This is a genomic window from Pantoea sp. NGS-ED-1003 (genome assembly GCF_000738765.1).
In the GTDB taxonomy this organism is placed as follows: domain Bacteria; phylum Pseudomonadota; class Gammaproteobacteria; order Enterobacterales; family Enterobacteriaceae; genus Pantoea; species Pantoea septica.
This window is the reverse complement of record NZ_JPQA01000004.1, coordinates 339,720-455,062: the sequence shown is the minus strand read 5'-3', so window position 1 is coordinate 455,062 and position 115,343 is coordinate 339,720. Positions and strand designations below refer to the sequence as shown.

General features: G+C 60.0%; 102 protein-coding genes and 1 tRNA gene (2 of these 103 cut by a window edge). 67 read left to right on the top strand and 36 right to left on the bottom strand.

The window, feature by feature from the left end; translation table 11 throughout:
- From JS46_RS10690 to sixA, 4 genes are all read left to right on the top strand, one after another.
- Nucleotides 1-275: the 3' portion of a YfcZ/YiiS family protein gene (locus tag JS46_RS10690; protein ID WP_075203216.1), read on the top strand. Its footprint begins 22 nt before the window's first position; the window shows 275 of its 297 coding nt (coding positions 23-297); the start codon falls outside the window, past its left edge; its stop codon occupies nt 273-275.
- A gap of 161 nt (nt 276-436) precedes the next feature.
- The gene (gene fadI / locus JS46_RS10685) at nt 437-1,747 is read left to right on the top strand and encodes an acetyl-CoA C-acyltransferase FadI (protein WP_033750617.1); all 1,311 of its coding nucleotides are present in this window, start codon (nt 437-439) and stop codon (nt 1,745-1,747) included.
- Nucleotides 1,747-3,864, top strand: a complete 2,118-nt coding sequence (fadJ, locus tag JS46_RS10680) for a fatty acid oxidation complex subunit alpha FadJ (protein WP_033750615.1) — start codon at nt 1,747-1,749, stop codon at nt 3,862-3,864. Before fadI ends, fadJ begins: the two co-directional genes overlap by 1 nt.
- A gap of 204 nt (nt 3,865-4,068) precedes the next feature.
- Entirely contained in the window at nt 4,069-4,551 is a 483-nt protein-coding gene (sixA, locus tag JS46_RS10675) for a phosphohistidine phosphatase SixA (RefSeq protein WP_033750613.1), read from the top strand.
- A gap of 32 nt (nt 4,552-4,583) precedes the next feature.
- Here the strand turns inward: sixA and smrB are convergent, their stop codons facing one another.
- On the bottom strand, nt 4,584-5,132 hold the full coding sequence (smrB, locus tag JS46_RS10670) for an endonuclease SmrB (protein ID WP_033750612.1): 549 nt from the start codon (nt 5,130-5,132) through the stop codon (nt 4,584-4,586).
- Between the two features lie 160 nt (nt 5,133-5,292).
- Between smrB and prmB the strand changes: the two genes are divergently transcribed.
- The 6 genes from prmB to JS46_RS10640 are packed head-to-tail and all read left to right on the top strand — an operon-like array spanning nt 5,293 to nt 9,883.
- On the top strand, nt 5,293-6,225 hold the full coding sequence (gene prmB, locus JS46_RS10665) for a 50S ribosomal protein L3 N(5)-glutamine methyltransferase (RefSeq protein ID WP_033750610.1): 933 nt from the start codon (nt 5,293-5,295) through the stop codon (nt 6,223-6,225).
- 27 nt (nt 6,226-6,252) lie between these two features.
- The gene (gene aroC, locus JS46_RS10660) at nt 6,253-7,338 is read left to right on the top strand and encodes a chorismate synthase (RefSeq protein ID WP_033750607.1); all 1,086 of its coding nucleotides are present in this window, start codon (nt 6,253-6,255) and stop codon (nt 7,336-7,338) included.
- Nucleotides 7,339-7,342: 4 nt separating this feature from the next.
- The gene (gene mepA, locus JS46_RS10655; protein ID WP_033750604.1) at nt 7,343-8,167 is read left to right on the top strand and encodes a penicillin-insensitive murein endopeptidase; all 825 of its coding nucleotides are present in this window, start codon (nt 7,343-7,345) and stop codon (nt 8,165-8,167) included.
- 9 nt (nt 8,168-8,176) lie between these two features.
- On the top strand, nt 8,177-8,974 hold the full coding sequence (locus JS46_RS10650) for a sulfite exporter TauE/SafE family protein (protein ID WP_033750601.1): 798 nt from the start codon (nt 8,177-8,179) through the stop codon (nt 8,972-8,974).
- Nucleotides 8,975-9,024: 50 nt separating this feature from the next.
- Nucleotides 9,025-9,570, top strand: coding sequence for an elongation factor P hydroxylase (locus tag JS46_RS10645; protein ID WP_033750599.1), 546 nt, complete (start codon nt 9,025-9,027; stop codon nt 9,568-9,570).
- Nucleotides 9,571-9,601: 31 nt separating this feature from the next.
- Nucleotides 9,602-9,883: a YfcL family protein gene (locus JS46_RS10640; RefSeq protein WP_033750596.1), complete on the top strand. Its 282-nt coding sequence runs from the start codon at nt 9,602-9,604 to the stop codon at nt 9,881-9,883.
- A gap of 28 nt (nt 9,884-9,911) precedes the next feature.
- On the opposite strand, the gene mnmC is transcribed toward JS46_RS10640, so the two are convergent.
- The gene (mnmC, locus tag JS46_RS10635) at nt 9,912-11,924 is read right to left on the bottom strand and encodes a bifunctional tRNA (5-methylaminomethyl-2-thiouridine)(34)-methyltransferase MnmD/FAD-dependent 5-carboxymethylaminomethyl-2-thiouridine(34) oxidoreductase MnmC (RefSeq protein WP_033750593.1); all 2,013 of its coding nucleotides are present in this window, start codon (nt 11,922-11,924) and stop codon (nt 9,912-9,914) included.
- Between the two features lie 156 nt (nt 11,925-12,080).
- Between mnmC and fabB the strand changes: the two genes are divergently transcribed.
- Together fabB and JS46_RS10625 are read left to right on the top strand one after the other, a co-directional pair.
- A complete protein-coding gene (gene fabB, locus JS46_RS10630; RefSeq protein ID WP_033750590.1) occupies nt 12,081-13,301 on the top strand; it encodes a beta-ketoacyl-ACP synthase I in 1,221 nt (406 codons plus the stop codon).
- A gap of 97 nt (nt 13,302-13,398) precedes the next feature.
- Entirely contained in the window at nt 13,399-14,574 is a 1,176-nt protein-coding gene (locus JS46_RS10625; RefSeq protein ID WP_033750588.1) for an arabinose transporter, read from the top strand.
- 17 nt (nt 14,575-14,591) lie between these two features.
- Here the strand turns inward: JS46_RS10625 and flk are convergent, their stop codons facing one another.
- Together flk and JS46_RS10615 are read right to left on the bottom strand one after the other, a co-directional pair.
- Nucleotides 14,592-15,623 carry a flagella biosynthesis regulator Flk gene (gene flk / locus JS46_RS10620; RefSeq protein WP_033750586.1) on the bottom strand — a complete coding sequence of 344 codons (1,032 nt, stop codon included), beginning with the start codon at nt 15,621-15,623 and terminating at the stop codon, nt 14,592-14,594.
- A 100-nt stretch (nt 15,624-15,723) separates the two neighbouring features.
- On the bottom strand, nt 15,724-16,620 hold the full coding sequence (locus JS46_RS10615; protein ID WP_033750584.1) for a DMT family transporter: 897 nt from the start codon (nt 16,618-16,620) through the stop codon (nt 15,724-15,726).
- A 95-nt stretch (nt 16,621-16,715) separates the two neighbouring features.
- Between JS46_RS10615 and JS46_RS10610 the strand changes: the two genes are divergently transcribed.
- The 15 genes from JS46_RS10610 (at nt 16,716) to hisP (ending at nt 30,803) form a co-directional block, all read left to right on the top strand.
- Nucleotides 16,716-17,495 carry a helix-turn-helix domain-containing protein gene (locus tag JS46_RS10610; protein ID WP_033750575.1) on the top strand — a complete coding sequence of 260 codons (780 nt, stop codon included), beginning with the start codon at nt 16,716-16,718 and terminating at the stop codon, nt 17,493-17,495.
- Between the two features lie 58 nt (nt 17,496-17,553).
- The gene (pdxB, locus tag JS46_RS10605; protein WP_033750571.1) at nt 17,554-18,687 is read left to right on the top strand and encodes a 4-phosphoerythronate dehydrogenase PdxB; all 1,134 of its coding nucleotides are present in this window, start codon (nt 17,554-17,556) and stop codon (nt 18,685-18,687) included.
- A gap of 104 nt (nt 18,688-18,791) precedes the next feature.
- Nucleotides 18,792-19,802: an aspartate-semialdehyde dehydrogenase gene (locus JS46_RS10600; RefSeq protein ID WP_033750568.1), complete on the top strand. Its 1,011-nt coding sequence runs from the start codon at nt 18,792-18,794 to the stop codon at nt 19,800-19,802.
- On the top strand, nt 19,802-20,605 hold the full coding sequence (gene truA, locus JS46_RS10595) for a tRNA pseudouridine(38-40) synthase TruA (RefSeq protein ID WP_033750566.1): 804 nt from the start codon (nt 19,802-19,804) through the stop codon (nt 20,603-20,605). Before JS46_RS10600 ends, truA begins: the two co-directional genes overlap by 1 nt.
- Before the next feature lie 27 nt (nt 20,606-20,632).
- Nucleotides 20,633-21,295, top strand: coding sequence for a DedA family protein (locus JS46_RS10590; RefSeq protein WP_033750563.1), 663 nt, complete (start codon nt 20,633-20,635; stop codon nt 21,293-21,295).
- A 150-nt stretch (nt 21,296-21,445) separates the two neighbouring features.
- A complete protein-coding gene (accD, locus tag JS46_RS10585; protein ID WP_033750560.1) occupies nt 21,446-22,357 on the top strand; it encodes an acetyl-CoA carboxylase, carboxyltransferase subunit beta in 912 nt (303 codons plus the stop codon).
- Nucleotides 22,358-22,443: 86 nt separating this feature from the next.
- Nucleotides 22,444-23,718 carry a bifunctional tetrahydrofolate synthase/dihydrofolate synthase gene (gene folC / locus JS46_RS10580; protein WP_033750557.1) on the top strand — a complete coding sequence of 425 codons (1,275 nt, stop codon included), beginning with the start codon at nt 22,444-22,446 and terminating at the stop codon, nt 23,716-23,718.
- The gene (gene dedD, locus JS46_RS10575) at nt 23,708-24,469 is read left to right on the top strand and encodes a cell division protein DedD (RefSeq protein ID WP_033750554.1); all 762 of its coding nucleotides are present in this window, start codon (nt 23,708-23,710) and stop codon (nt 24,467-24,469) included. The genes folC and dedD overlap by 11 nt, the downstream gene beginning before the upstream one ends.
- Before the next feature lie 252 nt (nt 24,470-24,721).
- Nucleotides 24,722-25,207: a colicin V production protein gene (gene cvpA / locus JS46_RS10570; protein ID WP_021509181.1), complete on the top strand. Its 486-nt coding sequence runs from the start codon at nt 24,722-24,724 to the stop codon at nt 25,205-25,207.
- 36 nt (nt 25,208-25,243) lie between these two features.
- Nucleotides 25,244-26,761 carry an amidophosphoribosyltransferase gene (gene purF / locus JS46_RS10565; protein ID WP_033750546.1) on the top strand — a complete coding sequence of 506 codons (1,518 nt, stop codon included), beginning with the start codon at nt 25,244-25,246 and terminating at the stop codon, nt 26,759-26,761.
- Nucleotides 26,762-26,873: 112 nt separating this feature from the next.
- Nucleotides 26,874-27,443, top strand: coding sequence for a UbiX family flavin prenyltransferase (locus JS46_RS10560; RefSeq protein WP_033750543.1), 570 nt, complete (start codon nt 26,874-26,876; stop codon nt 27,441-27,443).
- 268 nt (nt 27,444-27,711) lie between these two features.
- On the top strand, nt 27,712-28,494 hold the full coding sequence (argT, locus tag JS46_RS10555; protein WP_033750540.1) for a lysine/arginine/ornithine ABC transporter substrate-binding protein ArgT: 783 nt from the start codon (nt 27,712-27,714) through the stop codon (nt 28,492-28,494).
- 127 nt (nt 28,495-28,621) lie between these two features.
- The gene (locus tag JS46_RS10550) at nt 28,622-29,308 is read left to right on the top strand and encodes a histidine ABC transporter permease HisQ (RefSeq protein ID WP_033750538.1); all 687 of its coding nucleotides are present in this window, start codon (nt 28,622-28,624) and stop codon (nt 29,306-29,308) included.
- On the top strand, nt 29,305-30,021 hold the full coding sequence (locus JS46_RS10545) for an ABC transporter permease (protein ID WP_033750535.1): 717 nt from the start codon (nt 29,305-29,307) through the stop codon (nt 30,019-30,021). Before JS46_RS10550 ends, JS46_RS10545 begins: the two co-directional genes overlap by 4 nt.
- Nucleotides 30,022-30,029: 8 nt before the next feature.
- Complete coding sequence (gene hisP / locus JS46_RS10540; RefSeq protein ID WP_033750531.1) at nt 30,030-30,803, top strand: histidine ABC transporter ATP-binding protein HisP; 774 nt, start codon at nt 30,030-30,032, stop codon at nt 30,801-30,803.
- 89 nt (nt 30,804-30,892) lie between these two features.
- On the opposite strand, the gene JS46_RS10535 is transcribed toward hisP, so the two are convergent.
- A complete protein-coding gene (locus JS46_RS10535; protein WP_033750529.1) occupies nt 30,893-31,840 on the bottom strand; it encodes a sugar-binding transcriptional regulator in 948 nt (315 codons plus the stop codon).
- Nucleotides 31,841-32,036: 196 nt separating this feature from the next.
- Between JS46_RS10535 and dalD the strand changes: the two genes are divergently transcribed.
- From dalD to JS46_RS10520, 3 genes are read left to right on the top strand one after another with little or no spacing between them, the layout of a single operon-like run.
- The gene (dalD, locus tag JS46_RS10530) at nt 32,037-33,419 is read left to right on the top strand and encodes a D-arabinitol 4-dehydrogenase (RefSeq protein ID WP_033750525.1); all 1,383 of its coding nucleotides are present in this window, start codon (nt 32,037-32,039) and stop codon (nt 33,417-33,419) included.
- A gap of 12 nt (nt 33,420-33,431) precedes the next feature.
- Entirely contained in the window at nt 33,432-34,901 is a 1,470-nt protein-coding gene (gene xylB, locus JS46_RS10525; protein ID WP_033750522.1) for a xylulokinase, read from the top strand.
- A 29-nt stretch (nt 34,902-34,930) separates the two neighbouring features.
- Nucleotides 34,931-36,211, top strand: coding sequence for an MFS transporter (locus JS46_RS10520; RefSeq protein WP_033750520.1), 1,281 nt, complete (start codon nt 34,931-34,933; stop codon nt 36,209-36,211).
- A 94-nt stretch (nt 36,212-36,305) separates the two neighbouring features.
- Here the strand turns inward: JS46_RS10520 and JS46_RS10515 are convergent, their stop codons facing one another.
- Nucleotides 36,306-37,202, bottom strand: coding sequence for a TIGR01777 family oxidoreductase (locus tag JS46_RS10515; RefSeq protein WP_033750518.1), 897 nt, complete (start codon nt 37,200-37,202; stop codon nt 36,306-36,308).
- A 172-nt stretch (nt 37,203-37,374) separates the two neighbouring features.
- On the opposite strand from JS46_RS10515, the gene yfcF reads away from it, so the two are divergent.
- Nucleotides 37,375-38,016 (top strand): glutathione transferase, encoded by a 642-nt coding sequence (yfcF, locus tag JS46_RS10510; protein WP_033750516.1) that lies wholly within the window; start codon nt 37,375-37,377, stop codon nt 38,014-38,016.
- Nucleotides 38,017-38,129: 113 nt separating this feature from the next.
- Nucleotides 38,130-38,648: an NUDIX hydrolase YfcD gene (gene yfcD, locus JS46_RS10505; protein ID WP_033750514.1), complete on the top strand. Its 519-nt coding sequence runs from the start codon at nt 38,130-38,132 to the stop codon at nt 38,646-38,648.
- Between the two features lie 168 nt (nt 38,649-38,816).
- Here yfcD and pta read toward each other — a convergent pair whose 3' ends face one another.
- Nucleotides 38,817-40,961: a phosphate acetyltransferase gene (gene pta / locus JS46_RS10500; protein ID WP_033750511.1), complete on the bottom strand. Its 2,145-nt coding sequence runs from the start codon at nt 40,959-40,961 to the stop codon at nt 38,817-38,819.
- A 67-nt stretch (nt 40,962-41,028) separates the two neighbouring features.
- Nucleotides 41,029-42,231 carry an acetate kinase gene (gene ackA, locus JS46_RS10495; protein ID WP_033750509.1) on the bottom strand — a complete coding sequence of 401 codons (1,203 nt, stop codon included), beginning with the start codon at nt 42,229-42,231 and terminating at the stop codon, nt 41,029-41,031.
- A gap of 338 nt (nt 42,232-42,569) precedes the next feature.
- Between ackA and yfbV the strand changes: the two genes are divergently transcribed.
- The 3 genes from yfbV (at nt 42,570) to JS46_RS10480 (ending at nt 44,333) form a co-directional block, all read left to right on the top strand.
- Nucleotides 42,570-43,022, top strand: a complete 453-nt coding sequence (yfbV, locus tag JS46_RS10490) for a terminus macrodomain insulation protein YfbV (RefSeq protein WP_033750506.1) — start codon at nt 42,570-42,572, stop codon at nt 43,020-43,022.
- Between the two features lie 144 nt (nt 43,023-43,166).
- On the top strand, nt 43,167-43,661 hold the full coding sequence (locus tag JS46_RS10485) for a YfbU family protein (protein ID WP_033750503.1): 495 nt from the start codon (nt 43,167-43,169) through the stop codon (nt 43,659-43,661).
- A gap of 12 nt (nt 43,662-43,673) precedes the next feature.
- On the top strand, nt 43,674-44,333 hold the full coding sequence (locus tag JS46_RS10480) for a sugar phosphatase (protein ID WP_033750502.1): 660 nt from the start codon (nt 43,674-43,676) through the stop codon (nt 44,331-44,333).
- Nucleotides 44,334-44,363: 30 nt separating this feature from the next.
- On the opposite strand, the gene yfbR is transcribed toward JS46_RS10480, so the two are convergent.
- Together yfbR and JS46_RS10470 are read right to left on the bottom strand one after the other, a co-directional pair.
- The gene (gene yfbR / locus JS46_RS10475; RefSeq protein ID WP_033750499.1) at nt 44,364-44,963 is read right to left on the bottom strand and encodes a 5'-deoxynucleotidase; all 600 of its coding nucleotides are present in this window, start codon (nt 44,961-44,963) and stop codon (nt 44,364-44,366) included.
- Nucleotides 44,964-45,031: 68 nt separating this feature from the next.
- Nucleotides 45,032-46,249 carry a pyridoxal phosphate-dependent aminotransferase gene (locus JS46_RS10470; RefSeq protein ID WP_033750497.1) on the bottom strand — a complete coding sequence of 406 codons (1,218 nt, stop codon included), beginning with the start codon at nt 46,247-46,249 and terminating at the stop codon, nt 45,032-45,034.
- Nucleotides 46,250-47,209: 960 nt separating this feature from the next.
- Here JS46_RS10470 and lrhA point away from each other — a divergent pair.
- The 15 genes from lrhA to JS46_RS10395 all read left to right on the top strand — a co-directional run bounded on the left by lrhA (nt 47,210) and on the right by JS46_RS10395 (nt 64,450).
- On the top strand, nt 47,210-48,133 hold the full coding sequence (gene lrhA, locus JS46_RS10465; protein WP_033750492.1) for a transcriptional regulator LrhA: 924 nt from the start codon (nt 47,210-47,212) through the stop codon (nt 48,131-48,133).
- Nucleotides 48,134-48,794: 661 nt separating this feature from the next.
- Nucleotides 48,795-49,232 (top strand): NADH-quinone oxidoreductase subunit A, encoded by a 438-nt coding sequence (locus tag JS46_RS10460; protein WP_033750490.1) that lies wholly within the window; start codon nt 48,795-48,797, stop codon nt 49,230-49,232.
- Between the two features lie 15 nt (nt 49,233-49,247).
- A complete protein-coding gene (locus tag JS46_RS10455; RefSeq protein ID WP_033750488.1) occupies nt 49,248-49,925 on the top strand; it encodes an NADH-quinone oxidoreductase subunit B family protein in 678 nt (225 codons plus the stop codon).
- A 117-nt stretch (nt 49,926-50,042) separates the two neighbouring features.
- Nucleotides 50,043-51,842 (top strand): NADH-quinone oxidoreductase subunit C/D, encoded by a 1,800-nt coding sequence (gene nuoC, locus JS46_RS10450; RefSeq protein WP_033750485.1) that lies wholly within the window; start codon nt 50,043-50,045, stop codon nt 51,840-51,842.
- A gap of 2 nt (nt 51,843-51,844) precedes the next feature.
- On the top strand, nt 51,845-52,360 hold the full coding sequence (nuoE, locus tag JS46_RS10445; RefSeq protein WP_033750480.1) for an NADH-quinone oxidoreductase subunit NuoE: 516 nt from the start codon (nt 51,845-51,847) through the stop codon (nt 52,358-52,360).
- Between the two features lie 2 nt (nt 52,361-52,362).
- A complete protein-coding gene (nuoF, locus tag JS46_RS10440; RefSeq protein ID WP_187143684.1) occupies nt 52,363-53,703 on the top strand; it encodes an NADH-quinone oxidoreductase subunit NuoF in 1,341 nt (446 codons plus the stop codon).
- 103 nt (nt 53,704-53,806) lie between these two features.
- On the top strand, nt 53,807-56,530 hold the full coding sequence (gene nuoG / locus JS46_RS10435) for an NADH-quinone oxidoreductase subunit NuoG (protein WP_033750474.1): 2,724 nt from the start codon (nt 53,807-53,809) through the stop codon (nt 56,528-56,530).
- Nucleotides 56,527-57,504 carry an NADH-quinone oxidoreductase subunit NuoH gene (gene nuoH, locus JS46_RS10430; protein WP_033750471.1) on the top strand — a complete coding sequence of 326 codons (978 nt, stop codon included), beginning with the start codon at nt 56,527-56,529 and terminating at the stop codon, nt 57,502-57,504. Before nuoG ends, nuoH begins: the two co-directional genes overlap by 4 nt.
- 12 nt (nt 57,505-57,516) lie before the next feature.
- Nucleotides 57,517-58,059, top strand: a complete 543-nt coding sequence (nuoI, locus tag JS46_RS10425; protein WP_033750468.1) for an NADH-quinone oxidoreductase subunit NuoI — start codon at nt 57,517-57,519, stop codon at nt 58,057-58,059.
- 10 nt (nt 58,060-58,069) lie between these two features.
- Entirely contained in the window at nt 58,070-58,609 is a 540-nt protein-coding gene (gene nuoJ / locus JS46_RS10420) for an NADH-quinone oxidoreductase subunit J (RefSeq protein WP_033750465.1), read from the top strand.
- Nucleotides 58,606-58,908: an NADH-quinone oxidoreductase subunit NuoK gene (gene nuoK / locus JS46_RS10415; RefSeq protein ID WP_003854236.1), complete on the top strand. Its 303-nt coding sequence runs from the start codon at nt 58,606-58,608 to the stop codon at nt 58,906-58,908. Before nuoJ ends, nuoK begins: the two co-directional genes overlap by 4 nt.
- Nucleotides 58,905-60,740, top strand: a complete 1,836-nt coding sequence (gene nuoL / locus JS46_RS10410) for an NADH-quinone oxidoreductase subunit L (protein ID WP_033750458.1) — start codon at nt 58,905-58,907, stop codon at nt 60,738-60,740. The genes nuoK and nuoL overlap by 4 nt, the downstream gene beginning before the upstream one ends.
- 212 nt (nt 60,741-60,952) lie before the next feature.
- The gene (gene nuoM / locus JS46_RS10405) at nt 60,953-62,473 is read left to right on the top strand and encodes an NADH-quinone oxidoreductase subunit M (RefSeq protein WP_033750456.1); all 1,521 of its coding nucleotides are present in this window, start codon (nt 60,953-60,955) and stop codon (nt 62,471-62,473) included.
- Between the two features lie 6 nt (nt 62,474-62,479).
- Nucleotides 62,480-63,937, top strand: a complete 1,458-nt coding sequence (gene nuoN, locus JS46_RS10400; RefSeq protein WP_033750453.1) for an NADH-quinone oxidoreductase subunit NuoN — start codon at nt 62,480-62,482, stop codon at nt 63,935-63,937.
- A 63-nt stretch (nt 63,938-64,000) separates the two neighbouring features.
- A complete protein-coding gene (locus JS46_RS10395; RefSeq protein WP_033750450.1) occupies nt 64,001-64,450 on the top strand; it encodes a GNAT family N-acetyltransferase in 450 nt (149 codons plus the stop codon).
- 35 nt (nt 64,451-64,485) lie between these two features.
- Here the strand turns inward: JS46_RS10395 and JS46_RS10390 are convergent, their stop codons facing one another.
- On the bottom strand, nt 64,486-66,144 hold the full coding sequence (locus JS46_RS10390; RefSeq protein ID WP_033750447.1) for a glucan biosynthesis protein D: 1,659 nt from the start codon (nt 66,142-66,144) through the stop codon (nt 64,486-64,488).
- Between the two features lie 272 nt (nt 66,145-66,416).
- On the opposite strand from JS46_RS10390, the gene elaB reads away from it, so the two are divergent.
- Nucleotides 66,417-66,728 (top strand): stress response protein ElaB, encoded by a 312-nt coding sequence (gene elaB, locus JS46_RS10385; protein WP_033750444.1) that lies wholly within the window; start codon nt 66,417-66,419, stop codon nt 66,726-66,728.
- A gap of 167 nt (nt 66,729-66,895) precedes the next feature.
- Nucleotides 66,896-68,092, top strand: a complete 1,197-nt coding sequence (locus tag JS46_RS10380) for a nicotinamide mononucleotide deamidase-related protein YfaY (protein WP_033750442.1) — start codon at nt 66,896-66,898, stop codon at nt 68,090-68,092.
- A 181-nt stretch (nt 68,093-68,273) separates the two neighbouring features.
- Here the strand turns inward: JS46_RS10380 and yfaE are convergent, their stop codons facing one another.
- The 4 genes from yfaE to ubiG form a co-directional block, all read right to left on the bottom strand.
- On the bottom strand, nt 68,274-68,534 hold the full coding sequence (yfaE, locus tag JS46_RS10375; protein ID WP_033750437.1) for a class I ribonucleotide reductase maintenance protein YfaE: 261 nt from the start codon (nt 68,532-68,534) through the stop codon (nt 68,274-68,276).
- A gap of 2 nt (nt 68,535-68,536) precedes the next feature.
- On the bottom strand, nt 68,537-69,667 hold the full coding sequence (gene nrdB, locus JS46_RS10370) for a class Ia ribonucleoside-diphosphate reductase subunit beta (RefSeq protein WP_033750434.1): 1,131 nt from the start codon (nt 69,665-69,667) through the stop codon (nt 68,537-68,539).
- A 78-nt stretch (nt 69,668-69,745) separates the two neighbouring features.
- Nucleotides 69,746-72,031: a class 1a ribonucleoside-diphosphate reductase subunit alpha gene (gene nrdA / locus JS46_RS10365; protein ID WP_033750432.1), complete on the bottom strand. Its 2,286-nt coding sequence runs from the start codon at nt 72,029-72,031 to the stop codon at nt 69,746-69,748.
- A 395-nt stretch (nt 72,032-72,426) separates the two neighbouring features.
- Nucleotides 72,427-73,155 carry a bifunctional 2-polyprenyl-6-hydroxyphenol methylase/3-demethylubiquinol 3-O-methyltransferase UbiG gene (gene ubiG, locus JS46_RS10360; RefSeq protein WP_033750429.1) on the bottom strand — a complete coding sequence of 243 codons (729 nt, stop codon included), beginning with the start codon at nt 73,153-73,155 and terminating at the stop codon, nt 72,427-72,429.
- A 177-nt stretch (nt 73,156-73,332) separates the two neighbouring features.
- Here ubiG and gyrA point away from each other — a divergent pair, with 177 nt between their 5' ends.
- Together gyrA and rcsC are read left to right on the top strand one after the other, a co-directional pair.
- Nucleotides 73,333-75,972: a DNA topoisomerase (ATP-hydrolyzing) subunit A gene (gene gyrA, locus JS46_RS10355; RefSeq protein ID WP_033750427.1), complete on the top strand. Its 2,640-nt coding sequence runs from the start codon at nt 73,333-73,335 to the stop codon at nt 75,970-75,972.
- A gap of 195 nt (nt 75,973-76,167) precedes the next feature.
- Nucleotides 76,168-79,020: a two-component system sensor histidine kinase RcsC gene (gene rcsC, locus JS46_RS10350; RefSeq protein WP_033750424.1), complete on the top strand. Its 2,853-nt coding sequence runs from the start codon at nt 76,168-76,170 to the stop codon at nt 79,018-79,020.
- 65 nt (nt 79,021-79,085) lie between these two features.
- On the opposite strand, the gene rcsB is transcribed toward rcsC, so the two are convergent.
- Genes rcsB through JS46_RS10335 form a run of 3 tightly spaced genes read right to left on the bottom strand, consistent with a single transcriptional unit; the run spans nt 79,086 to nt 83,561 of the window.
- Nucleotides 79,086-79,736, bottom strand: coding sequence for a response regulator transcription factor RcsB (gene rcsB, locus JS46_RS10345; protein WP_033750421.1), 651 nt, complete (start codon nt 79,734-79,736; stop codon nt 79,086-79,088).
- Between the two features lies 1 nt (nt 79,737).
- Nucleotides 79,738-82,392 (bottom strand): phosphotransferase RcsD, encoded by a 2,655-nt coding sequence (gene rcsD, locus JS46_RS10340; RefSeq protein WP_033750759.1) that lies wholly within the window; start codon nt 82,390-82,392, stop codon nt 79,738-79,740.
- A gap of 23 nt (nt 82,393-82,415) precedes the next feature.
- The gene (locus tag JS46_RS10335; RefSeq protein ID WP_033750416.1) at nt 82,416-83,561 is read right to left on the bottom strand and encodes an MFS transporter; all 1,146 of its coding nucleotides are present in this window, start codon (nt 83,559-83,561) and stop codon (nt 82,416-82,418) included.
- Between the two features lie 925 nt (nt 83,562-84,486).
- Between JS46_RS10335 and ompC the strand changes: the two genes are divergently transcribed.
- Complete coding sequence (gene ompC / locus JS46_RS10330; RefSeq protein ID WP_033750412.1) at nt 84,487-85,599, top strand: porin OmpC; 1,113 nt, start codon at nt 84,487-84,489, stop codon at nt 85,597-85,599.
- Between the two features lie 25 nt (nt 85,600-85,624).
- Here the strand turns inward: ompC and JS46_RS10325 are convergent, their stop codons facing one another.
- Nucleotides 85,625-86,188, bottom strand: coding sequence for a TetR/AcrR family transcriptional regulator (locus JS46_RS10325; protein ID WP_033750409.1), 564 nt, complete (start codon nt 86,186-86,188; stop codon nt 85,625-85,627).
- Between the two features lie 105 nt (nt 86,189-86,293).
- Here JS46_RS10325 and JS46_RS10320 point away from each other — a divergent pair, with 105 nt between their 5' ends.
- Nucleotides 86,294-86,749, top strand: coding sequence for a nuclear transport factor 2 family protein (locus tag JS46_RS10320; RefSeq protein WP_033750406.1), 456 nt, complete (start codon nt 86,294-86,296; stop codon nt 86,747-86,749).
- Here the strand turns inward: JS46_RS10320 and JS46_RS24450 are convergent, their stop codons facing one another.
- Nucleotides 86,750-86,899 carry a hypothetical protein gene (locus JS46_RS24450; protein ID WP_187143656.1) on the bottom strand — a complete coding sequence of 50 codons (150 nt, stop codon included), beginning with the start codon at nt 86,897-86,899 and terminating at the stop codon, nt 86,750-86,752.
- Nucleotides 86,900-87,275: 376 nt separating this feature from the next.
- On the opposite strand from JS46_RS24450, the gene apbE reads away from it, so the two are divergent.
- From apbE to JS46_RS10305, 3 genes are all read left to right on the top strand, one after another.
- Nucleotides 87,276-88,307 (top strand): FAD:protein FMN transferase ApbE, encoded by a 1,032-nt coding sequence (gene apbE / locus JS46_RS10315; protein WP_033750403.1) that lies wholly within the window; start codon nt 87,276-87,278, stop codon nt 88,305-88,307.
- Between the two features lie 17 nt (nt 88,308-88,324).
- Nucleotides 88,325-88,966 (top strand): DNA oxidative demethylase AlkB, encoded by a 642-nt coding sequence (gene alkB, locus JS46_RS10310; RefSeq protein WP_033750400.1) that lies wholly within the window; start codon nt 88,325-88,327, stop codon nt 88,964-88,966.
- An 84-nt stretch (nt 88,967-89,050) separates the two neighbouring features.
- Entirely contained in the window at nt 89,051-90,721 is a 1,671-nt protein-coding gene (locus JS46_RS10305; RefSeq protein ID WP_033750397.1) for a multidrug ABC transporter permease/ATP-binding protein, read from the top strand.
- Here JS46_RS10305 and JS46_RS10300 read toward each other — a convergent pair.
- The 5 genes from JS46_RS10300 to JS46_RS10280 form a co-directional block, all read right to left on the bottom strand.
- A complete protein-coding gene (locus tag JS46_RS10300; protein ID WP_235212990.1) occupies nt 90,718-91,470 on the bottom strand; it encodes a 4'-phosphopantetheinyl transferase in 753 nt (250 codons plus the stop codon). The two genes, JS46_RS10305 and JS46_RS10300, sit on opposite strands and share 4 nt — an antisense overlap.
- A 61-nt stretch (nt 91,471-91,531) precedes the next feature.
- Nucleotides 91,532-91,735 (bottom strand): hypothetical protein, encoded by a 204-nt coding sequence (locus tag JS46_RS10295; protein WP_033750392.1) that lies wholly within the window; start codon nt 91,733-91,735, stop codon nt 91,532-91,534.
- Nucleotides 91,736-92,216: 481 nt separating this feature from the next.
- Nucleotides 92,217-92,293: transfer RNA gene (locus JS46_RS10290), tRNA-Pro, on the bottom strand.
- Nucleotides 92,294-92,364: 71 nt separating this feature from the next.
- Nucleotides 92,365-94,119, bottom strand: coding sequence for an LPS biosynthesis-modulating metalloenzyme YejM (yejM, locus tag JS46_RS10285; RefSeq protein ID WP_033750389.1), 1,755 nt, complete (start codon nt 94,117-94,119; stop codon nt 92,365-92,367).
- A 21-nt stretch (nt 94,120-94,140) separates the two neighbouring features.
- Nucleotides 94,141-94,368, bottom strand: a complete 228-nt coding sequence (locus JS46_RS10280) for a YejL family protein (RefSeq protein WP_033750387.1) — start codon at nt 94,366-94,368, stop codon at nt 94,141-94,143.
- 158 nt (nt 94,369-94,526) lie between these two features.
- Here JS46_RS10280 and yejK point away from each other — a divergent pair, with 158 nt between their 5' ends.
- A complete protein-coding gene (gene yejK, locus JS46_RS10275; protein ID WP_033750386.1) occupies nt 94,527-95,531 on the top strand; it encodes a nucleoid-associated protein YejK in 1,005 nt (334 codons plus the stop codon).
- Between the two features lie 62 nt (nt 95,532-95,593).
- Here the strand turns inward: yejK and rplY are convergent, their stop codons facing one another.
- Entirely contained in the window at nt 95,594-95,878 is a 285-nt protein-coding gene (gene rplY / locus JS46_RS10270) for a 50S ribosomal protein L25 (RefSeq protein ID WP_033750384.1), read from the bottom strand.
- A gap of 130 nt (nt 95,879-96,008) precedes the next feature.
- Entirely contained in the window at nt 96,009-97,763 is a 1,755-nt protein-coding gene (locus JS46_RS10265) for a DEAD/DEAH box helicase (protein ID WP_033750382.1), read from the bottom strand.
- Nucleotides 97,764-97,926: 163 nt separating this feature from the next.
- On the opposite strand from JS46_RS10265, the gene rsuA reads away from it, so the two are divergent.
- From rsuA to JS46_RS10250, 3 genes are all read left to right on the top strand, one after another.
- On the top strand, nt 97,927-98,646 hold the full coding sequence (rsuA, locus tag JS46_RS10260; protein ID WP_033750379.1) for a 16S rRNA pseudouridine(516) synthase RsuA: 720 nt from the start codon (nt 97,927-97,929) through the stop codon (nt 98,644-98,646).
- 10 nt (nt 98,647-98,656) lie between these two features.
- Nucleotides 98,657-99,853 carry a Bcr/CflA family multidrug efflux MFS transporter gene (locus JS46_RS10255; protein ID WP_033750376.1) on the top strand — a complete coding sequence of 399 codons (1,197 nt, stop codon included), beginning with the start codon at nt 98,657-98,659 and terminating at the stop codon, nt 99,851-99,853.
- Nucleotides 99,854-100,381: 528 nt separating this feature from the next.
- Entirely contained in the window at nt 100,382-100,702 is a 321-nt protein-coding gene (locus JS46_RS10250) for a hypothetical protein (RefSeq protein WP_033750373.1), read from the top strand.
- Here the strand turns inward: JS46_RS10250 and yejF are convergent.
- The 9 genes from yejF to yeiP all read right to left on the bottom strand — a co-directional run bounded on the left by yejF (nt 100,689) and on the right by yeiP (nt 111,569).
- Nucleotides 100,689-102,293, bottom strand: coding sequence for a microcin C ABC transporter ATP-binding protein YejF (yejF, locus tag JS46_RS10245; protein ID WP_200879032.1), 1,605 nt, complete (start codon nt 102,291-102,293; stop codon nt 100,689-100,691). The two genes, JS46_RS10250 and yejF, sit on opposite strands and share 14 nt — an antisense overlap.
- Complete coding sequence (locus JS46_RS10240) at nt 102,290-103,315, bottom strand: ABC transporter permease (RefSeq protein ID WP_187143683.1); 1,026 nt, start codon at nt 103,313-103,315, stop codon at nt 102,290-102,292. The genes yejF and JS46_RS10240 overlap by 4 nt, the downstream gene beginning before the upstream one ends.
- On the bottom strand, nt 103,312-104,397 hold the full coding sequence (locus JS46_RS10235) for a microcin C ABC transporter permease YejB (protein ID WP_033750363.1): 1,086 nt from the start codon (nt 104,395-104,397) through the stop codon (nt 103,312-103,314). Before JS46_RS10235 ends, JS46_RS10240 begins: the two co-directional genes overlap by 4 nt.
- Before the next feature lie 10 nt (nt 104,398-104,407).
- Entirely contained in the window at nt 104,408-106,216 is a 1,809-nt protein-coding gene (locus tag JS46_RS10230) for an extracellular solute-binding protein (protein ID WP_033750361.1), read from the bottom strand.
- A 65-nt stretch (nt 106,217-106,281) separates the two neighbouring features.
- On the bottom strand, nt 106,282-107,862 hold the full coding sequence (locus JS46_RS10225; RefSeq protein ID WP_033750359.1) for a cyclic di-GMP phosphodiesterase: 1,581 nt from the start codon (nt 107,860-107,862) through the stop codon (nt 106,282-106,284).
- A gap of 225 nt (nt 107,863-108,087) precedes the next feature.
- Nucleotides 108,088-108,657 (bottom strand): bifunctional murein DD-endopeptidase/murein LD-carboxypeptidase, encoded by a 570-nt coding sequence (gene mepS / locus JS46_RS10220; protein WP_065426286.1) that lies wholly within the window; start codon nt 108,655-108,657, stop codon nt 108,088-108,090.
- Between the two features lie 545 nt (nt 108,658-109,202).
- Nucleotides 109,203-109,904, bottom strand: a complete 702-nt coding sequence (locus JS46_RS10215; RefSeq protein ID WP_033750354.1) for a phosphatase PAP2 family protein — start codon at nt 109,902-109,904, stop codon at nt 109,203-109,205.
- Nucleotides 109,905-109,937: 33 nt separating this feature from the next.
- Nucleotides 109,938-110,924 (bottom strand): GTP-binding protein, encoded by a 987-nt coding sequence (locus JS46_RS10210; protein WP_033750352.1) that lies wholly within the window; start codon nt 110,922-110,924, stop codon nt 109,938-109,940.
- A 72-nt stretch (nt 110,925-110,996) separates the two neighbouring features.
- A complete protein-coding gene (yeiP, locus tag JS46_RS10205) occupies nt 110,997-111,569 on the bottom strand; it encodes an elongation factor P-like protein YeiP (RefSeq protein ID WP_033750350.1) in 573 nt (190 codons plus the stop codon).
- Between the two features lie 160 nt (nt 111,570-111,729).
- On the opposite strand from yeiP, the gene JS46_RS10200 reads away from it, so the two are divergent.
- From JS46_RS10200 to fruA, 4 genes are all read left to right on the top strand, one after another.
- Nucleotides 111,730-111,984, top strand: coding sequence for a zinc/iron-chelating domain-containing protein (locus JS46_RS10200; RefSeq protein ID WP_033750756.1), 255 nt, complete (start codon nt 111,730-111,732; stop codon nt 111,982-111,984).
- Nucleotides 111,985-112,258: 274 nt separating this feature from the next.
- Nucleotides 112,259-113,389 carry a fused PTS fructose transporter subunit IIA/HPr protein gene (gene fruB, locus JS46_RS10195; RefSeq protein ID WP_033750349.1) on the top strand — a complete coding sequence of 377 codons (1,131 nt, stop codon included), beginning with the start codon at nt 112,259-112,261 and terminating at the stop codon, nt 113,387-113,389.
- Nucleotides 113,386-114,324, top strand: a complete 939-nt coding sequence (gene fruK / locus JS46_RS10190) for a 1-phosphofructokinase (protein WP_033750346.1) — start codon at nt 113,386-113,388, stop codon at nt 114,322-114,324. Before fruB ends, fruK begins: the two co-directional genes overlap by 4 nt.
- Nucleotides 114,325-114,340: 16 nt before the next feature.
- On the top strand, nt 114,341-115,343 hold the 5' portion of the coding sequence (gene fruA, locus JS46_RS10185; RefSeq protein WP_033750344.1) for a PTS fructose transporter subunit IIBC. The gene runs 695 nt beyond the window's last position; 1,003 of the gene's 1,698 nt are visible here — the first part of the coding sequence; its start codon is at nt 114,341-114,343; its stop codon lies off the right edge, out of view.

Sequence of the window (115,343 nt, the reverse complement as noted above, 5' to 3'; positions counted from 1 at the left end):
GCAGCGCCAATGAAACCGCTGCCTGCTGTTGCGTGGATGTCGGCACCGTGATGGATAACAGTGATTGCACCGCCAGCTGGTCAGAGTGGTTCGCGCAGCGCAGCGAGGCGGAAGCGAAACTGGCGAGCCTGACGGAAAAAGCGCGGCAGATAGAGTCGGACCCTTGCCAAATAGACGCCCGCTTCGATGAGCGCGACAACGGCGTGCAGCTGGATATCGATTTCACCTTCGCCTGCCAGGCCGAAACCCTGATTTTTCAGCTGGGCCTGCGCTAAGCCTCTGAACGCCGTTGCTTAACGGCGTTATTCATTTTCGTGTTTCCCCTCGCACTTTTTTTCTTTCCTGATTGGCGGCGCGCCCGCTTGTCGTTAACACTGTGGATCAGGTCAGACCTCTCAGGGCAATGACGCCCGGTCAACATTCACAGGTGAAACAGATGAGCAAAGCGCAGCCGTTGCTGACGCGTGCGGGCGATCGCATCGCCATTACTCACGGACTTCGCACGCCGTTCCTGCGTCAGGCGACAGGTTTTCATGGCATTCCTGCCGTGGAACTGGGCCGGATGGTGGTAAGCGAACTGATGGCGCGCAGCGAACTGCCGGTTGAGGCGATAGAGCAGCTGGTGTTCGGCCAGGTGATCCAGATGCCGGAAGCGCCCAACATCGCGCGGGAAATCGTGCTCAGCAGCGGGCTGAGCGTGCATACCGACGCCTACAGCGTCAGCCGCGCCTGCGCTACCAGCTTTCAGGCGGTCGCCAACGTAGCGGAAAGCCTGATGGCGGGCACCATTAGCGCGGGTATTGCGGGCGGTGCGGACTCCTCATCGGTATTGCCGATCGGCGTCAGCAAAACCCTGGCGCGCGCCTTGCTCGATCTCAGCAAGGCGCGCAGCCTGGGACAGAAAGCGCAGATTCTGCGTCGTCTGCGGCCGCGCGATCTGCTGCCGGTGCCGCCCGCCGTCGCCGAGTACTCCACCGGGCTGCGCATGGGCGATACGGCGGAGCAGATGGCGAAAACGCACGGCATTAGCCGCGCGGCGCAGGATGCGCTGGCGCTGCGGTCGCATCAGCACGCCGCCAGCGCCTGGCAATCCGGCGTGCTGCAGCAGGAGGTGATGCCCGCCTTCGCGCCGCCGTGGAAAGCGCCCATCGAGCAGGACAACAACGTGCGCATGGCGGCGAAAATCGAAGACTATGCGCGGCTGCGGCCGGCGTTTGACCGCCAGCACGGCAGCGTCACGGCGGCCAACAGCACGCCGCTTACCGACGGCGCGGCGGCGGTGGTGTTGATGAGCGAAGGACGCGCGCGCGAGCTGGGCATTCCGCCGCTGGGCTATCTGCGCAGCTACGCCTTTACCGCCATCGACGTGCAGCAGGACATGCTGCTCGGTCCCGCCTACGCCTCGCCGCTGGCGCTGGATCGCGCTGGCGTCGCGCTGAGCGATCTGACGCTGATCGATATGCACGAAGCCTTTGCCGCCCAGACGCTCTGCAACCTGCAGTGCTTCAACGACGAACGCTTCGCGCGGGAAAAACTTAACCGTCCGCAGGCGCTGGGCGAGGTCGATGAAGCGCGCTTTAACGTGCTCGGCGGCTCGATCGCCTACGGCCACCCTTTCGCCGCCACTGGCGCGCGCATGATTACTCAAACGCTGCATGAGCTGCGACGTCGCGGCGGCGGGCTGGCGCTGGTCACCGCCTGCGCGGCAGGCGGCTTAGGCGCGGCTATGGTTCTGGAGGCGGAATAATGGAGCAGAACGCTTTCTCTTTACGGATGCGGCCAGATCACGTCGGCGTCATCGTCATCGACGTGCCGGGCGAAAAAATGAATACGCTGCGGGCCGCCTTTGCGCAGCAGCTGACGGCGGTCATTGACGAGGCGCGGCGTGATACGCAGCTGGCCGGCCTGGTGCTGATCTCCGGCAAGCCTGACAATTTTATCGCCGGCGCCGATATCAGCATGATCGCCGACTGCCGCAGCGCCGAGCAGGCGGAGTCGCTGGCGCGACAAGGCCAGGAAGCGATGGCGGCGCTCGCGGCGCTGCCGTTTCCGGTAGTGGCGGCGATCCACGGCGCCTGCCTGGGCGGAGGGCTAGAGCTGGCGCTCGCCTGCGATGCGCGCATCTGTACCCTGGACGATAAAACCCGACTCGGTCTGCCGGAGGTCCAGCTGGGACTGCTGCCGGGATCGGGCGGCACCCAGCGCCTGCCGCGACTTATCGGGCTGCGGCAGGCGCTGTCGCTGATACTCACCGGTAAAACCCTGCGGGCGAAGCAGGCGCGCAGGATGGGGCTGGTGGATGATGCGGTGCCGCAGGCGATCCTGCTGGAAACCGCGGCGGCGCGCGTGCTGAAGGGCAGGCATGCCGCGCGTGAGCTGCCGCTGCGCGATCGCGTAATGCAGGCGCCGCTGGCGCGCCACGCGCTCTTTGCGCTGGCGCAGCGCGAAACCGCGCGCAAAACGCACGGCAACTACCCGGCCGCGCAGCGCATTATTGACGTGGTGCGCACCGGCATCGAGCAGGGCAGCGAGGCGGGGCATCGGGCGGAGGCGCGCGCCTTCGGCGAACTGGCGATGACGCCGCAATCCGCCGCGCTGCGTGGCCTGTTTTTCGCCAGCACGGCGATGAAAAAAGAGACCGGCGCCGAAGCCGAGCCGCGCACGCTGCGGCAGGTCGGCATACTGGGCGGCGGGCTGATGGGCGGCGGCATCGCCAGCGTCACGGCGATCAACGCCGGGCTACCGGTCCGCATCAAGGATATTCACCTGCAGGGCGTCAACCATGCGCTGAAAGCGAGCTGGGAAGGTCTGAGCAAAAAGGTCAAACGGCGTCATATCAGCGCGGCGCAGCGCCAGCAGCAGATGGCGCGCATGACCGGCGGCACCGATTATCAGGGCTTCGCCCAGCGCGATCTGGTGATTGAGGCGGTGTTCGAAGATCTGCCGCTCAAACAGCAAATGGTCGCCGAGGTCGAAGCCCACTGCGCGCCGCACGCCATTTTCGCCTCAAATACCTCATCGCTGCCGATCGCGGATATCGCCGCGCAGGCGCAGCGGCCGGAAAACGTTATCGGCCTGCACTACTTCAGTCCGGTGGAAAAGATGCCGCTGGTAGAGGTGATCCCGCACGCCGGCACGTCGCAGCAGACGCTGGCCACCACCGTCGCGCTGGCGAAAAAGCAGGGCAAAACGCCCATTGTCGTGGCGGACCGCGCAGGGTTCTATGTGAATCGCATTCTCGCGCCCTATATAAATGAAGCGATGCGCTGCCTGCTGGAGGGCGAACCGGTGGAGCATATCGATCGCGCGCTGGTCCGGGCGGGCTTTCCCGTCGGCCCGATTCAGCTGCTGGACGAGGTGGGCATCGACGTCGGCAGCAAGATTACGCCAGTGCTGCAGCAGGCTTACGGCGAGCGCTTCGCCGCGCCAGCCGCTTTTGAGGCGGTGCTGAAGGACGATCGCAAAGGGCGTAAAAACGGCAAAGGCTTCTACCTTTATGGCGGCGGGCGACGCGGCGGCAAAAAGCCGGATCCGGCAATTTATCCGCTGCTCAGCGTGCAGCCCGCGGCGAAGCTGAGCGAAGCGCAAATCGCTGAACGCTGCATGATGATGATGCTGAACGAGGCGGCGCGCTGTCTCGACGAAGGCGTGATCCGCAGCGCGCGCGACGGCGACGTCGGCGCGGTATTCGGCATCGGCTTTCCGCCGTTTCTCGGCGGCCCGTTCCGCTATATGGACCAGCGCGGCGCGGCGGATATCGCGCAAACATTACGCGCCTTAATGCGCCAGTATGGCGACCGTTTTGCCCCATGCGAGGCGCTGCTGGAGGCGGAACAGCAGGGAAGGAAATTTTACATTTCCTGACCGAATGGAATATCCGCACCGATTCAGCGGGTTAGAAAAGCGCCGTCAGAGCAGGCGGCGCGGCACGATTCTGAGAAGCGCTTATTTAATAAACAACCGGTTGACTATACTCAAGTCATTGGGGTACAACACAGCGTTCATTCGCAGAATGAAGAGTCAGGCGCCTCCGCGTCAGGCGATATCGACAAACAACAGCGGTGCTTTATGCAAGTTTTTATCATGCGTCACGGCGATGCTGCTCTTGAAGCCGCCAGTGATTCGGTCCGACCTCTCACCCATTGCGGCTGTGATGAATCACGCCAGATGGCGAGCTGGCTTAACAGTCAGACGGTGGATGTAGAACGTGTGCTGGTCAGTCCCTATCTTCGTGCCCAGCAGACGCTGGCGACGGTACGCGAAGCGTTGAATCTGCCGGAAGGGCAGGAGATTTTGCCGGAGCTGACGCCTGGTGGCGATCCTGGGCTCGTGGCCTGCTATCTGCAGGCGCTGGGAAATCAGGGCGTGAAATCGGCGATGGTGATTTCGCATCTGCCGCTGGTCGGCTATCTGGTTTCAGAACTCTGCCCGCAGGAAGCGCCGCCGATGTTCGCCACCTCCGCCATCGCCTGCGTCGATTTCGATCCCGCCAGCTGCGAAGGCAAGCTGTTGTGGCAGGTCAGCCCCTCTAAACTGGCGAAAGCCATCTAACGCCCGCGGGCCGCGCAGCGGCCCATCCCTTCTCAAGGCAGCTCGGGCGGTTGCCACTCCTCTACCTCGATCAACACCAGCAGCGCCGCGTCGCCGCCAAACATTTTCGGCGCCTGATGGAACGCCATCACGTACGGATGCTGCGCCAGCCAGAGCGGCGTCTGCTGCTTGAGAATATGCTTGCCGTGGCCGGTCATGACGCTGGCGCAGAACAGATGCTCGCGACGACAGGCGGCGATCAGCGCGCCCAGCTCCTGTTTAGCCTGCTGCTGCGTTAAGCCGTGCAGGTCGAGGAAAATCTCCGGCGTATAGTCGCCGCGCCGCAGCTTTTTCAGCTCGTAGTGGCTGACGTCAGCGCGCACGTAGCGCGTCGCGCCGTCGGTCGCCAGCAGCGGCTGAAACTCGTCGGAAAAGTAGTGGCTATTGTCCACCTGTTCAGAAATCAGCCGCTTCAGCGGCAGCTCGCGGCTTTTCACCGCGGGCTTATGCACTACGGTATCCTGCTTTATTTTGCGCGTGCCGCTCATTAGCTGGCGAAACAGCGCTTTGTCGTCGTCGTTAAGAGATGTTTTTTTACTCATTGCAGGCGAATCTTGTCTGATAAGGCTGGAAAACAGCGAATGGCGTTACCTTACCGCCCGATCCGCTAATTGTCAGCTTTTTCACCTTGCTGCGCTGAATTCTCCCCGGCTTCATGGCACACTATCGGCCGATTTAGCAATTGGGCCTGCGGAGGGCTACGTGGACAAAATTTTCGTCGATGAGGCAGTCAACGAACTGCACACCATTCAGGATATGTTGCGCTGGGCGGTCAGCCGTTTTTCCGCCGCCGGGATCTGGTACGGTCACGGCACCGACAATCCGTGGGACGAAGCGGTACAACTGGTCCTGCCCACGCTCTGGCTGCCGCTGGATATTCCGGAAGATATGCGCAGCGCGCGCCTTACCGCCAGCGAGCGTCACCGCATCGTTGAGCGCGTTATCCGCCGCGTCAACGAGCGTATACCGGTTGCCTACCTCACTAATAAAGCCTGGTTCTGCGGCCACGAGTTCTATGTCGACGAACGCGTGCTGGTGCCGCGCTCGCCGATCGGCGAACTGATTGAAAACCGCTTCGCCGGCCTGATCGCCGACGCGCCGCGCCATATCCTCGATATGTGCACCGGCAGCGGCTGCATCGCTATCGCCTGCGCCTACGCCTTCCCGGAAGCGGAAGTGGACGCGGTGGATATCTCTTATGACGCGCTGGCGGTGGCCGAGCAGAATATCGAGGATCACGGTTTGATCCATCATGTGACGCCGATCCGCGCCGATCTCTTCCGCGAGCTGCCGCCGGTGAAATATGATCTGATCGTATCCAATCCGCCCTACGTGGACGCGGAAGATATGGACGATCTGCCGAACGAATATCGCCACGAGCCGGAGCTCGGCCTGGCGGCGGGCAGCGACGGCCTGAAGCTGGTGCGCCGCATTCTCGCCTGCGCGCCGAATTACCTGAGCGACAACGGCGTGCTGATCTGTGAAGTCGGCAACAGCATGGTGCATATGATCGATCAATATCCCGACGTGCCCTTTACCTGGCTGGAGTTCGACAACGGCGGCGACGGCGTCTTTATGCTGACGCGCCAGCAGATTGTCGACGCACAACATCACTTCTCTATTTATAAAGACTGAGCGAACGCTTCGTAACAAGGAATCACCATGGCCGGAAACAGCATCGGACAATTCTTTCGCGTAACCACTTTTGGCGAGTCGCACGGCATCGCGCTGGGCTGCATTGTTGACGGCGTGCCGCCGGGCATTCCGCTGACCGAAGCGGATATCCAGCACGATCTCGACCGCCGCCGTCCCGGCACCTCGCGCTATACCACCCAGCGTCGCGAGCCGGATCAGGTGAAAATTTTGTCCGGCGTCTTCGAGGGGGTCACCACCGGCACCTCGATCGGCCTGCTGATTGAAAATACCGACCAGCGTTCGCAGGATTACGGCGCGATTAAAGATCTCTTCCGTCCCGGCCACGCCGATTACACCTACGAGCAGAAGTATGGGCTGCGCGACTATCGCGGCGGCGGCCGCTCGTCGGCGCGTGAAACCGCGATGCGCGTCGCCGCGGGCGCGATTGCCAAAAAATATCTGCAGATGAAGCACGGCGTCGTGGTGCGCGGCTATCTGGCGCAGATCGGCGACGTAGCCTGCGAGCTGAAGGACTGGAGCATCGTTGAAGAGAACCCTTTCTTCTGTCCGGACGCCAGCAAGCTGGAGGCGCTGGACGAGCTGATGCGCGGCCTGAAAAAAGAGGGCGACTCCATCGGCGCCAAAGTCACGGTTGTGGCGGAAAACGTGCCGCCGGGCCTCGGCGAACCGGTTTTCGATCGTCTTGACGCCGATCTGGCGCATGCGCTGATGAGCATCAACGCGGTGAAAGGCGTCGAAATCGGCGACGGCTTTGCGGTGGTGAACCAGCGCGGCAGTCAGCATCGCGACGAGATCCGCGCCAGCGGCTTCCAGAGCAACCATGCCGGCGGCATCCTTGGCGGCATCAGTAGCGGCCAGACCATCAGCGCCAACCTGGCGATGAAGCCGACCTCCAGCATCACCGTGCCGGGCCAGACCATCACCCGCAGCGGCGAAGAGGTGGAGATGATCACCAAAGGGCGGCACGATCCCTGCGTGGGCATTCGCGCCGTGCCGATCGCCGAAGCGATGATGGCGATCGTGCTGATGGATCATCTGCTGCGCCAGCGCGCGCAGAACGCAGACGTCAACAGCACTGTGCCGCGCTGGTGACGCCATGAAATCACTGCTTATTCTCGTGTCGGCGCTGCTCTTCAGCGCCTCAGGGCTGGCCGCGACGCCGTGGCAGCGTATTCAGCAGCCGATCCCGGGCAGCGCGCAGTCTATCGGCTCTTTCGCCAACGGCTGCATCGTCGGCGCACAGGCGCTGCCGCTCAACGCGCCCGACTATCAGGTGATGCGCCAGGATCAGCGGCGCTATTTCGGCCATCCCGATCTCATCCTGTTTATTCAGCGTCTCAGCACCCAGGTGCATAACCTGCAGCTGGGCAACGTGCTGATTGGCGATATGGGCATGGCGGCGGGCGGGCGCTTCAGCAGCGGACACGCCAGCCATCAGACCGGACTCGACGTCGATATCTGGCTGCAGCTGCCGAAAACCCGCTGGAGCGTGCAGCAGCTGCTGAAGCCGCAGCCGCTGGATCTGGTGACGGCGGATGACAAAAGCGTGGTGGCGCGCCACTGGCGGCCGGAGATCGACAGCCTGATTAAACTGGCGGCGAAAGACAACGATGTCACGCGTATCTTCGTCAATCCAGCGATTAAAAAGCAGCTTTGCGCCGACGCAGGCGCAGATCGCGACTGGCTGCGCAAGGTGCGCCCGTGGTTCGCGCATCGCGCACATATGCATGTGCGTCTGCGCTGCCCGGCCAACAGCATCGGCTGTGAAGATCAGCCTGCACCGCCGCCAGGCGACGGCTGCGGCGCCGAGCTGGAGAGCTGGTTCCTGCCGAAGAAACCGGGCAGCGGCGCGCCGGTGAAGCGTGAGCCGCCGCCGCTGCCGCAGGCGTGTCAGGCGCTGCTGGATAAACATCTTTTATAAGGGATCTCCATGGAGTGGTTCGTCGTCAGCCCGATAGTGGTCGGGGTGCTGTTTCTGGTCGCCGTGCTGGCGGCGTTTATCGACTCTATCGCCGGCGGCGGCGGGCTACTTACCGTGCCCGCGCTGCTGGCGGCCGGTTTCTCGCCCGCGCAGGCGCTGGCCACCAACAAGCTGCAGTCCGTGGGCGGCTCGTTCTCCGCCAGCCTCTACTTCATCCGCCGCGGCGCGGTGAATCTGCGCGAACAGCGGCTCAATATCGCCATGACCTTTATCGGCGCGGTGCTGGGCACCATTTTGATCCAGCACCTGAACGCCGATGCGCTGCGCCAGGTGCTGCCGCTGCTGCTGATCGCCATCGGCCTGTGGTTTCTGCTGATGCCGCGTCTCGGCGAAGAGGATCGCGCGCGTCGTCTTTACGGGCTGCCGTATGCGCTGGTGGGCGGCGGCTGCGTCGGCTTTTACGACGGCTTCTTCGGCCCGGGCGCCGGATCCTTCTACGCGCTCGCCTTTGTCACGCTCTGCGGCTTTAACCTCGCCAAAGCCACCGCGCATGCCAAAATTCTGAATTTCACCTCCAATTTCGCCAGCCTGCTGTTCTTTATGTTCGGCGGCAAAGTGATCTGGGGAACCGGCTTTATTATGCTGCTCGGCGCCTTCTGTGGCGCACGGCTTGGGGCGCGACTGGTGCTGAGCCGCGGACAGAAACTGATCCGCCCAATGGTGGTGATCGTTTCTGCGGTAATGAGCGCGAAGCTGCTGTGGGACGCTCACGGCAGCGCGCTGCTGGCGTGGATCGCCGCGCTGTAATACATTCATTCTCGGCGCCGCGATAATGCCGCCGTTTTTACGATGACACCATGAACACGACGCACCATTACGAACAACTGATTACGATTTTCGATAGCTGCTTTCGCGACGAGTTTCAGACCCGTCTAATTAAAGGCGACGACGAACCCATCTATCTTCCGGCAGACGAGCGTTCGCCGTGGCACCGCGTGGTGTTCGCCCACGGCTTTTACGCCAGCGCGCTGCACGAAATTTCTCACTGGTGCATCGCCGGCGAGGCGCGGCGCAAGCTGGTAGATTTCGGCTACTGGTACTGTCCGGATGGCCGCGACGCCCAGACGCAAAATCAGTTCGAGTCCGTGGAGATCAAGCCGCAGGCGCTGGAGTGGATGTTCTGCGTTGCAGCGGGCTTCCCGTTCAACGTTAGCTGTGACAATCTCGACGGAGATTGTGAGCCGGATCGCGTCGCGTTTCAGCGTAAGGTCCATGCTCAGGTTATGTCTTATCTGGAGAACGGCATTCCTGCGCGGCCCGCGCGTTTTATCGCCGCTCTGGCGGACTTTTATGGCACGCCTGCACTGACGTCAGCACAGTTTCCCTGGCCAGACGATCTGTGATGAGTGCAGACAATATTAAAGAGGAATTGAGATGATCGCAGAATTTGAAGCGCGTATTCTGGCCCTGATCGACGATATGGTCGATCACGCCAGCGATGACGAGCTGTTTGCCAGCGGCTATCTGCGCGGTCACCTGACCCTCGCGGTCGCGGAAATCGAACAGTCGGGCGAGCACACGCCGGAAGCGTTGCAAATCCAGGTCGCCAACAGCCTGCAAAATGCCATTGCCGCCGGCGAGCTCTCGCCGCGCGACCAGGTGCTGGTGGTGGGCATGTGGGACAATCTGTTCCTGCAGGCGCGTCAGACCGCCTGAACCATTGGGGCGGCGTGCCGCCCCAATGCTATTTTCCCGCTTTTTTTCCTTTCAGCAGCTTTCTCACCCAGTAGCGGTTCGGGCTGAGCGCGGCCAGCGTGGCGCTATCCAGCGGCTGCGGTTCGCCGCTCATCTGCGCCGCCAGCGTTTCAGCGGCGAGCGGCGCGCTGCACAGCCCGCGCGAGCCGAGCGCGCCCAGCACAAACAGGCCCGCGTGATGCGGCGCTTCGGCGATAGCTTCGCCGCGCCCACGCTGAGCAGCGAGATCCTGATAGCGCGCCAGCGTCGCCTCATAGTCGGGCAGCGCGCCCGCCATCGGCAGATGGTCGCGCGTGGCGCAGCGCACGCCGATGCGCGCGTCGCCCGCGCTGACCTCCACGTTTTCCGCCCAGCGGCGGCCCGGCAGCGAGTGGAGCAGCCGCGCGCGGTTCTGCTGCTGATCCTCTTCGCGGTAAGCGGTCGAGGTATCGCCGCGATGATAGCTGGCGCCGATGCAGTGCGTGCCGAACTGCGGGCTTACCGGCGTGAGATAGCCGTCGTAGCAGAGTACGGTTTGCAGGGCGTCAAGGCCGGGCGTGCTGGGCACGTGGCTCACCTGACCGGAAACCGCATAGGTCGGCAGCTGCGCGCTTTGCGGCAGGGCGCTGAGCGCATGGCCGGTCGCCAGCGTCACATTGTGATGCATCGCCGTTTTGCCATCGGCAAAGCGCAGCGTCCAGCCCTGATCCGCCGGAGAGAGCTGCGTCAGCCGGTGCAGCCAGTGGATGCGCAGCCCCTGGGTTTCGCCGTGCGCCAGCAGGGCGGCGGTGAGTTCGGCGGGCGAGAGCCAGCCGCCGAGCGGGTAGAAAACGCCGCCGACGCCGAGATCGACCTGCGCCAGCGCCTCCGCCTCTTCAGGCGTGACGCCGCGCGCGATCGCCTCCGGCAGCGCCATCGCCAGCATCTGCGCGATTTTGTCGGCGCTTTTTTCATCCCAGCCGAGCTGCAGCACGCCGCTCCAGCAGTGTTCATAGCTCACCGGCGCCGCATCATAGAGCCGGCGCGCAAAGCTAAAGGCGGCAGGAAAGAAGCGCGCCAGCGCCGGATCGTGCTGGTTCAGCAGCGGATAGAGCGCGCCCTGGCGGTTGCCCGACGCGCCCAGCGCGGCCGCCTCGTCGGCGCAGTAGAGCGTGACGCGCCAGCCGCGGCGCAGCAGGGCGAGCGCCAGCACCGCGCTCGCCACGCCACCGCCGATAATCGCCGTCTCTTTTTCCCGCGCGGCAGGTCGCGCGAACCAGGGCTGCGCGACAGGCAGTTCCGGCGCGTGCGTCAGGGTGCCGCACAGCATCTCGCGCTTAGGGCCGAACCCTTTACGGCGTTTGACCTCAAAACCTGCCTCCTGCAGTCCGCGGCGCACGAAACCGGCGGCGGTGAAGGTGGCGAAGGTGCCGCCGGGCCGGGCGAGCTTCGCCATAGCGTTGAAGAGGCGCGGCGTCCACATGTCGGGATTTTTCGCCGGCGCGAAACCGTCAAGAAACCAGGCGTCTACCTGACGATGCAGGCTGTCATCAAAAGTCTCTATAAGGGTATTAATATCGCCAAGCCAGAGATCGAGCGTCACGCGTCCGCCGTCGAACAGCAGTCGCTGGCAGCCGGGCAGGGCGATCGGCCATTGCCGCTGCAGCTGCTCGGCCCAGGGCTGCAGCGCCGGCCAGCGCTGATGCGCCGCCGTTAAGTCGGCCTGCGTCAGGGGAAATTTTTCCACGCTGATAAAGTGCAGCCGCCGCAGCGCGGCGTCGGGATGCGCCTGCTGGAAGGCGTCGAACGCCTGCCACAGCATGAGAAAATTAAGCCCGGTGCCGAAGCCGCTCTCCGCCGCGATAAAGAGATCGCGCGGATGACGCGCGAAGCGATCGGGCAGATCGTTGCCGCCGAGAAACACGTAGCGCGTCTCTTCCAGACCGTTGTCATTGGAAAAATAGACATCGTCAAAGGCTCGGGAAACAGGTGTACCCTGTTCATTCCAGCTTAGCTGGGCATGTTCAACCGGGGATAATTTCACGGCAAAGGCTCATTTTTCAGGCAGTGGCGCGATTTTAGCGACCAGGGTCACATGACGCAAATTTACAAAAGGAAATGGCTGATCGGACTTGTTCGGCGTACAAGTGTAAGCTAGAGTGCACGTCAATCCAAAAAGAAGTGGAATGAGGACAACTGAATGAAACGTGCAGTGATTACTGGCCTGGGGATTGTTTCCAGCATTGGTAATAACCAGCAGGAAGTGCTCGCTTCTCTGCGTGAAGGCCGTTCCGGCATTACCTTCTCTCAGGAGATGAAGGATTCCGGCATGCGTAGTCACGTCTGGGGTAACGTCAAACTGGATACCACCGGCCTTATCGATCGCAAAATTGTGCGTTTTATGAGTGATGCGTCCATCTATGCCTACCTCTCCATGGAAGAAGCGATCAAAGATTCCGGTCTGACCGACGAACAGTATCAGAGCAACCCGCGCGTGGGTCTGATCGCCGGCTCCGGCGGCGGTTCGCCGCGCTTCCAGGTGTTCGGCGCTGACGCAATGCGCAGCCCGCGCGGCCTGAAAGCGGTCGGCCCCTACGTCGTGACCAAAGCGATGGCGTCCGGCGTTTCTGCCTGCCTCGCCACGCCGTTTAAAATCCACGGCGTAAACTACTCTATCAGCTCCGCCTGTGCGACCTCTGCGCACTGTATCGGCAATGCGGTCGAGCAGATCCAGCTGGGCAAACAGGACATCGTCTTTGCCGGCGGCGGCGAAGAGCTGTGCTGGGAAATGGCGTGCGAGTTCGACGCCATGGGCGCGCTCTCAACCAAATATAATGACGCGCCGGAAAAAGCGTCTCGTACCTATGACAGCGAGCGCGACGGCTTTGTTATCGCCGGCGGCGGCGGCATGGTTGTCGTGGAAGAGCTGGAGCACGCGCTGGCGCGCGGCGCGCACATCTACGCTGAGATCGTCGGCTACGGCGCAACCTCTGACGGCGCGGACATGGTCGCGCCATCGGGCGAAGGCGCGGTGCGCTGCATGAAGATGGCGATGCACGGCGTGGATACGCCAATCGACTATCTCAACAGCCACGGCACCTCTACGCCGGTCGGCGACGTGAAAGAGCTGGGCGCTATCCGTGAAGTTTTCGGCGACAACACGCCGGCTATCTCCGCCACTAAAGCGATGACCGGCCACTCGCTGGGCGCAGCGGGCGTACAGGAAGCGATCTACACCCTGCTGATGCTGGAGCACGGCTTTATCGCGCCGAGCATCAACATCGAAACCCCGGACCCGGCGGCGGAAGGCATGAACATCGTCACTAAACCGACGGAAAAAGCGCTGACCACCGTAATGTCCAACAGCTTCGGCTTCGGCGGCACCAACGCCACCCTGACGATGCGTAAGTTTCAGGCGTAATTGCTAAAAATGTTTTATAAAGGGCCGGTCTGACCGGCCCTTTTTCTTTTTGTGGATCGGGTGCAGACGTGTTTGACATCAGGGAGCTACGTCCGTTATGACCACCACCGCAACTGAACCGCAGGCTGCGTCTACCTTGCCGCTGGCCTGCTCCTCGCTGGCCGTCTTTATTACCTATCTAACCGCCGGGCTGGCGCTGCCGGTTATTCCGCTCTATGTGCATCAGGAACTGGGCATGAATAACGTGATGGTCGGCGTCGCGGTGGGCATGCAGTTTTTCGCCACCCTGCTGACGCGCGGCTTTGCCGGTCGCCGCGCCGACCGGCACGGGGCGAAGCGCACCACTCAGCAGGGGATGCTGGCGATTATGCTGGTGGGCGTCGCTTACCTCGCCGCCGCGCTGCTGCCGGCGCCGACGCTGATTAAATTTGCGCTGCTGGCGCTGGGGCGTCTGCTGCTCGGCTTCGGCGAAAGCCTGCTGCTTACCGGCAACCTGACGTGGGGGCTGGGGCTGGTGGGCGCGAAGCGATCCGGGCTGGTGATGTCGTGGAACGGCATGGCGATCTACGGCGCGCTGGCGGCCGGCGCGCCGCTCGGTCTGCTGCTGCATCAGCACGGCGGCTTTGCGCTGCTGAGCGCGGTGGCCACGGCGCTGCCGCTGGTGGCGCTGGCGCTCAACAGCGCCATCCGTCCGGTGCCGGTGGTGGGCGGCGAGCGGCCGTCGCTGGTCAGCGTGATCCGCACCATTTTCCAGCCGGGCTTCGCGCTGGCGCTGCAGGGCGTCGGCTTTGCGGTGATCGGCACCTTCACCTCGCTCTACTTCGCCGCGCAGCAGTGGGGCAACGCGGGCTTTACCCTGACGGCGTTCGGCGTCGCCTTTGTGCTGGTGCGTCTGCTGTTCGGCGGCACGCCGGATCGGCACGGCGGCATCCGCGTCGCGCTGATTTCGCTGCTGGTGGAGGCGGCGGGTCTGCTGCTATTGGCATTCGCTACTGAAGGCTGGATAGCGCTTATCGGCGCGGCGCTGACCGGCTGTGGCTGTTCGCTGATTTTCCCGGCGCTGGGCGTGGAGGTGGTAAAACGCGTTTCGCCGCAGGTGCGCGGCACGGCGCTGGGCGGTTTCTCCGCCTTTCAGGATGTCGCCTACGGCGTCAGCGGGCCGCTTGCCGGACTGCTGGCGACCGCGCTTGGCTACGGCTCCGTCTATGTAGCCGGCGCCTGCTGCGCACTGCTGGGCATCGTCATTACCTGGCGTTTTTCCCGCCGCGCCTGACGCGCGCGGCGTCTCACTCAGATCACCAGCCAGAGCAGCAAGAAGACGACGATCAGCGCCGCGGCGACGCCCAGCATCGGGCGCTGCGCCAGCGGCTGGGGCAGCGCGGCGATAAAAGGCGCCCAGATGGGCTGCGGACGCAGCGCGCTGTCGGCCAGCGGCTGTTCCTGATGCCTTTCGGCGCGGCGCGCAAAAAGATGGTTGAGCAGATCCTGGGTCTGCGCCGGCGTCAGAATCGTCTGCGGCGTCGCCTGGAAGCGCTGCAGGCTGTAATCCTCCAGCTGCTGGCGTTCGTTGCTATCGAGCGGCTGCTTCAGCGAGGCCTCCAGCACCTGCAGCGTCGGCGCGCTGTGCTGGCTCAGCGTCTGACGCACCTGCAAATATTGCGTCAAAAGCGGGAAGTGGCGCGACGGAATGGGATCGCCGCTGGTGAGGTTAACCAGCTTAAGCGCCGAAGCCCAGATTTTGCCGGTGGGCTCGCCGGTGGCGGCGGCCAGCCGGGCGATTTGCTGGTTCAGCGTCTGGTGCTCGGCGGGCAGCAGCGTGCGGTCGGTGGTGCGCGACTGCTGCGGCTGCGGGATCGCCATCTGGCCGTTCTGCAGCATGGTCAGCACCTGACGCAGCTGATCCTGCGACAGCGAACTCAGCACCGTCTGGCCAAACTGCTGACGAATAAAATCGCTTACCGCCTGACGGTTATTGCCCTTCGGCAGCAGGTCGGTGAGCTGGGTCAGCAGCTGACGCGTGGCGCGTCCAGTCTCCGCCTGCGTCAGACGGCTATTGAGATACTGCTCCGCCGCCGGAAAATGGCGCGACTGCAGCTCCGCTTCGCTTTTTACCCCCACTTCGCGCTGCACGCCCGCCCAGAGTTCAGGCGCTTTTAAGTTGCTGAAGGAGATAATGCGCACGATCAGGCGCTCCAGCGTGGTGCGCTGGGCCGGTGAGAGTGGCTGCTCGCCAGGCGTCGCGCCGGGACGGGCCGCGCCGTTTGACGGCGTGACAGCAGAGCGATCGCCCATCGGCGCACCGGGGCCGCTAAGAGGTTGCATGGCGGAATCCTTGAAAACAAGACAGCGTGGGGTGCGCCGGAAAAAAGATGCGCCATGATAGCAAAAGCCCCCGGGAAATCCCACGGGGGCCACTGTTTATTCAGCCGGGCGTCGGCTCCGCCTTAGGACGCCTGAGCGGAGTCTTCAGGCGCTGAGCGAGGATCACGCCCACCAGCGTCATGGCGCCGCCGATCCAGTGATAAGCGCGCAGCTGCTCATGTAGAAACAGCACCGCGATGACGGCGGTAAAGGCCGGAACGAAATTCATAAAAATGCTGGTGGTGCTGGCACCCAGACGCTGTACGCCGAGGATCCACAGAAAGGGCGCGATAATCGAGGCGAACAGGCCGGCGAACAGCACCAGCGGAATATTGCGCGTATTCAGCGCGACGTCGGGCGCGTGCAGAAAGCCGGGCAGCAGCAGCAGTACGCCGAAAAAGACCTGCACGTAGAGGCTCTGCCAGGTCGGCAGCGGGATCGCCCAGCGTTTGGTCAGCACGCCGTAGAGCGCGTAGGAGGTTGAGGCAGCGAGCATCATCAGCTCGCCGCTGCCGAGACGCTGGTGCAGCAGTTGGGCGGGATGGCCTTCGCTCACCAGCCACACCAGGCCCGCGAACGACAGCACGCCGCCGATAAGAATGCCGCGCGTCGGCGCCAGCCGCAGCACCACCAGGCTCAGCAGAATAGTGAGCAGCGGAATAGTGGCGCCGAGAATGCCCATCATCACCGCCGAGACGCTGTGCGCCGCGTAGTAGGCCAGACTCTGGTAGAGCACCATGCCGAGCAGGCCGAGGATCAGCAGGCGTCCCAGGCTGGCGCGGATGGCGTGACGATGTCGCCACGCGCCCGGCAGCGCGAAGGGCGTCAGCACCACCAGCGCCAGCAGCCAGCGATAAAACGAAATAGCTGCGGGATCGATGCTGCCGGCGGAGAGCTTGCTGACGATGGTATTCACCGACCAGATCAGCACCGCCAGCAGCGGAAAAAGTAAGTTCATGGTCTTCTCCTGCGGATGTAGGCGGCTAGTTTACTTTTGACCGCTTTTAAGGAGATAGTTAAAAGCAGACAAAAAAACATTGCTGACCGGACAGAATGAATTTACAGGTTAAATACCAGCCGCCCGAAGATGCGCTGCGGCTTCGCTATTTTATGCGCTATGAACAAACCAACGCGAAAACCGAATATCTGCCGCACGCTCACGAATGGGGACAGGTGATCTTCGTGACGCGTCACGTGCTGGAGATGAACGTCGAGGGCGAACGGCTGCTGACGCCCGCCAGCATCCCCATCTGGATCCCGCCGCGACAGCGGCACGCCAGCTATAACCATCAGCAGGCGCAGTTCCGCACCTTTAATCTCGCCGCCGCGCTGTGCGACGGCCTGCCGCAGCAGGCGTGCCTGCTGAACGTCGACGCCATCGTGCATGCGATTATGGACGAGTTCGCCCGCCTCGGCCTAGAACAGCCAGAGAGCGCGGAGCAGTGGCGGCTGTGCGAGGTGCTGCGCGATCGGCTGCGGCTGGCGCCTGTGCAGGAGAGCTATTTGCCCGGTTCGCAGGATAAGTTTCTCGCGCCGGTGCTGCACGCGCTGGAGGCGCATCCCGGCGACAACACCACGCTGGCGGAATGGGCGGCGCGGGTCTTTACCACCGAGCGCACCCTGGCGCGCCGCTGTCGTCAGGAGCTGCATATGTCTTTCGGCGAGTGGCGGCAGCGGCTGCGTTTTTTGCACGCCGTCGCGCAGCTGGGGCAGGGCAAAAGCGTGCAGGCGATTGCGCACGATCTCGGCTATAGCTCGGCGTCGGCGCTGATCGTGATGTTCCAGCAGCAGGCGGGCACCACGCCGGATCGCTACCGCGCACGCCTGGGTTAACCGGCGCGTTTGTGCCACAATAACGCATCTCAATAATGCAACCAGCAGGAAAGCCGTGGTGAAGATTCTTGTCGATGAAAATATGCCCTATGCGCGTGAACTGTTCAGCCGTACCGGCAAGGTGCTGGCGGTGCCGGGTCGTCCGCTGCCGCAGCAGGAGCTGGAGGATGCCGACGGCCTGATGGTGCGCTCGGTGACGCAGGTAAATGAAGCGCTGCTGGCGGGCAAGCCGGTGAAGTTCGTTGGCACCGCCACGGCGGGCACTGACCATATCGATGAAGCCTGGCTGCAACAGGCGGGCGTCGCCTTCTCCGCCGCGCCGGGCTGCAACGCTATCGCGGTGGTGGAGTATGTCTTCTCCGCGCTGCTGCTGCTGGCGGAGCGCGACGGCTTCGCGCTGCGCGACCGCACCGTCGGCATCGTCGGCGTCGGCAACGTCGGCGGTCGACTGCAAAAACGGCTGGAAGCCTGGGGCGTGAAAACCCTGCTGTGCGATCCGCCGCGCGCCGATCGCGGCGACGCTGGCGACTTCCGCTCGCTCGACGCGCTGGTGGCGGAGGCGGATATCCTGACCTTCCATACGCCGCTGTTCAAAGAGGGCCCCTATAAAAGCTGGCATCTCGCCGATGCGGCGCTGCTGATGGCGCTGAAGCCCAACGCCATTCTGATCAACGCCTGCCGCGGGCCGGTGGTGGATAACGCCGCGCTGCTGGAGGTGCTGAAGATGCGCGCCGATCTCAGCGTAGTGCTCGACGTCTGGGAGCCGGAACCGGCGCTGTCGCTCGAGCTGCTGGATCGCGTGGATATCGGCACCGCGCATATCGCCGGCTATACGCTGGAGGGGAAAGCGCGCGGCACCACCCAGGTATTCGAAGCCTGGTGCGACTTCCTCGGTCAGCCGCAGCAGGTGCCGCTCAGCGAGCTGCTGCCGACGCCGGAATTCAGCAGCGTCACGCTCAACGGCCCGCTCGATCAGGCAACGCTGAAACGTCTGGCACATCTGGTGTATGATGTGCGCCGCGACGACGCGCCGCTGCGTAAAGTGGCGGCGAAACCCGGCGAATTCGACCGCCTGCGCAAAACCTATCAGGAGCGCCGCGAGTGGTCATCGCTGGAGGTGATCTGCAACGACGCAGAAACCGCCAGCCTGTTGAACGCTCTCGGTTTTTGCGCGCGTCTCAACAACAGCTAAATTAATCTTCTCGCCGCGTCGGACGCGGCGGGGGATAATTCCGAAACCTGGGCGGTGAATATCACCGCCTTCTGTTTTTATGTCATTGTCTGGAGTAAACCAACATGTCTGACGGCTGGAATATTGCGCTACTTGGCGCGACAGGCGCAGTAGGGAACGCTGTACTGGAACTGCTGGCGGAACGCCAGTTCCCGGTTGGTGAATTGTATCTGCTGGCGAGCGAAAACAGCGCCGGCGAAACGCTGCGTTTTGATGGGCGCTCGCTGCGCGTCGAAAACGCGGCCGACTTCGACTGGTCGCAGGCGCAGCTCGCCTTTTTCGTCGCCGGACGCGACGCCTCGGCGCGCTACGCCGATGAGGCCGCCAGCGCCGGTTGTCTGGTGATCGACAGCAGCGACTGCTTCGCGCTGTCGCCGGACGTGCCGCTGGTGGTGCCGGACGTTAACCCGCAGGTGCTGGCGGACTACCGCAACCGCAACCTGGTGAGCGTCGCCGACAGCCTGACCAGTCAGCTGCTCAGCGCCATCAAGCCGCTGGTTGACGCGGCGGGCCTGGGCCGTTTGCAGGTCACTAACCTGCTCTCCGTCTCCAGCCACGGCAAAAGCGCGGTCGACGGCCTGGCGGGCGAGAGCGCGCGACTGCTTAACGGCGTGCCGGCGGAAGAGCACTTTTTCGGCCGTCAGCTGGCGTTTAACCTGCTGCCGCAGCAGGCCGACGCGGAGGGCAGCGTCGCCAGCGAGCGTCGCCTGGTCGAGCAGGTGCGTAAGGTGCTGCAGGACGACGGGCTGCCGATAGCGGTCACCAGCGTGCAGGCGCCGGTGTTTTACGGCAACGCGCAGATCGTGCACCTGGAGAGCCTGCGTCCGCTGTCAGCGGACGAGGCGCGCGCCGAGCTGGCGCAGGCGGCCGATATCAATCTGAGCGACGAAGAGAGCTATCCAACGCAGGTGGGCGACGCCTCCGGCAACGAACAGCTCAGCATCGGCTGCGTGCGTAACGACTACGGCATTCCCGAACTGCTGCAGTTCTGGTCGGTGGCGGACAACATTCGCTTCGGCGGCGCGCTGATGGCGGTGAAAACGGCTGAGAAGCTGGTGCAGGAGTATCTCTGGTAATGTCGGAAGGTCAGACCTATAAGCTGGCGCTGGGCGTCGAGTATGACGGCAGCCGTTACTACGGCTGGCAGCGCCAGCAGGAAGTGCGCAGCGTGCAGGAGAAGCTGGAAAAAGCGCTGTCGAAAGTGGCGAATCACCCGGTGAGCGTATTTTGCGCCGGGCGCACCGACGCCGGCGTGCACGGCACCGGCCAGGTGGTGCACTTCGAAACCACGTCGCAGCGCGCCGACGGCGCCTGGACGCTGGGCGTCAACGCCAATCTGCCGGAGGATATCGCGGTGCGCTGGGTAAAAGCAGTGCCGGACGACTTCCACGCGCGCTTCAGCGCGACGGCGCGGCGCTATCGCTACCTGATCTACAACCAGCGGCTGCGTCCGGCGATCCTGGGACGCGGCGTCACCCATTTTTATCATCCGCTGGATGCTGAGAAGATGCACCGCGCCGGTCAGTGTCTGCTGGGCGAAAACGACTTTACCTCGTTCCGCGCCGTGCAGTGCCAGTCGCGCACGCCGTGGCGCAACGTGATGCACCTGAACGTCACGCGGCAGGGGGCGTTCGTGATCGTCGATATCAAGGCCAACGCCTTTGTGCATCACATGGTGCGCAATATCGTCGGCAGCCTGATGGAGATCGGCTGCGGCAACCAGTCGGAGGAGTGGATGGCGACGCTGCTGGCGGCGAAAGATCGCACCCTGGCGGCGGCGACGGCCAGAGCGGAAGGACTCTATTTAGTGGCGGTGGATTATCCGTCGCATTTTGCGTTACCCGAACCGCCAATGGGGCCGTTGTTCCTGGTGGATTAATTTAGCAGGTCATTTCAGAGAGGCGTTATGGAGTTCGTCCATTTTTTGGTTGATTTTATTCTGCATATTGATGTGCATCTGGCCGAGCTGGTTGCGCAGTACGGCATCTGGATTTACGCCATTCTGTTCCTGATCCTGTTTTGCGAAACCGGCCTGGTGGTCACGCCTTTCCTGCCGGGCGACTCGCTGCTGTTCGTAGCGGGCGCGCTGGCGGCGCTACCGGGCAACGACCTCAATGTCCACCTGATGGCGGCGCTGCTGGTGGTGGCCGCCGTGCTGGGCGACGCGGTGAACTACACCATCGGCCGTCTGTTCGGCGAGCGTCTGTTCAGCAATCCGAACTCGCGCATCTTCCGCCGCAGCTATCTCGATAAAACCCATGCGTTTTACGATCGCCACGGCGGCAAAACCATCATCCTGGCGCGTTTCGTACCGATTGTGCGCACCTTTGCGCCTTTTGTCGCCGGCATGGGGCATATGTCCTATCGCCATTTCGCCCTGTTTAACGTCGCCGGCGCGCTGGCGTGGGTGCTGCTGTTCTCCTACGCGGGCTATCTGTTTGGCGACCTGCCGGTAGTGCAGGAGAACCTTAAGCTGCTGATCGTGGGGATCATTGTAGTGTCGGTGCTGCCCGGCGTGATTGAAGTGTGGCGTCATCGCCGCCAGGCGAAACAGGGTAAACAGCCGTAACGGGTTCGGTCGCGCCGCGGTTAGACCAGATTTTTATCCACAGTCGGAATGGGTTGTGGTTTAATGAGCGACATTTCATGTCTGCTGAAGCGGTTTTCAGCGGCAAATAAGATGACTGGACCAGGTCAGTTTTAAACAAAAAGGTCTTCAATGAGCTGGATTGAACGCATTCTTAATAAAAGCAACGTTACGCCTGCACGCCGTGCCAGCATCCCGGAAGGGGTCTGGACCAAGTGCGACAGCTGCGGTCAGGTTCTGTACCGCGCCGAGCTGGAGCGTAATCTTGAGGTCTGCCCGAAGTGCGACCATCACATGCGCATGCACGCCCGCGAGCGCCTCAACAGCCTGCTCGATCAGGGCACGCAGACCGAGCTGGGCAGCGAGCTGGAGCCGAAGGATATCCTGAAATTCCGCGACTCCAAGAAGTATAAGGATCGCCTTGCCGCCGCGCAGAAAGAGACAGAAGAGAAAGACGCGCTGATCGTGATGAAAGGTCAGCTGCACGGCATGCCGATTGTGGCCGCCGCGTTCGAGTTCGCCTTTATGGGCGGCTCGATGGGCTCGGTGGTCGGCGCGCGCTTCGTGCGTGCGGTCGAGCAGGCGCTGGAAGACAACTGCCCGCTGATCTGCTTCTCCGCCAGCGGCGGCGCACGTATGCAGGAAGCGCTGATGTCGCTGATGCAGATGGCGAAAACCAGCGCCGCGCTGGCCAAAATGCAGGAGCGCGGTCTGCCCTATATTTCGGTGCTGACCGACCCGACCATGGGCGGCGTTTCCGCCAGCTTCGCGATGCTGGGCGACCTTAACGTCGCTGAGCCGAAGGCGCTTATCGGCTTTGCCGGTCCGCGCGTTATCGAGCAGACCGTACGCGAAAAGCTGCCGCCGGGCTTCCAGCGCAGCGAGTTCCTGATTGAGAAGGGCGCGATCGATATGATCATTCGCCGCCCGGAAATGCGTTATAAACTGGCGAGCCTGCTGGCGAAGATGATGAATCTTCCCGCGCCGCTGCACGATGGCGAACCGACCGCGCCTGCGGAAGAGCCGGAAAGCAACGAGGCCTGACAGGAGAGAGAGGCGCGCGCGCCGCGCCTTTCACCAATGCACCGTCGAACCGGCTGAACCGGGTCAAAATCTGTTAAACGGGACATATGGACACTCTTCACCTTCCTCAAGCCACGTCGCCTTTGGCCACGTGGCTTTACTATCTTGAGCATCTGCACACGCAGACCATCGAGTTGGGCCTGGATCGCATTCGCTGCGTCGCGCAGCGCCTCGACCTGCTAAAACCCGCGCCCTTCGTCTTCACCGTCGCCGGCACCAACGGCAAAGGCACCACCTGCCGCACGCTCGAAACGCTGCTGATGGCGGCAGGCTACCGCGTCGGCGTCTACAGCTCGCCGCATCTGGTGCGCTATACCGAACGCGTGCGCGTGCAGGGCGAAGAGCTTGACGCCGCACTGCATACCGCCAGCTTTGCGAAAATCGAAGCGGGACGCGGCGACGTTTCCCTGACCTATTTTGAATTCGGCACGCTCTCCGCGCTGAACCTGTTTCAACAGGCGCAGCTTGATGTGGCGATCCTCGAAGTCGGGCTGGGCGGCCGCCTGGACGCCACCAATATCGTCGACGCCGACGTGGCGGTGGTGACCAGCATCGCGCTGGATCATACCGACTGGCTCGGCCCCGATCGTGAAAGCATCGGCCGCGAGAAAGCGGGCGTGTTTCGCGGCGGCAAGCCTGCGGTGGTCGGCGAGCCGGATATGCCCGCCAGCATCGCTGCCGTCGCGGCGGAGAAGGGCGCGCAGCTGCTGCGTCGCGACCGTGACTGGCACTACAGCCAGCAGCCGGAAAGCTGGGCTTACCGCGATGCGCAGGGCGAGCTGAACGACCTGCCGCTGCCGCAGGTGCCGCTGCCCAATGCGGCCACGGCGCTGGCGGCGCTGCGCGCCTCCGGCCTGAAGGTCAGCGAAGCGATTATTCGCAATACCCTGCCGCTGGCGATCCTGCCCGGCCGTTTTCAGACGGTCAGCGAATCGCCGCGGGTGATCCTCGACGTGGCGCATAACCCCCATGCGGCGAGCTATCTGGCATCGCGTCTGGCGCAGCTGCCGAAACGCGGCCGGGTGCACGCGGTGGTGGGGATGCTGCATGATAAAGATATCGCCGGCACCCTGACGGCGCTGGCGCCGCAAATCGATCGCTGGTACTGCGCGCCGCTTGAGGGACCGCGCGGCGCCACCGCCGATGAGCTGATGGCGCATCTGCCTCGCGACGCGGCGACCGCCTTTGCCGACGTGGAGAGCGCCTGGCAGGCAGCGCGCGGGCAGGCCGAGGCGCAGGACATCGTGCTGGTATGTGGATCTTTCCATACCGTGGCGCAGGTCATGGAATCGACAGAGACGGAGAAAGGTCGTGGCAAGTAAGTTTCAGAACCGCCTGGTCGGCACCATTATTCTGGTGGCGGTCGGCGTGATTGTGCTGCCGGGCCTGCTGGACGGTAAAAAGAAGCACTATAAAGAGGAGTTCGCGGCGATCCCGCTGGTGCCGAAGCCGGACGATCAGCAGGATAGTGAGATGGTGCCGCCGGTGACGCAGCCGCTGCCGGCGCAGCCGCCGCAGGGCGCGGGCAGCGCGGTAAGCAGCAGCAACAGCGCCGCTGCTAACCCGGTCGCCGAGCAGGGCAACGCCACGCCGCAGAGCGAAAGCGAGCCCAGCGTGGTGACGCCGCCGCCGGTGCATCAGAACGCGCCGACGAAACCGCGTCAGGTTGAGCAGCCGAAAACCCGGCCGGCGGAAACGCCGAAAGCGAAACCGGTCGAGCAGCCGAAAGCGCAGCCGAAACCGGTCGAGTCTAAGCCGGTGGAAACGAAGCAGAGCGAACCGGCGAAGCCAGTGGAAACGCCGAAGGCCGCAGAGCAGAGCGCGCCTGCCGGTCAGGCTTACGTGGTGCAGCTCGGCGCGCTGAAAAACGCGGCGAAGGTGAGCGAAATTGTCGCGAAGCTGCGTCTGTCGGGCTATCGCGCCTTTACCGTGCCGTCTACGCCGGTGCAGGGACAAATCACCCGTATCTATGTCGGCCCAGACGCCTCAAAAGCCAAACTGCAGAGCTCGCTTTCAGAACTGCAGAGCGTCTCCGGCCTTGGCGGCGTGGTGAAGCCCTATAGCGCGCGCTAAGGCATCGATTGGCGCCGCCTATGGTATAAAAAGGCGGCGCCGCACGCAGTGTTAAAGCCGCGCGGCGCAATATAAACAGTTTAGATTCAACGGCTTGAACAGTTGGATCTCCAGAGGGCGAGGAAAGTTTTTTTCATGGCCCTTTTTATGGAAGGTGAAAAGGAAAAGCGCTACGCAAACGTTTTCTTTTTCTGTTAGAATGCGCCCCGAACTGGATGCAGGGGTGCAAACGCACTGGCGCTGGAAGAGTTCATGATCTGGATTGATTACGTCATTATTGCGGTAGTTGGTTTTTCGGCTCTGGTCAGCCTGATTCGAGGGTTTGTCCGTGAAGCCTTATCTCTTGTTACCTGGGGATGCGCGTTTTTTGTCGCCAGTCATTACTACGCCTACCTTGCAGTCTGGTTTACAGGTTTTGACGACGAACTGGTGCGTAACGGCATCGCCATCGCGGTGCTGTTCGTCGCGACGCTGATTGTCGGCGCGATAGTCAATTATGTGATCGGCTCGCTGGTTGAAAAGACCGGCCTGTCGGGAACCGACAGGGTGTTGGGGGTCTGTTTCGGGGCGTTACGCGGCGTGCTGATCGTTAGCGCGATCCTTTTCTTCCTCGACACATTCACCGGCTTTTCCAAAAGTCCGGACTGGCAGCAGTCCCAGCTCATTCCCCAGTTCAGTTATATAATCAGATGGTTTTTTGACTACCTGAAAAGCACGTCGAGTTTTTTGCCCCGGTGACGCCACCGGGAGTGCGGCTAATGAGGAAATGACAACATGTGCGGTATTGTTGGTATCACCGGGTTTATGCCGGTCAACCAGTCGATCTATGATGCGTTAACGGTGCTGCAGCACCGCGGGCAGGACGCCGCAGGCATTTGTACTATCGATGCGCTGAAGTGCTTCCGTCTGCGTAAGGCGAACGGCCTCGTCAGCGATGTCTTTGAAGCTCGCCACATGCAGCGTCTGCAGGGCAATATGGGGATCGGCCACGTTCGCTACCCGACCGCAGGCAGCTCCAGCGCCTCTGAAGCGCAGCCGTTCTACGTTAACTCGCCGTACGGTATTACGCTGGCCCATAACGGCAACCTGACTAACGCGCACGACCTGCGCAAGCACCTGTTCGAAAAGGGCCGCCGTCACGTCAACACCACATCAGACTCTGAAATCCTGCTGAATATCTTCGCGCAGGAGCTGGACCGTTTTCAGAACGACCCGCTGGAAGCGGATAACATTTTCGCGGCGGTGGCAGCGGTGCATCAGCAGGTGCGCGGCGCTTACGCCGTCGTCGCCATGATCATCGGCCACGGCATGGTCGCCTTCCGCGATCCCAACGGCATTCGTCCGCTGGTGCTGGGCAAGCGCGTGCTGCCTGACAGCCGCGTCGAGTATATGGTCGCCTCCGAGAGCGTGGCGCTCGATACGCTGGGCTTTGAGTTCCTGCGCGACGTCGCGCCGGGCGAAGGCGTCTATATCACCGAGCAGGGCCAGTTGTTTACGCGCCAGTGCGCCGAGAACCCGAAAAGCAACCCGTGCCTGTTCGAGTACGTCTACTTTGCGCGTCCCGATTCGTTCCTCGACAAGATCTCCGTCTACAGCGCACGCGTGCGCATGGGCACCAAGCTGGGCGAGAAAATCGCCCGCGAGTGGGAAGATCTTGATATCGACGTGGTGATCCCGATCCCGGAAACCTCTACCGATATCGCGCTGGAGATCGCGCGCATTCTCGATAAGCCCTATCGTCAGGGATTTGTGAAAAACCGCTACGTTGGCCGCACCTTTATCATGCCGGGCCAGCAGCTGCGCCGCAGCGCCGTTCGCCGCAAGCTCAACGCCAACCGCGCCGAGTTCCGCGACAAGAACGTGCTGCTGGTGGATGACTCTATCGTGCGCGGCACCACCTCCGAGCAGATTATCGAGATGGCGCGCGAAGCGGGCGCGAAACGCGTTTACCTGGCGTCTGCCGCGCCGGAAATCCGCTTCCCGAACGTTTACGGCATCGATATGCCGAGCGCCACCGAGCTGATCGCGCACGGCCGCGAAGTCGATGAGATTTGCCAGCTGATTAAAGCCGACGCGCTAATCTTCCAGGATCTGGACGACCTGATCGAAGCGGTGCGCGAAGAGAACCCCGATATCGCCCAGTTCGAATGTTCGGTGTTTAACGGCGTCTACGTCACCAAGGATGTCGATCAGCAGTACCTGGAGTATCTCCAGTCGCTGCGCAACGACGACGCCAAAGCGCTGCAGCGTCAGAATGAAGTCGAGAACCTCGAGCTGCATAACGAAGGCTAAGCGCGTTCTCAGCGATGACTGAAAAAGCACGGGGCGGAGAAATCCGCCCCGTTTGTTTTCCTGTTCTGGCCCGCGCTATCATAGCGCCTCTCTGAACCCGCAAGGAACACGCATGAAACGACTCATCATTGGCATCTCTGGCGCAAGCGGCGCGATCTACGGCGTGCGGCTGTTGCAGGTGCTGCAGCAGGTCAGCGAGGTAGAAACCCATCTGGTGATGAGTCCGGCGGCGCGGCAGACGCTTAGCCTGGAGACCGACTATACGCTGCGCGAAGTGCAGGCGCTGGCCGATGTGGTGCATGACGTGCGCGATATCGCCGCCAGCATCTCGTCGGGATCGTTCAAGACCCTGGGCATGGCGATCCTGCCGTGCTCAATGAAAACCCTCTCCGGCATCGTGCACAGCTACAGCGACAGCCTGCTGACGCGCGCCGCCGATGTCGTGCTGAAAGAGCAGCGTAAGCTGGTGCTGGGAGTGCGCGAAACCCCGCTGCATATCGGTCATCTGCGCATGATGACCACCGCCGCCGAGCTGGGCGCGGTGATAATGCCGCCGGTGCCGGCCTTTTATCATCGCCCGCAGTCGATTATGGAGCTGGTGGATCAGACGGTTAACCGGGTCGTCGATCAGTTTGACATCACGCTGCCGCAGGATCTTTTTACGCGCTGGAATGGTGCATAACCGTCATATTTTGCACTGACAAGGTGCAAATGCGCGCTGGCGATCACTCTTCGTGCATTTGGTGCACCAAAAGTTAACAAGGTCGCTTTTTCTCTCTGACATCACTGATATATTTCCCTCACAAACCCGGCGGCAACGCCTTACTGACGCGCTGCCGGGCGCGCGAATGGCTTGCATTGCTGGCATGAAATATGCAAGAAATATGTGGCTTAACAAGCGCAAACACATCACGCACCCATAACAAAAAGCACTTCACTGAGGGTAATCTATGAAAAAGCGAGTTCTGGCTCTTTCTCTCATGCTGGGCCTGACCAGCGCCGCCAGCGTTTTCGCCGCGGTGCCGTCGTCGATTCGCATTGGGACTGACCCGACTTACCCGCCGTTTGAATCGAAAAACGCGCAAGGACAGCTCGTTGGCTTCGATATCGATCTTGCCAACGAAATTTGTAAACGCATCAATACGAAGTGCACCTATGTCGAGAGCGATTTCGACGCGCTGATCCCGTCGCTGAAGGCGAAGAAGATCGACGCCATCATCTCCTCGCTCTCCATTACCGCCAAACGTCAGGAAGAGATCGCCTTCTCCGACAAACTCTATGCGGCCAACGCCCGTCTGGTGGCGCCGAAAGGCTCGCCGATTCAGCCGACCATCGAGTCGCTGAAGGGCAAAAACATCGGCCTGCTGCAGGGCACCACGCAGGAAACCTACGCCAATCAGAACTGGCGCCCTAAAGGCGTCAACGTAACGCCTTACGCGAACCAGGATCTGGTTTATCAGGATCTGAACGCGGGTCGTATCGACGCGGCGTTTCAGGATGAAGTGCAGGCGAGCGAAGGCTTCCTGAAGCAGCCGGTAGGCAAGAACTACGCCTTCGCCGGTCCGGCGGTGAAAGACGACAAGATTTTTGGCGTCGGCACCGGCATGGGACTGCGTAAAGACGATAGCGAGCTGAAGACGGCCATCGACAACGCGTTCGAGGCGATGCGCAAAGATGGCACCTACGACAAGATCGCGAAAAAGTATTTTGATTTCAATGTGTACGGTGACTAACCCTGTCGACCTTTACCTGATCCTCCAGCGTTGAGCCGCGCGGCGCAACGCGCAATCTGGTCAGGACTGCCCGCTGGCGCGCCCGCGGGCAGGACATTGATGTTTTCTCCACGACAGGATCGATTAAATGTTGTACGGCTATTCCGAGGTTATTCTCAAAGGCACCCTGGTGACGCTGGAGCTGGCGCTCAGCTCGGTGGTGCTGGCTGTTGTGCTCGGCCTGATCGGCGCGGGCGCGAAACTCTCCCGCAGTCGCCCGCTGGCGATGCTGTTTGAAGGCTATACCACGCTGATCCGCGGCGTGCCCGACCTGGTGCTGATGCTGCTGATTTTTTACGGCCTGCAGATCGCCCTGAACGCGCTGACCGACGCCATGGGCCTCGCCCAGTTCGATATCGACCCGATGGTGGCCGGTATCATTACGCTCGGCTTTATCTACGGCGCCTACTTCACCGAAACCTTTCGCGGCGCGTTTCTCGCCGTGCCGAAAGGGCAGATCGAAGCGGCCACCGCCTTCGGCTTTACCGGTTCGCAGGTGTTTCGCCGCATTCTGTTTCCCGGCATGATGCGCTACGCGCTGCCCGGTATCGGCAATAACTGGCAGGTGATCCTGAAAGCCACGGCGCTGGTGTCGCTGCTGGGGCTTGAGGATGTGGTGAAAGCGACGCAGCTGGCAGGTAAAAGCACCTGGCAGCCGTTCTACTTCGCCATCGTCGCCGGCGCGATCTATTTAATCTTTACCACGCTGTCGAACGGCGTGCTGTGGTGGCTGAATCGCCGCTACTCGGTCGGCGTAAAAAGGGCGGAGCTATGATCGATATTATTCAGGAGTACTGGAAATCCCTGCTCTGGACCGACGGCTATCGCTTTACCGGCGTCGCCATTACTCTGTGGCTGCTGATCCTGTCGGTGGTGATCGGCGGCTGCCTGGCGGTGCTGCTGGCCATCGCGCGCGTCTCGCCGAACCGCTTTGTCAGCACGCCGGTCTGGCTGTTTACCTATGTGTTTCGCGGCACGCCGCTCTATGTGCAGCTGCTGGTGTTCTACTCCGGCATGTACACGCTAGAGGTAGTAAAAGGCTCGGAGCTGCTTAACGCCTTTTTCCGCAGCGGGCTGAACTGTACGCTGCTGGCCTTTACCCTTAATACCTGCGCCTATACCACGGAGATCTTCGCCGGGGCGATCCGCGCCGTGCCGCACGGCGAAATCGAGGCGGCGCGCGCCTACGGCTTCTCTACCTTTAAGCTCTACCGCTGCATTATCCTGCCGTCCGCGCTGCGAACCGCGCTGCCCGCCTACAGCAACGAGGTGATCCTGATGCTGCACTCCACGGCGCTCGCCTTTACCGCAACGGTGCCTGACCTGCTGAAGATCGCGCGCGATATTAACTCGGCGACCTATCAGCCCTTTACCGCGTTCGGCATCGCGGCGGTGCTCTATCTGATTATCTCTTATGTGTTGATTAGCCTGTTCCGTCTGGCGGAGCGCCGCTTTCTCGCACACATCAAACCTTCGTCATCGCATTGAGTAGAACTATGGCTGATAACAAATTAAGCGTGACCGAACTGCATAAGCGTTACGGTGACCATGAAGTATTAAAAGGGGTCTCTTTACAGGCCGATGCAGGTGACGTGATCAGCATCATCGGATCGTCGGGATCGGGGAAAAGCACCTTCCTGCGCTGCATTAATTTCCTGGAAAAGCCGAGCGAAGGCACCATTTCCGTGACCAACGAGCCGATCAACCTGGTGCGCGACACCGACGGTCAGCTCAAGGTAGCCAATAAAGAGCAGCTGCGTTCGCTGCGCACTCGCCTCACCATGGTGTTTCAGCACTTTAATCTGTGGAGCCACATGACGGTGCTGGAGAACGTGATGGAGGCGCCGATTCAGGTGCTGGGACTGAGCAAAGCGGACGCCCGCGCCCGCGCCGTCAACTATCTCAATAAGGTCGGCATCGACGAGCGCGCGCAGGCGAAATATCCGGTGCACCTTTCGGGCGGTCAGCAGCAGCGCGTCTCAATCGCGCGCGCGCTGGCGATGGAACCGGAGGTGCTGCTGTTCGACGAGCCGACGTCGGCGCTCGATCCCGAGCTGGTAGGCGAAGTGCTGCGTATCATGCAGAAGCTGGCGGAAGAGGGCAAAACCATGGTGGTGGTGACCCATGAGATGGAGTTCGCGCGCCACGTCTCCAGCCACGTGATCTTCCTGCATCAGGGCAAGATTGAAGAGGAAGGGCCGCCGGACGCGCTGTTCGGCAATCCGAAAAGCCCGCGGCTGCAGCAGTTTCTTAAAGGCTCGCTGAAATAGGCAACAGATTTGTAGCGGCGCGGTTCATTGCGCGTTGGCCAGCTATGCGGCGCTATGGTCCGCGCGATAAATCGCGCCGCGCTTTTTAATCACTCACGCAGCAACTTCAGCGCGGTGTCTTCATCGGTCACCAGCCCGGAAACCCAGCCCCCGTTTAGCGCGGCCTGAATTGCCGCGTATTTGCGCGCGCTGCCGGCAAATCCGATAATGTTGCGCTGCGTCTGGCTTTCCAGCAGCACGCTGGTCAGCAGCTCATCGGTTTCGCCGAAAACGCGTTCCCCTTGCTGATTGAAAAAGTGCCCCAGCATTTCGCCAGCCACGCCGCGCGCGTTGAGCGCCTTGACCTGTGCATCGGTAATAAACCCTTCGGCATTGAGCGGGCAGCCCGGCATCACTTCACCAATGCCGACAAACGCGACATCCGCCAGTAGCGCACGCTGGGCTACGCGCTGGTACACCTGATGCTGCACCCACATGGCTTTGTCCTGCGGCGTATCCGCGTAAAGCGGTGCCGGAATGAAGAAATACTTGCCCTGCATTTTTTCCGCCATTTTCAGCGGCACGTCGTAGCGGGTGCCGGAATCGTCGCGCGCAATCGCGCCAATCATCGATACGCACTGATGCTGTGGGCGTTCAACCCAGGGTAGCGCATCAATGATTGAGCGCAGCGTTTTACCGGAACCGATGCCAAATACCTGCGGGGTCTCTTCGTTAATAAACTGCGCCATCACCGCCGCGCCCTCTACGGCCAGCATTTGCTGAATCGCCGCGTCATCCAGCCCGGCTGACGGCACCACGCGGCACAGCGTCAGGCCAAACTTTTGCGCTATCTCGCGCGCCAGATGCAGGCAGTGGGTAATCGGGTGGTCAATCTTCACGCTAACCATCCCCATCTCACGCGCGCTTGAGACCAGCCGCTGCGCCACCTGGCGCGATAAGCCCAGCGCGCGCGCAATCTCCTGTTGCGTCAGGCCCGCCACGTAATACATCCAGGCTGCCCGTGCCGCCAGCTCCTGCTTCTTCTCTTCTCTGCTCATCGCATTGTTCCGTCAAAAACCGATACGCCAGTTTATCGCGTCTTGCATCTAAAGCGCTAACTGAGCAAAAGCCCTCAAAAAGAGCAAAAGTATTAATTGTGATGAATCTCTCAGAACGATCGCCCCGGCGGCGACTATGCTACGCCGTATCGGGCAAATGCCCTCAATTTTGGCAAATGTTTAATTCGAGGCGGCTATGACGACGAAATCAGTATGGATGCATATCGGTGCAGGTTCTTTTCATCGGGCGCATCAGGCGTGGTATCTGCATCAGCTACGCCAGCAGGGCGATGACAGCTGGAGCATCGCGCTCGGCAACATCCGTGGCGACGCGGTAGCGCTGCTTGACCAGCTGCAGGCGCAAAACGGCGAATATGTGCTGGAAACCGTAACGCCGGAGGGCGAGCGCGCGTATGAAACCATCACGTCGCTGCGCACCATTTTGCCGTGGGACGCGGAAATCAGCGCGCTGGTGGCGCAAGGTGCCAGTGCCCATACCAAAGTCATTGGTTTTACCGTGACTGAAGCTGGCTACTATCTGACGCCCGCACATGAGCTCGATCTCGGCCAGCCAGACATCCAGGCCGATCTTCGCGGTGAAGTCCGCACTATTTATGGCGCGCTGGCACGCATTCTGCGCCAGCGCGTGGCCAGCGGCGGTGCGCCGGTCACGCTGCTCAACTGCGATAATTTGCGCCACAACGGCGAACGCTTCCGTCACGGCCTGCTGACGTTTCTTGCCGCGCAGGGCGACAGCGCGCTGGCCAGTTGGGTGCGTGATAACACCACTTCGCCCAATACCATGGTTGACCGCATAACGCCGCGCCCGACGCCGGATGTTGCCGAGCGCGTCAAAGCAGCTACCGGCAAAGACGATGGCGCAGCGGTAATGGCGGAATCCTTCATCCAGTGGGTGATTGAGGATGATTTCATTGCCGGACGTCCGGCGCTGGAACAAGTGGGCGTAGAGCTGGTGACATCGGTGCTACCCTGGGAAGAGGCGAAAATACGCATTCTCAACGCCACGCACGCAGCGATAGCCTGGGCCGGCACGCTCACCGGGCAGGATTACATTGATGACAGCACGCGCCAGCCTGCGATTTATCAGCTGGCTTACAACTACATCACCCAGGATGTGATTCCGTCGCTGTCGCCCAGCCCGCTGGATCTGGCGGATTATCGCGACGTGGTGCTGGCACGCTTTAGCAATCCCTACATTAAAGATACCAACCAGCGCGTCGGTGCCGACGGGCTATCGAAAATCCCGGGCATGGTGACGCCTACGCTGCGCGAATGCTATCAGCGTGGCGCAGAACCCACGGCCACCGCTGTGCTGCCGGCGCTGTTTTACCTGTTTCTGCAACGCTGGGCCAGCGGTCAGCTGCCGTACGCTTATCAGGATGGCGTGCTCAACGCCGACGCGCTGCGCCAGCAGCTGGCCGGTGAAAATGCGCTGCAGACGTTTCTCAGCGACACGTCGTTGTTTGCTGAACTGGCTGACGATCGCGCCTTTCATGCGCTGGTGGCGCGCAGCGTAAACGCCCTGGAGCAGCAGTTGCTGCAGCCAGCGACGGTGTAAGGAGCGCACATCATGTATCTCGGTATTGATATTGGTACCTCTGAACTCAAAGCGCTGATCCTGAACCCACAGGGCGAGATCGTGGCGTCGAATCACGTCACGCTCAGCGTGCAGCGCCCGCATCCGCACTGGGCGGAACAGGATCCCGAGTGCTGGTGGCAGGCCTGTGGCCAGGCGATCGCCGGGCTGCGCCAGCAGGTGCCGGAAATATGGGCCGCGATTCGCGCCATCGGTCTCTCGGGTCAGATGCACGGCGCGGTGCTGCTGGATGCGGCCGGTGTGGTGCTGCGACCGTGCATTTTGTGGAACGATACGCGCAGCGCGGCGCAGTGTGATGCGCTGCGCCAGCAATATCCGCAAATGATGCAGATCGCCGCCAACCTGATTATGCCTGGCTTCACCGCGCCGAAACTGCGCTGGGTGGCTGAACATGAGCCGGAAATATTTCGCCGCATCGATAAGGTGTTGCTGCCGAAGGATTACCTGCGCTGGCGACTTACCGGGCGCTTTGTCAGCGAGCCGTCAGATGCCGCTGGGACGCTGTGGCTGGATGTGGCGCAGCGTGACTGGTCCGACGAACTGCTGGCGATCAGCGGGCTGACGCGCGCGCAGATGCCCGAACTGGTTGAAGGCAGTGCGGTCAGCGCCACGCTGCGCGCCGATCTGGCCAGCGAATGGGGCTTATCGCCCACGGTGCGCCTCGCTGGCGGCGGCGGCGACAATGCGGCGTCGGCGATAGGCGTCGGCGCGGTCAACGCGGGCGATGCCTTTATTTCTCTCGGCACCTCTGGCGTGATCTTTGTGGTTAACGATCGGCTGCGCGCCGATCCGCAATCCGGCGTGCACGCATTCTGCCATGCGTTGCCGGGACGCTGGCATCAGATGAGCGTGATGCTCAGCGCCGCCAGCTGTTTGCGCTGGCTGTGTAATCTGCTTTCGGTCACGGAAAGCCAGCTGATGGACGAAATGGCGCAGCTTAGCGCGGAACAGCTGCGGCAGGCACCGCTCTTTCTGCCTTATCTTTCCGGCGAACGCACGCCGCACAACGATCCGCACGCGACCGGTACATTTTTCCATTTACGCCACGAAACGCCACGTGCGCTGCTCGGCTATGCGGTGATAGAGGGCGTAGCCTTTGGTCTTGCGGATGGTCTGGCAGTGCTGGGCGATACGCAGCAGCAGATTCAACAGTGCAGCCTGACCGGCGGCGGCGCGCGCAGCACGCTATGGGCGCAGCTGATTGCCGACGTGCTGCAACTGCCAATAGTGACCCATCCGGCCAGCGCCTCGGGCGCGCTGGGCGCGGCGCGGCTGGCGTGGTTAGCGGATGGCGGCCGCGAGGCAGAAGTGTGCCTGAAGCCGCCGGTGCAGGCGCGTTATCAGCCTGATGCGGCGCGGGGGGCGGTGCTGCAGCAGCGTCTGCGCCTGTTCCGTGAACTCTACGTACAACAACAGCAGGCGCGCGCATTGCTGCCTGCCTGATCGGATTAGCGAACGGAAGGAAGATTGTCATGCAATCGAATGAATACTGGTTTGGCTTACCGAAAAAGATGTTCTGGGGGTTCCTGGCTATCGCAATTTTTATGGCGGGCGACGGCTTCGAAATGGCGTTTTTGTCGCGCCACATCACTGACATGGGCTTTTCTCCGGCCCAGTCGGCAGTGGTGTTTACTTTTTATGGCCTCGCCGCCGCGCTGGCCGCGTGGGCCTCTGGCGTGGTGGCGGAGCTGATTACGCCGCAGCGCGCCATGATGATTGGCTTTATGCTGTGGATCGTCATGCATGCGCTGTTTATGTCGCTGGGACTCGGGCTGCGTAACTATCCGCTGATGGTGCTGTTCTACGGCATTCGCGGCCTGGCCTATCCGCTTTTTATCTATTCGTTCATGATGATGCTGGTGCAGGTGCTGCCGCGTGACAAGCTGGCCGCCGCTACCGGCTGGTTCTGGGCGATGTACTCCGTAGGTATTGGCGTGGTGGGCAGCTACCTGCCGAGTCTGACCATTCCGATGCTGGGCGAAACCGGCACCCTGTGGCTGGCTATTGTCTGGGTCGCCTGCGGCGGTGTGTTAGCCTATTTCAGCCTGCGCAACGTCCCGGTTGACCGTTCACGCGTTAATCTGCCGCTGCGCGATAAGATGACCGAGATGTCGCGTGCCGTGACTATCTTGTTCACCAATCAGCATGTGTTTTACGCCTGCATGATCCGCATCATCAATACGCTGTCGCTGTTTGGTTTTGCCATCATTATGCCGCTTCTGTTTGTCGATCGGCTCGGCTTTACTATCTCCGAATGGCTGCAGATTTGGGCGGTGTTCTTCTTTGTCACCATTTTTACCAATGTTTTCTGGGGTATTACCGGCGAGAAGCTGGGCTGGATCCGGCAGGTGCGCTGGTTCGGCTGCCTCGGTATGGCAATCTCCAGCCTGGCATTTTACTACCTGCCGCTGTATGCAGGACATAACTTCTGGGTGGCGCTGATTCCGGCCGTGATGCTGGGGATCTTTGTCGCCGCCTTTGTGCCGATGACGGCGGTGTTCCCGACGCTGGAACCGCAGCATAAAGGCGCGGCGGTGTCGATTTACAACCTGTCAGCCGGACTGAGCAACTTTGTCGCGCCGGCGATTGCCTCGCTGCTGCTGCCGTTCTTCGATATTGTTGGCGTGGTGTGGGCCTATACCGCGCTTTACCTGTTCGCCGGCGTGCTGACCTTTATCATCCGCGTGCCGCAGCCAGGGCACACGCGGCAAGCCTCGTCAGTGAAATCGTCAATTGCGCAGCAGCGCAGTTGAGGTTGAGGCAGCCATACCCACAGCGGTCGCTGTCGGTATGGCTGCCAGAAAACGTTAATCCTGCTGCCTGCCGTTGCTTAAATGAAAGCGCGCGTTAGCCGGCGACATCCTGCAGCGCCTCCTGCAGATCGTACCAGCGAAAGCCGAAGCCGGAGGCCTCCAGCCGCTTCGGTAGCACATGCTGCCCGCCCAGCACCAGCACCGCCGATTCGCCCATTATCATTTTGATGGCGCTGGCGGGCGTGCGCATAAAGGCCGGGCGATGCATCACATGGCCGAGCGTGGCGGCGAACTGCTCGTTGCGCACCGCGTAGGGCGCCACCATATTGAACGGGCCGCTCAGATCGTCGCGATCCAGCAGCCAGAGAATGGCGTTGACCATATCGTCGATATGGATCCACGGCAGATACTGTTTGCCGCTGCCGATAGGACCGCCGACGCCGAGCTTGAACGGCAGCTTCATTTTGCTTAACGCGCCGCCTTCGCTGGCCAGCACCACCCCGGTGCGCAGCAGGCAGACGCGGGTGCGCTCGCTTTCGGCGCTCAGCGCCAGCTGCTCCCAGCGCGCGCAGAGGCTGTGGGTAAACTCCTCCTGACCCTGATCCTCTTCCGTCAGCACCAGCTCGCCGGTATCGCCGTAGTAGCCGGTTGCCGACCCGGAGATCAGCACGCGCGGCGGCACGTGGCTGGCGTTGATCAGCGAGGCGATGCGTTCGGTAATCTGCCAGCGGCTTTCGCACAGCCGCTGCTTCTGCTGTTCGGTCCAGCGCTTGTCGGCGATGGGTTCGCCGGCGAGGTTGATGACGGCGTCAATCCCGTCGAGGTTTTGCTGCTGCGCCAGGCCTGACCAGAGCGCGACGCGCGCGTCGAGCTTTTCGCGCGCGGCGGCGACATCGCGCGTGACGACGCTGACCTGATGCCCCAGCGTCAGCAGGCGAGGAATAAGATGGCGGCCGATCAGCCCGGTTCCGCCGGTCATAAGTATGTGCATCTCGCGTCTCCTTATCATTTTTCTGATACGCACTGTTTCAGCATAGAAGAAGCGCGGCCGCGCGCTGCCGGACTGCGTCGCGCTTTGAGAAGATCGGACCAGCCGGACATTGCTTTGCGCAAAGAAAGTCGGTAAATATCAGGCTACCCGGATAAGCCTGTTGAGGTAGCAGATGAATTACCCGTCCATCACCCTGTGGTCTGATTCACTGTTTTTTAGTCCTTACGCCATGTCGGTTTACGTCGCGCTGACGGAGAAGGGCATTCCCTTTTCACTGAAACGCGTCGATCTTTCGCAAAATCAGCAGTTCCATAGCGACTATCGCGCGCTATCGCTTACCTGCCGCGTGCCGACGCTGCAGATTGACGATTTCGTGCTGAGCGAATCTTCTGCTATCGCTGAGTATCTGGAAGAGCGTTTTCCTGCGCCTGAATTCGATCGTCTCTATCCGCGCGATCGCGAGAAGCGTGCGCGGGCGCGCGAAGTGCAGGCGTGGCTGCGCAGCGATTTTTTACCCATTCGTCAGGAGCGGCCGACGGAGGTGTTATTCGCCGGCGAGCGTTTCCCGCCGTTGAGCGCGGCGGCGGCGCAGGCGGCAGATAAGCTAATGGCGGCGAGTCTGCGCTTGCTGCCGGACAAGCAGCAGAATCTGTTCGGCGAGTGGTCCGTTGCCGATACGGATTTAGCGCTGATGCTGAATCGCCTGGCGCTGCACGGCGATGCGCTGCCGGATAAGCTCAGGGAATATGCTGAATTTCAGTGGCAGCGCGCCTCGGTACAGCTCTGGCTGGCGGAAAGCGGCAAACAACGATAGATTGCGCCGCTTGCTCAGGCGAGCGGAAGTGATTACCTTACAGCACACTATAACAACGACGTGGCAATCAGGCGCGTGTCGCACGGCACGCCAGAACAGAAAAGGGTTACCGGATGGTGGATCAAACCGCGGGCGACGCTATCGAGTGGGTCGATATCGTTAATGAAGAGAATGAAGTGATTGCACAGGCGACGCGTGCGCAGATGCGCGCGCAGCGTATGCGCCATCGCGCCACCTATATCGTGGTGCATGACGGCGCAGGCAAGATTCTGGTGCAGCGCCGCACCGAGACGAAAGACTTCATGCCCGGCATGCTGGACGCCACCGCGGGCGGCGTGGTGCAGAGCGGCGAAGATCTGCTGGAGTCGGCGCGCCGCGAAGCCGAGGAGGAGCTGGGCATTGCCGATGTGCCTTTCGCCGAGCACGGCAAGTTCTACTTCGAAGATGAGCATGTCCGCGTCTGGGGCGGATTGTTCAGCTGCGTCTATCACGGCCCGTTCGCTATGCAGGAAGAGGAGGTCGATGAGGTGTTCTGGATGACCCCCGATGAGATTACCGCGCGCTGCGACGAGTTCACCGATGATTCGCTCAAGGCGCTGTCGCTGTGGCTGACGCGTAACGGCGACGCTTAAAAATAGTTGGTTAAAAAAACGCCCGTCTGGGCGTTTTTTTATTTTTGCGGCCTGTGATGCTGGTGCTGTTCAGTCGCGGGCAACAGTCAGTTACGTAAAGTCGGCGTGAACACGTCCGTGTGGCCTCGGCCGCCGCTTCCCTGCGGCGAGGATGTGAACCCAGAAGGCTTAGCCTTCTGCCTGCTGCGACTGAATTGCGGTCAGGGCGATGGTGTAGACGATATCGTCGACCAGCGCGCCGCGCGACAGATCGTTAACCGGCTTGCGCATACCCTGCAGCATCGGACCGATAGAGATCAGATCCGCCGAGCGTTGCACCGCTTTGTAAGTGGTGTTGCCGGTGTTGAGATCCGGGAAGATAAACACCGTGGCGCGACCGGCGACCGCCGAGTTCGGCGCTTTGGATTTGGCCACATCTTCCATAATCGCCGCGTCATACTGCAGCGGACCGTCGATCACCAGATCCGGACGTTTCTCCTGCGCGATACGCGTCGCTTCGCGCACTTTTTCCACGTCGCTGCCCGCGCCGGAGGTGCCGGTCGAGTAGGAGATCATCGCCACGCGCGGTTCAATACCGAACGCATGGGCGGAGTCGGCAGACTGAATGGCGATTTCCGCCAGCTGTTCCGCGGTAGGGTCCGGGTTGATGGCGCAGTCGCCATACACCAGCACCTGCTCCGGCAGCAGCATAAAGAATACCGAGGAGACCAGCGAGCTGTTCGGCGCGGTTTTAATCAGCTGCAGCGGCGGACGAATGGTATTGGCGGTGGTGTGCACGGCGCCTGACACCAGGCCGTCCACTTCGCCGCTTTCCAGCATCATGGTGCCGAGCACCACGTTGTCTTCCAGCTGCTCCTGCGCCACCACTTCGGTCATGCCTTTGTTCTTACGCAGCTCGACCAGACGCGGCACATAGTTGTTGCGAACCACTTCGGGATCGACAATTTCGATGCCTTTGCCCAGTTCGACGCCCTGTGCGGCGGCAACGCGCTGGATCTCATCGGGATTGCCCAGCAGCACGCAGGTCGCGATGCCGCGCTCGGCGCAGATGGCGGCGGCTTTGACGGTGCGCGGCTCATCGCCTTCCGGCAGCACGATGCGTTTGCCCGCTTTGCGGGCCAGCTCGGTGAGCTGGTAGCGGAAGGCCGGCGGCGACAGGCGACGACTGCGCTCGGAGGTCGCGGTCAGCGATTCGATCCAGTCGGCGTTAATATAGCTGGCGACATACTCCTGCACTTTTTCCACGCGCTGAGTATCGTCGCTCGGCACTTCCAGGTTGAAGCTCTGCAGGCTGAGCGAGGTTTGCCAGGTGTTGGTTTTCACCATAAAGACCGGCAGGCCGGTCTGGAAGGCGCGCTCGCACAGCTTCGCGATGCGGTTGTCGATTTCGTAGCCGCCGGTCAGCAGGATGGCGCCGATCTCTACACCGTTCATCGCCGCCAGGCAGGCGGCCACCAGCACGTCAGGACGGTCTGCCGAGGTCACCAGCAGCGAGCCGGGACGGAAATGCTCCAGCATATGCGGCAGGCTGCGCGCGCAGAAGGTCACTGACTTAACGCGGCGCGTGGCGATTTCGCCTTCATTAATCACTTCGGCATGCAGGTGGCGGCACATATCGATGGCGCGCGTGGCGATCAGATCGAAGCTCCAGGGCACGCAGCCCAGTACCGGCAGCGGGCTGTCGGCGAACAGCTGTTTCGGATCGATATTGGCGACGCTCGCCTTGGTGGAGTCGTCGAAAATTTCCGACAGATCCGGGCGCGTGCGGCCCTGCTCATCCACCGGCGCGTTCAGCTTGTTGATGATGACGCCGGTAATGTTTTTGTTCTTGCTGCCGCCGAAGCTGCTTTGCGTCAGCTCGATGCGCTCTTTCAGCTGGGCGGGTGAATCGTTGCCCAGCGCCATAACAAACACGATCTCGGCGTTAAGCGTCTTGGCGATCTCATAGTTGAGCGCGTTGGCGAACTGATGCTTACGCGTCGGCACCAGGCCTTCAACCAGCACCACTTCCGCATCTTTGGTGTTTTCGTGGTAGCGCGCGATGATCTCTTCCATCAGCACGTCCTGCTGGTTAGCGCCCAGCAGCGACTCGACGCGCGACATCTTGAGCGGGTCGGCGGCAGGAATCGACGAGTTCTTGCGGATGATCATCGTGGTCTGGTCGGGTTTGTCGCCGCCAGCGCGCGGCTGCGCGATAGGTTTGAAGACGCTGAGACGAACGCCTTTACGCTCCATGGCACGAATAACGCCGAGGCTGACGCTGGTCAGGCCGACGCTGGTGCCGGTAGGAATAAGCATGATTGTACGCGACACGTTTGAACCTCGCTTTAGGTAGTGTCAAAAACAACACCGTCAGCCGAAGCTGACGGTGAAGGAAACATCAGGCGGTAAGACGCGCCGCATCCTGGGCGATCACCAGCTCTTCATTCGTGGGGATGACAATCGCCGGGCGGGTGCCTTCTTTATTGATAAAGCCGGATTTGCCGAAGCGCGCCGCCAGGTTGCGCTCATGATCGACCTCAAAGCCGAGCAGGCCCAGCTTTTTGAGCGACAGTTCGCGGACCATCGCCGCGTTTTCACCGATGCCGCCGGTAAAGATCACCGCATCCAGACGGCCTTCCATCATAGCGCTGTAGCTGCCGATGTATTTTGCCAGACGATGGCAGAAAACATCCATGGCGCGCTTCGCGTCCTCTTTGGTTTCGTAGTTGTCTTCGACGTAGCGACAGTCGCTGGTGACGTCGGTCAGGCCCAGCAGGCCGGACTCCTTGGTCAGCAGCTTATTGATGGCGTCGACGCTCATGCCCAGGGTATCGTGCAGATAGAAGACGATTGCCGGATCGATGTCGCCGCTGCGGGTGCCCATCACCAGACCTTCCAGCGGCGTCAGACCCATTGAGGTATCGACGCACTTGCCGTTACGCACCGCCGCCACCGAGGCGCCGTTGCCGAGGTGGCAGGTAATGATGTTGAGCTCGTCGACCGGTTTGTTCAGGATTTTTGCCGCTTCGTGCGTGACGTAGTAGTGGCTGGTGCCGTGCGCGCCGTAGCGGCGAACGCCATGCTCTTTATAAAGACGGTAAGGCAGGGCGTAGAGATAGGACTCTTCCGGCATAGTCTGATGGAAAGCGGTGTCGAAAACCGCCACATTCTTGTCGGAGAGGTGCGGGAAGTTTTTCATCGCCTCTTCGATGCCGATCAGATGCGCCGGGTTATGCAGCGGTGCGAAAGAGGCATTGTCTTTGATGCCCTGCACCACGGCGTCGGTAATAATGACCGATTCTGTCAGCTGCTCGCCGCCATGCACGATGCGATGGCCAATTGCAGCAATTTGTGCCGACAGCTCTGGTTTTTGTGCCAGAATAGTTTTAACAATGAAATTCAGGGCTTCGCTGTGTGCGGCGCCGGCGCCTAGAGGGGCTTCGTGTTTTTCTCCGTCCAGTTTCCACTTAATGCGCGCTTCCGGAAGATGGAAGCATTCAGCCAGGCCGGACAGGTATTCCTCTCCGCTGGCGGCATTCAGGATGGCGAACTTCAGTGAAGAGCTGCCGCAGTTCAGAACCAGTACTAACTTACTCGACATGGAAGTACCTATTTGTTAAAAGTGGCTAAAAAAAAGGCAATCAGACTATCAGCGTAGCCCATGAATGCGGGGAGCTTAATCATAACCCTGTTGCGGTAGTCAAAATGTTGCGTCTCCGCAAAAAAATTTCGGTAATTTTACGCAATTTTTTGAAATTTGCTTAGCGAAAGCTGGCCGCTACGTTTGTGATTTACGTTTTACCCGCTTCCAGTAGGTTATTGAGGCGGGGTCAGAATAGCGAGACTGCCCTTTAAAGACAAAAAATTTTGAAGGATGTCACGTAAAGTTGTGTAGATATAAAATAATTTTATTTTTTGCAGTTTTAGTTGAGGTCCGCCATGGCGAATGATTCTGGCAATACTGGCTGGTTCCGTATTTTTCAAAACGGTCAGCACTATATGAAGACCTGGCCGAATGACAAACGCCTCGCGCCGATCTTTCCTGAAAACCGCGTCTCGAGCGTAACCCGTTTCGCCATCCGCTTTATGCCGCCGCTGGCAGTGTTCACGCTGAGCTGGCAGATCGCGCTTGGCGGGCAGCTGGGCCCGGCAGTCGCGACCGCGCTCTTCGCCTGCAGTCTGCCGATGCAGGGGCTGTGGTGGCTGGGCAAACGCTCGGTGACACCGCTGCCGCCTACGCTGCTGCACTGGTTCCATGAAGTGCGCGCCCGCCTGGAAGAAGCGGGTCAGGCGATTGCGCCGGTCGAGGGCAAGCCGACCTATCAGGCGCTGGCCGACCTGTTAAAGCGGGCATTTAAGCAGCTGGATCGCACCTTCCTCGACGATCTTTGATCACCGCCTTTTTCCCGCAGAGAGAATTTGTCGCTCAACCGGGTCCAAATCAAAGAAAAGTGATGCGGGCATACCCGCATCACCCGCCTCATGCCACTATTTTCCGTCTAATACTTGAGCGGCCTGTCGGCCCAGGAGCCTACGATGGAAATGACCCACGCGCAGCGTCTGATTCTCTCTAACCAGTACAAAATGATGGCCATGCTGGAGCCGGACAACGCCGAGCGCTATCGCCGTTATCAGACCATTATCGAGCGCGGCTACGGGCTGCAGATGCGCGAGCTGGATAAAGAGTTCGGCGAACTGACGGAAGAGACCTGCCGCACCATTATCGACATTATGGAGATGCACCATGCGCTGCACGTCTCCTGGTCGAATCTTGGCGATAAATCCTCGTTGGACGAACGCCGTCTCGCTTTCCTCGGCTTTGATGCCGCCACGGAAGCACGCTATCTCGGCTACGTGCGCTTTATGGTCAATACCGAAGGGCGCTATACCCACTTTGATTCCGGCACGCACGGCTTCAATGCGCAGACGCCGATGTGGGAAAAGTATCGACGTATGCTGGCGGTGTGGCACACTTGTCCGCGTCAATATCATCTCAGCGCGACGGAAATCGCGCAGATTATTAACGCCTGACGGGAGCGTCTTGTGACCTATAGCGGTTTTTTGTTTGATCTGGATGGCACGCTGGTGGACTCGCTGCCAGCGGTAGAGCGTGCGTGGAGCAGCTGGGGCGCGCGGCACGGCATCGCGTCCGAGGAGATCCTGAGTTTTATTCACGGCAAGCAGGCGATCGCCTCGCTGCGCCATTTTATGGCGGGCCAGCCGGAAGCGGCGATTCAGGCGGAGTTTCGCGCGCTGGAGCAAAACGAAGCGCAGGACACCGACGGCGTGCGGGCGCTGCCGGGCGCGCACGCGCTGCTGACGCGCTTAAACGTGCTGCAGATCCCCTGGGCTATCGTGACCTCCGGCTCGGTTCCGGTGGCGCACGCGCGCCATAAGGCCGCCGGGCTGCCGCTGCCGTCGGTATTTATCACGGCCGAACAGGTGGAGAAGGGCAAGCCCGCGCCGGATCCCTATCTGCTGGGCGCGGAAAAACTGGGGCTGGCGGCGGAAAAGTGCGTGGTGGTCGAAGACGCACCTGCCGGCATTCTCTCTGGACTGGACGCCGGCTGCGCCGTGATCGCGATCAACCCGCCCGCCGATACGCCGCGCCTCGGCGAAACCCTGATGCAGCTTAATTCGCTGGCCTCGTTGCGGGTCACGCCGCATGCCGAAGGCGGCTTCTCTCTGCATCTGCAAAGCTGAGCGCAACCGGCGGCGCGAAACGCCGCCGGTTTACAGCGGGGAATCCTGCGAGATCTCATCCAGCGAGAGGCTAAAACTGGGAATAAACACCTCGACGAAATAGTCCATTTCCGGCGTGCGACGCTGCTGCAGCGTTTTCTCCAGACGCGCCTTGGCCAGCAGAAACTCGTTATTGCCGGCCGAGAGCTCCTCAAGGCACTTCAGGTAGGCGCAGAGCGCGTCCGCCTGCTTCACCACCGACTGCTCCTCTTCGCTGTGCTGGTGCTCGTCAAGCAGCGGACGGTACTCCTCCTGCAGCTCTTCCGGCAGCATCTCGATCAGCTTTTGCTGGGCGATCTTCTCAATCTTTTTATACTCATGGGCGATTTGCGCGTTGTAATACTTCACCGGCGTCGGCAGATCGCCAGTGAGCACTTCGCTGGCGTCGTGATAAAGCGCCAGCATCGCGATGCGATCGGCGTTAAGCGCGCCGCTGAATTTTTTGTTTTTGATCACGGCGAGCGCATGCGCCACCATCGCGACCTGCAGGCTGTGCTCCGACACGTTTTCGGTGCGCACGTTGCGCATCAGCGGCCAGCGGTTGATCAGTTTAAGGCGGGAGAGATGGGCGAAAAAGTGGCTTCGGGTCATGCGTTATCCTGTCAGCAACGGGGGAAGCGTCGCGCTTCCCCAAATGCTGTCAGTATACGCGGCGGGTTTTACTGGCGATAGCCTTGCAGGAAACGGTCGAACTTGCCGATCGCCATCTCCAGATCGTCGACGCGCGGCAGGGTAACGATACGCACATGGTCGGGCCATGGCCAGTTAAAGGCGGAGCCCTGCACCAGCAGCACCTTTTCCTGCAGCAGGAAGTCCAGCACCATTTTCTGGTCGTCGTGAATGTTGAACTTCTTCGCATCGATGCGCGGGAACATATAGAGCGCGCCGTTCGGCTTCACGCAGCTGACGCCGGGAATATCGTTAATCAGCTCCCAGGCGCGCTGGCGCTGCTCGTAGAGACGGCCGCCCGGCGCGATGAATTCGCTGATGCTCTGATAGCCGCCCAGCGCGGTCTGGATCGCATGCTGCGCCGGCACGTTGGCGCACAGGCGCATCGAGGCCAGCATCTCCAGCCCTTCGATATAGCCTTTCGCATGTTTCTTCGGCCCGTTAAGCACCATCCAGCCCTGACGAAAACCGGCTACGCGATAAGTTTTCGAGAGGCCGTTAAAGGTCACGGTCAGCAGATCGGGTGCCAGCGCGGCGATCGAATGGTGCTGCGAGGCGTCGTAAAGGATCTTGTCGTAGATTTCGTCGGCGAAAATGATCAGGTTATGCTGACGCGCGATCTCGACGATCTCCAGCAGCAGCTCCTTGCTGTAGACCGCGCCGGTGGGATTGTTCGGGTTAATAATCACGATGCCGCGGGTGCGCGGCGTGATTTTGCTGCGAATATCGTCGAGATCCGGGAACCAGTCGGACGATTCGTCGCACAGATAGTGTACCGCTTTGCCGCTGGAGAGCGACACCGCCGCCGTCCAGAGCGGATAGTCGGGCGCGGGCACCAGCATCTCGTCGCCGCTGTTCAGCAGCGCCTGCATCGCCTGCACAATCAGTTCGGAAACGCCGTTGCCGATGTAGATGTCTTCGACCGTGACATCACGGATATCGCGCGCCTGGTAGTGCTGCATAATGGCTTTACGCGCCGAGTAGAGCCCTTTTGAATCGCAGTAACCCTGCGCGCTCGGCAGGTTGCGAATAACATCGACCAAAATTTCATCCGGCGCTTCGAAACCGAAAGGCGCGGGGTTGCCGATATTGAGCTTAAGAACTTTGTTACCTTCTTCTTCGAGACGTTTAGCCTCTTTAAGTACCGGCCCGCGAATGTCGTAACAGACGTTTTCCAGCTTGCCGGATTTATCAATTTGAAAAGTCATTTTTAATCGCCTTTATGGGCAGAATCCTTTTACTGCCGCAGAAATCAAACCAGCACAATGTACTCTCCTCAATGCGACAAAAGAAGGGCGGCGGCAGGTTTTGGCGTCTTTGCCATCTTTTTGCGGCAGCCATGGGGTAAAGCATAATTTCTTTGCAATTAACTGGTTACAAAAACTGATTTTTAGTTAATGAACGATATTTTTCTCTGGCCCGTGCGATTTTGACTGTAAACAGCGCTGTCCGACGCGCAGAGAAGCAATGGCGAAGTTTCCGGCTAAAATATGAGCGCTGAGGCAATTAGATGAACAGGGAAATAGTTAAGCTATTTTATATGAATGTTCATAAAACCCCCCGGCTTGTTAGCAGGATAAGCCAACCGGGAGGCGATCGCGCCCGTCAGGTCGCCTTAACGCCTGTAAATAGCCGGAAAAGTTCCCTGCGCGAAAGGGCCAATCCATACCTGATAAAAGGTATTTAAGGCGTATCTTCGCACTTTATCTCGACTTTCAGAAACAGGGCGGTTAAAAATTGTGCAGCGGTGTGCCAGGATGGGCCTGAAATGCGATCTGGTCAAAAATTACGATGCTTTTCACAAAATCATTTCCATTTTGAAGTTAAAAATGATTAAGTATAATTTATTATTTGTCGCATTTAGCTGCTACGCAATTCATAATCCCGTAGCTGGCTTTTTCCGTCCGCTTTAGGTACGGAACCCTAGACACCAACGCAGCTTCCTGCAATTGCGCTCCCGCGCTGTCGGTCCAGAAGTTGTTTCTGTCTACTCAACGCTGCTTTCCCGCTTTTTCGGGATGCGCGTTTGTCGGTATACGCCTGACACGAATTTCTTTGACGGTCTCACACAGGACCGGCAATGAGCATCATTACCACTTATCTCTTTGATAAGTAGCGTAATAACACCAGGGTAGTAGTTTTTTAAAAATCTTATAAGTGAAGAAAACATGACTAATGCAAATCGTCCGATACTGAATCTCGACCTCGATCTGCTGAGAACGTTTGTTGCCGTTGCTGACCTGAACACGTTTGCGGCGGCGGCTGCCGCTGTATGCCGAACCCAGTCGGCCGTCAGCCAGCAGATGCAGCGTCTGGAGCAATTGGTAGGTAAAGAGCTGTTTGCCAGACATGGACGTAATAAATTATTAACTGAGCACGGTATTCAGCTTTTAGGCTACGCCAGGAAAATCTTGCGTTTCAACGACGAGGCCTGCACATCGCTGATGTACAGCAACATCCAGGGCGTGCTGACCATCGGCGCTTCAGATGATACCTCCGACACCATCCTGCCGTTCCTGCTTAACCGCGTGACATCGGTCTATCCGAAGCTGGCGATCGACGTCCGCGTAAAACGCAATCCCTTTATGATGGAGATGCTGAACCAGGGCGAGGTCGATCTGGTTGTGACCACCTCAAGCCCCGGCAGCTTTACCCATCAGGTGCTGCGTACGTCGCCGACGCTGTGGTACTGCGCGGCGGATTATATCTTTCAGCGCGGCGAAGCGATTCCTCTGGTGCTGCTGGACGAACCGAGTCCGTACCGCGATATGGCGATCGATCACCTTAACGAAGCGGGCATTCCGTGGCGTATCTCCTACGTCGCCTCTACGCTGGCTGCGGTACGCGCCGCGGTCAAAGCGGGCCTTGGCGTGACGGCACGTCCGGTGGAGATGATGAGTCCGGAACTGCGCGTCATGGGCGCGGCGGAAGGGCTGCCAGTGCTGCCGGATACGCAGTACCTGCTGTGCCGTAATGCTGACAGCGATAACGAACTGGCGCTGGCGATCTTCAACGCCATGCAGTCCACCAACGATCCCTACAATCTGAGCGCCAACCCAGATGGGACGCTGTTGCTGGATGATGAAGAGTAACCGGCAGAGACGATTGCCCGTTCCTGTTTGTTCCGCCTGCCAGTTGTTAAAACTGTAATAAAAAAGCCCTTCGTTATGCTTTTGCATCGAAGGGCTTTTTTTATCCGCCTAAAAGGCCGTTGTCTCGCCATGTCCGCCCTCAAGCGCTTTTCCTGCATTAACAAACTAAAACGCCATTTCGATCAGGGTAAAGATGAAATTCTTTGTCTGAAGATGTGAAAACTCTGTTCCGTATTTGAGCGACATTTGCTGAAAAAAAGGACAAAAAGGCCAGTTTTGTGTCCTGGATCAAAAAAATACCCCTGACAAGGGGAAGGAAAAAGCGCTAAAGCCTGCCAGAATACGTTGGATAAATGCACGATCCATGCATTTGAATTCACGCTACATTCTAAAAGACCATACAGACTGAAGCGATTTAGCTGGCAACGCGCGCATCATATGTTAAAATTTTGATGCGCGTGTAAAATAATGTTTGGATACTTTTGTCAAAGTTGACAAAAGGTTATAGAAAGGAGTAAAAGACCCCATAAAATTGCTGCCTAATTGATAATGACAGCATAATTTATAAGGTTTTTTTCCTTCCCTTGAATCGATGTGGTGCGTTTGCTGCAAGTGACCCGCGCAGGATGCCATCGCCACTTTTGATGAGTAAGCAAAGAGTATGTCAACAGCCACCGAAGTCGTCGCTCATCACTGGGCGTTTATCATATTTGTCATTATCGCTTTCGGCCTTTGCGCCTTTATGCTTACCGGAGGATGGCTCTTAGGCGGCCGCGCCCGCGCGCGTCATAAAGAGACGCCGTTCGAATCCGGTATCGAATCTGTGGGCGACACCCATATCCGCCTCTCGGCGAAGTTCTACCTCGTCGCGATGTTCTTCGTCATCTTCGACGTAGAAGCGCTCTTTTTATACGCATGGGCGACCTCAATCCGCGAAAGCGGCTGGGTCGGCTTTGTCGAAGCCGCAATTTTCATTTTGGTGCTCCTGGCGGGGCTGGTCTATCTGGTGCGTATCGGCGCGCTGGACTGGGCGCCTGCACGTCGTCGCGTGGTGGTCAAATCCAGCCCGATCGGTCACACCAACCCTCATAAGCAGTAAAAGCGAGGCAATCTGATGGACTATACGCTCACCCGCATAGACCCCAACGGTGGTGAGAACGACCGTTATCCTCTGCAAAAACAGGAGATCGTTGCCGATCCCCTTGAGCAGCACGTTCATCGCAGCGTCTACATGGGCAAGCTCGAGCATGCCCTGCATGACATGGTGAACTGGGGCCGTAAGAACTCTCTGTGGCCCTATAACTTTGGTTTGTCCTGCTGCTACGTAGAGATGACCACCTCCTTTACCGCCGTGCACGACGTCGCGCGTTTCGGCGCGGAAGTGATGCGCGCCTCGCCGCGTCAGGCGGACTTTATGGTGATCGCCGGTACGCCTTTCACCAAAATGGCGCCGGTAATTCAGCGTCTCTATGACCAGATGCTGGAGCCGAAGTGGGTGATCTCGATGGGCGCCTGCGCTAACTCCGGCGGCATGTACGACATCTACTCTGTGGTGCAGGGCGTCGATAAGTTTTTGCCGGTTGACGTCTACATTCCCGGCTGCCCGCCGCGCCCGGAAGCCTATATGCAGGCGCTGCTGCTGCTGCGCGAGTCGATCGGCAAAGAGCGTCGCCCGCTGTCGTGGGTCGTCGGCGATCAGGGCGTTTATCGCGCCAATATGCAGTCGGAACGTGAGAGAAAACGCGGCGAGCGCATCGCTGTTACCAATCTTCGCACGCCTGACGAAGTGTAAGAACACCGTACATGGATGGATTCCACACCCGCGGCAAAACATCACAATTTAATGCGCGGCCCCATCCTGACGCCTTCTTTTGAGTGCCTGGCGACAGGCCGGAATGGTGAGTAACGTATGACAGATTTAACCACGCACGATCTCGCTCAGCCTGCATGGCAAACCCGGGATCACCTGGATGACCCGGTGATCGGCGAGCTGCGTAACCGTTTTGGGCCGGATGCCTTTACCGTTCAGCCAACCCGCACGGGCATTCCCGTGGTCTGGGTGAAGCGCGAGCAGCTGCTGGAGATCGTGACCTTCCTGCGCAAGCTGCCTAAGCCGTACATCATGCTCTATGACCTGCATGGCATGGATGAACGTTTGCGTACCCACCGCGCCGGTCTGCCCGCCGCGGATTTTTCCGTTTTCTATCATTTTCTGTCGATCGAGCGTAACCGCGACATCATGCTCAAGGTGGCGCTGTCGGAGAACGACCTTCATCTGCCGACGCTGACGAAAATCTTCCCGAACGCCAACTGGTACGAGCGCGAAACCTGGGAGATGTTCGGCGTCACTTTTGATGGCCACCCGCACCTGACGCGCATCATGATGCCGCAGACCTGGGAAGGTCATCCGCTGCGTAAAGACTACCCGGCGCGCGCCACCGAGTTCGATCCCTTCACGCTGACCAAACAAAAAGAAGATCTGGAGATGGAGGCGCTGACCTTCAAGCCGGAAGAGTGGGGCATGAAGCGCAGCACCACCAGCGAGGACTTTATGTTCCTCAACCTGGGACCGAACCACCCGTCGGCGCACGGTGCCTTCCGCATCATCCTGCAGCTGGACGGCGAAGAGATCGTTGACTGCGTGCCGGATATCGGCTACCACCATCGCGGCGCGGAGAAGATGGGCGAGCGCCAGTCATGGCACAGCTACATCCCCTATACCGACCGCGTCGAGTATCTTGGCGGCTGCGTCAATGAAATGCCTTACGTACTGGCGGTAGAAAAGCTGGCAGGCATCGTGGTGCCAGATCGCGTCAACGTCATTCGCGTAATGCTTTCCGAGCTGTTCCGCATCAACAGCCATCTGCTCTATATCTCGACCTTTATTCAGGACGTTGGCGCGATGACGCCGGTGTTCTTCGCCTTTACCGATCGCCAGAAGATCTATGACGTGGTCGAAGCCATTACCGGCTTCCGCATGCACCCGGCCTGGTTCCGCATCGGTGGCGTGGCGCACGATCTGCCGAAGGGCTGGGAGCGCCTGCTGCGCGACTTCCTCGACTGGATGCCGAAGCGCCTGAAAGAGTATGACAAGGCAGCGCTGCGCAACAGCGTGCTGGTCGGCCGTTCCAAAGGCGTCGCCGCCTACAATATGGATGAGGCGCTGGCATGGGGCACTACCGGCGCCGCGCTGCGCGCCACCGGTCTCGATTTCGACGTGCGCAAATGGCGTCCCTACTCAGGCTACGAAAACTTCGACTTCGAGATCCCGGTCGGCGCGGGCATCAGCGACGCCTACACGCGCGTACAACTGAAGATGGAAGAGATGTGGCAGTCGCTGCGTATTCTCGAGCAGTGCCTGAACAATATGCCAGAGGGTCCGTTTAAAGCCGATCATCCGCTGACCACGCCGCCGCCGAAAGAGCGTACGCTGCAGCATATCGAAACGCTGATCACGCACTTCCTGCAGGTTTCATGGGGCCCGGTAATGCCAGCCAACGAATCATTCCAGATGATCGAGGCGACCAAAGGAATCAACAGCTACTACCTGACCAGCGACGGCAGCACCATGAGCTACCGCACCCGCGTGCGTACGCCGAGCTTCCCGCACCTGCAGCAGATCCCGTCGGTGATCCGCGGCAGCCTGGTATCCGACCTGATCGTTTACCTCGGTAGTATCGATTTTGTTATGTCAGACGTGGACCGCTAATTATGCACGATCAAAAAATTGCCATTCATACGATCGACCCGAACGAGGTCTTCGTGCTGAGCGCGGAAGAGCATCACGCCATCGAGCACGAGAAACACCACTATGAAGATGCGCGCGCGGCGTCGATTGAAGCGCTGAAGATCGTGCAGAAGCAGCGCGGCTGGGTGCCGGACGGCGCCATTAACGCCATCGCCGAGGTGCTGGGCATTCCGGCCAGCGACGTCGAAGGCGTCGCCACGTTCTACAGCCAGATTTTCCGCCAGCCTGTCGGTCGTCACGTTATCCGCTATTGCGACAGCGTAGTGTGTCACATCACCGGTTACCAGGGCATTCAGGCGGCGCTGGAGCAGAATCTGAACATCAAGCCCGGCCAGACCACGGCGGACGGCCGCTTTACGCTGCTGCCGACCTGCTGCCTGGGCAACTGCGACAAAGGCCCGACCATGATGGTGGATGAAGATACGCACGTTCATCTGACGCCGGAAGGCATCGCCTCGCTATTGGAGCAGTATCAATGACCATCAAACAGATCATTCGTACTGCGGAAACGCACCCGCTGACCTGGCGCATGCGCGATGACAAGCAGCCGGTCTGGTTCGAAGAATACCGCAGCAAAAACGGCTATGCCGGCGCGGAAAAGGCGCTGAACGGCATGGCGCCGGACGAAATTGTCGCGGCAGTGAAAGATTCCGGCCTGAAAGGGCGCGGCGGCGCAGGCTTCTCCACGGGTCTGAAGTGGAGCCTGATGCCGAAAGATGAATCCATGAACATCCGTTACCTGCTGTGTAACGCCGATGAGATGGAGCCGGGCACCTATAAAGACCGCCTCCTGATGGAGCAGATGCCGCACCAGCTGGTGGAAGGCATGCTGATCAGCGCCTTCGCCCTGAAGGCCTATCGCGGCTATATCTTCCTGCGCGGCGAATATATCGAGGCGGCGGTAAATCTGCGTCGTGCTATCGCCGAAGCGACCGAAGCGGGCTTTCTCGGCAAGAACATTCTCGGCACCGGCTTCGATTTCGAGCTGATCGTGCACACTGGCGCGGGCCGCTACATCTGCGGCGAAGAGACGGCGCTGATCAACTCGCTGGAAGGGCGTCGCGCTAACCCGCGCTCCAAGCCGCCATTCCCGGCAAGCGCGGGCGCGTGGGGCAAGCCGACCTGCGTCAATAACGTGGAAACGCTCTCTAACGTGCCGGCGATCCTCGCCAACGGCGTCGAGTGGTACAAAGGCCTGTCGAAAAGCGAAGATGCCGGCACCAAGATGATGGGCTTTTCCGGCCGCGTGAAAAATCCAGGCGTGTGGGAACTGCCGTTCGGCATTACCGCGCGCGAGATTCTGGAAGATTACGCCGGCGGCATGCGCGACGGCCTGCGCTTCAAAGCCTGGCAGCCAGGCGGCGCGGGCACCGACTTCCTCACCGAGCAGCACCTCGATCTGCCGATGGAGTTCGCCAGCATCGGTAAAGCGGGCAGTCGTCTCGGCACGGCGCTGGCGATGGCGGTCGACCACGAGATCAATATGGTGTCGCTGGTGCGCAACCTGGAAGAGTTCTTCGCGCGCGAATCCTGCGGCTGGTGTACGCCGTGCCGCGACGGCCTGCCGTGGAGCGTGAAGATCCTGCGCGCGCTGGAGCAGGGCAAAGGTCAGCCGGGCGATATCGAAACCCTGCTACAGCTTTGCCGCCAGCTCGGTCCGGGCAAAACCTTTTGCGCCCACGCGCCTGGCGCGGTGGAACCGCTGCAGAGCGCGATTAAATATTTCCGTGAAGAGTTTGAAGCCGGCATGGCGCCGCAGGTCTTCGGCAATACGCGCGCGATTGGCGGTATTCAGCCTAACCTGCTGAAAGCACGCTGGTAATTCGCCGCAGCACACGGAACCGGCTCTGCGCCGCAGCCCCACAACCGGGGCGAGAATATGATTAACGCTCGTCTCTGACGAGCCTTACGGAAGCATGTTCACTATGGCTACAATCCATGTAGACGGTAAAGAATATGATGTGAACGGAGCGGACAACCTGCTGCAGGCGTGTCTCTCTCTGGGCCTTGATATTCCTTATTTTTGCTGGCATCCGGCGCTGGGAAGCGTTGGGGCTTGCCGCCAGTGCGCGGTGAAGCAATTCCAGAACGCCGAGGATACCCGCGGCCGTCTCGTCATGTCCTGCATGACGCCGGCCTCCGACGGCACCTTTATCTCCATTGACGACGGCGAAGCGAAAGAGTTTCGCGAAAGCGTGGTGGAGTGGCTGATGACCAACCACCCGCACGACTGTCCGGTGTGCGAAGAGGGCGGCAACTGTCACCTGCAGGATATGACGGTGATGATCGGCCATAGCTTCCGCCGCTACCGCTTTACGAAACGCACCCACCAGAATCAGGATCTCGGCCCGTTTATCTCTCACGAGATGAACCGCTGTATCGCCTGCTACCGCTGCGTGCGCTACTACAAAGATTACGCCGACGGCAAAGATCTGGGCGTCTACGGCGCGCACGACAACGTCTACTTCGGCCGTCCGGAAGAGGGCACGCTGGAGAGCGAATTCTCCGGCAACCTGGTGGAAATCTGCCCGACCGGCGTCTTCACCGACAAAACCCACTCCGAACGCTATAACCGTAAATGGGATATGCAGTTCGCGCCGAGCATCTGCCAGCAGTGCAGCGTCGGCTGTAACACCAGCCCAGGCGAGCGCTACGGCGAACTGCGCCGTATCGAAAACCGCTACAACGGCACGGTTAACCACTACTTCCTTTGCGACCGCGGCCGTTTCGGCTACGGCTACGTCAACCGCGCGGATCGTCCTCGTCACCCCGCGCTGCTGCGCGGCAACGACTGGGTCCAGCTGAATGCGGAACAGGCGGTCAACGCGGCGGCTGACGTTTTGCGTCAGGCGAAACGCGTGATCGGCATCGGCTCTCCGCGCGCCAGCGTTGAGAGCAACTTCGCGCTGCGCGAGCTGGTGGGCGCGGAAAACTTCTCGACCGGCATGCCGGCGGGCGAGCAGGCGCGCCTTGAGCTGATGCTGAAAGTGCTGCGCGAAAGCGGCATCTATACGCCGTCGCTGCGCGAAATGGAAAGCTACGATGCGGTGCTGGTACTGGGCGAAGATCTCACTCAGGTCGGCGCGCGCGTGGCGCTCTCGGTGCGTCAGGCGGTGAAAGGCAAAGCGCGCGAAATGGCCGCGGCGCAGAAAGTCGCCGACTGGCAGATCGCCGCAATTATGAATATCGGTCAGCACGCGAAACATCCGCTGTTCGTGACTAACGTCGACGAAACCCGCCTCGACGATATCGCCGCGTGGAGCTATCGCGCGCCGGTGGAAGATCAGGCGCGTCTCGGCTTCGCCATCGCCAGCGCGCTGGATGAGAGCGCGCCTGCGGTAAGCGACTTCGACAGCAGCCTGAACGGCAAGCTGGACGTCGTGGTACAGGCGCTGGCCGGCGCGAGAAAACCGCTGATTATTTCCGGCACCCATTCGGGCAGCACGGCGATGATCGAAGCGGCGGCGAACGTCGCCAAAGCGTTGAAAGCGCGCGGCGCGGACGTCGGCATTACGCTGCTGGCTGGCGCGGCGAACAGCATGGGTCTGGGCCTGATGGGCGGCAACACGCTCGACAGCGCGCTGGAACAGCTGCGCAGCGGCGAAGCGGATACGGTGGTGGTGCTGGAGAACGATCTCTACCGTCACGCGCCGAAGGCGCTGGTGGATGCCGCGCTGGCTAACGCCAGCAACGTGATTGTGGTCGACCATCAGCGCACCGCGACGCTGGAGAAAGCGGGCCTGGTGCTCTCTACCGCCAGCTTCGCCGAAAGCGACGGCACCTCGATCAACCATGAAGGCCGCGCGCAGCGCTTCTTCCAGGTTTACGATCCCGCCTACTACGACCACAGCATCGTGATGCTGGAGAGCTGGCGCTGGCTGCACTCGCTGCACAGCGCGCTGGAAAGCCGTCATATCGACTGGACGCAGCTCGATCACGTTATCGACGCTGTCGTGGCGAAGCTGCCGCAGCTGAAGGGCATTAAAGAGGCGGCGCCAGATGCCAGCTTCCGCATTCGCGGACAGAAACTGGCTCGCTCGCCGATTCGCTCCAGCGGACGTACCGCCGCGCGCGCCAATATCAACGTGCACGAGCCGCGTCAGCCGCAGGACAGGGACACCATGTTCGCCTTCTCGATGGAAGGCAACAACCAGCCGAGCGCGCCGCGTTCGCAAATTCCATTCGCCTGGGCGCCAGGCTGGAACTCCCCGCAGGCGTGGAACAAATTCCAGGCCGAAGTGGGCGGCAAGCTGCGCAACGGCGATCCCGGCGTACGTCTGTTTGAGGCGGGCGACGCGTCGCTGCCGTGGTTCACTGAGGTGCCGACCGCATTCGTCGGCGGCGAACAGTGGCGCGTGGCGCCTTGCTACCAGCTGTTTGGCAGCGAGGAGATGTCTCAGCGTTCGCCGGTCTTCCAGAAACGTATGCCGCAGCCGATGCTGGTGATCAACCCGCAGGACGCAGCGAAGCTGGGCGTGAACGCAGGCGCAGCCGTGGAGTTCACCTGTTCGGGCGAAACCCTGCGTCTGCCGGTGCGCATCTCCAGCGCGCTGCAGCCGGGCCAGATTGGCCTGCCGCTGGGTATGCCGGGCGTGCCGCCGTTCCTGGCGGGCGCGCACATTGACAAACTGCAGGAGGCGGCGCAATGAGCTGGTTAACACCGGACGTTATCGACATCATTCTGACCGTGGTCAAAGCGATCGTCATTCTGCTGGTCGTGGTGGCGTGCGGCGCCTTTATGAGCTTCGCCGAACGTCGCCTGCTCGGTCTGTGGCAGAACCGCTACGGGCCGAACCGCGTGGGCTGGGGCGGTTCGCTGCAGCTCGCCGCGGATATGATCAAAATGTTCTTTAAAGAGGACTGGGTTCCGCCTTTTACCGACCGCTTTATCTTTACCCTGGCGCCGGTGATCGCGTTTGTTTCCCTGCTGCTTGCGTTCGCCATCGTGCCGGTATCGCCGAGCTGGATGGTGACCGACCTCAACATCGGGCTGCTCTTCTTCCTGATGATGGCGGGTCTTGCGGTGTACGCCGTGCTGTTCGCCGGCTGGTCGAGCAACAACAAATACTCGCTGCTGGGCGCGATGCGCGCTTCCGCGCAGACGCTGAGCTACGAAGTGTTTCTCGGCCTGTCGCTGATGGGCGTGGTGGCGCAGGCGGGCTCATTCAATATGACCGCTATCGTCGAGAGCCAGGCGCATCTGTGGAACATCATCCCGCAGTTCTTCGGCTTCCTGACCTTCTGTATCGCGGGCGTGGCGGTGTGTCACCGCCATCCGTTCGATCAGCCGGAAGCGGAGCAGGAGCTGGCGGACGGCTATCACATCGAATATGCCGGTATGAAGTTCGGCCTGTTCTTCGTCGGCGAGTATGTGGCTATCACCACTGTCTCGGCGCTGATTGTGACGCTGTTCTTCGGCGGCTGGCAGGGCCCGTTCCTGCCGCCGTTCATCTGGTTCGCCCTGAAAACGGCGTTCTTTATGGTGATGTTTATCCTGATTCGTGCTGCGCTTCCGCGTCCACGCTATGACCAGGTGCTGTCGTTCGGCTGGAAAGTCTGTCTGCCGTTGACGCTGTTGAACCTGCTGGCGACCGCCGCAGTGATTCTGTACAACGCGCAGTAAGGGGTTTTTGAGATGACTTTAAAAGATATTGTCGTTGGCTTCGGCACGACAGTGCGCAGTATCTGGATGATCGGCATGCATGCCTTCGCCAAACGCGAAACGCAGATGTATCCCGAAGAGCCGGTTTATCTGCCGCCGCGCTATCGCGGTCGCATCGTGCTGACGCGCGATCCCGACGGCGAAGAGCGCTGCGTCGCCTGTAACCTCTGCGCAGTAGCCTGTCCGGTTAGCTGCATCTCGCTGCAGAAAGCAGAGACCAAAGATGGCCGCTGGTACCCGGAATTCTTCCGCATCAACTTCTCGCGCTGCATCTTCTGCGGAATGTGCGAAGAGGCGTGCCCGACCACCGCGATTCAGCTGACGCCCGATTTCGAGCTGGGCGAATTCAAGCGCCAGGATCTGGTGTATGAAAAAGAAGATCTGCTGATCTCCGGTCCGGGCAAATATCCCGAGTACAACTTCTACCGCATGGCAGGTATGGCGATCGAAGGGAAAGAGAAGGGCGACGCCGAAAACGAAGCCAAACCCATCGACGTCAAAGGCTTGTTACCTTAAGGAGCCCGGCATGGAAATTGCGTTTTATCTTTGCGGACTGGTGGCGGTGCTGACGACGCTGCGCGTCATTACCCACACCAATCCGGTACATGCGCTGCTGTACCTGATCGTGTCGCTGCTCTCCGTTGCGGGCGTCTTCTTTTCCCTCGGCGCCTATTTCGCCGGCGCGCTGGAGATCATCGTTTACGCCGGCGCCATTATGGTGCTGTTCGTCTTCGTGGTGATGATGCTTAACCTGGGCAACGCCACGGTGAAGCAGGAGCGCGACTGGCTGCAGCCCTCGCTGTGGATTGGTCCCGGCATCGTCTCGCTGCTGCTGCTGGTGGTAATGGTGTACGCCATTCTGACCGCCAACGATCAGGGCATCGACGGCACGGTCATCGACGCCAAAGCGGTAGGCATCAGCCTGTTCGGTCCTTACGTTCTGGCGGTAGAACTCGCCTCTATGCTGCTGCTGGCGGGTCTGGTGGTGGCGTTCCACGTCGGACGCGAAGAGCGCCAGGGCGAAGTGCTGAGCAACCGCGACGCCAATAAGGAGGAGCACGCATGATCCCGTTACAACACGGCTTAATTCTTGCCGCCGTGCTGTTTGTCCTTGGACTGACATCACTGGTGATACGCCGCAACCTGCTGTTTATGCTGATCGGCCTTGAAATTATGATCAACGCGGCCGCGCTGGCGCTGGTCGTCGCAGGCAGCTACTGGGGACAGGCGGATGGGCAGGTGATGTATATCCTGGCGATCAGCCTTGCGGCGGCGGAAGCCAGCATCGGCCTGGCGCTGCTGCTCCAGCTCTATCGTCGTCGTCAGACGCTGAACATTGATACTGTGAGCGAGATGCGCGGATGAATCTTCTCTACTTAACAATCCTGTTTCCGCTAATCGGCTTCCTGCTGTTGGCGTTTTCCCGTGGTCGCTGGTCGGAGAACCTGTCGGCCGCGATCGGTATGGGCTCGGTGGGCCTGGCGGCGCTGGTAACGCTCTATGTCGGCATCGACTTTTTCGCCAATGGCCAGCAGCCCTTTAACCAGGCGCTCTGGACCTGGATGCAGGTCGGCAACTTCGACATTAAAGTCAATCTGACGCTCGACGGGCTGTCGCTCACCATGCTGTCGGTGGTGACCGGCGTCGGCTTTCTGATCCATATGTTCGCCTCCTGGTATATGCGCGGCGAAGAGGGCTACTCCCGCTTCTTCGCCTACACCAACCTGTTCATCGCGAGCATGGTGGTGCTGGTGCTGGCCGACAACCTGATGCTGATGTATCTCGGCTGGGAAGGGGTGGGGCTCTGCTCCTATCTGCTGATCGGCTTCTACTACAGCAACCCGGAAAACGGCAAAGCGGCGATGAAGGCCTTTATCATCACCCGCGTCGGCGACGTCTTCCTCGCCTTTGCGCTGTTTATCCTCTACAACGAACTGGGCACGCTCAACTTCCGCGAGATGATGGAGCTGGCGCCGCAGCACTTTGCGGCGGACAACCATATGCTGCAGTGGGCGACGCTGATGCTGCTGGGCGGCGCGGTAGGTAAATCGGCGCAGCTGCCGCTGCAAACCTGGCTGGCGGACGCGATGGCCGGTCCGACGCCGGTGTCGGCGCTGATCCACGCCGCGACCATGGTAACCGCGGGCGTTTACCTGATCGCCCGCAGCCACGGCCTGTTCCTGCTGACGCCGGACGTGCTGCATCTGGTCGGCATCGTTGGTGCCATTACGCTGGTGCTGGCGGGCTTCGCTGCGCTGGTGCAGACCGACATCAAACGCGTGCTGGCTTACTCGACCATGAGCCAGATCGGCTACATGTTCCTGGCGCTCGGCGTGCAGGCGTGGGACGCAGCGATTTTCCACCTGATGACGCACGCCTTCTTTAAAGCGCTGCTGTTCCTCTCTTCAGGTTCGGTGATCCTCGCCTGCCATCACGAGCAGAACATCTTTAAAATGGGCGGCCTGCGTAAGAGCATTCCGCTGGTTTACGCCTGCTTCCTGGTGGGCGGCGCCGCGCTGGCTGCGCTGCCGCTGATTACCGCAGGCTTCTACAGTAAAGATGAAATCTTGTTTGGCGCGCTGGCGAACGGCCATATCAATCTGATGATGGCTGGCCTGGTGGGGGCCTTCCTGACCTCGATTTATACCTTCCGCATGATCTTCATCGTGTTCCACGGCGAAGAGAAGATCCACGCGCATGCGGGCAAAGGGATTACTCATCATCTGCCGCTGATCGTGCTGCTGGTGCTGTCGACCTTCGTCGGCGCGCTGATCACGCCGCCGCTGGCGGGCGTGCTGCCGCACAGCGAAACCGGCGAAGCGGGCAAGGTCGGACTGGAGATCGCCTCCGGCGTGGTCGCCGTCGTCGGTATCCTGATCGCCGCCGCGCTCTGGCTGGGCAAACGTCAGCTGGTCAACCGCGTCGCCAACAGCGCGCCGGGCCGCTTCTTCGGCACCTGGTGGTTCGCTGCCTGGGGCTTCGACTGGCTCTATGACAAAGTGTTCGTCAAACCCTATCTCGGTATCGCCTGGCTGCTGCAGCGCGATCCGCTGAATGCGGTGATGAACCTGCCTGCGCTGGTGTCGCGTATCGCCAACAAAGGTCTGGTGGTCAGCGAAAACGGCTATCTGCGCTGGTATGTCGCCTCGATGAGCGTAGGCGCCGTAGTAGTGCTGGCGCTGATGCTGGTGGTGTAAGGTTGATGAGCGGGGCGGCTCGGCGAGTCGCCCCAGGTCAAGAATGTTAAAAATTGCCCAATATGAGGGCGTTATCGGCGCAGTCAGTTTTGGCACCGCCAGCGCGCAGCAACCGGAGCGTACTGAAGTACGTGAGGATTGCGAGCACTGCCGGAGGCAAAAATGACAAGCAAGATAGCCCGAAAACAGGCAGAAAAAAGGGAAAGACTTCAGTGCTACTACCTTGGCTAATAATCATTCCATTCGTCGGCGGCTTGCTCTGCTGGCTGGCTGAGCGCCTCGGCGCGAAAACGCCGCGCTGGATAGCCCTGATCACCATGGGCCTGACGCTGGCGATTTCGCTGCAGCTCTGGCTGCAGGGCGGCTATTCACTGACGCAGGCCGCAGGCATGCCGCAGTGGCAGTCGGAGTTCTCCGCCTCCTGGATCCCGCGTTTCGGCATTAATTTCCATCTGGCGCTGGATGGCCTGTCGCTGCTGATGGTGGTGCTGACCGGACTGCTCGGCCTGATGGCGGTGCTCTGTTCCTGGAACGAAATCGAGAAGTATCAGGGCTTCTTCCATCTTAACCTGATGTGGATTCTGGGCGGCGTCATCGGCGTCTTCCTGGCGATCGATATGTTCCTGTTCTTCTTCTTCTGGGAGATGATGCTGGTGCCGATGTACTTCCTCATCGCGCTCTGGGGTCATAAGGCATCCGACGGTAAAACCCGTATCACCGCCGCCACCAAGTTTTTCATCTATACCCAGTCTTCTGGTCTGGTGATGCTGATTGCCATTCTGGCGCTGGTGTTCGTGCACTACAACGCTACTGGCGTCTGGACGTTCAACTACGAGCAGCTGCTGAAAACGCCGATGTCGCATACGGTGGAATATCTGCTGATGCTGGGCTTCTTTATCGCCTTCGCGGTAAAAATGCCGGTGGTGCCGCTGCATGGCTGGCTGCCGGACGCCCACAGCCAGGCGCCGACTGCAGGTTCGGTTGACCTCGCCGGCATCCTGCTGAAAACCGCCGCTTACGGCCTGCTGCGCTTTAGCCTGCCGCTGTTCCCCAACGCCTCGGCGGAATTTGCGCCGATCGCCATGTGGCTGGGCATTATCGGCATCTTCTACGGCGCCTGGATGGCCTTCTCGCAGACCGATATCAAGCGCCTGATCGCCTACACCTCGATCTCCCATATGGGCTTCGTGCTGATCGCTATCTACACCGGCAGCCAGCTCGCCTTCCAGGGCGCGGTGGTGCAGATGATTGCGCACGGCCTCTCCGCCGCCGCGCTCTTTATTCTGTGCGGTCAGCTCTATGAGCGTCTGCATACGCGCGATATGCGTCAGATGGGCGGTCTCTGGTCGCGCATTAAGTGGATTCCCGGTCTGTCGCTCTTCTTTGCAGTCGCGAATCTGGGGATGCCGGGCACCGGTAACTTCGCCGGCGAATTTATGATCCTGACGGGCAGCTTCCAGGTGGTGCCGGTAATTATCGTTATCGCCACCTTCGGCCTGGTGTTCGCCTCGGTCTACTCGCTGATCATGATGCAGCGTGCCTACTACGGCGAAGCGAAGTCGAAAGATCCGCTGCCCGGCATGTCGCCGCGTGAATTTACGATGATTATGGTGCTGGTGGTTCTGCTGGTGCTGCTGGGCGTTTACCCGCAGCCGATTCTGGATACGTCCCATGCCGCCATGAGCAATATTCAGCAGTGGTTTACCGCTTCAATTTCAACTACAAGGCCGTAATTCGCCATGACAATAACTTTTCAACAATTGATCGCGTTGCTGCCGCTGTTGATCGTCGGATTGACGGTGGTGGTTGTGATGCTGTCCATTGCCTGGCGACGCAACCATTTTGTTAACGCCACGCTGACGGTCATCGGTCTCAACCTGGCGCTGGTTTCGCTCTGGTTTGTGGGGCAGGCGGGCGCCATGGACGTGACGCCGCTGCTGCGGGTCGATCCTTACGCCGTGTTCTACACCGCGCTGGTGATCCTGGCGAGCCTGGCGACCTGTACCTTCGCCTATCCCTGGCTGGCCGGTTTCCCGGACAACAAGGATGAGTTCTATCTGCTGGTGCTGATTGCGGCGCTGGGCGGCATCGTGCTGGCGAGCGCCAATCATCTGGCATCGCTGTTTATCGGCGTCGAGCTGCTGTCGCTGCCGCTGTTCGGCATGATCGGCTACGCCTTCCGCCAGAAACGTTCGCTGGAAGCGGCGCTGAAATATACCATTCTGTCGGCGGCCGCCTCCTCTTTCCTGCTGTTCGGCATCGCGCTGATCTATGCCGATTCCGGCAGTCTGAGCTTCGTGAAGCTGGGAGAGAGCCTGAACGACGCCATGATTCAGCAGCCGCTGCTGCTGGTGGGTCTCGGCATGATGATTATCGGCCTCGGCTTTAAGCTGTCGCTGGTGCCGTTCCACCTCTGGACCCCGGACGTCTATCAGGGCGCGCCTGCGCCGGTGTCGACATTCCTCGCCACCGCCAGCAAGATCGCCATCTTCGGCGTGATTATGCGTCTGTTTATGTACGCGCCGCTGACCGACAGCGAGGCCGTGCGCACGGTGCTGGGTCTAATCGCCTTCGTGTCGATTCTGTTCGGCAACCTGATGGCGATTTCGCAGAGCAACATCAAACGTCTGCTGGGCTACTCCTCGATTGCGCACCTCGGCTATCTGCTGGTGGCGCTGATCGCGGTGAAAACCCATCAGCTGTCGCTGGAGACCGCCGGCGTTTACCTGGCGGGCTACCTGTTCAGCAGCCTGGGTGCGTTTGGCGTCGTCAGTCTGATGTCCAGCCCGTACCGCGGCCCGGACGCCGATTCGCTCTACTCCTATCGCGGCCTGTTCTGGCACCGTCCGGTGCTGTCGGCGGTGATGACGGTGATGATGCTGTCGCTGGCCGGCATTCCAATGACGCTCGGTTTTATCGGCAAATTCTACGTGATCGCTTCCGGCGTCAACGCGAAGCTGTGGTGGCTGACGGCGGCTGTGGTTGTCGGCAGCGCCATCGGCCTCTACTACTACCTGCGCGTGACCGTGAGTCTCTACCTCAGTCCGCCGGAGCTGCATACGCGCGACACCCCGGCCAACTGGGCGTTTACCGCTGGCGGCGTGGTAGTGCTGATTTCAGCGATTCTGGTGCTGCTGCTCGGCGTTTATCCGCAGCCGCTGATTACGCTGGTGCAGATGGCGCAGCCGCTGATGTAAACTGCGTTTACCCTTGTGAAATCAGGCCCACGGGCCTGATTTTTTTTGCCTTCAGGAGAGCCTATGGATATCAGCTGGCAGGACAGACATCACAGCGAACTGAGCGCGCAGCAGCTTTATGCGCTGCTGGCGCTGCGCTGCGAAGTGTTCATTGTGGAGCAGACCTGTCCCTATCTGGACGTCGACGGTCAGGATCTGGTGGCGGATAACCGCCATATTCTGGGGATGCGCGGCGACGAGCTGGTGGCCTACGCGCGTATTTTGACGCCTGCGGACGAGGCCGCCCCGGTGGCGATTGGGCGCGTGATCGTCTCCGCCAGCGCGCGGGGAATCAATCTCGGCAACCGGCTGATGGAGCAGGCGCTGCGCAGCTGCGAAAGGCACTGGCCGGGGCGCGGAGTTTATCTGTCGGCGCAGGCGCACCTGCAGGATTTCTATAGGCGCCTCGGTTTTCAGGCGGTCGGCGAGATCTATCTGGAAGACAATATTCCGCATATTGATATGCGCAAATAAAAAAACGGCGAGCTAAAAAGCTCGCCGTTTCTCTTTTAGCCCACTGTCATCTGGCGGTCATCAACATATTTGCGCTGATCCGCCGGCGGCGGGAAATACTGATAGAGCCAGGTCTCGCTCAGGGTTTCATCTTTCGTGCGCAGGAACAGACGCATCTCAACCGGCGTAGTGGCGTCGCTCTCTGGATACCAGTCGAACAGGATGCGATAGCCGTTCATCGGCTCGACGTAGAGGATCTCCACCTGCTTAAAGGTGCCGGATGACAGGGTAATCACCGGCTCGATGCCCTTCGGCGCGGCCGCTTTTAAATCGCCGCCGACGAAATCGATGGCGAAGCGACGGCACCACGTCTCAGGGAAGTGCTCGCCCGGCGCCCAGCCTTCCGGGAAGCCGCCGATGCCGGTGCGGGTGGCGTCGACGCGCGCGAGACCGCTGCGCACCGGCGGCAGGCCGCTCCAGTAAAGTTTGTAGGAGAGGCTGAACTCGCTGCCCGCCTTCACCGGCTCGGACGGCTGCCAGAAGCAGACGATGTTATCCAGCGTTTCGCCGGTGGTGGGAATCTCCATCAGATTAATGGCGCCTTTGCCCCATTTGCCGACCGGCTCGACCCACAGGCTGGGACGCTTGTCATACCAGCCGATAACATCCTGATAATCTTTAAAATCGTGATTGAGCTGCAACAGGCCGAAGCCGCGCGGGTTCTCATCCTGATAGGCGTTAAACTGCAGCTTCTGCGGGTTATTCAGCGGACGCGCGATCCACTCGCCGCTGCCGCTCCACATCGCCAGGCGATCGGAGTCGTGGATCTGCGGATGATAGGTGTTGCACATACGGCGCTCGTTGGTGCCGCAGCTGAACATACTGGTCATCGGCGCGATGCCGAGCTGACGGATCTCTTTGCGCGCATAGAGATGGTTCTCCACCTCCATGACTACGCGGTTCGCCTCGCAGTGAATAGTGAACTTATAGGCACCGGTAATGCTGGCGCCGTCCAGCAGGGCATAGGCGACAAAGGTGGTGTCGTCTGCTTTCGGCGTTTCGAACCAGAATGCGGTGAAGTCGGGAAACTCCTCGCCGCCGTTGCTGAAGGTATTGACCGCCACGCCGCGCGCGGAGAGGCCGTACTGATAAGTGTCGTCCACGGCGCGGAAATAGCTGGCGCCAAGGAAAGAGACGATATCGCGGCGCGCCAGCTCAGGTTTTTTAAAGGCGCGGAAGCCGGCGAAGCCGAGATCGTTTTTGCCCACCAGCTGCTGCGTATCCACCTTCGCGTTGTTGTAGTTGAACAGTTCCGGGCGGAAGTGGATCTCGCGCGCTTCGCGGCTGTCGGCGTCGACCGAGAACATGCGGATGCGGCGCTTAAAACCCATGCCGACGTGGAAAAACTGCACGTCGAGCTGACGATCGGGGATGTTGTTCCACAGCGAGTGACCGGCGTCGTACTGAATTTCGTTGTACGCCTGCGGCGTCAGCGTCGCCAGCGTCTCTGGCAGCGCGCCCGGCGCGCCACCCCAGGGCTGCTTCGCCAGCGCGGCGGCTTTCTTTTTCAGTACATCGAAATCGAAGCGCACGGCGGCACCGTCTGCAATGCCATCTTCTGCCCAGGCGGATTGCGCAAACAGCGTGGACAGGCCTGTCATGCCGCTGACGGCGGAGAAGGCCATTGACGCTTTCATAAACATTCTTCGATTCATGCCAGAAATTATTCCTTAGCGTTCGAGTGTGTTGTGACTGTCCTGCTCTGCGCGCAGGTGATGTAAAAGCGCAGATAACAGCAGGGTACGACAGTCTGCCAGGTGAAAAATTCAGTCCGCCTTAAATTTATCAGATTAATCAAGAAGGCCGAGGAATTTCGTCAGAGGTCGCGCTAAGGGAAACTCGGGGGAATCCTGGTGAAACCATCCTGCAAACGGCGATTTTGCCGCTATAGTTAAAAGACTGCTTTGTAAATGACACGGAGGAAATGATGGTAAAAGAGACAGAAGCTTTCGACACCAATCTGGATGATGATTTGGCGCTGTTGACCGAGACGCTGGAAGAAGTGTTGAAGTCGTCAGGCGATCCGACCGATCAGAAGTACATCGAGCTCAAAACCAAAGCGGAGCAGGCGCTGGAAGATGTGAAGTCACGCGTAAGCCAGGCTTCCGACAGCTACTACTATCGCGCGAAAAACGTCGCCTACCGCGCCGACGACTACGTGCATGAGAAACCCTGGCAGGGTATCGGCATCGGCGCAGCCGCCGGTCTGGTGCTCGGCCTGCTGCTGGCGCGTCGCTAAGACGAGCTGCTCAAAACGGCGGGGCGACCCGCCGTTTGTTTTTCCCTTCCTCGCATTCCTTTCTTGTTTTGCCCCTTACTGCTCGCTGAAGCGAAATGCGCACTATTGTGTTGAGTTTACTCAACGCGCTTCCTACAGTAGATCGATGGACAAAAGGAGATGACAACGTGATAAGAGTCGAGATGCTGTCTACAGGGGATGAGGTGCTGCACGGCCAAATCGTCGATACCAACGCCGCCTGGCTGGCGGATGTGCTGTTTCAGAACGGGTTGCCGATGAGCAGCCGCAGCACGGTAGGCGATTCGCTATCGTCGCTGGTGGAAACGCTGCAGGCGCGCAGCGAGGTGGCGGATGTGCTGATCGTCAACGGCGGCCTCGGCCCGACCAGCGACGATCTCAGCGCGCTGGCGGCGGCGAAAGCCAGCGGCGTCGAGCTGGTGATGCATCAGGCGTGGCTGGACAACATCGAGGCCTGGTTCGCCAGCCGCGGCCGCGTGATGGCGGCGAGCAACCGCAAGCAGGCGGAGATCCCTGCCAATGCCGAAATGCTGGATAATCCGGTCGGCACCGCCTGTGGCTTTGCGCTGCGGCTAAATCGCTGCTGGATCTTCTTTACGCCCGGCGTGCCCTCTGAGTTTAAGGTGATGGTGGAGCAGCAGATTCTGCCGCGCCTCAAGCAGCAGTTCGACCTGCCTGAACCGCCGCTCTGCCTGCGCCTTACCACCTTCGGCCGCGGCGAGAGCGATATCGCCGCCGAGCTGGAGCCGCTGGCGCTGCCGGAGGGCGTGGTGATGGGCTATCGCTCTTCAATGCCGATTATCGAAATCAAACTCACCGGACCGGCCTCCCAGCGCGTGGCGATGGAGCAGGTCTGGCAGCAGGTGCGTCTGCTGCTGGCGGAGTGCACTATTTTTGAGGGCACGGAAGGCCTGCCGGCGCTGCTGGCGCGTGAACTCAAAGATCGCGGCTTCCGTCTGGCGCTCAGCGAGCAGTACACCGCCGGATTACTGCACTGGCAGCTGGCGGCGGCAGAGGTGCCGCTGAGCGCGGCGGAAATTCTGCCGGCGTATCAGGAGGGGCTGGAGGAGCAGGTGCAGCGCACGCGCGCGCTGGCGGCGCACCAGGGTACGGTGCTGGCGCTGTCGACCGGCGCGCTGGAAGAGGGCGAAGTGTCGCTGGCATTGCATACGCCGGAAGCGAGCTGGGGACAGCGGGTGAAGTTTACCCACGGTCGGCATAATCTGGAGACGCGGCAAAAGGTGGTGGCGATGATGGCGATGAATATGCTGCGCCGCTGGCTGCACGGCAGCGAGGTCAGCACCGGCCACGGCTGGATTGACGTGCTGGAGTCGGTGAAGCTGTAAAGGGCACTGTCATTGCTAACAGACCGCAAAAAAGCTCAGGCGCGGGTGTCATGGCCCGAGGAGCAAAGCGTCCCGCCCCAGGGATGGGGCGGGCCGAGCTGGCAGGGATGCCGCTTTTTGCGTCTTTGCGATCGGGCCATGACACCTGCGCTGGCACGGTTATCGCAGGCAACAAAACTTGCTATAGCTCGATTTCAATCTCGCCTTTCGCCAGACAGCAGCAGGGCAAAATCTCGCCCTGCTCCACAAACGCCAGCGGCGTTTCGGCATAGTGAACTTCGCCCTTCACCAGGCGCGTGCGGCATGAACCGCAGTAGCCTTCGCGACACTGAAACTCCACGCACAGGTTATGCGCTTCCAGCGTCGTCAGCAGGTTAGGGTGATGCTCTGCGCACTCCAGCCGCTGGCCGGAGCTGCGCAGGATAATAACGGCACGGCTCATACTTACAGCTGGAAATCGTTAAAGTCGTCTTCGCCCACTTCTGAGTCGATCTGACCCACCAGGTAGGAGCTCACTTCCACTTCCTGCGGCGCGACCTGCACGTTGTCCGATACCAGCCAGGAGTTAATCCACGGAATCGGGTTAGAGCGCGTCTGGAACGGCAGATCCAGGCCCACCGCCTGCATACGGATATTGGTGATGTACTCGATGTACTGGCAGAGAATATCTTTGTTCAGGCCGATCATCGAACCGCCGCTAAACAGATATTCCGCCCACTCTTTCTCCTGCTCGGCCGCCTTCTTGAACAGATCGAAGCACTCCTGACGGCATTCGGCGGCGATCTCTTTCATCTCTGGATCGTCTTCGCCGGTGCGCATCAGGTTCAGCATATGCTGGGTGCCGGTCAGGTGCAGCGCTTCGTCACGGGCAATCAGACGGATAATCTTGGCGTTGCCTTCCATCAGCTCGCGTTCGGCGAAGGCGAAAGAGCAGGCGAAGCTGACGTAGAAGCGAATCGCCTCCAGCGCGTTAACGCTCATCAGGCAGATATAGAGCTGCTTTTTCAGCGCGCGCAGATTTACGGTCACGCTCTTGCCGTTAACCTGATGGGTGCCTTCTCCCAGCAGATGCCAGTAGTTGGTCATCTCGATCAGATCGTCGTAGTACTTAGAGATATCTTGCGCGCGCGCGAGGATCTGCTCGTTGGTGACGATATCGTCGAACACCAGCGACGGATCGTTGACGATATTGCGGATGATATGGGTGTAAGAGCGCGAGTGGATAGTCTCGGAGAAGGCCCAGGTTTCGACCCAGGTTTCCAGCTCGGGAATGGAAATCAGCGGCAGCAACGCGACGTTCGGGCTGCGGCCCTGAATCGAGTCGAGCAGGGTCTGGTATTTCAGGTTGCTGATAAAGATATGCTTCTCATGCTCCGGCAGCGCCTGATAGTCGATGCGGTCGCGCGAGACGTCGACCTCTTCCGGACGCCAGAAAAAGGAGAGCTGCTTTTCAATCAGCTTTTCAAAAATGTCATATTTCTGCTGGTCGAAGCGCGCCACGTTGACGGACTGACCAAAGAACATCGGCTCTTTTAGCTGATCGTTTTTATTCTGTGAGAACGTAGTGTAAGCCATACAAACTGTCCAAATGTAGACGGGGCGCAGCGCGGCCCCGTGAAATAACGCAGGCGGGAGGCGTGCTCCCGCCCAACCTTAAATCTTACAAGCGCCGCTTTCGCAACCGTCATCCTGGATAGAAGGCGCCAGATCGTCCTGCGCGTCTTCCGCACCATCGCGGGTGTTTTGGTAGTAGAGCGTTTTCACGCCGAACTTGTACGCGGTCAGCAGATCTTTCAGCAGCTGCTTCATCGGCACCTTGCCGTTGGCGAAGCGCGACGGATCGTAGTTGGTGTTGGAGGAGATCGCCTGATCGATAAACTTCTGCATCACGCCGACCAGCTGCAGATAACCGTCGTTGGACGGCATTTCCCACAGCAGTTCGTACTGATCTTTCAGACGCTCATACTCCGGCACCACCTGACGCAGAATGCCGTCTTTAGAGGCTTTGATGCTGATATGGCCGCGCGGCGGCTCGATGCCGTTGGTGGCGTTGGAGATCTGCGACGAGGTCTCGGACGGCATCAGCGCGGAAAGCGTTGAGTTGCGCAGACCGTGCGTCTTGATCGACTCGCGCAGGCCGTCCCAGTCCAGGTGCAGCGGCTCGTTGCAGATGCTGTCGAGATCCTTTTTATAGGTATCGATCGGCATAATGCCCTGCGAGTAGGTGGTTTCGTTGAACCACGGGCAGGCGCCTTGCTCTTTCGCCAGCTCGTTCGAGGCCTTCAGCAGGTAGTACTGAATCGCTTCGAAGGTTTTGTGCGTCAGGTTGTTGGCGCTGCCGTCGGAGTAGCGCACGCCGTTCTTCGCCAGGTAATAAGCGAAGTTGATCACGCCGATACCCAGGGTACGACGGCCCATCGCGCCGCGCTTCGCGGCCGGAATCGGGTAGTCCTGATAGTCGAGCAGGGCGTCGAGGGCGCGTACTGCCAGGGTCGCCAGCTCTTCGAGATCGTCCAGGCTCTCGATTGCGCCGAGGTTGAACGCCGACAGCGTACAGAGGGCGATTTCGCCATTCTCGTCGTTGACATCTTCCAGCGGTTTAGTCGGCAGCGCGATCTCCAGGCAGAGGTTAGACTGGCGCACCGGCGCAATGCTGGCGTCGAACGGGCTGTGGGTGTTGCAGTGGTCAACGTTCTGGATGTAGATACGGCCGGTAGAGGCGCGCTCCTGCATCATCAGCGAGAAGAGATCGACCGCTTTTACACGCTGCTTGCGGATGCTGTCGTCTTTCTCATATTTGGTGTAGAGGCGCTCAAACTCGTCCTGATCGGCGAAGAAAGCGTCGTACAGGCCAGGCACGTCGGATGGGCTGAACAGGATGATCTCTTCGCCCTTCAGCAGACGGGTGTACATCAGCTTGTTGATCTGCACGCCGTAGTCCATGTGACGCACGCGGTTGCCTTCCACGCCGCGGTTGTTCTTCAGCACCAGCAGACTTTCTACTTCCAGATGCCACATCGGGTAGAACAGTGTCGCCGCGCCGCCGCGCACGCCGCCCTGCGAGCAGGATTTCACCGCGGTCTGGAAGTGCTTATAGAACGGAATACAACCGGTGTGGAACGCTTCGCCGCCGCGGATCGGGCTGCCCAGCGCGCGAATGCGGCCGGCGTTGATGCCGATGCCGGCGCGCTGCGACACATACTTCACGATGGCGCTGGAGGTGGCGTTGATGGAGTCAAGGCTGTCGCCGCACTCGATCAGCACGCAGGAGCTGAACTGGCGCGTCGGGGTGCGCACGCCGGACATGATCGGCGTCGGCAGCGAAATCTTAAAGGTAGAGATCGCGTCGTAGAAGCGCTTGATGTAATCCATACGGGTGTCACGCGGATAGCCGGAGAACAGGCAGGCGGCGACCAGGATATAGAGGAACTGCGCGCTCTCGTAGATATCGCCGGTGACGCGGTTCTGCGCCAGATATTTGCCTTCCAGCTGCTTGACCGCCGCATAGGAGAAGTTCATATCGCGCCAGTGGTCGATAAAGCCGTCCATCTGCTCGAACTCTTCAACCGTGTAGTCTTCCAGCAGATGAGGGTCATATTTGCCCATCTCCACCATGCGCACCACCTGATCGTACAGCTTCGGCGGCTCAAACTGGCCGTAGGCTTTTTTACGCAGGTGGAAAATCGCCAGGCGGGCAGCAAGGTATTGATAGTCCGGCGCGTCACGCGAGATCAGGTCTGCTGCGGCCTTGATGATGGTCTCATGAATATCAGAAGTTCTGATGCCATCGTAGAACTGGATATGGGAACGCAGTTCGACCTGGGAGACAGAGACGTTGTTCAGCCCTTCAGCGGCCCAGTCGAGTACCCGGTGAATTTTATCGAGATCAATGCGTTCCTGGCGGCCATCGCGTTTAGTAACGAGCAGACTTTGATTCATGTCGCGTTATACCATCCGTAAGTGAAAAAGAGTCCCCTGTTTATTCACAGGGTTATTCAATGTGAATAATTCTGTGGATAAACACTATATGTTGGGGGTTGGGAGAGATTGAGTAACAATATGGAGGTTATTCTAGTGACCTGCCGCCAGATAACAAGACAGAAAAATGATGACCCTGGGGCTTGTATTTTGTGCGGAATTTCTTAACCCCGCGACTTATAAGGCCCAACGGCGTGTCAACTGCCAGGGTAAAAAATTCGAGATTTTGATCGACCGCTGATTTTTCGCACATCGCTGTGTTTTTTCCCGACAACCGACTAGCGGCGGAGCGACAGAGAGAGAAAAACCGATGGGGGCAAGTTAACAGGCGCGCAATCGCCTTGCGCGCCAGCGGGTTACTTTTTCACGTGACGGGTATGCACCATGTAGTTCACATCGACGCCGCGGCCGAGGCGAAACTTGTCGCTCAGCGGGTTGTAGTGCAGGCCGATGATGTGCTGCTCGCGCAGCGCGGTTTCGTCGACCCAGCCCAGCAGTTCGGACGGACGGATAAATTTCTTCACGTCGTGGGTGCCGCGCGGCACCATGCGCAGCACATACTCCGCGCCGAACACCGCCATCAGCCAGGCCTTCGGGTTGCGGTTGATGGTTGAGAAGAACACCTCGCCGCCCGGCTTCACCAGACGGGCGCAGGCGTGCACCACCGAACGCGGATCCGGCACGTGCTCCAGCATCTCCATGCAGGTCACCACGTCATACTGGCCGGCGAACGCCTCGGCGTGATCTTCTACCGTCTGCTGCACGTAGTCGAGCGTCACCCCCTGTTCCAGCGCGTGCAGGCGCGCCACCTGCAGCGGTTCGGCGCCCATATCAAGACCGGTCACCTCGGCGCCTTCGCGCGCCATGCTCTCCGCCAGGATGCCGCCGCCGCAGCCGACGTCCAGCACTTTTTTGCCGAACAGACCGTTGCTGTGCTGCGCGATAAAGCCCAGGCGCAGCGGGTTAATGCGGTGCAGAGGCTTGAATTCGCCTTCCAGATCCCACCAGCGTGAGGCGACCGCCTCAAACTTAGCGATTTCCTGCGCATCGACGTTGGGCTGCGTTTCCTGCGGTTGTGCATTCATTGAATCATTACTCCAGAAAAAATGTTGACTGAGTATAAACGCTTATTGCTTTCGGGGGCACCTTTCCGGCGCGACGAAAAGCGCCGGAAAACGGCGGTTAACGTTCACCAGCGGGCTGGTGTGTGATATACTTTCGCACCTTTAAAATCCGGGCATATGTAGAGGGAATGCGGCTCCATGAGCGACCTTGCAAGAGAAATTACACCGGTCAATATCGAAGAAGAGTTAAAGAGCTCCTATCTCGATTACGCCATGTCGGTCATTGTTGGCCGAGCCTTACCCGATGTTCGTGACGGCCTGAAGCCTGTCCACCGCCGCGTGCTCTACGCGATGAGCGAACTGGGTAACGACTGGAACAAACCCTATAAGAAATCCGCCCGTGTGGTCGGTGACGTCATCGGTAAATATCACCCGCACGGGGATTCCGCCGTTTACGACACCATCGTCCGCATGGCTCAGCCTTTCTCCCTGCGTTACATGCTGGTGGACGGACAGGGCAACTTCGGTTCCGTCGACGGCGACTCCGCCGCGGCGATGCGTTATACCGAAGTGCGCATGTCGCGTATCGCGCACGATCTGCTGGCAGACCTGGAAAAAGAGACCGTCGACTTCGTACCGAACTATGACGGCACCGAGCAGATCCCTGAAGTTCTGCCGACCAAAATCCCCAACCTGCTGGTGAACGGTTCCTCCGGCATCGCGGTAGGGATGGCGACCAATATTCCGCCGCACAACCTGACGGAAGTGATCAACGGCTGCCTCGCCTATATCGACGACGAAGATATCAGCGTCGAAGGATTGATGGAGCACATTCCGGGGCCCGATTTCCCGACCGCCGCCATCATCAACGGCCGTCGCGGCATTGAAGAGGCGTATCGCACCGGACGCGGCAAGATTTACATCCGCGCGCGCGGTGAAGTGGAAACCGACGCCAAAACCGGCCGCGAAACCATCGTGGTGCACCAGATCCCTTACCAGGTCAACAAAGCGCGTCTGATTGAGAAGATCGCCGAGCTGGTAAAAGAGAAGCGCGTCGAAGGCATCAGCGCACTGCGCGACGAGTCGGACAAAGACGGCATGCGCATCGTGATTGAAGTGAAGCGCGATGCGGTCGGCGAAGTGGTGCTGAACAATCTCTACTCGCTGACGCAGCTGCAGGTCTCATTCGGCATCAACATGGTGGCGCTGCATCAGGGCCAGCCGAAGATCATGACGCTGAAGGAGATCCTCGAAGCCTTTGTGCGCCATCGTCGCGAAGTGGTCACGCGCCGTACTATTTTCGAACTGCGCAAAGCGCGCGACCGCGCGCACATCCTTGAAGGTCTGGCGATCGCGCTGGCTAACATCGATCCGATTATCGAACTGATCCGTCGCGCGCCGAACCCGGCCGAAGCGAAAGCGGGCCTGATCGCGCAGGCGTGGGATCTGGGCAACGTCGCCGCCATGCTGGAGCGCGCGGGCGACGACGCCGCGCGTCCGGAGTGGCTGGACGACGAGTTCGGCATCCGCGACGGTCGCTACTACCTGACTGAACAGCAGGCGCAGGCGATCCTCGATCTGCGTCTGCAGAAGCTCACCGGACTTGAGCATGAAAAACTGCTCGATGAGTACAAAGAGCTGCTGGAGCAGATCGCCGAGCTGCTGAATATCCTGATGAACGCCGAGCGTCTGATGGAAGTGATCCGGGAAGAGCTGATCGCCATGCGCGACCAGTTCGGCGACGAACGCCGCACCGAGATCACCGCCAACAGCGCCGACATCAACATCGAAGACCTGATCAATCAGGAAGATGTGGTGGTTACGCTGTCGCATCAGGGCTATGTGAAGTATCAGCCGCTTTCGGACTACGAAGCGCAGCGTCGCGGCGGCAAAGGCAAGTCGGCGGCGCGCATCAAAGAAGAGGATTTTATCGACCGTCTGCTGGTGGCCAACACCCACGACACCATCCTCTGCTTCTCCAGCCGCGGCCGTCTCTACTGGATGAAGGTCTACCAGTTGCCGGAAGCGAGCCGCGGGGCGCGCGGTCGTCCGATCGTCAACCTGCTGCCGCTGCAGCCTGACGAACGCATTACCGCCATCCTGCCGGTGCGCGAATACACCGAAGGCTTCAACATCTTTATGGCGACCGCCAGCGGCACCGTGAAGAAAACGGCGCTGCAGGAGTTCAGTCGTCCGCGCAGCGCGGGCATCATCGCGGTGAACCTGCGCGAAGATGACGAGCTGATCGGCGTGGCGCTGACCAACGGCAACGACGAGGCGATGCTCTTCTCTGCCGGCGGCAAAGTGGTGCGCTTCGCAGAGAATGCCGTTCGCGCCATGGGCCGTACCGCCTCGGGCGTGCGCGGCATCAAGCTGGCGGAAGGGGATCGCGTGGTGTCGCTGATCGTGCCGCGTGAAGAGGGCGCCATTCTGACCGTGACGCAAAACGGCTACGGCAAGCGTACCGCGATTAGCGAGTACCCGACCCGTTCGCGCGCCACCCAGGGCGTGATCTCCATTAAAGTCACCGAACGTAACGGTCCGGTGATTGGCGCGGTGCAGGTGGTGGACAGCGATCAGATCATGATGATCACCGATGCCGGCACGCTGGTGCGCACCCGCGTCTCCGAGGTCAGCATCGTCGGCCGTAACACTCAGGGCGTGATCCTGATCCGTACCGCGGAAGATGAGAACGTAGTGGGTCTGCAGCGCGTGGCCGAACCGGTGGAAGAGGAAGAGCTCGACGCTATCGACGGTAGCGTAGCGGAAGGCGAGGAAGATATCGCGCCGGAAGCGGAAGCTGAAGACGACGCGCCGGAAGCGGACGAAGAAGAGTAACGCTTCACGCTTGCGCCGCCGCCAGGGAAGGCGGCACTCAATTTTACGGCAGGAAAGGGCAACCCGACCTGCCGTTGCTTTTTGCGGCGCGGCACGTTAAGCGCAGATGCCGACTGGCTTTTCTCCCCTGATAAAGCTAGTGTAATGAGCATTCTGAAGCCAGCCCGTCATTAACCTTGCCGTAGTGAGTTTCCCTTGAAATATCTGGTCTCTTTCCGAACCACGCTGCGCATCTCGCGCTACCTGTTCCGTGCGCTGGCGCTGCTGCTCTGGACGCTGGGCGCGGTGCTGACCACCTTCTTTATCATCAGCGTGCTGCATGACAAAGAGAGCAGCGTACGGCAAGAGTTCGCCAGCAACTATGGCCAGGCGGAATGGTATGTGCGCCACTCCGCCGACATAATGCGCGAGCTGAAGTACATCACTGAAAATCGCCTCACCAGCGCCAGCAGCGGCCTGGATATGATTAACGGTGTGCTGCCGGGCAAATCGACGCTGCCGCAGTTTACGCCGCTCTTTTCCGACGGCGACTGCTCCTCGATGAGCAATACCTGGCGCAACTCGCTCGATTCGCTCAGTTACTACATTAACTACTGGAAAAGCAACTTCGCCTCCACCTACGAGCTGAACCGCGTCTTTTTCATCGGCGGCGAAAGCCAGTGCCTGGCGGACTTCACTATCGGCAGCAGCAACGTGGATCGCGAACGCAGCCTCAAGGCGCTGCGCGAGCGCGTGCTGCGCTATCGCAACGGCAACGACGAAGAGCGCCGCAACCCCGTCTACTGGATTAACGCCAGCGCGCAGCCCGGTGTCGGCACCTTTTATATGATGGTGCCGGTTTACGTCGCCAATAAGCTGCAGGCGCTGCTGGGCGTCGAGCAGAATATCCGGCTGGACGAGTTTATTCAGCCCGGCAGCCTGCCGGTGGTGGCCACCATTATCGATGAAAATTACCGGCCGCTGCTGACGTCGCGTCGCGGCGGCGCCGGCTTCTCGCTTAACGATCTGTCGGACGACACCAGCTGGTTCGGTTATCTTGACGGCTATCGCCAGCTGGTGCTGAAAAAGCCGCTGCCGCCTTCCGATCTCAACGTGGTGTGGTCGGTGTCGACCCGCGTGCTGGTGGATCAGCTCAAGCTGATGATCATCAACGCGCTGCTGCTCAATCTGCTCAGCGCGATTGTGCTTTTTACCCTGGCCTGGCTGTTTGAGCGCCGGATGTTCCTGCCCGCCGAGGAGAATGCGCACCGGCTGGAGGAGCATGAGCAGTTCAACCGCAAAATCGTCGCCTCGGCGCCGGTGGGCATCTGCATTCTGCGCACCCGCGACGGCACCAATATTCTCAGCAACGAGCTGGCGCACAACTACCTGACGCTGCTGACGCAGGAAGATCGCCAGCGGCTCAATGAAATTATCGGCAGTCAGCAGGTCAACTTCGTCGACGTGCTGACCGGCAGCAACACCAACCTGCAGATCAGCTTTGTGCACTCGCGCTACCGCAACGAAAACGTGGCGATCTGCGTGCTGGTGGACGTCTCCGCGCGCGTGCGCATGGAGCAGTCGCTGCAGGAGATGGCGCAGGCGGCGGAACAGGCGAGCCAGTCGAAGTCAATGTTCCTCGCCACCGTCAGCCACGAGCTGCGCACGCCGCTCTACGGCATTATCGGCAACCTCGACCTGCTGCAGACTAAGCAGCTGCCGAAAGAGGTCGATTCGCTGGTCACCGCGATGAACAACTCGTCGAGTCTGCTGCTGAAGATCATCAGTGACATTCTCGACTTCTCCAAGATTGAGTCGGAGCAGCTGAAGATCGAGCCGCGTCCCTTCTCGCCGCGCGAAGTCCTCAGCCATATCGCCGGCAACTATCTCTCGCTGGTGATGAAAAAGCGGCTGACGCTTTACTGCTTTATCGAGCATGACGTGCCGCTGGCGCTGGATGGCGATCCGCTGCGGCTGCAGCAGGTGATCTCCAACCTGCTTAACAACGCCATCAAGTTCACCCACACCGGCTGCATTATTCTGCATGCCTATGTGAAAGAGGGCTATCTGGCGTTTCGCATTCGCGATACCGGCGTGGGGATTCCAGGCAAAGAGGTTACGCGGCTGTTCGATCCTTTCTTCCAGGTGGGCAACGGCGTGCAGCGCAACTTCCAGGGCACCGGCCTGGGCCTGGCTATTTGCGAAAAGCTGACCAATATGATGGATGGCGATATCGAGGTGGACTCCGAGCCCGGCATGGGCAGCCAGTTTATCGTGCGTATTCCGGTCTATAACGGCCAGCACCCTGCGCCGCCGCTGCTCGACGGGCTGCATGACAAAACCCTGTGGATCGATATGCGCAACGACTATCTCGCCAGTTTTATCGAGCGCGATCTGCAGCAGCAGGGCATCGCTATCCTGCCGTATAACGGCAAAGGCGGCAGCGACGACGTGCTGATCACCGACTATGAGCCAGAAGGCGAGCAGACGCTACGGGCGGTCATTATCTTCAGCGGCGCCCATATCGATATGCCGCGTGAAATCGCGCCGGGACGCTGGCTGCACAGCACGGCGACGCCGCACGAGCTGCCGAGCCTGCTGGCGCGTATCTACCGCATCGCCATTCAGAGCGACACGGCGACCAACCTTGCGCTCTCTGCGCCGGCAGAAGAGGTGATCAGCAACGACGATATTATGATCCTGATTGTCGACGACCATCCCATTAACCGCATGCTGCTGTCGGAGCAGCTCGGTACGCTGGGCTATCAGGTGAAAACCGCTCAGGACGGCGTCGACGCGCTTAACGTCATCAGCCGCAGCGAGATCGATATCGTGCTGAGCGACGTCAACATGCCGAATATGGACGGCTACCGGCTGACGCAGCGGCTGCGTCAGCTTGGTCACGTTTTCCCGGTGATCGGCGTTACCGCCAACGCGCTGGCAGAAGAGAAGCAGCGCTGTATGGAGGCCGGCATGGATAACTGCCTGTCGAAACCGGTGACGCTGGACGTGCTGAAGACAACGCTGGCGGTTTACGCGGAGCGGGTAAGAAAAGCGCGGGAAGGGTAGGCGGACGTCAGCATCGTGACGCAAAGCAAAACCAGACGGCGCCTGAGCGCCGTCTGAACAACGCGTTAGTCTTTGTCGATCTGAGTTGCGCTGACGGAGGAGAGGTAGTTCAGCAGGGCGATATCGTTATCGACGCCCAGCTTCATCATCGCCGATTTTTTCTGGCTGCTGATGGTTTTGATGCTGCGGTTCAGTTTCTTGGCGATCTCCGTCACCAGGAAGCCTTCAGCGAACAGGCGCAGCACTTCGCTCTCTTTCGGCGACAGACGCTTGTCGCCATAGCCGCCGGCGCTGATCTTCTCCAGCAGTTTCGCGACGCTTTCCGGCGTGTACTTCTTGCCTTTTTGCAGCGCAGCCAGCGCTTTCGGCAGATCGGTCGGCGCGCCCTGTTTCAGCACGATGCCTTCGATATCCAGATCCAGCACGGCGCTCAGGATGGCCGGGTTGTTGTTCATGGTCAGAACAATAATCGACAGGTCCGGATAGTGACGTTTAATATATTTGATCAGCGTGATGCCATCGCCATATTTCTCGCCAGGCATGGAGAGATCGGTGATCAGAACGTTGGCGTCAAGCTTTGACAGGCTGTTAATCAGTGCTGTTGAGTCTTCGAACTCACCTACAACGTTGACCCATTCAATTTGTTCCAGAGATTTTCGGATACCGAAAAGAACAATTGGATGGTCATCGGCAATAATTACATTTAAGTTATTCATCTTATTGGTTACCTTGCTGCAGCAGTTCATTGACGTAAGCGTCAATGTCACTGGTGGTATTTGTAATGTTTGAATCGTCACATGCTTTGATGTGCAGTTCTAACTCTTCACAAAGCTGTTTGCCTGGCGTCAGGTTAAGCATGGCAAACACGCCTTTCAGGCGATGCGCTGTCTGAGCAAGCATGGCGTAGTCCTTTTCCGCCGACTCAGTATACAGTCTCTTTACATCAGGCGGTACTGTCTCGGTAAACAGCTGGAAGTAGCCGCCGCTGAGCAGCGGGGTTAATTCCTCGTCTTCTGTACTCTCATCCATGGAATCATGGGCCAGCTGTTGTTCAATCAAGGCCAGCAGCGCATCCTGCAGCGCATTGCTGAGATTGAAGTTGACCCGGTATTGCCGATCGTTTAGCGCGTGGTGACCCAGCTCATCCTCCGCCAGCAGCAGCGCCCAGCCGCTCAGCTTGTTGGGATCGTCGGTCACCAGCACGTCATGTTCCTGGCCTGACAGCCGCTCTTCGGGCGACAGGCAGCGCGCGCCCCAGTTCTCCAGATGGCGGCAGACGATTTTGTAGACATCCTCCACCTCGATCTCGATAAGCGCGGTCACGCCGTCCAGCAGCTTCTCCTCTTCCTCTTCCGGCCGCGGCTCTACCGCCAGCGGAAGCTGAATGCTGTAGCGCGTGCCGATATCCGGTTTGGCGGTAATTTCCAGACTGCCGCCCATCTGTTTGCACAGCTGCTTGCAGAGGAAAAAGGCCATGCCGGACGCCTGACCGTAGCGATCCTGACTGGTTTCGCCGAGGAACGGGAAGTCGGCGTTCGCCAGCTCGTCGACGGTCAGTCCTGCGCCGGTATCCACCAGCTGAATCAGCAGACGTTCCGGATGCGTTTCGTCGGCGCTCACCGTCAGCGAGATCTTGCCCCAGCGCGTGGTGGTCAGCGCATAGTGCATTAGCGTGGCGAGCACTTTACGCAGCGCGCGGCGGTCGCCGAAGCGCTGTTCATCATTGGGCTGCAGGTTATTCACCACCAGCGACAGGCCCTTGCGGCGCATCAGCGGCAGGCTTTCCAGCGCGACCTCGTCGAGCAACTCCTGCAGGCTGAAAACGCTGGCGTCTGGCGACCAGTCATGCGCCTCCAGGCGGTTAAGCAAAACGATGTCGTCCACCAGCCGCGCCAGACCCTGACTCTCGTCCAGCAGATCGAGCACGGTTTCATCTTCGTCACGCTGGCTCAGCTGCACCAGCTGCGCCACCACGTTTTCCAGCGGACGGTTAAGGGCGTGACCCAGATTTTGCAGCAGCTGCTGGCGCATCTGATGGTTGCGATCCAGCACCTGCTGCGCCTTCTGCAGCTTTTTATTCACCAGCAGCTCGCGATCCTGATCGCGCATCAAAAACAGCTGGGTATGCGGCGACAGCACGCTGCGCGCGTGGCGGATCTCATACACTTCGTTGTTGATGGTCGCCTGCAGCACGCCCTGATGCTGGTCGGACATATTAATGATTTTTTGCAGATTCAGATGCGGCAAAAGATGTTCTGCAATCTTATTGCTGAGGATGGTGCGGTTGCTGGCGAAGTCATACACCAGCAGACCGACCGGCAGGCTGGCGACGATCTCTTCATTGAGCACGCGCAGCGAATCGAGCTCCGCGCTCTGGTTTTCGCTCGGGCGCAGCGACTGCTGGCGCAGCAGCGTCATGCCGGCGAAAGAGAGCAGAAACAGCAGCAGGTTCACCAGCAGCGGCCACAGCAGATTATGCAGCGTATCCATCATCAGGCTGGTGAGCGGCACGCGATAGACCAGCTGCAGCGGCGTGCTCGGCAGGGTAGCGGCAATCTCCAGATCGGGATTAACGAGGGCGATCTGCGTGCTCTCGCTCTCTTCCTGACCGCTTGCGGCGGGCAGCGCGGTGTCCTGGCGCAGCTGGAAGTTTTCGATCGGCATGTTCTGCGGCGTCAGATCGTTGATCGGCAGGTCGAAGGCGACCACCGTTGCCAGATGGCCCGGCTGGTTAAAGGTGGTGCGCAGGGTAAAGTAGTGGTCGTTCTGAAACGAGAAGTGGCGCAGCGGCGAGAAGCTTTCGCGCTCGTCCAGCGCGTTGGCCTGCTGCAGCATCTCGGCGCGACGGCCATCCACCAGCGAACTGATGGCGCTCTCTTTATAGCGCGTCGCCATATCCTTCAACGGCAGGGTAGAGATCATGATCAGGCTGTTGTCCTGACCGTTAAGGAAATACATTGACCAGGACGGGTTTTCCGCGCCCCACAGCGTATCGAGGTAGCTCGACATGCGCATGGTCATATCGAGCGTGCTGCTATCGTGCGAGCCGAAGATCAGCGCTTCGGTTTTGCGGCGGGTTTTTTCCAGATAGTAGACGTCCGGACGCAGCCGCGTCTCCTGCAGGCTGCTGTTCGGCGAGCTTCCCGCCGCGCTGGTGGCGAGATTCTCGTAAATTTGCCAGGTGGCGAAGCGATAGGCGTCGATGCGCTTTTGCGTCGCGCGCGCCAGATCGGCCATGGCATAGCGTTTCTCGGTCAGCCAGGCGTTGACCGAGTTGTGGACCATAAAGCCCAGCGCCAGCAGCAGCACCAGATTGAAAATCACAAAAAAGCGGGTGACATTGCCGGATGTCAGTGGAAACTTAAAGGGCAACATAGCGTGTCAGGCACCTGAAATCATCGCGCAACCAGTCGGGCACTGGCGGCCACAGCCAGCAGCAGCAGCGCGATGAGCAGAAAGGCACCGCTGAGGCTCAGCCATTGAGAAATAAATCCGATTAAGGCCGGACCTGAGAGAATACCCGCATATCCCAGCGTTGTCATGGCGGAAATCCCCAGATTCGAGGGCATATCCTGTTGATTCCCGACAGCATTGAATAACATCGGCACCGTATTGGATAAACCGAAGCCCACCAGCAGGAAAGCGAGCAGCGCCATCTGCGGCCAGGGCAGAAAAACCGCCAGCGCCAGGCCGGCCGATGCGGTCAGCGCGCCCGTCAGCATCACGGGAAAACGGCCGAAGCGGTGAATAATGCGGTCGCCGGTCAGGCGGCCGATGGTCATTGCCACCGAGAAGACCGCATAGCCGAGCCCGGCGTGCGCGGTGGACATGGCGGGACGCTGCAGCAGCAGCAGCGCGCCCCAGTCAAGCACGGCGCCTTCGGCGAGAAACAGAATAAAGCAGAGCAGGCCGAGAAAGGCGACGAAGCCGCGCGGCACCACCAGCCACGGCTGATCGGGCTGATGCAGGCGCTCGCGCATCAGCGTCGGCAGGCTGGCCGCCAGCAGCAGCGCCATCAGAAGCAGCACCAGCGCCACCGACGACAGACCGGCGCCCAGCAGCAGGCTGATCGCGCCCGCGCCCAGAATGCCGCCGAGGCTAAAGAAGCCATGGAAGCCGGACATCATCGGCTTGCCGGCAGCTTTTTCCACCTCGACCGCCTGCACGTTCATCGCCACGTCCAGCATGCCCAGCCCGGCGCCGAAAACTATCAGCGCCGCGGCCATTATCCACATGACCTCCAGCGTCGCCAGCAGCGGCAGCATCGCCAGAATCACCAGCGTCGAACCGAACATGACCCGGCGGCAGCCGAAACGGCCTACCAGCGCGCCTGTCACCGGCATCGCCGCCAGCGAACCGATGCCGAGACAGAGCAGCAGCGCGCCCAGCGACGCGCCGTTCAGCGCCAGCCGCTCGCTGGCGAAGGGCACCAGCGGCGCCCAGGAGGACATGCCGAGACCGGCGATAAGAAAAACGAGGCGTGTTCCCAGACTGACTCGGCTGTGAAGTTTCCTGGCTGGGGCGGCGTCCATTGCGGTCATAGTGATATTCGTGAGTATTAAAGCGACGAAGTGTAGCATCAAAGCCGCAGCCGCATGCGCTGCCGGGAAGGGCAGAGTAGCGATAAAGCGGCGTGAAAGTTGGCATTTTAACGACTTTTACCCCGCCTCTGAACTTTTCCAGAACTTTCCTGGCACCTTTCCGAAAAAACTGATGACCTGAGCGTCACTTTTCACCCTCGCAGGTTACGTTTTTAACCCGTCTGGCCAGAGATGACGTCACCAGCCACTGACTCGGCGCTATCGGTAAGGCGATGATATTCTGAACGCTTTGTGGCGATATTTTCCGGCGCGCGGCAGTGCGTCTAAATAAGACGGGTAGCCTGTGAAAAGAGGAGCTTTATTACGGTGATAAATTAACATGGGAAATATTCAGAAGGTTAATTAGCCAGACGTGCGATTATTAGCAATAAATGCCGGTCGTCGGCAACGTTATTTTAGCGTCGTTAATTAAGTTTACTTTCGGGTAGAGTAGAAGGGACAAATTCTGGGCAAAAAAATGCCGGACATACAGGTCCGGCGGGAAATTAGGGTAAACATCTCATTCGGGGTGAATGAAGGTAATAATGAAATAAATGATGATAGCGGGATCTATTGTATTCTCAGATGACGTATATGTTTTATCATTCAGTGCTCATATAACACCGTATGTAACAGCATGAAAGTAAAAGTATAAAAAACGGTTTGATATTTTGTGCGATAATTTTTATCGATACGTGCTGGTTATTAGTTCCGCAAAATTTACATATGGAAATAACTGTTTCGCATTATGAAACAGTTTTGGAAATTTCGTAGCATTTTCGTGATGGCTTATTGCTCTTTATAAAATAACAATGGCGTGCCGGCTGAATTTTTAAGCGTTCAGCTCGCAGTGGCAAAAATAAGGCATATAACAGAGGGCAATAAAATGAAACGTCGCGTTCTCTCCCTGATGATCCCTGCGCTGCTGGTCGCAGCGGGTTCTGCAAGCGCAGCGGAAATCTACAACAAAGACGGCAACAAATTAGACCTGTTCGGTAAAGTCGACGGTCTGCACTATTTCTCAGACAACGACGGTAATGACGGCGATCAGTCTTACCTGCGCTTCGGCTTCAAAGGCGAAACCCAGATTTCCGACCAGCTGACCGGTTACGGCCAGTGGGAATATCAGGCGGCGCTGAACACGTCGGAAGACGAAGGCACCGCTAACAGCTACACGCGCGTTGGCTTCGCCGGTATCAAGTTCGGCGATGCGGGCTCGTTCGACTACGGTCGCAACTACGGCGTAGCATACGACATCGGCGCATGGACCGACGTCCTGCCGGAGTTCGGTGGCGACACCTACGGCGCGGATAACTTTATGTTCCAGCGCGGCAACGGCATGGCGACCTACCGCAACTCTAACTTCTTTGGCCTGGTAGACGGCTGGAACTTCGCCGTTCAGTATCAGGGTAAAAACGACAATCCGAGCCGTGAAACCACCGGCCGCGACGTGCTGGGCGAGAACGGCGACGGCTGGGGCCTGAGCACTACCTACGATCTCGGCTCTGGCCTGGGTATCGGCGCGGCGATGTTCTCGTCTGACCGTACCAACAATCAGAACGGCGGCGATCCGGCCATTCTGGGTCGCGGCGACAAAGCGGAAGTCTACACTGGCGGTCTGAAGTATGACGCCAACAATATCTACCTGGCGGCGATGTACAGCCGTTCCTATAACGCTAGCCGCTTCGGCTCTACTGACGACGACATCCATGGTTTCGCTGATAAAGCGGATAACTGGGAGCTGGTGGCGCAGTATCAGTTCGACTTCGGCCTGCGTCCCTCCCTGGCGTTCGTGACCTCACGTGGCACCGACATTCAGAACTGGGGCAAACAGAATCTGAAAAAATATGTTGATGTGGGCGCGACCTACTACTTCAACAAAAACATGTCCACCTACGTTGATTACCAGATCAACCTGATGGACGACAATGACTTCACCGACGCGGCCGGCATCAACACCGACGATACCGTGGCGCTGGGTCTGGTTTATCAGTTCTAAACCGGCCAGGAGCGTAGCCTGCGGGCTACGCTCCCGTTTGCAGAATCGCCGCCAGCGCGGCGGCTAAATCCTCGGTTACCGCTTCCGGCTCTTCTCCCCGCTGCGTCCGCACAATGGCGCCTTCCGCCAGCAACATAATCTGTCCGATTTTGCCGCGTTCACTTTGCGCCAGCCTGCGGGCGATGGCGTCTGCCATCTCTTGCTTATGTTGCCGGATCAGCGCGCTGATTTCAGGCAGGCTCTCGCCCAGCTCCGCGCTGGCGTTGATAAAGGCGCAGCCGCGGAAATCCGCTTCGCTAAACCAGCTTTTTAGCGCGGCGGGCAGGGCGTCCTGCAGAGAGGGCGTCTGCGCCAGCGCCTGCTGGAATCCCTGCATCCAGCGCTGATGCCGCTGCTCCAGCGCCGCTGCGATCAGCTGGTTTTTCGCCGGGAAGTGGCGGTAGAAGGTCACCTTGGTCACGCCCGCCTCTGCGATCACGCGATCGACGCCGGTGGCGCGAATGCCCTGCTGGTAGAAGAGCCGCTGCGCCGCAGTCAGGATGCGGTCGCGGGCGGCGGCGGCGGGATCGAAAACAAGCGGAGCGAGCATAATCAGTCCTCCCATTTTTTTAGTAGACAGAATTGTCTACATGCAGCAGAGTAAAGCAAGTAGACAAACCTGTCTACCTACTGACTTTAGCCGCAGGAGACGACAATGCTGCTTCCTCCCTTTAATGAACAGAGCGCAATCGAAAAAGTACGTATGGCGGAAGATGCCTGGAACAGCCGCGATCCGCAGCGGGTGTCGCAGGTTTATAGCCTGGAGACGCGCTGGCGCAACCGCAGCGAAAGCGTGCAGGGGCGTGACGCGGTGGTGGCGTTTCTCAGCCGCAAATGGATCCGAGAGCTGGATTACCGGCTGATCAAAGAGCTATGGGCGTGGCACGATGACCGGCTGGCGGTGCGCTTTGCCTATGAATGGCATGACGACAGCGGCAACTGGTTTCGCAGCTACGGCAATGAGAACTGGCGCTTCGGCGCTGACGGCCTGATGACTGAACGTTTCGCCTGCATCAACGACCTGCCGATAGCGGCCAGCGAACGACGTTTTCACTGGCCGCTCGGCAGACGCCCGGACGAGCATCCGGGTCTGAGCGAACTGGGGATGTAACTACGACTGCAGCGTCCGCCTGCGGCTGGCCGCAGGCGGCGTTTTTGGCTGCGGCGGGGCGCTGCCCTCAAATCCTACTCCCGCCAGGGTGAACGCGGAAAAACTCAGCCACTGCTGCCACTGACCGAGCGTTGATGACGATTTACGCATGCTGCACCTCCCGGAATTAAACCCGGTCTAAACAGTGCACTATTCATGCCAGCTCGATCGCTCTCACAGCCACGGATTTCCCGCCCGCTTTGCTACACTGCCGCAGCATTTTGGTGCACACCTGCTCAACGCTGGCGCGCCGCGCCCCAGTCAAGGCGCTTTTGACGCCGCTGTTGCAGCAGCTTAACAATACTGAAAATAAATAGTCCGCCTGCGAACGCGAGAATCAGATAGATCATTGGGGCCTCCTGTTATCAGCCGGTTCCCTGCCAGAGAGTGGGTCAGGCAGTGCGGGTTTACAAGCCGCTTTTGACTACTTTACTAACGGCTTATGCTTTGTTTCAGGCTGGAATATAGCGTTACAGATGAGGTAAGAATGCGATACTGGAATATTCTGCTAATGACAGCGGCAGTTTGCGCCCTGAGCGCCTGCGACAGCAAAACGCCGTCGCAGGCGATGGTGCTGGAAGGCAAAACCATGGGCACGGTATGGCGCGTGTCGCTGGCGGGCGTCGACGTCGCGCGCAAAGCGCAACTGCAGCAGGCGATCCAGCAGCAGCTTGATACGGATGACCATACTCTGTCGACCTGGAAAACCGATTCCGTGCTGTCGCGCTTTAACCGCTATCAGGGCGACGCGCCGCAGCCGGTCAGCGCCGATATGGCGGATATCGTCACCGAGGCATTGCGTATCGGCGCGAAAACCGGCGGCGCGATGGATATCACCGTGGGGCCGCTGGTGAATCTCTGGGGCTTCGGCCCGGCGAAACAGCCTGCGCATAGCCCGACGGAGGCGGAGATCGCCGCCGCGAAGGCGCAAACCGGGCTACAGCACCTGCGCGTTCTCGAAACGGTGGAGGGGCAGTGGCTGCAGAAAGATCTGCCGGGACTCTATGTCGATCTCTCTACTATGGGCGAAGGCTACGCTACCGACCACCTGGCGCGCCTGATGGAGCGCGAAGGGATCAACAACTATCTGGTTTCGGTCGGCGGCGCGGTATTGAGCCGTGGAGAGAACGCGCAGGGCCAGCGCTGGCGCGTGGCGATCCAGAAACCCACCGACAGCGAAAACGCCGTGCAGGCGCGGGTTGACTTGCAGGGGCACGGCATCAGCACATCCGGCAGCTATCGCAACTATTATGAACTGGATGGCAAACGTATTTCACACGTCATCGATCCGGCGACCGGACGCCCCATTGAGCACAAGCTGGTTTCCGCCACGGTGATCGCCACCACGGCGCTGGAAGCTGACGGCTGGGATACTGGCCTGATGGTGCTGGGCAGTGAGAAGGCGAAGGCGCTGGCGCTGCAGCAGCAGCTGGCGGTCTACCTTATCAGTAAAGAGGGCGATAAATTCGTCAGCTGGATGTCGCCGCAGTTCAAAGCTTTTTTGATCGACGGCGAATAACAGCGCAAGGGGGAATAATGCTTGATCTGTTTAGTGAAGAAGCGCCGTGGCAGGAGCCGCTGGCGGACGGCGCGACCATTTTGCGACGCCGCGCGCGCGACGACGCGCCGGCGCTGATAGAGGCGCTGCTGGCGGTGGCGCAGCAGAATCCGTTCCACCATCGCATCACGCCGGGCGGCCACCGCATGTCGGTGGCGATGACCAACTGCGGCGACTTCGGCTGGTCAAGCGACTCGCGCGGCTATCAGTACACCGAGCAGGACGCGGAAAATGGCCGCAAGTGGCCGCCGATGCCGCCGCTGTTCCGCCAGCTCGCGCTCGACTGCGCGCGCGAGGCGGGATTTCCGCAGTTCGCTCCCGACGCCTGCCTGATCAACCGCTACGAGCCTGGCGCAAAGCTGACGCTGCATCAGGATAAAGATGAGCGCGATCTGCGTCAGCCGATCGTGTCGGTGTCGCTGGGGCTGCCGGCGGTGTTTCAGTTCGGCGGCTTCGCGCGCGGCGACGCCACCCAGCGCGTGCTGCTGGAGCATGGCGACGTGGTGGTATGGGGCGGACCCTCGCGTCTGCGCTACCACGGCATTTTGCCGCTTAAGCCCGGCGATCATCCGCTGGCCGGCGCGTTCCGTTACAACCTGACCTTCCGCCGCGCCTTCTGAGCGCGGCGCGATTGCGAATAACTATTGCTATCATTACGCATCGCTTTAAACTGCTGGCTGCTTTCCTGACTGCTGGACTTTGTTATGGCGTTGCTCAAGGTTGTTTTCCGCCAGTTTCGCTGGCCTTTTATCGGCGTGATCCTGCTGACGCTGCTCAGCGCCGTGCTCGGCATCGCCATGATCGCCTATATCAACAGCGAAATGATCTCGGCCATCAATACTTCCTTCTCCGTTCTGCCTGGCTTTTTGCTGCAGCTAGTGCTGCTGATGGCGGTGACGCTCGCCGCCCAGCTGGCGCTGACGCTGCTGGGGCACCAGTTTGTCTGGCGGCTGCGCGGCGAATTTATCAAACGTATTCTGGATACCCGCGTCGAGCGGCTGGAGCAGATCGGTAACGCGCAGCTGCTGGCCGGGCTGACCAGCGATATTCGCGCCATCACCATCGCCTTCGTCCGCCTGCCGGAGCTGATTCAGGGCATTATCATCACGCTGGGATCGGCAATTTATCTCGCCTGGCTCTCGCCTAAAATGCTGATGGTCTCCAGCCTGTGGATGGCGGTCACGCTGGTGGGCGGCTGGCTGCTGGTGTCGCGCGTTTATCGCCATATGGCGAAACTGCGCGAGGTAGAAGATGATCTCTATCGCGATTTCCAGACGGTGACGGAAGGGCGTAAAGAGCTGCATCTGAACCGCGAGCGCGCCCAGCTGATCTACGAAACCGTTTATCAGGAAGATGCGAAAGCCTACCGCCACCATATCGTGCGCGCCGACACCTACCACCTTAGCGCGGTGAACTGGTCGAATATCATGACGCTCGGCGCTATCGGCATGGTGTTTTTTATGGCCAACAGCCTGGGGTGGGCGAACACCGCGGTGGCGGCAACCTTCTCGCTGACGCTGCTATTCCTGCGCACGCCGCTGCTGTCGGCGGTCGGCGCGCTGCCGACGCTGCTCAGCGCCCAGGTGGCGTTTCGCAAGCTTAACGCCTTCGACCTTGCGCCCCATCAGGAGGGCTTCCATACGCTGCCGCCGCTGGCGGAGTGGCACACGCTTGAGCTGCGCGACGTCTGCTTCCACTACGGACAAAACGGTTTTGAGGTCGGCCCCATCAACCTGACGCTACGGCGCGGTGAGCTGGTGTTTTTGATTGGCGGCAACGGCAGCGGCAAGTCGACGCTGGCGATGCTGCTGACCGGCCTCTACCAGCCGCACAGCGGCACGCTGCTGCTGGACGGCGAGCCGATCGGCGCGCAAGAGCTGGATCGCTGGCGCAAGCACTTTTCCGCCGTGTTTACCGACGTGCACCTGTTCGATCGGCTGATCGGACGCGAAGGCGCGCCCGCGAATCCTAAGCTGGTGCAGGCCTGGCTTGAGCGCCTGAAGATGCAGGACAAGCTGAAAATCGAAGGCAACAAAATACTCAACCTGCAGCTGTCGAAAGGGCAGAGCAAGCGGGTCGCGCTGCTGCTGGCGGCGGCGGAAGAGCGCGACGTGCTGCTGCTGGACGAGTGGGCGGCGGATCAGGATCCCCATTTCCGCCGCGTCTTCTATCGCGAACTGCTGCCCTGGCTGCAGGCGTCGGGCAAAACCGTGTTCGCCATCAGCCATGACGACCACTATTTTATGCATGCTGACCGTCTGCTGGAGATGCGCGAAGGCAAACTCAGCGAGCTGACCGGACGCGAGCGCGACATGGCGACGCTGGACGCGGTGCAGCGTACCGACCTCACTTATCAGCAGGAAGAAAAGGCTTAGCGGAAAGGGGACGCCGCTGGTTTTTTATTACCTGCCGCAGGACAGGTCAGCAGCGTCAGCACCCGATCCGCCTCCAGCAGAAATTCCGCCTCCAGCCGCATACCGGCAGCAAATGCCGCGCTAAAGCTGTGGTTCAGCACGAGCACCGCTTTGCCTGCGGCGATATCCGCTTCCAGCAGACTGGCCTGAGGAAAATCCATCGGCTGATGCAGCTGCGGCCACAGCGCTTTATACAAACTCTCTTTCAGCGAAAACAGCAGGGTTGCGGCCTGTGAAAACGGCAGCGGCAGCGCGCGCAGCCGTACCTCTTCCTGGTCGCTCATCAGCAGCGCGGCGGTTTCCTCTGCGGTGCGCGGGCTCATCACGCTTTCAATATCGACGCCGATGCAGAGCGGCTGCCGGGTCACGGCCAGCGCCGCCGCGCCGTCGGTGTGCGACAGCGACGCCTGCACGCCGGGCGGCCAGATGGGCGACCGGTCGCTATGGTTTTGCAGCAGAAAGTCGGGGATGCCAATCCGGCCTGTCACCTCGCGCGCCAGCCAGCGGCTGGCCAGGTACTCGGCGCGGCGCTTTTTTACCGCCTGCCGCACAGCAGATGGAAGGGGCAGATTCCAGCGCGCGCTGAAGCTGTCGTCATAGAACGTCAGGTCGAAGCGCGCCTGCGCCAGCAGCACATCGTCATGGCGCAGATGCGCGCAGCGAATAAAGCCGCCTTCGGGAGGCGGCAGAGAAATAATCTGAGGATACATAAGGTTCCACGGCGGCGCGCAAAAGGGCATTAAAGCAGCCCGCCATGGTCGGGGCAACCGCTTAGTCGTTAGGCGGGATGGCAAAGCCCTTTACGGAAACCACGAAGTGATGGTGACCTTTAGTGATGCGCGCACCGCGATCGCACCAGCGCGAGGCCAGGCGAAAAAAATCATCGCTGCCGATATTGTAAGCCAGTTCCACTTTGCTGACGCCTGAATGAAGCAGTTCTTCCGCATCCTGCAGGCTCTTCGCTTTGATAACCATAGTGATATCCATCCGAAATTCAGAGGGATTAAGATTAAGGAATTTTTATGACAGTTTTGTTTCACTAAGGTTAAAAAACGCGGCGGCCTGCGATTTTTGTGAAGAAGATCAGGGTAGATTGCACAGAGTAAGCGGCTGAAGAGATAAGCGATATTTAATCTGGTGGGTAAATATCTGATACATCCCGCGTGGCTATAGTCAGTAAAAAGGCCGCCCGAGGCGGCCTTTGTGGGTTACTGCTTTTGATCCGGTTCAGGACGTTTGTCGCCTGACTCGGGCGCGTTGTTTGGATCGTCTTTTTCAATATAATGCATAAACTCTCCTCTTCGTTACCCACACAGAACTCAGTATAGACCATGTTTCTGCACGCAGAATGCGGAAGCCGAAGGAGGCGGAGCGTATGAGTCTGGGCGCAAGAGAGAAAAGGCTAACGGCAGGCATAAAAAAAGCAGCCTTAACAGGCTGCTTTAGTTGGGAATTTTGGTCGGCACGAGAGGATTTGAACCTCCGACCCCTGACACCCCATGACAGTGCGCTACCAGGCTGCGCTACGTGCCGAACAGTGGGGCTTAGTCTACTGTTTCTCTGGCGGAATGCAAGCAGCAGCCGTCTAACTGCCTCATAAATAATCAGTTAGCGATAAAACGCTTCTCTTCCGTCAGCACCTGCAGCAATAACGCCAGCTGCGGCTTATGATCTTTCAGGGCGTTGCCCCTGGCATCGTAAGCGCGATAGCTGCCGTTATTGTTGAGCACCAGCGTCACCTGCGGCGTCGTCACCACCAGACGATTATCTTCGCTGCTGGCGACCCAGTCGTGTCGGCGCTGTGCGGCGAAGAGATCTTCCCCTTGCGAATAATTCACCGGGTTGGTGCGCACGTGCAGCAGGCGCTGCATCAGCGTCGCCATCACATCCTGATGATCGGTAAGGCGATCGATGGTCTGCGCAGGCGTGTCCGGCCAGTGGATCACCAGCGGAACCTGTAGGTTCGCACGGTTGCCCACGCTATCAAGATTGCCGTCCAGCGCAATACCCTGCTGCGCGGTGATCACCACCACGGTATTTTTCAGCAGATCGCGCTGCTCCAGCGTGGCGAGCACCGTATGAATTTGCTCATCGATGGCGGCAGCCTGGCGCAGGTAGCTACGCTGACGCGTTTTCGCCGGGGCGCCGTTCAGATCGACGCCGTCCAGCGCCAGCCAGGAGAACCAGGGATTGCCGTCGCCTTTCTGTCCGTTCAGCCAGTTCTGCCACTGGGTGACGGTGCTGCCGTTAGGCTGGCTGTCAGTAGCGGGCAGGCTATAGTCCGTCAGCAGCGCCTGGCGATAGAGCGGCTGGTTGAAGCCTTCGGAGGAGAAAAGCCCGAACTGATAGCCCTGCGAACTTAACGCGCCAAGCAGTGCCGACGGCATCCGCGCCGACAGCACCCCGTCCATATAGCTGGCGGAAATACCGTAGAACAGGCCAAACAGTCCTTTTTCCGGCAGGTCGCCCGCGCTGAAGTGCTGGGTAAAGCGCAGGTTATCGCCAGCGAACTGATTAAGCTGCGGCAGCGCTTTCGCCATATCGCCGGCGTTCAGCGACTTCACGGTGATCACCAGCAGGTTATTGCGCGTGCCGCCGTCGCGGAAGGCGATATCGCTGAGCGGATACTGCACCGACACCGCTTCCGGATCGCCCTGCTGAATCAGGCGCTGCTGGTAAGCCTGCGCGTCCAGCAGACCGTGGCGCTCCAGAAAGCGTCGTGCGGTCATTGGATAGGAGAGCGGCAAATTGGCGCGCTGCATGGTGATCGGACGATAGAAGTTGGCGTCGGCCCAGATATAGAGCAGATGACTGGCGAAAAAGGCGGTGATAAACAGCGCCGCCAGCGGCTTGCCGAACGAGCGCCGGTTCAGGCTGCGCAGCTTCTGCCAGCTCCAGGTGGCGAACAGCATCTCCACGAGGAAAATCAGCGGCACGCTGATAAACATCAGCTGCCAGTCGCGCGCCATCTCGCTCTGGTCGGGGTTGATCACCAGCTCCCACACCACCGGATTAAGGTGAAGATGGAAGCGGTTGAACACCGCGCTGTCGACCATAATCAGCGTCAGCCCGACGGTGGCGATAATCGCCGACAGGACGCGCAGCAGCCGCTGCGACATCACCACGAAGGTGAGCGGGAATATCGCCAGCAGATAGACGGCGAACACAATAAAGCTGAAGTGGCCGATCCAGCTGCTGAAGGCGTAAATGCGCCCCGCGAGCGACGCGGGCCAGTCGGCGACCACCAGATAGCGGCTGCCTAATATCAACGCGAATAAAATATTAAACAGAGCAAACCAGTGCCCCCAGCTGATCATCTGGGAGACTTTTTCGCGGTAGCGCTGCCGGTTGGTTACCATATTATGCGATCAAATCAGCGATTAATGGGCGTTGTCGTCGCGTACGGAGGCCTGCAGGGCTTCCGCGAAAGAACGTGCCAGCGAACGGCGCTGCGCCGGCGCAACGTCGCTGTTGATCACGTTGGTCACCATATTCCCCAGCACCATCAGGGAAAGGTCGGTCGGCGCGTTGTCTTTCTGCAGCACCTGGGCCAGTTGCGCGAGGAGTTTTTCCACGCGTTCGTCGCTGTAACGGGATGATTGTGGCATATCGTCGACTAATCTCGTTTCAAAAGGCGGTATAGTACCGTAACGACAGGGTTTTTACCGCAATTTTATCGAAAGCGCATCGATCGGCTAAAGCATGGAGTTGAAAGCCGATGCGGGCGGTGTTTGAATACGCGCCTGAACTAAAAGGAGAGTCTACCATGAGTCTGGATATCGACCAGATTGCCCTGCATCAGCTGATCAAGCGCGACGAGAATCAGCTTGAGCTGGTACTGCGCGATACGCTGCTGCCCGCTAACGCCACCGTGGAAGCGATGGTAGAAGAGCTGCACCGTGTTTACAGCGCGAAAAACAAAGCCTACGGCCTGTTTAACGAAGAGAGCGAACTGGCGGAGGCGCTGCGCAACTGCCGCAAAGGCAATGACGACTTCCTGGCGTTCAGCCGTGCGGCGACCGGTCGCCTGCGCGACGAGCTGGCTAAATATCCTTTCGCCGAAGGCGGAGTGGTGCTGTTTGTGCACTATCGCTATCTGGCGGTGGAGTATCTGCTGATCGCGGTGCTCAACAGCCAGCGCAGCATGCGCGTCAACGAAGAGCTCGACATCAGCAGTACGCACTATCTCGACATTAACCATGCTGACATCGTGGCGCGCATCGATCTGACCGAATGGGAGCTGACGCCGGAATCCACCCGCTATCTGACCTTCCTGCGCGGACGGGTAGGGCGCAAGGTCGCCGATTTCTTTATGGATTTCCTCGGCGCCAGCGTCGGTCTGGATACCAAAGCGCAGAACCGCGGGCTGCTGCAGGCGGTGGACGACTACTGCGCGGAATCGGAGCTGGATAAAAGCGAGCGGCAGAACTATCGCCAGCAGGTTTACAGCTACTGCAACGAACAGCTGCAGGCGGGCGAGGAGATTGCGCTGGAGGATCTGTCGAAGGAACTGCCGCCGCTCGGCGAAAAATCCTTTCAGGCCTTTACCCAGGAGCAGGGCTACGAGCTGGAAGAGCATTTTCCGGCGGATCGCAGCACGCTGCGCCAGCTGACCAAATTCGCTGGCAGTGGCGGCGGTCTGACGCTCAATTTTGACGCCGGGCTGCTGGGCGAGCGCGTTTTCTGGGATCCGGCTACCGATACCTTGACCATCAAAGGCACGCCGCCGAACCTGCGCGATCAGCTGCAGCGCCGTACCAGCGGCAAGTAGGCCTTCAGCCAGGCAAAAAAAACGCCGCATAAGCGGCGTTTTTTATGTCGATTCGCAGGCGATTACGCGCGTACGAAGTCGATGTGGTGCAGTTTTGGCTTGAACGGGTGACGCTGAACGGCCTGCACTTTAACGTTGGTTTCTTTACCGTCGACAACCAGAGTCAGCACGTCGGTGTAGAAGCCTGGTTTGGTCTGCAGGTTCATCACAGAGTCGTGATCCAGTTCGATAGAAACAGCGGCTTCGCTGCCACCATAGATGATGGCCGGGAATTTGTTCGCTGTGCGCAGGCGGCGGCTCGCACCCTTACCCTGCTCTTTACGTACTTCTGCGTTGATGGTCAACATGGTTATGTCTCTTCAATAATTCCTGCTACAGGCGACCCAGCAGCAGGCAGGTTGTTCAAAGGCGATTGCGAATGCAAAAGCGGGCGGCAGTATAGCGGTAATGGGCGGGGCGGGCAAATGATTCTGCCGCTTAGCGCAGCTCATTGGCGCGGCGGAAGCGGCCCTGATAGTCGAAAACTTTCTCGCGCACCTGCCAGAACTGTCCTTTCGCGCGCGCCACCACGAAATCGGGATGGCGCAGCAGCGGCTGCAGCGCCACCACGTCGGCGGCGGTCTGCCAGCCGAGCGGCACGCCCGGCGCGCGCTGATGCGGCCGCATAAAGAGCTGCTCGAACGCCTTGCGCTGCGCGGGCGTGCGCAGGCGGAAGCGCTCGTCGACGCTGGTGCCGTCCTCGTCGAAATAGGTCGCCTTCAGCCACTCGCCCTTGTCGTCGCGGCCGTGCGTCAGCGTCATGCCGCCGCAGCGCAGCACCAGCGCATCCTTGAGCTTTAGCGCCGCCTTCAGCATATCGTCGGGATCGACCAGGATTTTGTCGCACTGGTGACAGCGGCGCGCCGCGATATCGTTTTCCGCGCCGCAGTCGGGGCAGCTTTTAAAGCGAAAGCGAAAATCGCACTGCTCGCGGTGGCCTTCGTCATCTTCCAGCACCCCCTGACAGCGGCGGCCGAAATGCTCGATAATCATGCCGTCCGCCGTGGTTTTGCCCCAGAAGGTGTTGGCGAAGCCGCAGGCGGGACAGAACACCTGCACTGGCTCATTGTCGCTGGCGCCTTTCGGCGCGCCCACTTCCGGGGTAAACAGATCGTGCGGGTTACCGGCGTAGTCGAGGATCAGGCAGTCAGTTTTGCCGGGCGACAGGCGCAGCCCGCGTCCGACAATCTGCTGATAAAGGCTGACTGACTCGGTGGGACGCAAAATCGCGATCAGATCGACGTGCGGCGCATCGAAGCCGGTAGTCAGCACCGCGACGTTGACCAGAAACTTCAGCTGCTGCGCCTTAAAGGCGGCGATGGTGGCGTCGCGCTCTTTCGCTGGCGTCTCTGCCGAAATCAGCGCGCTGTTGGCGGGCAGCAGCGACAGGATCTCGCGTGCGTGCTCCACCGTCGAGGCAAACACCATCACGCCGCGCCGATCCTCGGCGAACTCCACGATCTGGCTGATGATATGCGGCGTAACGCGCTGCTGCTGCTTCAGCTCGCGGTTAAGATCCGCCTCGCTGAACAGGCCATTAGCCTGCGCCGTCAGGCGGCTGAAATCGTACTGCACTACCGGCATATCGAGCCGCTCAGGCTCCACCAGAAAGCCGTGCTTAATCATATAGCGCAGCGGCAGCTCGTAGATACAGTCGCGGAATAGCGCCTTTTCGTCGCCGCGCACCATGCCGTGATAGTGGAAATGATAGATCCAGCCTTTGCCGAGTCGAAACGGAGTCGCGGTCAGTCCCAGCAGGCGCAGTTGCGGGTTGTGCTGGCGCAGGTGGCTGAAGATCTGCTGATACTGGCTGTTGTCGTCATCGCTGATGCGGTGGCACTCGTCGACGATCACCAGCGAAAAGGCGCTGTCGAACTGCGCCAGATTGCGCGCCACCGACTGCACGCTGCCGAACACCACCTTGCGCTGGCTCTCTTTGCGCTGCAGGCCGGCGGCGAAGATATCCGCTTCGAGCCCGTAAGCCTGATATTTGCCGTGGTTCTGCTCTACCAGCTCTTTAACATGCGCCAGTACCAGCACGCGCCCGCGCGCCAGCCGCGCCAGTTCGGCGATCACCAGGCTTTTGCCTGCGCCGGTGGGCAGCACGATCACCGCCGGTTCGGCGTGACGACGAAAATGGTTGAGGGTCGCGTTAACCGCGTCTTGCTGATAGGGACGTAGAGTAAAAGCCATGGCCGATCACTTTTGCGAAACTGAGCGAGATTATGCCATGAAAATGGATGAAACGCAGGAACGGCTCTGTGCGGCAGCGCTGGTTCAAGATATACTTCCCGCACTTTTTCAACGGGTAAAACCCCGTTTCAGTTTCCCTCCGCAGTACAGGCAAAGCGAATTCATGCGACTCGATAAATTCATCTCTCAGCAACTGGAAGTCAGCCGGGCTATCGCCGGCCGTGAAATCCGGGCGCAAAAAGTCACCGTTAACGGCGAAGTGGTGCGCGACACCGCCTTTAAAGTCCAGCCCGAGCATGAGGTGGAATATGACGGCAATCCGCTGCAGCTGCAGGTGGGCCCGCGCTACTTTATGCTGAACAAGCCGCAGGGCTATGTCTGCTCCACCGACGATCCCGATCACCCGACCATCCTCTACTTTATTGAAGAGCCGACCGCGTGGAAGCTGCACGCCGCGGGACGCCTCGATATCGACACCACCGGGCTGGTGCTGCTGACCGACGACGGACAGTGGTCGCACCGCATTACCTCGCCGCGCCACCACTGCGAGAAAACCTACCGCGTGACGCTGGAGCATCCCGTCGCCGCGGATGTGGCGCAGCAGTTTGCCGAGGGCATTCAGCTGCACGGCGAAAAATCGCTGACCCAGCCGGCGCAAATGGAAGAGATTACGCCGACCGAGGTGCTGCTGACCCTCAGCGAAGGGCGCTATCATCAGGTGAAGCGCATGTTTGCCGCGGTCGGCAACCGCGTGGTCGGGCTGCATCGCGAACGTATCGGCGGCATTGTGCTGGATGACGATCTTGAGCCGGGCGAATATCGTCCGCTGACGGAAGATGAAATTAACAGCGTCGGGCTGCCCGACGAGTTAAAACAGAAATAGCGGAGCGGCCGTGCGCAAGGATAAAAATTCAGCTGCGGGACTGGTGGTGATTCTGGGATTGCTGGCGATGTTGATGCCGCTTTCCATCGATATGTACCTGCCCGCGATGCCGCAGATCGCCCGCGAGTTCGGCGTGTCGGCAGGCAGCGTGCAGATGACGCTGAACCTCTATATCCTGGGGTTTGCCATTGGCCAGCTGGTCTACGGCCCGCTGGCGGACAGCTACGGGCGTAAGCCGGTGATCGTGCTCGGCACGCTGATTTTCGCCTGCGCGGCGGCTGCCTGCGCGCTGGCGCAGACCATCGACCAGCTGATTCTGATGCGCTTTCTGCACGGTCTTTCCGCAGCGGCGGCCAGCGTGGTGATCAACGCCCTGATGCGCGACAGCTACTCGAAAGAGGATTTCTCGCGCATGATGTCCTTTGTCATGCTGATCACCACCATCGCGCCGCTGCTGGCGCCGATCATCGGCGGCTGGCTGCTGCTGGCGTGGAACTGGCACGCCATTTTCTGGACGTTGTCGATCGCCGCGCTGATCACCACCGTGATGGTGATGACGCAGATCCGCGAGACGCTCAGGCCAGAGCAGCGCCAGCGTTTTCACCTGCGCACTATGCTGGGCAATTTCGTTACGCTGTTCCGCCACAAGCGCGCCTTCAGCTATATGCTGGCGAGCGGCTTCTCGTTTGCCGGACTGTTTACCTTTCTCAACGCCGGTCCCTTCGTCTACATCGAGGTCAATCACGTTTCGCCGCAGAACTTCGGCTACTACTTCGCGCTGAACGTGGTGTTTCTGTTCGTGATGACGCTGATCAACAGCCGCGCGGTGCGCCGCTTTGGTCCGCTGGCGATGTTCCGCGCCGGGCTGATGATCCAGTTTGCGATGGGCATCTGGCTGCTGGCGGTGAGCGCGCTGCATATGGGCTTCATTCCGCTGGTGCTGGGCGTCGCGATGTTTATCGGCTGCGTGTCGGTGGTCTCTTCCAACGCCATGGCGGTGATCCTCGACGAATTTCCCCATATGGCGGGCACCGCATCGTCGCTGGCGGGCACGCTGCGGTTTGGCGTCGGCGGGCTGGTGGGCGCGCTGCTGTCGACGGCCAGCTTTAACAGCGCCTGGCCGATGGTGGGCACCATCGCGGCGTGCGCCACATGCTCGATGCTTTTCTTTTTGTACGCCTCGCGCCCGCGCGCGATCAGACACTAACCCGATCGTTCTTTCAGACCGCTGACAAAGCCAGCAAAGCAGGGTGGCATGGCCCGAAGAGCAAAGCGTCCCGCGCGTTGTTCAAAAGCGCCGGGAGCGCTTTTGAACAACGCGCAGCGTTGGCCGGTAACGGGCGCACCACAGGGATGAGGTGCGTATTTGCGCGAGCCGAGCGAACATGGATGCCATGGACTTTGCGATCGGACCCTGTCACTCTGCGTTGATGCCGCTGCAAAATAATCCCTTTTCTCCGCTTCGTTTCCCCGTACCCAGCCTAATATGTTTCTTAGTTGTGAACATTAATGATTAAGAAAGTAACCAGAATGCGTCTAAACTGATTGTTAACTGTCGATGAACGCGGTACTAATAGGCCAAAATGCGAGCCGACTCGCAAAAAACAATCTTTCCGCACACTGTATGTTGGGAAACGAGAGAGCAAGCCTTGACGTCCGTTTCTGCCGTTTAGCAGCAACAGCAAGCGCCGTTCATCGTGACTGAAGTTAATCGCTCTGGGGATATCAATTAACTATGCTGCAACTTTCCATCGTGCATCGTCTGCCGCAGCGCTATCGCTGGGCCAGCGAGCTACATAGCGCCATCGTGGCGGAAGAGGGCGTCGCCAATGAGCAGGATCTCATTGCGCTGCGCCTGATTAGCCACGACGGGCATCCCGGCTGGGAAATCATGCATCAGCTGCAGGACGCGCTGGCGTCGATTCAGGTCGAGTGCCGCGTGGCGGAGTGCGAAGGCTCGCCCTGCCTCTTTATCCTGCGCAGCGACGAAAGCGCCACCAGCTGCTGCCTGAAAAACCAGGGCGTGGCGATCGCGGAAACCTTCAACGGTCACTGAGCTGCGCCGAGGCCAGCAGCTCGCGCGTATAATCTGCTGCGGGCGCGGCGAACAGCTTCTCGCAGTCGCCATGCTCTACCACTTCGCCCTGGCGCAGCACCATCACCTGATGGCACAGCGAGCGCACCACCTGCAGATCGTGACTGATAAAGAGATAGGTCAGCTGGCGCTGCTGCTGCAGGCTGCGCAACAGCGTGAGGATCTGTTTTTGTACCGAGCGATCCAGCGACGAGGTCGGCTCATCCAGTATCAGCAATTGCGGTTCCAGCACCAGCGCGCGGGCGATGGCGATCCGCTGCCGCTGACCGCCGGAAAACTCCGCCGCATAGCGGTGACGACTCTCTGCCTCTAATCCCACTTCCTCCATCGCCGCGATAACGCGCGCCTGCTGCTCGGCAGCGCCGAGATCGGGCTGATGCACCGCCAGACCCTCAGCGATAATCTGCTGCACCGTCATGCGCGGATTGAGCGAGGAGTTCGGATCCTGAAATACCACCTGAATGCGGCGGCGCAGCGGCAGCAGCGCCTTGCGTGACAGCGCATGCAGCGGCTGGCCGTCAAACCAGATTTCGCCCTGCGCGGCGAGCAGCCGTAGCAGCGCCAGTCCGGCGGTGCTTTTGCCGGAGCCGGATTCGCCTACCAGCCCCAGGCTCTCGCCGCGGCGCAGGGTAAAGCTGAGGTTGCGGACGGCGACGTTTTCCGCCACCTGCCGCCTGAAAAGGCCGCGCCGCACCGGAAAACCGACGCGCAGGTTGCGCACCTGCAGCAGCGGCGCCGCGTCGTCGCGCAGCGGCACGGCGCGGCCTTCCGGCTCCGCCGCCAGCAGCTGCTGCGTATAGGGATGCTGCGGCTGGCTGAAGAGCTGACCGCCGCTGCTCTGCTCGACGATTCTGCCCTGGCGCATCACGCTGACCCTGTCCGCCAGCTGGCGGACGATACCCAAATCATGGGTAATAAACAGCATGGCCATGTTGCGTTCGCGCTGCAGATCGCGCAGCAGCCGCAGGATTTGCGCCTGAACGGTCACGTCGAGCGCGGTGGTCGGCTCATCGGCAATCAGCAGCGCAGGCTCGGTCAGCAGCGCCATGGCGATCATCACGCGCTGGCGCTCCCCGCCGGAGAGCTGATGAGGGAAATCATTCAGCCGCGCGGAGGCGTTACGGATGCCGACCCGATCGAGCGCGCTGAGGATCTCCCCGCGCGCCGCCTCGCGCCGCATGCCGCGATGTAAAGAGAGCACTTCGTAAAGCTGCTTCTCGATGGTGTGCAGCGGGTTGAGAGAGACCATCGGCTCCTGAAAAATCATCGCCATCTGGTTGCCGCGCAGCGCGCGCAGCCGCCGCTCGCCAACGCGCAGCAGATCCTCGCCGTTAAACAGAATCTCGCCGGCGGGGTAGCTCGCCGGCGGCGTGGGCAGCAGCTGCATCGCCGCAAGCGCCGTCACGCTTTTGCCCGATCCCGACTCGCCGACCAGCGCCAGGGTTTCGCCCGCGTCGACGCTGAGGGAAACCTCCTCGACCACGTTGCGCGTCACGCCGCCGCGGGAAAAGGCGACGGAAAGATGATGAATGGCAAGCAGCGACATCGTCACACTCCTCTGGCCGGATCGAAGGCGTCGCGTACCGCTTCGCCGATAAATATCAGCAGCGACAGCAGGATCGCCAGCGTAAAGAAGCCCGCCAGGCCCAGCCACGGCGCCTGCAAATTATTTTTGCCCTGCAGCAGCAGCTCGCCGAGCGACGGCGATCCCACCGGCAGACCAAAGCCGAGAAAATCGAGCGAGGTCAGGGTGGCGATCGATCCGCACAGGATAAAGGGCAGAAAAGTGAGGGTGGCGACCATCGCATTGGGCAGCATATGCCGCAGCATAATGCGCCCGTCGCTAACGCCCAGCGCCCGCGCGGCGCGAATATAGTCGAAGTTGCGCGTGCGCAGAAACTCGGCGCGCACCACGCTGACCAGCCCCATCCAGCCGAAAATCACCGTGACCAGCAGCAGCCACCAGAAGTTGGGCTGGATCACGCTGGAGAGCAGGATCAGTAAAAACAGCGCGGGCATGCCGGACCAGACCTCAATCACGCGCTGGCCGATTAGATCGACGCGGCCGCCGAAATAGCCCTGAACCGCGCCGACGATAATGCCGATGACGCTGGAAAACAGCGTCAGCAGGATGCCGAACAGCAGCGAAATGCGCGTGCCGTAGAGCAGGCGCGCCAGCACGTCGCCGCCGCTGGCGTCGGTGCCCAGCCAGTTCTGCGCCGAGGGCGGCGAAGGGAAGGGGGTCGAGGTGGCGAAGTTGATGGTGCTGTCGCTAAAGCGGACTGGCGCCCACAGCGCCCAGCCCTGCTGCTCTAGCCGTTTTTGCAGCCAGGGATCCTGATAGTCGGCGGCGGTGGGCAGCGCGCCGCCGAAATCGCTTTCGCTGTAGCTCACCAGCAGCGGCACGAACCAGCGCTGCTGATAGCGCACCAGCAGCGGCTTCTCGTTCGCCAGCAGATCGGCGCCGAGCGACAGCGCGAAGATAACCAGAAAGATCCACAGCGACCAGTAGCCGCGTCGGTTATGGCGGAAGCGCAGCCAGCGCTGCTGATTAACGGGAGACAAGCGCATCAGCGGCCCTCGAAATCGATACGGGGATCGACCAGCGTATAGGTCAGATCGCTGAGGATATTCATCAGCAGCCCGATCAGGGTGAAAATATAGAGCGTGCCGAACATCACCGGATAGTCGCGCTGGATAGTCGCGTCGTAGCCCAGCAGGCCTAGTCCGTTCAGCGAGAACATCACCTCAATCAGCACCGAGCTGGTAAAAAACATGCCGATAAAGGTGGCGGGAAAGCTGGCGATCACCAGCAGCATGGCGTTACGGAAAACGTGATGATACAGAATGCGCCGCTCGCTGACCCCTTTGGCGCGCGCCGTCACCACATACTGCTTGCGGATCTCATCCAGAAAGCTGTTTTTAGTCAGCATGGTCAGGGTGGCGAAACCGCCGATGACCGTCGCCAGCACTGGCAGGCTGATGTGCCACAGGTAGTCGCCGATCTTGCCGTACCAGGAGAGCGAGTCAAACTGCGGCGAGGTCAGGCCGCGCAGCGGAAACCAGTCGAAATAGCTGCCGCCGGCGAACAGCACGATCAGCATGATGCCGAACAGAAAGGCGGGCACCGAATAGCCGATGATGATAAAGGTGCTGCTCCAGACGTCGAAGGCGCTGCCGTTGCGCACCGCTTTTTTAATGCCCAGCGGAATCGACACCAGATAGATAATCAGCGTGCTCCATAGCCCCAGGCTGATGGAAACCGGCAGGCTCTCTTTAATTAGCTGCAGCACCGATGCGCTGCGGAACAGGCTGTCGCCGAAGTCGAAGCGCACATAGTTCCACAGCATCTCGACATAGCGCTGCCACATTGGCTTGTCGAAGCCGTAGCGCTTTTTGATTTCCGCGATCACTTCCGGGTCGAGCCCGCGCGCGCCGCGGTACTCGCTGTCGCCGGGGCCGACGCGGTTGAGGGCGCCGCGCGCGCCGCTTTCTCCGCCGCCCGGCAGGCCGGTGGTCTGGCCGAACTGAATGTTGGCCAGCGCCTGATCGACCGGACCGCCGGGCGCGATCTGCACGATAAAGAAGTTCAGCGTGATAATCGCCCACAGCGTGGGGATAATTAACAGCAGTCTGCGCAAGAAATAGGCGGCCAACTCAGGCTCCTCAGCGTCGTTCAGCCGGCAAATGCGCGGCTTTGTTCACGTCATACCACCAGCTTTCCAGCCCGCTGGCATAGGCGGGCTTGACGGCGGGATGGGAAAACTTATCCCAGTAGGCCATGCGATCTTCCGCGTTGTACCACATCGGAATCATATAGGCATTCCATAACAGGATGCGATCCAGCGCCTGGCCGAGCGGCAGCAGCGCCGCTTTATCGCCCTGATGCGCCACAATCGCTTTAACAAAGTGATCGACCAGCGGATCTTTTAGCCGCGCGCTGTTCCAGGAGGAGTCGATGTAGTCGGACTGCCAGCTGACCTGCAAATCGGAACTGGGGATGGGCATCGCCAGATAGACCCTGGCGGTCATATCGTAATCGCCTTCGCGCAGCCGGCGCAGATACTGGGAGGCGTCCACCACGCGCAGCGTCAGGCTGATACCGAGGCGCGACAGGCTATGCTGCAGCGGCAGCGCCCAGTCGTTGCTGGCGCCGCTGCGCAGCAGCAGCTCGATGCGCAGCGGCTGACCGGTCTGAACATTCACCAGCTGCTGGTTTTTTACCTGCCAGCCCGCCTGCCGCAGCAAATCCAGCGCTTTCAGCAGGTTCGCGCGATCGTAGCCGCTGCCGTCGGTGCGCGGCGGCGCGTAGGGCGTGGTGAAGATCTCCGGCGGCAGTTGATCTTTAAACGGCGCCAGCAGCGCCTGCTGCGCGGCGTCCGGCAGGCCGTGCGCGGCGTATTCGGTATTCTGAAAATAGCTGCTGACCCGCTGATAGGCGCCGTAGAACAGCGCCTTATTCATCCACTCGAAGTCGAACGCCAGCGTCAGCGCCTGGCGCACCCGACGGTCGCGGAACGGCGCCTTTTCGTTGTTGATGGCCAGCCAGGTGGTATTGGTCGACGCCTGGTTAGGCGTGGTCTCTTTGATAATCTGCTGATTGTCGAAATTGCGGCCGCGATACTGGGTCGCCCACTTTTTGGCGGAGCCCTCCTCGCGCAGGTCGAACGCGCCCGCCTTAAAGGCTTCGAAGGCGACGTTATCGTCTAGGTAGTAGTCGTAACGCAGCGTATCGAAATTGAACCGACCGCGGTTCACCGGCAGATCCGCCGCCCAGTAATTTTTCACCCGGCTGTACTCGATATACTGACCCAGCTTATAGCGGCTGATGCGATAGGGGCCGCTTGAGAGCGGCGGGGCGCTCAGCGGCTCGTTAAATTTTTTATCCTGCCAGAAGCGCTGCGACAGCACCGGCAGCGTCAGCAGCCCCAGCATTAAATCCCGGTCTGGCTTCGGCAGATCGATGCGTACGCGCTGGCGATCCAGCGCCTTTACCGTCGTCCCGCGATAAATCACGCGAAACTGCGGCACGCCTTCATGCATAAACTTAGCGAAGGTAAAGGCGACGTCCGGTGCGGTGATGGGCGTGCCGTCGTGAAACCGCGCGCGCGGATTGAGGCGAATCTCCATCCAGCGGAAGTCGTCGGCATAGCGCGCCGACTCGGCGACAAGCGGATAGTAGCTGCCCGGCTCGTCGTCGGAAGAGGTAAACAGGCGATCGTAAAGCGTCTCGGTGCCTGCGCCGGGATTGCCGCGCGAGGCGTAACGGTTAAAGTTATCGTAAGTGCCTACTACTGCCTGAGTAAGCTGGCCGCCTTTTGGTGCGGCGGGATCCGCATAGTCGAAGTGGCTGAAACCGGGGGCGTATTTCGGTTCGCCCAGCGTGGCGAAGGCGCGGCTTTCGCGCACGACTTCCGCGCGCAGCGGCGCGCAAAGGGCCATTAACAGCAGCAGCGATATCAGGCGAAACAGCATAGGATTCAGGTTCTCCCGTGGTTATGCGCAGGCTAGCGTAGCAGCATCCGGGGCGGGGCGGCCAGCTATCCCGCCAATGTCGCCAGGCTGCGGCTGCGGTAATAGTCGATTAGCCGGTCCGGCTTCAGCGGCCGGCTAAAAAGGTAGCCCTGCATATGGCTGACGCCGCGCTGCACCAGCCATGCCGCCTGCTCGCCGGTTTCCACGCCTTCGGCGACGGTTTTCAGGTTCAGCTTCTTCGCCAGATGGAGCACCGCGTCCAGCACCGGGGAGTTCAGGGTTTGCGTCCCAATGCTCTGCACGAAGCCGCGATCGATCTTGAGATAGTCGAAGGGATATTTTTCCAGATAGATCAGCGCGCTGTGGCCGGTACCGAAATCGTCTATCGCAATCTGAATATCGTTCTGATGCAGCCAGGCGAAAACCTCTCCGGCATTTTTATCGCGCACCATGGTGCGTTCGGTCACTTCAAACACGTAGCTGAAATGGTTATCCGGCATGGCGGCGATCCAGCGCTTAACGTCCTGTTGAAAACTCTCCGACGCCAGATGCAGCGGCGAAAGATTCAGGCTCATATGGGTACCGGCGGGAACGTAGGGATTGAGCCGGTGCGCGTCGCGCGCCACCAGCTCGAACAGATGACGCGTCAGCGGAATAATCAGGTTCAGCGACTCGGCGTAGCTGATAAACATATCCGGCGGGATAAGCCCTTCGCTGGGATGATTCCAGCGCAGCAGCGCTTCCAGCCCGTAGGCGCGACCGCTGAGGGTGCTGATCAGCGGCTGATACTCGACGTGAAACTCGCCGCGTTTGATGCCGAGCAGGATCTCTTTGCCAGGGCGCTGGTTCATCGACAGCAGCAGCCAGCAGCCGCCGCCTACCAGCAGCGACAGCAAAATGCCGCTCAGCACGATCATCTGAATATCGCGCATCGATACCGTATCGCCATAGAGAACAAACTGCAGCGGATAGCCGTCGAGCGCCAGCTGCATCAGCGGCTGCGGCGGCAGGTCGCTCTTCGCAATCGTAACAGGCTGCCAGCTGGCGAGCGCGCTGTTCTGCGCCACCAGCGCCATGCCGGAAATTTCCGGATGGTAAGAGGCCAGCAGCTGATAGGGCGTCAGGTTAAGGTTGATGGTGGCGAGCACGCCGGACTGCACGCTTTGCGGATTGCGCAGCCAGAGAGCGAAGACCGGCTTGCCGGGCTGTAACGGCGTGCCGCTCAGCAGGCGAAGATCGCGATCGCGGCTGAGATCGGTCTGGTCGGAAATGGCGTTGAGCGGCAGGCGAAACGCGCCGGTCGCCGAGGAGCAAAAAGCGTAGCCTTCGCGCACCAGCAAAATCGCCCGCAGATCGCCGGCGAAGGCGGCGCGAGAGGTCAGTTCCTGGCTGATGGCGTGACAGTCGAAACGGCTAAAAGAGAGAAGGGGATTCAGGGTATGGGTGACTAATCTGTCCAGCGACTGCTGTAGCGCATCGCGGCTGTCGTGCAGCAGCTGTTGATGCTGTAGCTGCCGCTTATGCCAGATGAATGTCAGCAAAATCAGGGTAAACAGAATAAAGAACAGGCTACCGAAAATCGCGCTGCTCCAGGCGATGCGGCGAGGATAGGTGGCCTGGCGCATCAGCGCCCTGGACAATGGCATGAAGTGCTTTCCCCTTGTCTTATCTTTTATTATTGACTGTGCACGACTGCTCTCTGGCGAAGGCCATGAGAATATAACGAGAAGACAGGAAATGTCTCGTTATTCTTCTGATAAACAATCACTTTTACGTGATTACTATGCATTTATCCGGTGCAGGGGCGAAAAAAAACGCTGCCGAAGCAGCGTTCTGTTTTCTCTGGCTGAGAAACGATCGAAGGTCAGGAATCAGCTGGGATTGCGGCTTAATACCCGACGCCCTTCGCGGTAGCGTTTTTTCCAGTAGCTGTCGTTCAGACTGGAAATCATCACGCCGCTGCTGGTGGACGCGTGAACGAAATTATCGTTGCCGAGATAGATCCCTACATGACGACCGGTTGAGCCGGCGCGGAATAGCACCAGATCGCCGGGACGCAGTTTGCCGCGTGAAATTTCGCTGCCGGTGTCCTGCTGTTCAGAGGTTGAACGCGGCAGCTCTAAACCGAACTGGTCGCGAAAAGTGCGCTGAACGAAAGCGGAACAGTCGATGCCGCGTTTGGTGTCGCCGCCGAGACGGTAACGAACGCCTTTCCAGTCGGCGTATTGCTCCATGATGCGGGACTTAACATCCACGCTCCGCACCATCTCTTCGAATTCATCCTGAGACGCCTGAAGTAAAAAACCATTCTGGTTGTTAACTTCATGATTCTCGTTTTTTGCGTGTTGACCGGTACTGCTGCATGCCGAGAGGAGTGTTGCCAGCGCCACTGCAGGCACAATCCGCCAGATATATCTCAGTATTGGTTGAGACTTGACCATTGTTCGTATATTCCTTCGATGTCCTTACGACAGAATGTCGCCAGCCAGATGACAAAACGGATTGAGATTAATAAGCGCTGCTCTCTAAGACAATTCCTTAATTACTAAAATGTGTTAACGAACACGTTTTTGTATAAAAAGGAGCCGAATTTTCTGCTGCCATACCCTCAACGCCTTGGAGGTTAACCGATTCCAGACGCCGTGGCGAGTGGTTTTACGCAATTTCTAATAGCTTTTTTTGATGTGAAATCAGTCTTTAACAGACTGGTTACTTTATCCGCAGTTTTTGAAAATTATCCTTAAAATAAGGACATCAAATGGGGTCAATTCTTCGGGTAGGGCGCTTTTTAAGAGCTTTAGCGCTGGACAGCGTGGGAGAAAGCGCCTTTATCAGCAGAATACATCATAATATTTTCTATATATCGCTATATGGTTAGCTTGCTAATAATACTGGCGGGATTTTAATAAGCGCGGAGAGATAAGAATATGGCCATTCTTCACTCCGCGCTTATCAATAGATTTGAGATTTAATTACCTGCGGCTATTCAGGGCTTATATTTGCCGGGCAGTTTGCGGTAGAAGAAGCTGACAATCGCGTCGCTCAGCGGCGTCAACAGCACCCAGCTCAGTCCTACCAGCAGCACCGAAAGCGAGCCGACGGCGATATCGGTAAACCAGTGCGCGCCCGCCATCACGCGCGGCAGGGCGAAAATCACCACGATAGCCGCGCCGGTAAGAAAGGCGCGGAAGCCGAAATAGCGCCACATAAAACAAGCGAAAATCATCAGCATCATGCCGTGATCGCCAGGGAAGCTGTTGGACGAGGCGTCCTTGGCCGGAATGCCGGTCAGCTCGCTGACGCGATGGACGTTTTCAAAAAACAGCGTCGGACTTTTATGCTGCACCGGCAGCAGGTGGCCGAGCTGGTTGAGAATAACCGCGCTGAGCAGCATGGTGACGCCGATCGCCAGCATACGGCGGCGGCCCGGCGGCATTTCGCGGCGCCAGTAGAAGAGATAGAGCGCGCCCATCGCCAGCAGCGACACCAGATCGAAGCCGCGGAAATTAGTGATCGCCACCAGCAGGGCAAAGCCAGGATGATCGACCATCTGGTTATTGAAGCTGAAGAAGATCCCTTTATCGACGCCGGCCCAGAAACCGTGATCGGGCGGCAGATACCAGGAGAGAAACAGAACAACGCCAAGCGCGTTGAGCAGCAGTATTGTGACAAAACGAGTTGCGCGCATCGTATTCACTCAAATAAAAATTAACGGCAGAAACTAACCTGGCCAGTTTAAACGAAGCCTCAACAGCTGAGACTGCAAACGATTCCAGTCCACAGGTTGCGAGTGGATCAGTTCAATACGGCTGTCGGGCGCATCGGCGGTCAGGGTTTCGACCTGCACATCGCCGCTCTGACCATTGAGGCGCAGCGTGCCGTCCGGCGTGCGCAACACTCCTTTAATGCGCTCGACCGGGACGAGACGCGCCCACGCCAGCAGCGCGGCGCCATCGAACCGCGTCGCGCCGTCAAAGATCCAGCCGCAGGCAACGTAGCCCTGGCCTTCATTTAGCGCCCGGCGCCAGCGCGTCTCGCCATCGAGGCGCAGCGCGGCGAGGACGCTATCGCGTTGACGATGGGCATGATGATGCGCAGGCTGCGGCAGCGCTTGACGGTTCGTGCGCGGCAGATCGAGCAGCGCCGCGTCGACCGCGCCGAAGCGCGTTTCGATAAAAGCACGGCCGTTAAGCATCGCCTCCTGCCACTGCTGCAGGCGCTGGCGATCGTTTTCGTCCCAGCGGTCGCTTTTGTTGCCGATAATCGCATCCGCCGCCGCCAGCTGATCGCGAAAGTTTTCATTGGCCGTCACCCGCGCATCGGCGAGCTGGCGGGCGTCGAGCAGCGTCAGCGTGGCGTTAAGCTGCAGAAGCGGCTGATAAACCGGCGCGCTCAGCATCTCCAGCAGCTGGCGCGGGTGCCCGAGACCGGTGGGTTCGATCAGCAGGCGATCCGGGCGGTGCTGCTTCAGCAGCATATTCAGCCCCACCTGCATCGGCAGGCCGTTGACGCAGCACATGCAGCCGCCGGGGATCTCCTTTAACGCCGCGCCGCTGTCGCGCAGCAGCGCGCCGTCGATGCCGATTTCGCCGAATTCATTAACCAGAATCGCCCAGTTTTCCTGCGCCGGCTTGCGGGCCAGCAGATAACGCAGCAGGGTGGTTTTGCCGCTGCCGAGAAAGCCGGTAATAAGATTGACGCGCGTCATGCTCCTGCCTCCTAAAACGAGAATGGCCGCGAAAGCGGCCATAATGTTACTTTATAACACAAACTGCGTCTGTTAGTCAGCGCGGCTCATATAGCGGCGTTCAGCGATATGAATACGGATGCGGTCGCCGTTGCTCAGGTATTCCGGCACCTGAATGCTCAGACCGGTGCTCATGCCGGCCGGTTTGGTGCGCGCGCTGGCAGACGCGCCTTTAATGCCAGGCGCGGTATCGACGATTTCCATATCCACGGTCTGCGGCAGCTCAAGCGCCAGCACCTGGCCGTCCATCGTCAGCACCTGAATGCCTGGAATGCCACCTTCAGGGATAAACAGCAGCTCTTCTTCAATCTGATCTTTTTTGAACGAGTAGGGCGTGTAGTCCTCGTCATCCATAAAAACGTATTCGTCGCCGTCAATATAAGAAAAGGTGACGCTGCGGCGGCTGAGCTGAATGACGTCCAGAATATCGTCGCCTTTGAAACGCTCTTCCACCTTCAGCCCGGTACGGATATCGGTGAAGCGCATCTTATACAGCGTCACGGCGCCGCGCGCGCTCGGACTCTGAATATCGATATCTTTAACCATCAGCAGCTTGCCGTTCCAGCTCACCGCCATCCCTTTTTTGATCTCATTCGCTCTTGGCATTGCAACTCTCGCTTAAAGAAGGATTCCGATGCGCGCCACGTTACTCGCGCCGGGTTAAACAGGCAATATGGCGTCGGAAAAAATGCGCGCGATGACGCAGACGTGGCTTTCGCGCGCGCGGCCTGCTATTGTCGCGGCTCAACTCTCGCTGGAGCGCATCATGCAATGCCGTAGTCAGTGCGGCGCCTGCTGTACCGCGCCTTCGATCTCTTCGCCGATCCCTGGCATGCCTCAGGGCAAACCCGCTAATACCCCTTGCGTTCAGCTTGACGCCGACCTGCGCTGCAAACTGTTCGGCTCGCCGCTGCGGCCCGCCGTCTGCGTCGGTTTGCAGCCGTCGCGCGATATGTGCGGCGCCACGCGCCACGACGCGATGGTCTATCTGCTGCAGCTGGAAGCGGACACCGCGCCCTGACCGAGCTGAAGTTGCTGACGCGTGCGCCGACGCGCGAGCACGCCGTTACAGCGCGCGTTCAGCTCCCTGAGGTTATTCTTACTCTCTCTGTTATGAAGTGTGCGTAACATCAAAAATCTGCTACGCATTTTACGCATTTTCTTGCATGGCATGATGGGCTGTACCAGACTCCTTGAAACGTTTCAGCGCGGCAGAGACGCGCTTTGCGCCCCGTCGCCGCGCTTTAAACGGCCATCAGGCTGAAACGATTCAATTTCAGTAAGCGAGGAGAAATATGTTCCAGCTCGAATTGCAGGCCATCCACACCGGAGCCCGCGCACAAAATAAAGAAGAGGCGATCCGTCAGGTCGCGGCGGCGCTGACCGCAGCGGGCAACGTAGCGGAAGGCTATGTCAACGGCATGCTGGCGCGCGAGCAGCAGACCTCAACTTTTCTGGGCAACGGCATCGCCATTCCGCACGGCACCACCGATACGCGCGACCTGGTGCAGAAAACCGGCGTGCAGGTGTTTCAGTTTCCACAGGGCGTCGCCTGGGGCGAAGATCAGACCGCCTATGTGGCGATCGGCATCGCGGCGAAATCTGACGAACACCTGGCGCTGCTGCGTCAGCTGACGCACGTGCTGAGCGACGACAGCGTCGCCGAACAGCTCAAAACCGCCTCGGCGGAAGATTTGCGCGCGCTGCTGATGGGCGAAAAACAGGCGGCCGAATTCAGCTTCGACACCTCGCTGATTACCTTAGACGTCGCCGCCAGCGATCTGATTACGCTGCAGGCGCTGAACGCTGGCCGCCTGCAGGCCGCAGGCGCGGTAGACGCCAGCTTTGTCGCCGACGTAATGGCCGCGACGCCGCTGAGCCTGGGCCAGGGCATCTGGCTGAGCGACAGCAGCCGCGGCAACCTGCGCAGCGCGGTCGCGGTCAGCCGCGCCGCCGCGCCGGGCGAACATCAGGGCGAGAAAGTGGCGCTGCTGGTCACGGTATCCGCCGTCGACGAGCGACCGCTGGAGGTGCTGAGCTATCTCAGCACGCTGCTGCAGAACGGCAAGGCGGATCGCCTGCTGAAAGCGGACGCGGTGGGCGTCTACGCGCTGCTCACCAGCGAAGTAGACGAGCAGGCCGAGGTGCTGAGCGCAGAGTTCACCATCCGCAACGAGCACGGGCTGCATGCGCGTCCCGGCACGGCGCTGGTCAGCGTGATCAAACAGTTCAACAGCGATATTACCGTTACCAACCTCGACGGCAGCGGCAAACCGGCTAACGGCCGCAGCCTGATGAAAGTGGTGGCGCTGGGCGTGAAGAAAGGCCATCGCCTGCGCTTTACCGCCAGCGGCGAAGATGCGCAGCAGGCGCTGAACGCCATTGAAGAGGCGATTAATTCCGGCCTGGGCGAGGGGGCAGCATGAGCAGACGCGTCGCAACTATTACGCTGAATCCCGCTTACGATCTGGTGGGCTTCGTCCCGGAGATCGAGCGCGGCGAGGTCAACCTGGTGAAAACCACCGGCCTGCATGCGGCCGGCAAAGGCATTAATGTGGCGAAGGTGCTGAAAGATCTCGGCATTGACGTCACGGTAGGCGGCTTCCTCGGCAAAGAGAATCAGGACGGCTTTCAGCAGCTGTTCAGCGAGCTGGGCATCGCCAACCGTTTTCAGGTGGTGCCGGGCCGCACGCGCATCAACGTCAAGCTCACCGAGCAAAATAACGACGTCACCGATCTTAACTTCTCCGGCTTTGACGTAAGCCAGCAGGACTGGGATCGCTTTACCAGCGATTCGCTGACCTGGCTCGGCCAGTTCGACATGGTGTGCGTCAGCGGTAGCCTGCCGTCAGGCGTGCAGCCGGAAGCCTTTACCCGCTGGATGAGCGACCTGCGCACCCACTGCCCGTGCATTATTTTCGACAGCAGCCGCGAAGCGCTGGTGGCGGGCCTGAAAGCCGCGCCCTGGCTGGTGAAGCCTAACCGTCGCGAGCTGGAAATCTGGGCGGGGCGCAAACTGCCGACGCTGCAGGATGTGATTGGCGCGGCGCATGAGCTGCGCGAGCAGGGCATCGCCCACGTGGTGATTTCGCTGGGCGCGGAGGGCGCGCTCTGGGTCAACGCCTCAGGCGAATGGATCGCTAAACCGCCGGTGTGCGAAGTGGTCAGCACCGTGGGCGCGGGCGACTCAATGGTCGGCGGCCTGATCTACGGCCTGCTGATGCGCGAATCCAGTGAACACACGCTGCGTCTTGCGACGGCGGTGGCGGCCATGGCCGTCAGCCAGAGCAATGTCGGCGTTACCGATCGTACTCAGTTGGCCGCAATGATGGCGCGCGTCGACTTACAACCCGTTAACTGACAGCAGGAGAGCGATAATGAAAACGCTGCTGATAAAAGATCCTTCTATTGGTCAGGCCTCGGCCTGGATGGCGCAACAGCGTCTGACCGCCGCCGCCGCGCAGGCGGGTTTCTCCTTTACGGACAACCCGGCGGAAGCGGAGCTGGCGATCGTCCTCGGTCGCGAGCTGCCGAACGACGCCGCGCTGAACGGCAAATCCGTCTGGCTGGGCGATGCGCAGCAGGCGGTGCGCGCGCCTGAGCAGTTCCTTGCCCAGGCGAAAGCGGAAGCGAAACCCTGGCAGCCAGTGGCCGTCGCAACAGCTGCGGCGCCGACGGCTGTACAGCCGAATGCGCAGAAACGCATTGTCGCGGTCACCGCCTGTCCGACCGGCGTGGCGCACACCTTTATGGCCGCCGAAGCGATCCAGGCGGAAGCGACCAAACGCGGCTGGTGGGTGAAAGTGGAAACCCGCGGCTCCGTCGGCGCAGGCAATGCGATTACGCCGGAAGAAGTGGCGGCAGCCGATCTGGTGATCGTGGCGGCGGATATCGAAGTCGATCTGGCGAAGTTCGCCGGCAAGCCGATGTATCGCACCTCAACCGGTCTGGCGCTGAAGAAGACGGCGCAGGAGCTGGATAAGGCGGTGGCCGAAGCCAGACCTTACAAAGCTGCCGGCGCGCAGAGCGGCGAGCCGCAGGAAGAGAAAAAAGAGAAAGCGGGCGCTTACCGTCACCTGCTGACCGGCGTCTCCTATATGCTGCCGATGGTGGTAGCGGGCGGCCTGAGCATTGCGCTCTCCTTCGCCTTCGGCATTACCGCCTTTAAAGAGCCGGGCACGCTGGCGGCGGCGCTGATGCAGATCGGCGGCGGCAGCGCCTTTGCGCTGATGGTGCCGGTGCTGGCGGGCTTTATCGCGTTCTCCATTGCCGATCGTCCGGGCCTGACGCCGGGCCTGATCGGCGGCATGATCGCCACCAGTATTAACGCCGGCTTCCTCGGCGGCATTATCGCCGGTTTCATCGCCGGCTATGCGGCGA

Excerpts from the sequence above, each read along its gene's own strand:
- yejK (WP_033750386.1), top strand. The coding sequence starts at position 94,527 with ATGAGTCTGGATATCGACCAGATTGCCCTGCATCAGCTGATCAAGCGC.
- JS46_RS10455 (WP_033750488.1), top strand. The coding sequence starts at position 49,248 with ATGGACTATACGCTCACCCGCATAGACCCCAACGGTGGTGAGAACGAC.
- nuoC (WP_033750485.1), top strand. The coding sequence starts at position 50,043 with ATGACAGATTTAACCACGCACGATCTCGCTCAGCCTGCATGGCAAACC.
- mepA (WP_033750604.1), top strand. The coding sequence starts at position 7,343 with ATGAAATCACTGCTTATTCTCGTGTCGGCGCTGCTCTTCAGCGCCTCA.
- ackA (WP_033750509.1), bottom strand. The coding sequence starts at position 42,231 with ATGTCGAGTAAGTTAGTACTGGTTCTGAACTGCGGCAGCTCTTCACTG.
- nuoK (WP_003854236.1), top strand. The coding sequence starts at position 58,606 with ATGATCCCGTTACAACACGGCTTAATTCTTGCCGCCGTGCTGTTTGTC.
- fruB (WP_033750349.1), top strand. The coding sequence starts at position 112,259 with ATGTTCCAGCTCGAATTGCAGGCCATCCACACCGGAGCCCGCGCACAA.
- fabB (WP_033750590.1), top strand. The coding sequence starts at position 12,081 with ATGAAACGTGCAGTGATTACTGGCCTGGGGATTGTTTCCAGCATTGGT.
- rsuA (WP_033750379.1), top strand. The coding sequence starts at position 97,927 with ATGCGACTCGATAAATTCATCTCTCAGCAACTGGAAGTCAGCCGGGCT.
- accD (WP_033750560.1), top strand. The coding sequence starts at position 21,446 with ATGAGCTGGATTGAACGCATTCTTAATAAAAGCAACGTTACGCCTGCA.
- JS46_RS10300 (WP_235212990.1), bottom strand. The coding sequence starts at position 91,470 with ATGTATCCTCAGATTATTTCTCTGCCGCCTCCCGAAGGCGGCTTTATT.
- JS46_RS10395 (WP_033750450.1), top strand. The coding sequence starts at position 64,001 with ATGGATATCAGCTGGCAGGACAGACATCACAGCGAACTGAGCGCGCAG.
- nuoH (WP_033750471.1), top strand. The coding sequence starts at position 56,527 with ATGAGCTGGTTAACACCGGACGTTATCGACATCATTCTGACCGTGGTC.
- flk (WP_033750586.1), bottom strand. The coding sequence starts at position 15,623 with ATGCAACCTCTTAGCGGCCCCGGTGCGCCGATGGGCGATCGCTCTGCT.
- ompC (WP_033750412.1), top strand. The coding sequence starts at position 84,487 with ATGAAACGTCGCGTTCTCTCCCTGATGATCCCTGCGCTGCTGGTCGCA.
- JS46_RS10520 (WP_033750520.1), top strand. The coding sequence starts at position 34,931 with ATGCAATCGAATGAATACTGGTTTGGCTTACCGAAAAAGATGTTCTGG.
- cvpA (WP_021509181.1), top strand. The coding sequence starts at position 24,722 with ATGATCTGGATTGATTACGTCATTATTGCGGTAGTTGGTTTTTCGGCT.
- JS46_RS10550 (WP_033750538.1), top strand. The coding sequence starts at position 28,622 with ATGTTGTACGGCTATTCCGAGGTTATTCTCAAAGGCACCCTGGTGACG.
- nuoI (WP_033750468.1), top strand. The coding sequence starts at position 57,517 with ATGACTTTAAAAGATATTGTCGTTGGCTTCGGCACGACAGTGCGCAGT.
- JS46_RS24450 (WP_187143656.1), bottom strand. The coding sequence starts at position 86,899 with ATGCGTAAATCGTCATCAACGCTCGGTCAGTGGCAGCAGTGGCTGAGT.
- JS46_RS10640 (WP_033750596.1), top strand. The coding sequence starts at position 9,602 with ATGATCGCAGAATTTGAAGCGCGTATTCTGGCCCTGATCGACGATATG.
- smrB (WP_033750612.1), bottom strand. The coding sequence starts at position 5,132 with ATGAGTAAAAAAACATCTCTTAACGACGACGACAAAGCGCTGTTTCGC.
- JS46_RS10625 (WP_033750588.1), top strand. The coding sequence starts at position 13,399 with ATGACCACCACCGCAACTGAACCGCAGGCTGCGTCTACCTTGCCGCTG.
- yfbV (WP_033750506.1), top strand. The coding sequence starts at position 42,570 with ATGGCGAATGATTCTGGCAATACTGGCTGGTTCCGTATTTTTCAAAAC.
- JS46_RS10295 (WP_033750392.1), bottom strand. The coding sequence starts at position 91,735 with ATGGTTATCAAAGCGAAGAGCCTGCAGGATGCGGAAGAACTGCTTCAT.
- JS46_RS10485 (WP_033750503.1), top strand. The coding sequence starts at position 43,167 with ATGGAAATGACCCACGCGCAGCGTCTGATTCTCTCTAACCAGTACAAA.
- sixA (WP_033750613.1), top strand. The coding sequence starts at position 4,069 with ATGCAAGTTTTTATCATGCGTCACGGCGATGCTGCTCTTGAAGCCGCC.
- nuoN (WP_033750453.1), top strand. The coding sequence starts at position 62,480 with ATGACAATAACTTTTCAACAATTGATCGCGTTGCTGCCGCTGTTGATC.
- nuoJ (WP_033750465.1), top strand. The coding sequence starts at position 58,070 with ATGGAAATTGCGTTTTATCTTTGCGGACTGGTGGCGGTGCTGACGACG.
- JS46_RS10335 (WP_033750416.1), bottom strand. The coding sequence starts at position 83,561 with ATGACCGCAATGGACGCCGCCCCAGCCAGGAAACTTCACAGCCGAGTC.
- rplY (WP_033750384.1), bottom strand. The coding sequence starts at position 95,878 with ATGTTGACCATCAACGCAGAAGTACGTAAAGAGCAGGGTAAGGGTGCG.
- nuoL (WP_033750458.1), top strand. The coding sequence starts at position 58,905 with ATGAATCTTCTCTACTTAACAATCCTGTTTCCGCTAATCGGCTTCCTG.
- yejM (WP_033750389.1), bottom strand. The coding sequence starts at position 94,119 with ATGGTAACCAACCGGCAGCGCTACCGCGAAAAAGTCTCCCAGATGATC.
- JS46_RS10650 (WP_033750601.1), top strand. The coding sequence starts at position 8,177 with ATGGAGTGGTTCGTCGTCAGCCCGATAGTGGTCGGGGTGCTGTTTCTG.
- JS46_RS10225 (WP_033750359.1), bottom strand. The coding sequence starts at position 107,862 with ATGCCATTGTCCAGGGCGCTGATGCGCCAGGCCACCTATCCTCGCCGC.
- JS46_RS10320 (WP_033750406.1), top strand. The coding sequence starts at position 86,294 with ATGCTGCTTCCTCCCTTTAATGAACAGAGCGCAATCGAAAAAGTACGT.
- folC (WP_033750557.1), top strand. The coding sequence starts at position 22,444 with ATGGACACTCTTCACCTTCCTCAAGCCACGTCGCCTTTGGCCACGTGG.
- elaB (WP_033750444.1), top strand. The coding sequence starts at position 66,417 with ATGGTAAAAGAGACAGAAGCTTTCGACACCAATCTGGATGATGATTTG.
- truA (WP_033750566.1), top strand. The coding sequence starts at position 19,802 with ATGTCGGAAGGTCAGACCTATAAGCTGGCGCTGGGCGTCGAGTATGAC.
- rcsB (WP_033750421.1), bottom strand. The coding sequence starts at position 79,736 with ATGAATAACTTAAATGTAATTATTGCCGATGACCATCCAATTGTTCTT.
- JS46_RS10470 (WP_033750497.1), bottom strand. The coding sequence starts at position 46,249 with ATGACTTTTCAAATTGATAAATCCGGCAAGCTGGAAAACGTCTGTTAC.
- nuoG (WP_033750474.1), top strand. The coding sequence starts at position 53,807 with ATGGCTACAATCCATGTAGACGGTAAAGAATATGATGTGAACGGAGCG.
- JS46_RS10535 (WP_033750529.1), bottom strand. The coding sequence starts at position 31,840 with ATGAGCAGAGAAGAGAAGAAGCAGGAGCTGGCGGCACGGGCAGCCTGG.
- gyrA (WP_033750427.1), top strand. The coding sequence starts at position 73,333 with ATGAGCGACCTTGCAAGAGAAATTACACCGGTCAATATCGAAGAAGAG.
- yfcD (WP_033750514.1), top strand. The coding sequence starts at position 38,130 with ATGGTGGATCAAACCGCGGGCGACGCTATCGAGTGGGTCGATATCGTT.
- JS46_RS10325 (WP_033750409.1), bottom strand. The coding sequence starts at position 86,188 with ATGCTCGCTCCGCTTGTTTTCGATCCCGCCGCCGCCGCCCGCGACCGC.
- nrdB (WP_033750434.1), bottom strand. The coding sequence starts at position 69,667 with ATGGCTTACACTACGTTCTCACAGAATAAAAACGATCAGCTAAAAGAG.
- JS46_RS10545 (WP_033750535.1), top strand. The coding sequence starts at position 29,305 with ATGATCGATATTATTCAGGAGTACTGGAAATCCCTGCTCTGGACCGAC.
- JS46_RS10200 (WP_033750756.1), top strand. The coding sequence starts at position 111,730 with ATGCAATGCCGTAGTCAGTGCGGCGCCTGCTGTACCGCGCCTTCGATC.
- lrhA (WP_033750492.1), top strand. The coding sequence starts at position 47,210 with ATGACTAATGCAAATCGTCCGATACTGAATCTCGACCTCGATCTGCTG.
- argT (WP_033750540.1), top strand. The coding sequence starts at position 27,712 with ATGAAAAAGCGAGTTCTGGCTCTTTCTCTCATGCTGGGCCTGACCAGC.
- dalD (WP_033750525.1), top strand. The coding sequence starts at position 32,037 with ATGACGACGAAATCAGTATGGATGCATATCGGTGCAGGTTCTTTTCAT.
- nuoE (WP_033750480.1), top strand. The coding sequence starts at position 51,845 with ATGCACGATCAAAAAATTGCCATTCATACGATCGACCCGAACGAGGTC.
- JS46_RS10305 (WP_033750397.1), top strand. The coding sequence starts at position 89,051 with ATGGCGTTGCTCAAGGTTGTTTTCCGCCAGTTTCGCTGGCCTTTTATC.
- hisP (WP_033750531.1), top strand. The coding sequence starts at position 30,030 with ATGGCTGATAACAAATTAAGCGTGACCGAACTGCATAAGCGTTACGGT.
- JS46_RS10645 (WP_033750599.1), top strand. The coding sequence starts at position 9,025 with ATGAACACGACGCACCATTACGAACAACTGATTACGATTTTCGATAGC.
- JS46_RS10600 (WP_033750568.1), top strand. The coding sequence starts at position 18,792 with ATGTCTGACGGCTGGAATATTGCGCTACTTGGCGCGACAGGCGCAGTA.
- JS46_RS10230 (WP_033750361.1), bottom strand. The coding sequence starts at position 106,216 with ATGCTGTTTCGCCTGATATCGCTGCTGCTGTTAATGGCCCTTTGCGCG.
- yfaE (WP_033750437.1), bottom strand. The coding sequence starts at position 68,534 with ATGAGCCGTGCCGTTATTATCCTGCGCAGCTCCGGCCAGCGGCTGGAG.
- yfbR (WP_033750499.1), bottom strand. The coding sequence starts at position 44,963 with ATGACCCGAAGCCACTTTTTCGCCCATCTCTCCCGCCTTAAACTGATC.
- fruK (WP_033750346.1), top strand. The coding sequence starts at position 113,386 with ATGAGCAGACGCGTCGCAACTATTACGCTGAATCCCGCTTACGATCTG.
- fadJ (WP_033750615.1), top strand. The coding sequence starts at position 1,747 with ATGGAGCAGAACGCTTTCTCTTTACGGATGCGGCCAGATCACGTCGGC.
- JS46_RS10560 (WP_033750543.1), top strand. The coding sequence starts at position 26,874 with ATGAAACGACTCATCATTGGCATCTCTGGCGCAAGCGGCGCGATCTAC.
- JS46_RS10215 (WP_033750354.1), bottom strand. The coding sequence starts at position 109,904 with ATGCGCGCAACTCGTTTTGTCACAATACTGCTGCTCAACGCGCTTGGC.
- yeiP (WP_033750350.1), bottom strand. The coding sequence starts at position 111,569 with ATGCCAAGAGCGAATGAGATCAAAAAAGGGATGGCGGTGAGCTGGAAC.
- mepS (WP_065426286.1), bottom strand. The coding sequence starts at position 108,657 with ATGGTCAAGTCTCAACCAATACTGAGATATATCTGGCGGATTGTGCCT.
- apbE (WP_033750403.1), top strand. The coding sequence starts at position 87,276 with ATGCGATACTGGAATATTCTGCTAATGACAGCGGCAGTTTGCGCCCTG.
- xylB (WP_033750522.1), top strand. The coding sequence starts at position 33,432 with ATGTATCTCGGTATTGATATTGGTACCTCTGAACTCAAAGCGCTGATC.
- JS46_RS10390 (WP_033750447.1), bottom strand. The coding sequence starts at position 66,144 with ATGAATCGAAGAATGTTTATGAAAGCGTCAATGGCCTTCTCCGCCGTC.
- JS46_RS10590 (WP_033750563.1), top strand. The coding sequence starts at position 20,633 with ATGGAGTTCGTCCATTTTTTGGTTGATTTTATTCTGCATATTGATGTG.
- aroC (WP_033750607.1), top strand. The coding sequence starts at position 6,253 with ATGGCCGGAAACAGCATCGGACAATTCTTTCGCGTAACCACTTTTGGC.
- JS46_RS10460 (WP_033750490.1), top strand. The coding sequence starts at position 48,795 with ATGTCAACAGCCACCGAAGTCGTCGCTCATCACTGGGCGTTTATCATA.
- alkB (WP_033750400.1), top strand. The coding sequence starts at position 88,325 with ATGCTTGATCTGTTTAGTGAAGAAGCGCCGTGGCAGGAGCCGCTGGCG.
- yfcF (WP_033750516.1), top strand. The coding sequence starts at position 37,375 with ATGAATTACCCGTCCATCACCCTGTGGTCTGATTCACTGTTTTTTAGT.
- nrdA (WP_033750432.1), bottom strand. The coding sequence starts at position 72,031 with ATGAATCAAAGTCTGCTCGTTACTAAACGCGATGGCCGCCAGGAACGC.
- fadI (WP_033750617.1), top strand. The coding sequence starts at position 437 with ATGAGCAAAGCGCAGCCGTTGCTGACGCGTGCGGGCGATCGCATCGCC.
- JS46_RS10615 (WP_033750584.1), bottom strand. The coding sequence starts at position 16,620 with ATGAACTTACTTTTTCCGCTGCTGGCGGTGCTGATCTGGTCGGTGAAT.
- JS46_RS10265 (WP_033750382.1), bottom strand. The coding sequence starts at position 97,763 with ATGGCTTTTACTCTACGTCCCTATCAGCAAGACGCGGTTAACGCGACC.
- JS46_RS10210 (WP_033750352.1), bottom strand. The coding sequence starts at position 110,924 with ATGACGCGCGTCAATCTTATTACCGGCTTTCTCGGCAGCGGCAAAACC.
- JS46_RS10250 (WP_033750373.1), top strand. The coding sequence starts at position 100,382 with ATGCTGCAACTTTCCATCGTGCATCGTCTGCCGCAGCGCTATCGCTGG.
- JS46_RS10280 (WP_033750387.1), bottom strand. The coding sequence starts at position 94,368 with ATGCCACAATCATCCCGTTACAGCGACGAACGCGTGGAAAAACTCCTC.
- purF (WP_033750546.1), top strand. The coding sequence starts at position 25,244 with ATGTGCGGTATTGTTGGTATCACCGGGTTTATGCCGGTCAACCAGTCG.
- ubiG (WP_033750429.1), bottom strand. The coding sequence starts at position 73,155 with ATGAATGCACAACCGCAGGAAACGCAGCCCAACGTCGATGCGCAGGAA.
- JS46_RS10610 (WP_033750575.1), top strand. The coding sequence starts at position 16,716 with ATGAATTTACAGGTTAAATACCAGCCGCCCGAAGATGCGCTGCGGCTT.
- JS46_RS10515 (WP_033750518.1), bottom strand. The coding sequence starts at position 37,202 with ATGCACATACTTATGACCGGCGGAACCGGGCTGATCGGCCGCCATCTT.